This is a genomic window from Rhodococcus sp. NPDC058505, assembly GCF_042720095.1.
Classification (GTDB): domain Bacteria; phylum Actinomycetota; class Actinomycetes; order Mycobacteriales; family Mycobacteriaceae; genus Rhodococcus_G.
In genome coordinates this window covers 122,178-235,010 of the sequence record NZ_JBHXNB010000006.1, presented here as the reverse complement: position 1 = coordinate 235,010, position 112,833 = coordinate 122,178, and the positions used below count along the sequence as shown (strand labels likewise).

General features: G+C 70.4%; 111 protein-coding genes and 4 tRNA genes (1 of these 115 cut by a window edge). 31 read left to right on the top strand and 84 right to left on the bottom strand.

Going from position 1 to position 112,833, the window contains the following annotated elements:
- The 26 genes from ACFWPA_RS07565 to ACFWPA_RS07440 all read right to left on the bottom strand — a co-directional run.
- Positions 1-2,527, bottom strand: partial view of a DNA-directed RNA polymerase subunit beta' gene (locus tag ACFWPA_RS07565; protein ID WP_378508170.1) — the 5' portion only. Its footprint begins 1,433 nt before the window's first position; only the first 2,527 of its 3,960 coding nucleotides appear in the window; the start codon lies at positions 2,525-2,527; its stop codon lies beyond the left edge, outside the window.
- Positions 2,528-2,652: 125 nt separating this feature from the next.
- Positions 2,653-6,153, bottom strand: a complete 3,501-nt coding sequence (locus tag ACFWPA_RS07560) for a DNA-directed RNA polymerase subunit beta (RefSeq protein WP_378508171.1) — start codon at positions 6,151-6,153, stop codon at positions 2,653-2,655.
- Between the two features lie 487 nt (positions 6,154-6,640).
- The gene (locus tag ACFWPA_RS07555) at positions 6,641-7,498 is read right to left on the bottom strand and encodes a hypothetical protein (protein WP_378508172.1); all 858 of its coding nucleotides are present in this window, start codon (positions 7,496-7,498) and stop codon (positions 6,641-6,643) included.
- A 124-nt stretch (positions 7,499-7,622) separates the two neighbouring features.
- Positions 7,623-8,237, bottom strand: coding sequence for a hypothetical protein (locus ACFWPA_RS07550; RefSeq protein WP_378508173.1), 615 nt, complete (start codon positions 8,235-8,237; stop codon positions 7,623-7,625).
- Positions 8,238-8,306: 69 nt separating this feature from the next.
- On the bottom strand, positions 8,307-9,554 hold the full coding sequence (locus ACFWPA_RS07545; RefSeq protein WP_378508174.1) for an MCE family protein: 1,248 nt from the start codon (positions 9,552-9,554) through the stop codon (positions 8,307-8,309).
- The gene (locus ACFWPA_RS07540; RefSeq protein WP_378508175.1) at positions 9,551-10,825 is read right to left on the bottom strand and encodes an MCE family protein; all 1,275 of its coding nucleotides are present in this window, start codon (positions 10,823-10,825) and stop codon (positions 9,551-9,553) included. Before ACFWPA_RS07540 ends, ACFWPA_RS07545 begins: the two co-directional genes overlap by 4 nt.
- A gap of 140 nt (positions 10,826-10,965) precedes the next feature.
- Positions 10,966-12,243: an MCE family protein gene (locus ACFWPA_RS07535; RefSeq protein ID WP_378508271.1), complete on the bottom strand. Its 1,278-nt coding sequence runs from the start codon at positions 12,241-12,243 to the stop codon at positions 10,966-10,968.
- A gap of 8 nt (positions 12,244-12,251) precedes the next feature.
- Positions 12,252-13,250, bottom strand: a complete 999-nt coding sequence (locus ACFWPA_RS07530; protein ID WP_378508176.1) for an MCE family protein — start codon at positions 13,248-13,250, stop codon at positions 12,252-12,254.
- On the bottom strand, positions 13,247-14,314 hold the full coding sequence (locus ACFWPA_RS07525) for an MCE family protein (protein WP_378508272.1): 1,068 nt from the start codon (positions 14,312-14,314) through the stop codon (positions 13,247-13,249). The genes ACFWPA_RS07530 and ACFWPA_RS07525 overlap by 4 nt, the downstream gene beginning before the upstream one ends.
- Before the next feature lie 8 nt (positions 14,315-14,322).
- Entirely contained in the window at positions 14,323-15,678 is a 1,356-nt protein-coding gene (locus ACFWPA_RS07520; RefSeq protein WP_378508177.1) for an MCE family protein, read from the bottom strand.
- The gene (locus tag ACFWPA_RS07515) at positions 15,675-16,535 is read right to left on the bottom strand and encodes an MlaE family ABC transporter permease (RefSeq protein ID WP_378508178.1); all 861 of its coding nucleotides are present in this window, start codon (positions 16,533-16,535) and stop codon (positions 15,675-15,677) included. The genes ACFWPA_RS07520 and ACFWPA_RS07515 overlap by 4 nt, the downstream gene beginning before the upstream one ends.
- Before the next feature lie 3 nt (positions 16,536-16,538).
- Complete coding sequence (locus ACFWPA_RS07510) at positions 16,539-17,333, bottom strand: MlaE family ABC transporter permease (protein WP_378508179.1); 795 nt, start codon at positions 17,331-17,333, stop codon at positions 16,539-16,541.
- A gap of 7 nt (positions 17,334-17,340) precedes the next feature.
- Positions 17,341-18,411: an ABC transporter ATP-binding protein gene (locus ACFWPA_RS07505; protein WP_378508180.1), complete on the bottom strand. Its 1,071-nt coding sequence runs from the start codon at positions 18,409-18,411 to the stop codon at positions 17,341-17,343.
- Positions 18,412-18,693: 282 nt separating this feature from the next.
- Positions 18,694-19,080 (bottom strand): 50S ribosomal protein L7/L12, encoded by a 387-nt coding sequence (gene rplL / locus ACFWPA_RS07500; RefSeq protein ID WP_378508181.1) that lies wholly within the window; start codon positions 19,078-19,080, stop codon positions 18,694-18,696.
- 108 nt (positions 19,081-19,188) lie between these two features.
- Complete coding sequence (gene rplJ, locus ACFWPA_RS07495; RefSeq protein WP_378508182.1) at positions 19,189-19,725, bottom strand: 50S ribosomal protein L10; 537 nt, start codon at positions 19,723-19,725, stop codon at positions 19,189-19,191.
- A 402-nt stretch (positions 19,726-20,127) separates the two neighbouring features.
- Complete coding sequence (gene rplA / locus ACFWPA_RS07490) at positions 20,128-20,841, bottom strand: 50S ribosomal protein L1 (protein WP_378508183.1); 714 nt, start codon at positions 20,839-20,841, stop codon at positions 20,128-20,130.
- A gap of 127 nt (positions 20,842-20,968) precedes the next feature.
- Positions 20,969-21,403 (bottom strand): 50S ribosomal protein L11, encoded by a 435-nt coding sequence (gene rplK, locus ACFWPA_RS07485; protein ID WP_031937663.1) that lies wholly within the window; start codon positions 21,401-21,403, stop codon positions 20,969-20,971.
- A 96-nt stretch (positions 21,404-21,499) separates the two neighbouring features.
- Entirely contained in the window at positions 21,500-22,300 is an 801-nt protein-coding gene (gene nusG / locus ACFWPA_RS07480) for a transcription termination/antitermination protein NusG (protein WP_378508184.1), read from the bottom strand.
- 41 nt (positions 22,301-22,341) lie between these two features.
- Positions 22,342-22,746: a preprotein translocase subunit SecE gene (gene secE, locus ACFWPA_RS07475; RefSeq protein ID WP_378508185.1), complete on the bottom strand. Its 405-nt coding sequence runs from the start codon at positions 22,744-22,746 to the stop codon at positions 22,342-22,344.
- Positions 22,747-22,777: 31 nt separating this feature from the next.
- Positions 22,778-22,850 (bottom strand) — tRNA-Trp (locus tag ACFWPA_RS07470).
- 184 nt (positions 22,851-23,034) lie between these two features.
- Positions 23,035-23,463, bottom strand: a complete 429-nt coding sequence (gene hadB, locus ACFWPA_RS07465; RefSeq protein ID WP_378508186.1) for a (3R)-hydroxyacyl-ACP dehydratase subunit HadB — start codon at positions 23,461-23,463, stop codon at positions 23,035-23,037.
- The gene (gene hadA / locus ACFWPA_RS07460) at positions 23,463-23,918 is read right to left on the bottom strand and encodes a (3R)-hydroxyacyl-ACP dehydratase subunit HadA (protein ID WP_378508187.1); all 456 of its coding nucleotides are present in this window, start codon (positions 23,916-23,918) and stop codon (positions 23,463-23,465) included. The genes hadB and hadA overlap by 1 nt, the downstream gene beginning before the upstream one ends.
- 135 nt (positions 23,919-24,053) lie before the next feature.
- On the bottom strand, positions 24,054-24,221 hold the full coding sequence (rpmG, locus tag ACFWPA_RS07455; protein WP_031937658.1) for a 50S ribosomal protein L33: 168 nt from the start codon (positions 24,219-24,221) through the stop codon (positions 24,054-24,056).
- A 69-nt stretch (positions 24,222-24,290) separates the two neighbouring features.
- Positions 24,291-24,363, bottom strand: a tRNA-Met gene (locus ACFWPA_RS07450).
- Positions 24,364-24,432: 69 nt separating this feature from the next.
- Positions 24,433-24,505: transfer RNA gene (locus ACFWPA_RS07445), tRNA-Thr, on the bottom strand.
- 143 nt (positions 24,506-24,648) lie between these two features.
- A tRNA-Tyr gene (locus ACFWPA_RS07440) sits at positions 24,649-24,731 on the bottom strand.
- A 166-nt stretch (positions 24,732-24,897) separates the two neighbouring features.
- Between ACFWPA_RS07440 and ACFWPA_RS07435 the strand changes: the two genes are divergently transcribed.
- A complete protein-coding gene (locus ACFWPA_RS07435) occupies positions 24,898-25,389 on the top strand; it encodes a YajQ family cyclic di-GMP-binding protein (protein ID WP_378508188.1) in 492 nt (163 codons plus the stop codon).
- A gap of 111 nt (positions 25,390-25,500) precedes the next feature.
- On the opposite strand, the gene ACFWPA_RS07430 is transcribed toward ACFWPA_RS07435, so the two are convergent.
- From ACFWPA_RS07430 to ACFWPA_RS07420, 3 genes are all read right to left on the bottom strand, one after another.
- Positions 25,501-27,300, bottom strand: a complete 1,800-nt coding sequence (locus ACFWPA_RS07430; RefSeq protein ID WP_378508189.1) for a CocE/NonD family hydrolase — start codon at positions 27,298-27,300, stop codon at positions 25,501-25,503.
- A 51-nt stretch (positions 27,301-27,351) separates the two neighbouring features.
- Entirely contained in the window at positions 27,352-28,224 is an 873-nt protein-coding gene (gene htpX / locus ACFWPA_RS07425; RefSeq protein WP_378508273.1) for a zinc metalloprotease HtpX, read from the bottom strand.
- A gap of 91 nt (positions 28,225-28,315) precedes the next feature.
- On the bottom strand, positions 28,316-29,347 hold the full coding sequence (locus ACFWPA_RS07420) for a polyprenyl synthetase family protein (protein WP_378508190.1): 1,032 nt from the start codon (positions 29,345-29,347) through the stop codon (positions 28,316-28,318).
- Between the two features lie 246 nt (positions 29,348-29,593).
- Here ACFWPA_RS07420 and ACFWPA_RS07415 point away from each other — a divergent pair, with 246 nt between their 5' ends.
- Complete coding sequence (locus ACFWPA_RS07415) at positions 29,594-30,802, top strand: geranylgeranyl reductase family protein (RefSeq protein ID WP_378508274.1); 1,209 nt, start codon at positions 29,594-29,596, stop codon at positions 30,800-30,802.
- A 51-nt stretch (positions 30,803-30,853) separates the two neighbouring features.
- Here the strand turns inward: ACFWPA_RS07415 and ACFWPA_RS07410 are convergent, their stop codons facing one another.
- The 6 genes from ACFWPA_RS07410 to menD all read right to left on the bottom strand — a co-directional run bounded on the left by ACFWPA_RS07410 (position 30,854) and on the right by menD (position 37,435).
- Positions 30,854-31,234 carry a Zn-ribbon domain-containing OB-fold protein gene (locus ACFWPA_RS07410; protein ID WP_378508191.1) on the bottom strand — a complete coding sequence of 127 codons (381 nt, stop codon included), beginning with the start codon at positions 31,232-31,234 and terminating at the stop codon, positions 30,854-30,856.
- Complete coding sequence (locus tag ACFWPA_RS07405) at positions 31,231-32,100, bottom strand: alpha/beta fold hydrolase (protein ID WP_378508192.1); 870 nt, start codon at positions 32,098-32,100, stop codon at positions 31,231-31,233. The genes ACFWPA_RS07410 and ACFWPA_RS07405 overlap by 4 nt, the downstream gene beginning before the upstream one ends.
- 164 nt (positions 32,101-32,264) lie before the next feature.
- On the bottom strand, positions 32,265-34,616 hold the full coding sequence (locus tag ACFWPA_RS07400) for an ATP-binding protein (protein ID WP_378508193.1): 2,352 nt from the start codon (positions 34,614-34,616) through the stop codon (positions 32,265-32,267).
- Between the two features lie 52 nt (positions 34,617-34,668).
- Entirely contained in the window at positions 34,669-35,367 is a 699-nt protein-coding gene (locus ACFWPA_RS07395) for a demethylmenaquinone methyltransferase (RefSeq protein ID WP_378508194.1), read from the bottom strand.
- Positions 35,368-35,393: 26 nt separating this feature from the next.
- On the bottom strand, positions 35,394-35,804 hold the full coding sequence (locus ACFWPA_RS07390) for a DUF3592 domain-containing protein (RefSeq protein ID WP_378508195.1): 411 nt from the start codon (positions 35,802-35,804) through the stop codon (positions 35,394-35,396).
- Positions 35,801-37,435, bottom strand: coding sequence for a 2-succinyl-5-enolpyruvyl-6-hydroxy-3-cyclohexene-1-carboxylic-acid synthase (gene menD / locus ACFWPA_RS07385; RefSeq protein ID WP_378508196.1), 1,635 nt, complete (start codon positions 37,433-37,435; stop codon positions 35,801-35,803). Before menD ends, ACFWPA_RS07390 begins: the two co-directional genes overlap by 4 nt.
- Positions 37,436-37,540: 105 nt before the next feature.
- Between menD and ACFWPA_RS07380 the strand changes: the two genes are divergently transcribed.
- Positions 37,541-38,374, top strand: coding sequence for a siderophore-interacting protein (locus ACFWPA_RS07380; RefSeq protein WP_378508197.1), 834 nt, complete (start codon positions 37,541-37,543; stop codon positions 38,372-38,374).
- A gap of 177 nt (positions 38,375-38,551) precedes the next feature.
- On the opposite strand, the gene ACFWPA_RS07375 is transcribed toward ACFWPA_RS07380, so the two are convergent.
- The 4 genes from ACFWPA_RS07375 to ACFWPA_RS07360 all read right to left on the bottom strand — a co-directional run bounded on the left by ACFWPA_RS07375 (position 38,552) and on the right by ACFWPA_RS07360 (position 41,599).
- Positions 38,552-38,995, bottom strand: a complete 444-nt coding sequence (locus tag ACFWPA_RS07375; RefSeq protein WP_378508198.1) for a DUF6918 family protein — start codon at positions 38,993-38,995, stop codon at positions 38,552-38,554.
- Between the two features lie 143 nt (positions 38,996-39,138).
- Complete coding sequence (locus tag ACFWPA_RS07370; protein ID WP_378508199.1) at positions 39,139-40,128, bottom strand: o-succinylbenzoate synthase; 990 nt, start codon at positions 40,126-40,128, stop codon at positions 39,139-39,141.
- Complete coding sequence (locus ACFWPA_RS07365) at positions 40,125-40,958, bottom strand: 2-phosphosulfolactate phosphatase (protein WP_378569923.1); 834 nt, start codon at positions 40,956-40,958, stop codon at positions 40,125-40,127. Before ACFWPA_RS07365 ends, ACFWPA_RS07370 begins: the two co-directional genes overlap by 4 nt.
- A 2-nt stretch (positions 40,959-40,960) precedes the next feature.
- Positions 40,961-41,599: a PaaI family thioesterase gene (locus ACFWPA_RS07360; protein WP_378508201.1), complete on the bottom strand. Its 639-nt coding sequence runs from the start codon at positions 41,597-41,599 to the stop codon at positions 40,961-40,963.
- Between the two features lie 75 nt (positions 41,600-41,674).
- Here ACFWPA_RS07360 and ACFWPA_RS07355 point away from each other — a divergent pair, with 75 nt between their 5' ends.
- On the top strand, positions 41,675-42,568 hold the full coding sequence (locus ACFWPA_RS07355; protein WP_378508202.1) for a 1,4-dihydroxy-2-naphthoyl-CoA synthase: 894 nt from the start codon (positions 41,675-41,677) through the stop codon (positions 42,566-42,568).
- Between the two features lie 52 nt (positions 42,569-42,620).
- Here the strand turns inward: ACFWPA_RS07355 and ACFWPA_RS07350 are convergent, their stop codons facing one another.
- A complete protein-coding gene (locus tag ACFWPA_RS07350) occupies positions 42,621-43,493 on the bottom strand; it encodes a TIGR03619 family F420-dependent LLM class oxidoreductase (protein WP_378508203.1) in 873 nt (290 codons plus the stop codon).
- Between the two features lie 331 nt (positions 43,494-43,824).
- On the opposite strand from ACFWPA_RS07350, the gene ACFWPA_RS07345 reads away from it, so the two are divergent.
- The 3 genes from ACFWPA_RS07345 to ACFWPA_RS07335 all read left to right on the top strand — a co-directional run bounded on the left by ACFWPA_RS07345 (position 43,825) and on the right by ACFWPA_RS07335 (position 45,767).
- Positions 43,825-44,625, top strand: a complete 801-nt coding sequence (locus tag ACFWPA_RS07345) for a hypothetical protein (protein WP_378508204.1) — start codon at positions 43,825-43,827, stop codon at positions 44,623-44,625.
- Between the two features lie 291 nt (positions 44,626-44,916).
- Positions 44,917-45,384, top strand: coding sequence for a hypothetical protein (locus ACFWPA_RS07340; protein WP_378508205.1), 468 nt, complete (start codon positions 44,917-44,919; stop codon positions 45,382-45,384).
- Between the two features lie 2 nt (positions 45,385-45,386).
- Positions 45,387-45,767 (top strand): VOC family protein, encoded by a 381-nt coding sequence (locus ACFWPA_RS07335; RefSeq protein ID WP_378508275.1) that lies wholly within the window; start codon positions 45,387-45,389, stop codon positions 45,765-45,767.
- Between the two features lie 65 nt (positions 45,768-45,832).
- On the opposite strand, the gene ACFWPA_RS07330 is transcribed toward ACFWPA_RS07335, so the two are convergent.
- A complete protein-coding gene (locus ACFWPA_RS07330) occupies positions 45,833-47,233 on the bottom strand; it encodes a hypothetical protein (RefSeq protein WP_378569922.1) in 1,401 nt (466 codons plus the stop codon).
- Between the two features lie 188 nt (positions 47,234-47,421).
- On the opposite strand from ACFWPA_RS07330, the gene ACFWPA_RS07325 reads away from it, so the two are divergent.
- Entirely contained in the window at positions 47,422-49,008 is a 1,587-nt protein-coding gene (locus ACFWPA_RS07325; RefSeq protein ID WP_378508207.1) for an MFS transporter, read from the top strand.
- 65 nt (positions 49,009-49,073) lie between these two features.
- Here ACFWPA_RS07325 and ACFWPA_RS07320 read toward each other — a convergent pair whose 3' ends face one another.
- The 5 genes from ACFWPA_RS07320 to ACFWPA_RS07300 form a co-directional block, all read right to left on the bottom strand.
- Positions 49,074-49,430: a hypothetical protein gene (locus ACFWPA_RS07320; protein ID WP_378508208.1), complete on the bottom strand. Its 357-nt coding sequence runs from the start codon at positions 49,428-49,430 to the stop codon at positions 49,074-49,076.
- A gap of 2 nt (positions 49,431-49,432) precedes the next feature.
- On the bottom strand, positions 49,433-50,176 hold the full coding sequence (locus ACFWPA_RS07315; RefSeq protein ID WP_378508209.1) for an ABC transporter ATP-binding protein: 744 nt from the start codon (positions 50,174-50,176) through the stop codon (positions 49,433-49,435).
- The gene (locus ACFWPA_RS07310; protein WP_378508210.1) at positions 50,173-50,946 is read right to left on the bottom strand and encodes an ABC transporter ATP-binding protein; all 774 of its coding nucleotides are present in this window, start codon (positions 50,944-50,946) and stop codon (positions 50,173-50,175) included. The genes ACFWPA_RS07315 and ACFWPA_RS07310 overlap by 4 nt, the downstream gene beginning before the upstream one ends.
- Positions 50,933-53,272: an ABC transporter permease gene (locus ACFWPA_RS07305; protein ID WP_378569921.1), complete on the bottom strand. Its 2,340-nt coding sequence runs from the start codon at positions 53,270-53,272 to the stop codon at positions 50,933-50,935. The genes ACFWPA_RS07310 and ACFWPA_RS07305 overlap by 14 nt, the downstream gene beginning before the upstream one ends.
- A gap of 86 nt (positions 53,273-53,358) precedes the next feature.
- The gene (locus ACFWPA_RS07300; protein ID WP_378508212.1) at positions 53,359-54,777 is read right to left on the bottom strand and encodes an ABC transporter substrate-binding protein; all 1,419 of its coding nucleotides are present in this window, start codon (positions 54,775-54,777) and stop codon (positions 53,359-53,361) included.
- 317 nt (positions 54,778-55,094) lie between these two features.
- Here ACFWPA_RS07300 and ACFWPA_RS07295 point away from each other — a divergent pair, with 317 nt between their 5' ends.
- From ACFWPA_RS07295 to ACFWPA_RS07265, 7 genes are all read left to right on the top strand, one after another.
- On the top strand, positions 55,095-56,381 hold the full coding sequence (locus tag ACFWPA_RS07295) for an anion permease (RefSeq protein ID WP_378508213.1): 1,287 nt from the start codon (positions 55,095-55,097) through the stop codon (positions 56,379-56,381).
- 16 nt (positions 56,382-56,397) lie between these two features.
- Positions 56,398-56,679 (top strand): hypothetical protein, encoded by a 282-nt coding sequence (locus ACFWPA_RS07290; protein WP_378508214.1) that lies wholly within the window; start codon positions 56,398-56,400, stop codon positions 56,677-56,679.
- A gap of 55 nt (positions 56,680-56,734) precedes the next feature.
- Positions 56,735-57,061, top strand: a complete 327-nt coding sequence (locus ACFWPA_RS07285; protein ID WP_378508215.1) for a DUF3349 domain-containing protein — start codon at positions 56,735-56,737, stop codon at positions 57,059-57,061.
- Between the two features lie 16 nt (positions 57,062-57,077).
- Positions 57,078-57,383 carry a DUF3349 domain-containing protein gene (locus ACFWPA_RS07280; RefSeq protein WP_378508216.1) on the top strand — a complete coding sequence of 102 codons (306 nt, stop codon included), beginning with the start codon at positions 57,078-57,080 and terminating at the stop codon, positions 57,381-57,383.
- Between the two features lie 15 nt (positions 57,384-57,398).
- Positions 57,399-58,556, top strand: coding sequence for an o-succinylbenzoate--CoA ligase (gene menE / locus ACFWPA_RS07275; RefSeq protein WP_378508217.1), 1,158 nt, complete (start codon positions 57,399-57,401; stop codon positions 58,554-58,556).
- A 147-nt stretch (positions 58,557-58,703) separates the two neighbouring features.
- Positions 58,704-59,684 (top strand): ATP-binding cassette domain-containing protein, encoded by a 981-nt coding sequence (locus ACFWPA_RS07270; RefSeq protein WP_378508218.1) that lies wholly within the window; start codon positions 58,704-58,706, stop codon positions 59,682-59,684.
- Complete coding sequence (locus tag ACFWPA_RS07265; protein WP_378569920.1) at positions 59,681-60,505, top strand: ABC transporter permease; 825 nt, start codon at positions 59,681-59,683, stop codon at positions 60,503-60,505. The genes ACFWPA_RS07270 and ACFWPA_RS07265 overlap by 4 nt, the downstream gene beginning before the upstream one ends.
- A 32-nt stretch (positions 60,506-60,537) precedes the next feature.
- On the opposite strand, the gene ACFWPA_RS07260 is transcribed toward ACFWPA_RS07265, so the two are convergent.
- Positions 60,538-63,864, bottom strand: a complete 3,327-nt coding sequence (locus tag ACFWPA_RS07260) for a BTAD domain-containing putative transcriptional regulator (protein WP_378508220.1) — start codon at positions 63,862-63,864, stop codon at positions 60,538-60,540.
- Between the two features lie 59 nt (positions 63,865-63,923).
- On the opposite strand from ACFWPA_RS07260, the gene ACFWPA_RS07255 reads away from it, so the two are divergent.
- Complete coding sequence (locus ACFWPA_RS07255; RefSeq protein WP_378508221.1) at positions 63,924-64,793, top strand: 1,4-dihydroxy-2-naphthoate polyprenyltransferase; 870 nt, start codon at positions 63,924-63,926, stop codon at positions 64,791-64,793.
- 28 nt (positions 64,794-64,821) lie between these two features.
- Here the strand turns inward: ACFWPA_RS07255 and ACFWPA_RS07250 are convergent, their stop codons facing one another.
- Positions 64,822-65,199, bottom strand: coding sequence for a phage holin family protein (locus ACFWPA_RS07250; protein ID WP_378508222.1), 378 nt, complete (start codon positions 65,197-65,199; stop codon positions 64,822-64,824).
- A 39-nt stretch (positions 65,200-65,238) separates the two neighbouring features.
- Here ACFWPA_RS07250 and ACFWPA_RS07245 point away from each other — a divergent pair, with 39 nt between their 5' ends.
- Positions 65,239-65,856: a GNAT family N-acetyltransferase gene (locus tag ACFWPA_RS07245; protein ID WP_378508223.1), complete on the top strand. Its 618-nt coding sequence runs from the start codon at positions 65,239-65,241 to the stop codon at positions 65,854-65,856.
- A 77-nt stretch (positions 65,857-65,933) separates the two neighbouring features.
- On the opposite strand, the gene ACFWPA_RS07240 is transcribed toward ACFWPA_RS07245, so the two are convergent.
- Together ACFWPA_RS07240 and ACFWPA_RS07235 are read right to left on the bottom strand one after the other, a co-directional pair.
- Positions 65,934-66,509: a Clp protease N-terminal domain-containing protein gene (locus tag ACFWPA_RS07240; protein ID WP_378569919.1), complete on the bottom strand. Its 576-nt coding sequence runs from the start codon at positions 66,507-66,509 to the stop codon at positions 65,934-65,936.
- A gap of 1 nt (position 66,510) precedes the next feature.
- Positions 66,511-66,723: a helix-turn-helix domain-containing protein gene (locus tag ACFWPA_RS07235; RefSeq protein ID WP_378569918.1), complete on the bottom strand. Its 213-nt coding sequence runs from the start codon at positions 66,721-66,723 to the stop codon at positions 66,511-66,513.
- A 104-nt stretch (positions 66,724-66,827) separates the two neighbouring features.
- On the opposite strand from ACFWPA_RS07235, the gene ACFWPA_RS07230 reads away from it, so the two are divergent.
- A complete protein-coding gene (locus ACFWPA_RS07230; protein ID WP_378569917.1) occupies positions 66,828-67,127 on the top strand; it encodes a hypothetical protein in 300 nt (99 codons plus the stop codon).
- Positions 67,128-67,149: 22 nt separating this feature from the next.
- Here the strand turns inward: ACFWPA_RS07230 and ACFWPA_RS07225 are convergent, their stop codons facing one another.
- A complete protein-coding gene (locus ACFWPA_RS07225) occupies positions 67,150-67,629 on the bottom strand; it encodes a hypothetical protein (RefSeq protein WP_378508224.1) in 480 nt (159 codons plus the stop codon).
- 184 nt (positions 67,630-67,813) lie between these two features.
- On the opposite strand from ACFWPA_RS07225, the gene ACFWPA_RS07220 reads away from it, so the two are divergent.
- Positions 67,814-68,281 carry a cupin domain-containing protein gene (locus ACFWPA_RS07220; RefSeq protein ID WP_378569916.1) on the top strand — a complete coding sequence of 156 codons (468 nt, stop codon included), beginning with the start codon at positions 67,814-67,816 and terminating at the stop codon, positions 68,279-68,281.
- Between the two features lie 130 nt (positions 68,282-68,411).
- The gene (locus ACFWPA_RS07215) at positions 68,412-70,295 is read left to right on the top strand and encodes an ABC transporter ATP-binding protein (RefSeq protein WP_378508226.1); all 1,884 of its coding nucleotides are present in this window, start codon (positions 68,412-68,414) and stop codon (positions 70,293-70,295) included.
- Positions 70,296-70,299: 4 nt separating this feature from the next.
- Here ACFWPA_RS07215 and ACFWPA_RS07210 read toward each other — a convergent pair whose 3' ends face one another.
- Both ACFWPA_RS07210 and ACFWPA_RS07205 read right to left on the bottom strand, forming a co-directional pair.
- Positions 70,300-71,388: a PLP-dependent cysteine synthase family protein gene (locus tag ACFWPA_RS07210; RefSeq protein WP_378569915.1), complete on the bottom strand. Its 1,089-nt coding sequence runs from the start codon at positions 71,386-71,388 to the stop codon at positions 70,300-70,302.
- Positions 71,388-71,642 (bottom strand): DUF4229 domain-containing protein, encoded by a 255-nt coding sequence (locus tag ACFWPA_RS07205; protein WP_378508276.1) that lies wholly within the window; start codon positions 71,640-71,642, stop codon positions 71,388-71,390. Before ACFWPA_RS07205 ends, ACFWPA_RS07210 begins: the two co-directional genes overlap by 1 nt.
- A 277-nt stretch (positions 71,643-71,919) precedes the next feature.
- Between ACFWPA_RS07205 and ACFWPA_RS07200 the strand changes: the two genes are divergently transcribed.
- Positions 71,920-72,132 carry a BldC family transcriptional regulator gene (locus ACFWPA_RS07200; protein WP_378508228.1) on the top strand — a complete coding sequence of 71 codons (213 nt, stop codon included), beginning with the start codon at positions 71,920-71,922 and terminating at the stop codon, positions 72,130-72,132.
- 12 nt (positions 72,133-72,144) lie between these two features.
- On the opposite strand, the gene ligD is transcribed toward ACFWPA_RS07200, so the two are convergent.
- Complete coding sequence (ligD, locus tag ACFWPA_RS07195; RefSeq protein ID WP_378508229.1) at positions 72,145-73,104, bottom strand: non-homologous end-joining DNA ligase; 960 nt, start codon at positions 73,102-73,104, stop codon at positions 72,145-72,147.
- Positions 73,105-73,249: 145 nt separating this feature from the next.
- Between ligD and ACFWPA_RS07190 the strand changes: the two genes are divergently transcribed.
- The 3 genes from ACFWPA_RS07190 (at position 73,250) to ACFWPA_RS07180 (ending at position 75,204) form a co-directional block, all read left to right on the top strand.
- Positions 73,250-73,699 (top strand): Zn-ribbon domain-containing OB-fold protein, encoded by a 450-nt coding sequence (locus tag ACFWPA_RS07190; protein WP_378508230.1) that lies wholly within the window; start codon positions 73,250-73,252, stop codon positions 73,697-73,699.
- On the top strand, positions 73,696-74,889 hold the full coding sequence (locus ACFWPA_RS07185) for a lipid-transfer protein (protein WP_378508231.1): 1,194 nt from the start codon (positions 73,696-73,698) through the stop codon (positions 74,887-74,889). The genes ACFWPA_RS07190 and ACFWPA_RS07185 overlap by 4 nt, the downstream gene beginning before the upstream one ends.
- A gap of 123 nt (positions 74,890-75,012) precedes the next feature.
- Positions 75,013-75,204 carry a hypothetical protein gene (locus tag ACFWPA_RS07180; RefSeq protein ID WP_378508232.1) on the top strand — a complete coding sequence of 64 codons (192 nt, stop codon included), beginning with the start codon at positions 75,013-75,015 and terminating at the stop codon, positions 75,202-75,204.
- A 28-nt stretch (positions 75,205-75,232) separates the two neighbouring features.
- Here ACFWPA_RS07180 and ACFWPA_RS07175 read toward each other — a convergent pair whose 3' ends face one another.
- The 9 genes from ACFWPA_RS07175 to hppD all read right to left on the bottom strand — a co-directional run bounded on the left by ACFWPA_RS07175 (position 75,233) and on the right by hppD (position 84,977).
- Positions 75,233-76,879 carry an NTF2-like N-terminal transpeptidase domain-containing protein gene (locus ACFWPA_RS07175; protein WP_378508233.1) on the bottom strand — a complete coding sequence of 549 codons (1,647 nt, stop codon included), beginning with the start codon at positions 76,877-76,879 and terminating at the stop codon, positions 75,233-75,235.
- A 140-nt stretch (positions 76,880-77,019) separates the two neighbouring features.
- On the bottom strand, positions 77,020-77,991 hold the full coding sequence (gene ccsB / locus ACFWPA_RS07170) for a c-type cytochrome biogenesis protein CcsB (RefSeq protein ID WP_378508234.1): 972 nt from the start codon (positions 77,989-77,991) through the stop codon (positions 77,020-77,022).
- 18 nt (positions 77,992-78,009) lie between these two features.
- Complete coding sequence (locus ACFWPA_RS07165) at positions 78,010-79,737, bottom strand: cytochrome c biogenesis protein ResB (RefSeq protein WP_378508235.1); 1,728 nt, start codon at positions 79,735-79,737, stop codon at positions 78,010-78,012.
- Positions 79,737-80,579 carry a cytochrome c biogenesis CcdA family protein gene (locus tag ACFWPA_RS07160; protein WP_378508236.1) on the bottom strand — a complete coding sequence of 281 codons (843 nt, stop codon included), beginning with the start codon at positions 80,577-80,579 and terminating at the stop codon, positions 79,737-79,739. Before ACFWPA_RS07160 ends, ACFWPA_RS07165 begins: the two co-directional genes overlap by 1 nt.
- Complete coding sequence (locus ACFWPA_RS07155) at positions 80,576-81,211, bottom strand: TlpA disulfide reductase family protein (protein WP_378508237.1); 636 nt, start codon at positions 81,209-81,211, stop codon at positions 80,576-80,578. The genes ACFWPA_RS07160 and ACFWPA_RS07155 overlap by 4 nt, the downstream gene beginning before the upstream one ends.
- On the bottom strand, positions 81,208-81,876 hold the full coding sequence (locus ACFWPA_RS07150) for a histidine phosphatase family protein (RefSeq protein WP_378508238.1): 669 nt from the start codon (positions 81,874-81,876) through the stop codon (positions 81,208-81,210). Before ACFWPA_RS07150 ends, ACFWPA_RS07155 begins: the two co-directional genes overlap by 4 nt.
- 57 nt (positions 81,877-81,933) lie before the next feature.
- Positions 81,934-83,262, bottom strand: a complete 1,329-nt coding sequence (hemL, locus tag ACFWPA_RS07145; RefSeq protein WP_378508239.1) for a glutamate-1-semialdehyde 2,1-aminomutase — start codon at positions 83,260-83,262, stop codon at positions 81,934-81,936.
- A gap of 81 nt (positions 83,263-83,343) precedes the next feature.
- A complete protein-coding gene (locus ACFWPA_RS07140; protein WP_378508240.1) occupies positions 83,344-83,712 on the bottom strand; it encodes a hypothetical protein in 369 nt (122 codons plus the stop codon).
- A 62-nt stretch (positions 83,713-83,774) separates the two neighbouring features.
- Complete coding sequence (gene hppD, locus ACFWPA_RS07135) at positions 83,775-84,977, bottom strand: 4-hydroxyphenylpyruvate dioxygenase (protein WP_378508241.1); 1,203 nt, start codon at positions 84,975-84,977, stop codon at positions 83,775-83,777.
- A gap of 117 nt (positions 84,978-85,094) precedes the next feature.
- On the opposite strand from hppD, the gene ACFWPA_RS07130 reads away from it, so the two are divergent.
- The 6 genes from ACFWPA_RS07130 (at position 85,095) to ACFWPA_RS07105 (ending at position 93,046) form a co-directional block, all read left to right on the top strand.
- Positions 85,095-85,562 carry an Lrp/AsnC family transcriptional regulator gene (locus ACFWPA_RS07130; RefSeq protein WP_378508242.1) on the top strand — a complete coding sequence of 156 codons (468 nt, stop codon included), beginning with the start codon at positions 85,095-85,097 and terminating at the stop codon, positions 85,560-85,562.
- Between the two features lie 150 nt (positions 85,563-85,712).
- Positions 85,713-89,882, top strand: a complete 4,170-nt coding sequence (locus tag ACFWPA_RS07125; protein WP_378569914.1) for a molybdopterin-dependent oxidoreductase — start codon at positions 85,713-85,715, stop codon at positions 89,880-89,882.
- A gap of 68 nt (positions 89,883-89,950) precedes the next feature.
- Complete coding sequence (locus ACFWPA_RS07120; RefSeq protein WP_378569913.1) at positions 89,951-90,355, top strand: molybdopterin-binding protein; 405 nt, start codon at positions 89,951-89,953, stop codon at positions 90,353-90,355.
- Complete coding sequence (modA, locus tag ACFWPA_RS07115; protein WP_378569912.1) at positions 90,352-91,140, top strand: molybdate ABC transporter substrate-binding protein; 789 nt, start codon at positions 90,352-90,354, stop codon at positions 91,138-91,140. The genes ACFWPA_RS07120 and modA overlap by 4 nt, the downstream gene beginning before the upstream one ends.
- A complete protein-coding gene (locus tag ACFWPA_RS07110; protein WP_378569911.1) occupies positions 91,137-91,955 on the top strand; it encodes an ABC transporter permease in 819 nt (272 codons plus the stop codon). Before modA ends, ACFWPA_RS07110 begins: the two co-directional genes overlap by 4 nt.
- Positions 91,952-93,046: a sulfate/molybdate ABC transporter ATP-binding protein gene (locus tag ACFWPA_RS07105; RefSeq protein ID WP_378569910.1), complete on the top strand. Its 1,095-nt coding sequence runs from the start codon at positions 91,952-91,954 to the stop codon at positions 93,044-93,046. Before ACFWPA_RS07110 ends, ACFWPA_RS07105 begins: the two co-directional genes overlap by 4 nt.
- A gap of 62 nt (positions 93,047-93,108) precedes the next feature.
- Here the strand turns inward: ACFWPA_RS07105 and ACFWPA_RS07100 are convergent, their stop codons facing one another.
- The 15 genes from ACFWPA_RS07100 to ACFWPA_RS07030 form a co-directional block, all read right to left on the bottom strand.
- Positions 93,109-94,260, bottom strand: a complete 1,152-nt coding sequence (locus ACFWPA_RS07100) for a PQQ-dependent sugar dehydrogenase (RefSeq protein ID WP_378569909.1) — start codon at positions 94,258-94,260, stop codon at positions 93,109-93,111.
- A gap of 111 nt (positions 94,261-94,371) precedes the next feature.
- Positions 94,372-95,820: a flavin-containing monooxygenase gene (locus tag ACFWPA_RS07095; RefSeq protein WP_378569908.1), complete on the bottom strand. Its 1,449-nt coding sequence runs from the start codon at positions 95,818-95,820 to the stop codon at positions 94,372-94,374.
- Between the two features lie 90 nt (positions 95,821-95,910).
- Positions 95,911-98,103, bottom strand: a complete 2,193-nt coding sequence (locus ACFWPA_RS07090) for a heavy metal translocating P-type ATPase (RefSeq protein ID WP_378508250.1) — start codon at positions 98,101-98,103, stop codon at positions 95,911-95,913.
- A complete protein-coding gene (locus ACFWPA_RS07085; RefSeq protein WP_378508251.1) occupies positions 98,100-98,303 on the bottom strand; it encodes a heavy-metal-associated domain-containing protein in 204 nt (67 codons plus the stop codon). Before ACFWPA_RS07085 ends, ACFWPA_RS07090 begins: the two co-directional genes overlap by 4 nt.
- A gap of 13 nt (positions 98,304-98,316) precedes the next feature.
- Entirely contained in the window at positions 98,317-98,598 is a 282-nt protein-coding gene (locus ACFWPA_RS07080) for a metal-sensitive transcriptional regulator (RefSeq protein WP_378508252.1), read from the bottom strand.
- 41 nt (positions 98,599-98,639) lie between these two features.
- Positions 98,640-98,870 carry a hypothetical protein gene (locus ACFWPA_RS07075; protein ID WP_378508253.1) on the bottom strand — a complete coding sequence of 77 codons (231 nt, stop codon included), beginning with the start codon at positions 98,868-98,870 and terminating at the stop codon, positions 98,640-98,642.
- Positions 98,867-99,337 (bottom strand): hypothetical protein, encoded by a 471-nt coding sequence (locus tag ACFWPA_RS07070; RefSeq protein WP_378508254.1) that lies wholly within the window; start codon positions 99,335-99,337, stop codon positions 98,867-98,869. The genes ACFWPA_RS07075 and ACFWPA_RS07070 overlap by 4 nt, the downstream gene beginning before the upstream one ends.
- Complete coding sequence (locus ACFWPA_RS07065; RefSeq protein ID WP_378508255.1) at positions 99,330-99,761, bottom strand: hypothetical protein; 432 nt, start codon at positions 99,759-99,761, stop codon at positions 99,330-99,332. Before ACFWPA_RS07065 ends, ACFWPA_RS07070 begins: the two co-directional genes overlap by 8 nt.
- On the bottom strand, positions 99,758-100,237 hold the full coding sequence (locus tag ACFWPA_RS07060) for a hypothetical protein (protein ID WP_378508256.1): 480 nt from the start codon (positions 100,235-100,237) through the stop codon (positions 99,758-99,760). Before ACFWPA_RS07060 ends, ACFWPA_RS07065 begins: the two co-directional genes overlap by 4 nt.
- 131 nt (positions 100,238-100,368) lie before the next feature.
- Positions 100,369-101,352: a porphobilinogen synthase gene (gene hemB, locus ACFWPA_RS07055; RefSeq protein WP_378508257.1), complete on the bottom strand. Its 984-nt coding sequence runs from the start codon at positions 101,350-101,352 to the stop codon at positions 100,369-100,371.
- 78 nt (positions 101,353-101,430) lie between these two features.
- Positions 101,431-103,002 (bottom strand): uroporphyrinogen-III synthase, encoded by a 1,572-nt coding sequence (locus tag ACFWPA_RS07050; RefSeq protein WP_378508258.1) that lies wholly within the window; start codon positions 103,000-103,002, stop codon positions 101,431-101,433.
- A gap of 117 nt (positions 103,003-103,119) precedes the next feature.
- Complete coding sequence (hemC, locus tag ACFWPA_RS07045; protein WP_378508259.1) at positions 103,120-104,115, bottom strand: hydroxymethylbilane synthase; 996 nt, start codon at positions 104,113-104,115, stop codon at positions 103,120-103,122.
- Positions 104,112-105,530 carry a glutamyl-tRNA reductase gene (locus ACFWPA_RS07040; protein ID WP_378508260.1) on the bottom strand — a complete coding sequence of 473 codons (1,419 nt, stop codon included), beginning with the start codon at positions 105,528-105,530 and terminating at the stop codon, positions 104,112-104,114. The genes hemC and ACFWPA_RS07040 overlap by 4 nt, the downstream gene beginning before the upstream one ends.
- The gene (locus tag ACFWPA_RS07035; RefSeq protein ID WP_378508261.1) at positions 105,527-106,384 is read right to left on the bottom strand and encodes a redox-sensing transcriptional repressor Rex; all 858 of its coding nucleotides are present in this window, start codon (positions 106,382-106,384) and stop codon (positions 105,527-105,529) included. Before ACFWPA_RS07035 ends, ACFWPA_RS07040 begins: the two co-directional genes overlap by 4 nt.
- A 151-nt stretch (positions 106,385-106,535) precedes the next feature.
- The gene (locus ACFWPA_RS07030) at positions 106,536-106,802 is read right to left on the bottom strand and encodes a glutaredoxin family protein (protein ID WP_378508262.1); all 267 of its coding nucleotides are present in this window, start codon (positions 106,800-106,802) and stop codon (positions 106,536-106,538) included.
- A 139-nt stretch (positions 106,803-106,941) separates the two neighbouring features.
- Here ACFWPA_RS07030 and ACFWPA_RS07025 point away from each other — a divergent pair, with 139 nt between their 5' ends.
- Entirely contained in the window at positions 106,942-107,922 is a 981-nt protein-coding gene (locus ACFWPA_RS07025) for an HAD family hydrolase (protein ID WP_378508263.1), read from the top strand.
- A 1-nt stretch (position 107,923) separates the two neighbouring features.
- On the opposite strand, the gene ACFWPA_RS07020 is transcribed toward ACFWPA_RS07025, so the two are convergent.
- The 6 genes from ACFWPA_RS07020 to ACFWPA_RS06995 all read right to left on the bottom strand — a co-directional run bounded on the left by ACFWPA_RS07020 (position 107,924) and on the right by ACFWPA_RS06995 (position 112,632).
- Positions 107,924-108,946, bottom strand: coding sequence for a lysophospholipid acyltransferase family protein (locus tag ACFWPA_RS07020; protein ID WP_378569907.1), 1,023 nt, complete (start codon positions 108,944-108,946; stop codon positions 107,924-107,926).
- Positions 108,943-110,016 carry an NAD-dependent epimerase/dehydratase family protein gene (locus tag ACFWPA_RS07015; protein WP_378569906.1) on the bottom strand — a complete coding sequence of 358 codons (1,074 nt, stop codon included), beginning with the start codon at positions 110,014-110,016 and terminating at the stop codon, positions 108,943-108,945. The genes ACFWPA_RS07020 and ACFWPA_RS07015 overlap by 4 nt, the downstream gene beginning before the upstream one ends.
- A 246-nt stretch (positions 110,017-110,262) precedes the next feature.
- Positions 110,263-110,364 carry a 30S ribosomal protein bS22 gene (locus ACFWPA_RS07010; protein WP_003402602.1) on the bottom strand — a complete coding sequence of 34 codons (102 nt, stop codon included), beginning with the start codon at positions 110,362-110,364 and terminating at the stop codon, positions 110,263-110,265.
- A 192-nt stretch (positions 110,365-110,556) separates the two neighbouring features.
- Complete coding sequence (locus ACFWPA_RS07005; RefSeq protein ID WP_378508266.1) at positions 110,557-110,790, bottom strand: helix-turn-helix domain-containing protein; 234 nt, start codon at positions 110,788-110,790, stop codon at positions 110,557-110,559.
- A 126-nt stretch (positions 110,791-110,916) separates the two neighbouring features.
- Positions 110,917-111,732 carry a pyrroline-5-carboxylate reductase gene (proC, locus tag ACFWPA_RS07000; RefSeq protein ID WP_378508267.1) on the bottom strand — a complete coding sequence of 272 codons (816 nt, stop codon included), beginning with the start codon at positions 111,730-111,732 and terminating at the stop codon, positions 110,917-110,919.
- Between the two features lie 42 nt (positions 111,733-111,774).
- Entirely contained in the window at positions 111,775-112,632 is an 858-nt protein-coding gene (locus ACFWPA_RS06995) for a thioesterase family protein (RefSeq protein ID WP_378569905.1), read from the bottom strand.
- Between the last annotated feature and the right edge of the window lie 201 nt (positions 112,633-112,833).

Here is a 112,833-nt window from a genome sequence, read left to right as displayed (position 1 = left end):
GGCCCTCCTTGAAGGAGGACTTGATCGGACGCGGGATGAACTCACCCTTCGGGTTCGTCACCAGACCCTTCATGCCCGCCAGCGAGCGGACCTGCGTCATGTTGCCCGCCGCGCCGGACTTCACGATCATCGGGATCGGGTTGTTGTCCGGGAAGTGGGCCTCCATCGCCTTGCCGACCTCGTCGGTGGCCTCGGACCAGATCTTGACGAGAGCACTGTTGCGCTCGGCGTGGTTGAGCGCGCCGCGCTGGTACTTCTTCTCGATCTGATCGGCCTGCGCCTCGAAGGACTCCATGATCTGAGCCTTCTCCGGCGGCACCAGCACGTCCGAGATGGACACGGTGACACCCGAGCGGGTCGCCCAGTAGAAGCCGGTGTCCTTCATCTTGTCGACGGTCTGCGCGACGACAATCATCGGGTACCGCTCGGCGAGATCGTTGATGATCGTCGCCTGACGCTTCTTCGGCATCTGCTCGTTGACGAACGGGTAGTCCGCGGGCAGCAGCTCGTTGAACAGGACGCGGCCGAGGGTGGTCTCCGCGACCCAGCCCTGACCGTAGTCCCAGCCGTCCGGGAACAGCTCGTCCTCGATGTCGGCGGACGGACGCTGCGTCGTCAGCCGCACCTTGATCCGCGACTGCACCGACAGCGCGCCACGGTCGACGGCCATCTGGGCCTCGGCGGGCGACGAGTAGACACCCTGCTCCGGCGCGTCGGCGGTGGCCGCGGCCAGCTCGCCGATCGCACCGTCGTCCATCCGGGTCAGGTGGAACAGGCCGGTGACCATGTCCAGACGCGGCATGGCGAGCGGCCGACCCGACGCGGGCGAGAGGATGTTGTTCGAGGACAGCATCAGGATGCGGGCCTCGGCCTGCGCCTCGGCGGACAGCGGCAGATGGACGGCCATCTGGTCACCGTCGAAGTCGGCGTTGAACGCCTCACACACCAGCGGGTGCAGCTGGATGGCCTTGCCCTCGACGAGCTGCGGCTCGAACGCCTGGATACCAAGGCGGTGCAGCGTGGGTGCACGGTTCAGCAGCACCGGGTGCTCGGCGATGACCTCTTCGAGGACATCCCACACCTGGGCGCGCTGCCGCTCCACCATGCGCTTCGCCGACTTGATGTTCTGCGCGTGGTTCAGGTCGACCAGACGCTTCATCACGAACGGCTTGAACAGCTCGAGCGCCATCAGCTTCGGCAGGCCGCACTGGTGCAGCTTGAGCTGCGGGCCGACGACGATGACCGAACGGCCCGAGTAGTCGACGCGCTTACCGAGCAGGTTCTGCCGGAAACGACCCTGCTTGCCCTTGAGCAGATCGGACAGCGACTTGAGCGGACGGTTGCCCGGGCCCGTGACGGGCCTGCCGCGACGACCGTTGTCGAACAGGGCGTCCACCGACTCCTGCAGCATCCGCTTCTCGTTGTTCACGATGATCTCGGGGGCGCCGAGATCGATCAGACGCTTGAGGCGGTTGTTGCGGTTGATCACGCGGCGGTACAGGTCGTTCAGGTCGGAGGTCGCGAAGCGGCCACCGTCGAGCTGCACCATCGGGCGCAGCTCCGGCGGGATCACCGGAACGGCGTCGAGGACCATGCCCATCGGCGAGTTGCCGGACTGCTGGAACGCCGCGACGACCTTGAGCCGCTTGAGCGCACGGAGCTTCTTCTGGCCCTTGCCGCTGCGGATGGTCTCGCGGAGGTTCTCGGCCTCGGCATCGATGTCGAAGTTCTTCATCAGGATCTGGATGGACTCCGCGCCCATCGCGCCGGTGAAGTACTCGCCGTAGCGGTCGACGAGCTCGCGGTAGATGCTCTCGTCGATGATCAGCTGCTTGACGGCCAGCTTCGTGAAGGTGGTCCAGATCTCCTCGAGCCGGTCCAGCTCGCGCTGGGCACGGTCGCGGAGCTGACGCATCTCCCGCTCGCCGCCGTCCTTGACCTTGCGGCGGACGTCGGACTTGGCGCCCTCGGCCTCGAGCTCGGCGATGTCCGCCTCGAGCTTCTGCGCGCGGGCCTCCAGGTCGGCATCGCGTTGGTCGGCGATGGTCTTCTTCTCGACCTCCATCTCCGCCTCGAGCGTGGACAGCTCGTTGTGACGCAGCTCGTCGTCGACGCCGACGATCACGTACGCGGCGAAGTAGATGATCTTCTCGAGATCCTTCGGCGCCAGGTCCAGCAGGTAGCCGAGCCGGCTCGGCACGCCCTTGAAGTACCAGATGTGGGTGACCGGGGCGGCGAGCTCGATGTGGCCCATCCGCTCACGACGCACCTTCGCCCGGGTCACCTCGACGCCGCAGCGCTCACAGATGATGCCCTTGAAGCGGACCCGCTTGTACTTGCCGCAGTAGCACTCCCAGTCCCGGGTGGGGCCGAAGATCTTCTCGCAGAAGAGGCCGTCCTTCTCGGGCTTGAGCGTGCGGTAGTTGATGGTCTCCGGCTTCTTGACCTCGCCGTAGGACCACTGCCGGATGTCCTCCGCGGTGGCGAGACCGATGCGGAGCTCATCGAAGAAGTTGACGTCGAGCACGTAACTTCCTTTCCCCTGTTCGGGTTGAAATTGCTGCTAGTTCGCTATTGCTGCCGGGCCCCGGTGCGGGCGCAGCACGCTGACTGTGTGTGTCCTGCGTCGCTGCGCTCGCACCGGGTCGGCTCCTAGTTGGCGAGGTCGTCGACCGTCGCAGCCTCGTTCCGGGACAGGTTGATGCCCAGGTTCGCTGCCGCCCGCTCGAGGTCCTCGTCGTCGCCGTCCCGCATCTCGATCGCGGCGCCGTCGCTGGAGAGCACCTCCACGTTCAGGCAGAGCGACTGGAGCTCCTTGAGGAGGACCTTGAACGACTCGGGGATGCCCGGCTCGGGGATGTTCTCGCCCTTGACGATGGCCTCGTACACCTTCACGCGGCCGACCACGTCGTCCGACTTGATGGTCAGCAGCTCCTGCAGCGTGTACGCCGCACCGTAGGCCTGCATCGCCCAGCACTCCATCTCACCGAAGCGCTGGCCACCGAACTGGGCCTTACCGCCGAGCGGCTGCTGGGTGATCATCGAGTACGGACCGGTCGACCGCGCGTGGATCTTGTCGTCGACCAGGTGGTGCAGCTTGATGATGTACATGTAACCGACCGACACCGGGTACGGGAACGGCTCGCCGGAGCGGCCGTCGAACAGGGTGGCCTTGCCGTCGGGCCCGACCATCTGCTCGCCGTCACGGTTCGGCAGCGTCGCGCCGAGCAGGCCGGTGAGCTCGTCTTCCTTGGCACCGTCGAACACCGGGGTGGCGATGTTCGAGTCGGCGGGAGCCGAGAGCATCTCCTCGGGCAGGCTCTGCGCCCAGTCCGGGCGGGTGCCGTCGCCGGCGACCTGCACGTTCCAGCCGGTCTTGCCGATCCAGCCGAGGTGGGTTTCGAGGACCTGACCGATGTTCATACGACGCGGGACGCCGTGGGTGTTCAGGATGATGTCGACCGGGGTGCCGTCGGGCAGGAACGGCATGTCCTCCTGCGGGAGGATCTTGCCGATGACGCCCTTGTTGCCGTGCCGGCCGGCGAGCTTGTCGCCGTCCTGGATCTTGCGCTTCTGCGCCACGTACACCCGGACCAGCTCGTTGACACCGGGGGGCAGGTCGTCGTCGTCCTCGCGCGAGAACACGCGGACGCCGATCACCTTGCCGGTCTCACCGTGCGGCACCTTCAGGGAGGTGTCGCGCACCTCGCGGGCCTTCTCCCCGAAGATCGCGCGCAGCAGGCGCTCCTCCGGCGTCAGCTCGGTCTCGCCCTTCGGGGTGACCTTGCCGACCAGGATGTCGCCGTCCCGGACCTCGGCGCCGATCCGCACGATGCCGCGCTCGTCGAGGTCCGCGAGGACCTCGTCGGAGACGTTCGGGATGTCCCGGGTGATCTCCTCGGCACCGAGCTTGGTGTCGCGGGCATCGATCTCGTGCTCCTCGATGTGGATCGAGGTGAGCACGTCCTCCTCAACGAGGCGCTGCGACAGGATGATCGCGTCCTCGTAGTTGTGGCCCTCCCACGGCATGATCGCCACGAGCAGGTTCTTGCCGAGCGCCATCTCACCGTTCTCGGTGCAGGGACCGTCGGCGAGGACCTGGCCGGACTCGACCCGCTGCCCCTCGTCCACGATCGGACGCTGGTTGGAGCAGGTGCCCTGGTTGGAGCGGGCGAACTTGTTGAGGCGGTAGGTCTTGCGGCTGCCGTCGTCGGCCATCACCGTGACGTAGTCCGCGGACACCTCCTCGATGACACCGCTCTTCTCGGTGACGATGACGTCACCGGCGTCGACCGCGGCGCGCAGCTCCATGCCGGTGCCGACCAGCGGCGACTCGGAACGGACCAGCGGCACGGCCTGACGCTGCATGTTCGCACCCATCAGGGCGCGGTTGGCGTCGTCGTGCTCGAGGAACGGGATCATCGCGGTGGCGACGGAGACCATCTGCCGCGGCGAGACGTCCATGTAGTCGACGTCGGTCGACGCGACGAACTCGACCTCGCCGCCCTTCTTGCGGACGAGCACGCGGTCCTCGACGAACCGGCCGGACGTGTCGACGGGCGAGTTGGCCTGCGCGACGACGTGGCGGTCCTCCTCGTCGGCGGTCAGGTAGTCGACCTGGTCGGTGATGACACCGTCCTCGACCTTGCGGTACGGGGTCTCGATGAAGCCGAACGGGTTCACCCGCGCGTACACCGACAGCGAGCCGATCAGGCCGATGTTCGGACCCTCGGGGGTCTCGATCGGGCACATGCGGCCGTAGTGCGAGTGGTGGACGTCGCGGACCTCGAGGCCAGCGCGCTCACGGGACAGACCGCCGGGGCCGAGCGCCGAAAGGCGACGCTTGTGGGTCAGACCCGAGAGCGGGTTGTTCTGGTCCATGAACTGCGACAGCTGGGAGGTTCCGAAGAACTCCTTGATCGCGGCGACAACGGGCCGGATGTTGATCAGGGTCTGCGGCGTGATCGCCTCGACGTCCTGGGTCGTCATCCGCTCACGGACGACGCGCTCCATGCGGGACAGGCCGACCCGGATCTGGTTCTGGATCAGCTCGCCGACCGTGCGCAGGCGACGGTTGCCGAAGTGGTCGATGTCGTCGACCTCGACGGGCACCTCCACACCCCCCGGCACGGTCATCGACTGGTCACCGGCGTGCAGGCGCACCAGGTACTCGATCGTCGCGACGATGTCTTCCTCGGTGAGGGTCGACGCGGTGATCGGCTGGCCGGTGTTCACGCCCAGCTTCTTGTTGATCTTGTAGCGACCCACGCGCGCCAGGTCGTAGCGCTTCTCCTTGAAGAACAGGTTCTCCAGCAGGGTCTGCGCGGACTCCTTGGTCGGCGGCTCACCCGGACGCAGCTTGCGGTAGATGTCGAGGAGCGCCTCGTCGGTGCCCGCGGTGTTGTCCTTCTCCAGCGTGGACATCATGATCTCGGAGAAACCGAACCGCTCGGTGATCTGCTCAGTGGTCCAGCCGAGGGCCTTGAGCAGAACGGTGACCGGCTGACGACGCTTGCGGTCGATGCGGACGCCGACGGTGTCGCGCTTGTCCACGTCGAACTCGAGCCAGGCACCGCGACCCGGGATCACCTTGACGCTGTGCAGCGTCTTCTCGGTGGCCTTGTCGATCGACTCGTCGAAGTACACGCCGGGCGAGCGGACGAGCTGCGAGACGACGACACGCTCGGTGCCGTTGATGATGAAGGTGCCCTTGTCGGTCATCATCGGGAAGTCACCCATGAAGACCGTCTGGCTCTTGATCTCGCCGGTGTTGTTGTTGATGAACTCGGCAGTGACGAACAGCGGTGCCGCGTACGTCATGTCCTTGTCCTTGCACTCCTCGACGGAGGCCTTGACCTCGTCGAAGCGCGGATCGGAGAAGGACAGGGACATCGAGCCCGAGAAGTCCTCAATCGGGGACAGTTCGGCGAGGATGTCCTCCAGGCCGCCGGTGGCACCCTCGTCGCCGCGGGCCTTGGCCCGCTCGCGGGATGCCGGCGAGCCGATCAACCACTCGAAGGAATCGGTCTGAAGATCAAGTAGACCCGGAACTTCGAGGGGTTCGCGAATCTTCGCGAACGACACCCTCTTCGGGGCTCCGGGGATTCCGGCCTTGGTCTGGCTAGAGACTGCCAAGATGCGTCCTTCCAGCACCTCACGCGGGCCGCTCGCTGGAGTGCGACCGCCGCTGTATCTGCTTCTTCTGTGGGGCGAATTCGCTGGTCACGACCCGAACGAAACTCGTCAACACAACGCAGGAAGCGGAAACTTCGATGCGGCACGGTCGAGAGGTAGGACAGGAGGCAGCCAGCGCAACGTCCAAAGGTACCGGAATTCGGCAGATAACACAACCTGGGCAGCGTCGAGCGCCCGACTCTGTCAAATCGGCACCCGGTCGCAACCGGGCCCCAAGCGTGCGGGGAGGTGCGGTCGTGCGAGGCGTGGTCGAAATGCGTGTCCCGCGGCGATCGCGTTCGATACCGGCGGCCGGACACCTGCCTGCTCGATACCTGTGCGTGCTCGCGCCCGATGCCTCCATTTGCGCCGGCGCGTGATCACCCGGACTCGCGATTCCTCGCAGTCTCGACCAATAGAGTGACGCCTCCCGGGCCTTCCGTCAAGAGCGACTCCGACTTTCGGCTCAGCGGTCGCGAATGTCGGACAGCAGCCAGGTGCCGTCGACCCTCGCCATCGTCACCGACAGCGGCCCCTCCGCGCTGCCCTGCTCAACGCCGTCGTTGCTCGCGCTTACGTTCATGCTCGCCACCAACTCCGCGCGATCGTCGTCGAGCAGCTTCACCCCGATGTCGGTGACCTGCGCATTCGTTGCCGTCTTCGTCTGGATCACCGCGTCTCGGGTGACCTGAGCGGTCTCGTCGAACTGGGTGCGCATGTCGTCGGTGAGGACGGCTCGCGCGTTGTCGAAGTCCTGATCGACGGTGTCGAACTTGTAGGTGTACAGGGTCTGGATGGCGTCCCGTGCCGCCGCGGACACCCGGGTGGTTTCCGCCGTGTCCACCCACGCCCGGTTCGCCAGGGTGGCCCCGGGCCGGAACGCGGCGACGGCGGCGAACGCCGCGAGGGCCACCGCGACGATCCCGATCACCGCGACCGATCGCCACCCCGCCCGTTCCGCCGCCGAGACCGGTGCGGTGACCGCGACCCCGGTCGCGTCGTCGCGGCTACGCGGGCGCAGGGCACTGGTCCGGTTGACCGGTCGACCGGGGGTCGGCTCGGTCGCGTCGCCGTCCGCGGTCTCGCGGGCAGGCGCGGTCGATGCGGCGTCGGCCTCCGCGTCCGCGGGTGCGCCGGACACGGCCCCGGTGGGTCCGAGTTCGACGGGCGCGGGCTCGACGGGCGCGGGCTCAACGGCGTCGTGCTCGACGGGCGCGGGCGGCTCCCCTACCGCACGGTCGACGGCCTTCCGGTCGTCGACCGGTACATCCGAGGTCGGATCCTTGGCGCGTCCGGGCGCCTGCCTGCCTGCGATCTTGGGCACGCGACCCTTCAGCTGTGGGGCGCTGGGGGTGCGGCGGGTGGGAGGCACTGGTCGATTCTCCTTGGAACGCTGGCGGACTCGGGGCGACCCGACACCGGTGGCGGGCGGGCGCGATGGTGCGGACCTACTGTCCGCCGGTGCTCTGGTCGGGCGCCGGGGCGGGCACCTCCGGCGCAGGCACGTCCGGCACCGGGGCTGGCGGCGCCGCGCCTGCGTCCATCGCGAGCGGAGCTCCGACGTTCTCGACACGGGACGCCTTCCACTCCCCGTCCGTCTCGGTCAGCCCGATGCGCATCGTCACCTTGACCTTCCTCGGCGGCTGGTCCGGCCACGTGGTGGTCGTGGACAGGATCACCAGCGACGTCGCGGTGCCCTCGTCCCGCGCGAAGTCGGTGAGGGCGGCGTCAATGATCTGCGCCTCGCTCTTCGCACCGGTCTGCCGGACCTGCTCGGTCATCTGGTCCCGCGTCTCGTTCAGCGAGTTGACCATCTCGTCGCCGGTGATCGACGACTCCATGTTCGCGAACGTTTGGTCCAGGTTCGCCGAATCCACGGTGTTGAGGTTGATCGCCGCCTGGCGGGCGCCGGTCAGCGCGTCGTCACGCGCGGCCGCCACCTGCTTGTCGACGACCAGGGCGCGGACCCAGCCGTAGCCGAACCAGGCGGCGGCCGCCAACGCCGCGACGGCGAGGACGCTCACCACGACGAGGGCGGGCTTGAGCAGTGTCGTGCTACGCATCACATCTTCACCCTACTTGAAAGTAACTTCCGCTCGTCGCCGCCGACGTCCGCGCCTGCCACGCCCCGCCTACCGCGGCGTGATTCCCATCAGCGTCGCGAGCTGCGTCGCGATCGGATTGAGGTTCAGTGCGTCCGGAGCCACCTTCGGCTTGTTGTCCCACGGCTGCGGGGTGTCCGGATCCGCGTACACGACCCGGTTCGCCGACCGCACCCCCGTCACACTCCCCAACGGGGTGGTGCAGTTCGCCTGCATGTTGAGCGGGAACTCGTCCCGGGTCGGATCGAAGTCCGGGTTCTCCCGCTTCATCCGGTCGAGAATCTCGTACGTCCCCTCGTAGCCCTGGGTGCAGGGCGGCGGATTGTTCGTCTCCAGCAGCAGACCCTGGTGCAGGGTTCCGTCGCCGGGGGCCGCCGTGCTCGCCCCCGCCGCCAGCGCGGGCAGGAACGTCAACAGGATGTTCAACGCGATCGACCGCGGGCCGAGCGACTCCGACACCAGCGCCAGGTTGTGCAGGTCGCTCGAGAGGGCCGGGCCCGCGGTGTCGATCAGCGATCCCACCTCGGTGCTCGCGTCCGTGCCGGTGCCAATCAGCCTGCGCAGATCCGGATCGCTGTCCCGCAGCTGCGCGGAGATCCGATTCAGGTCCGCGCTGAACTGGCGGATCGAGGACGCCTGCGCCGACTGGGTGTCGAGCACCGTCCGACTGTCGCGGATCAGTGTCAACGTCTGCGGCAGATTCTCGATGCCCGCCTCGGTCAGCGAGTTCAACGAGTCCACCAGGACCTGCATGTCGTCGCCCCGACCGTCGAAGGCCCGACCCAGCTCGGTGACCGTCGTGTTCAGCGAATCCAGCGGAACCGACCGCACCAACGAGTTCACACTCGACAGCACCTGCTCGACGGGGACCGGGATCGACGTGTCCTGCCGGGTGATCGTCGACCCGTCCTGCAGGTACGGCCCGCCCTCGCTGCTCGGCTGCAGATCCACATACTGTTCGCCGATCGCCGACCGGTTCGCCACCACGGCCCGCGCCGTCGCGGGCACCTGCGGGGCGCCGTTGTCGAGCTTCAGGTCCACCTCGACGCCGTCCGCGGTGAGGTGCAGGTCCCCGACCCGCCCAACGGGGACACCCCGATAGGTCACCTCGGCGTTGGTGAAGATGCCCCCCGAATCCGCGAAATCGGCCTTCACCGTGTACTGCCCGAAGCCGAGCAGATTGTCCAGCCGGACGTACTTGGCGCCGACGTACAGCAGACCAACCGCGGCGACCAGGATGAACGCGACCAACTGGACGCGCACCAGCTTCGACCTCATCGGCCACCCACCCCCAGCTTCTCGAGAATTCCGCTGAGCGGGTTCGGCGGGGCCGCCGCATCACCGGACACCGGTTCGGTGCCGGGCGCGGGCGGCTGCCCCGGCGCAGGCTGCGGCGCAGGCACGATCGGCGGCAGCGGCAGTAGCGACACCGTCGGCCACCCCGGACGCGGCCCGTTGCCGTTGTAGTACGGATTGGACGGGTCGACGTTCGGCACGTGCCCGTTGATGCCCGGCGGCGGCGGCACGTACACCGGGTCCGGCATCCCGACCCCGAGCGCCTCCAACTGCTGGCCGAGCCGCATGTCGAGGGTCAGGAAGAGGTTCATCGAGTTGCCGTGGATGACCTTCTCCGCGCCATCCGGGAACGGGAACGTCGGAATCAACGGCAACACCGTGACCAGGTCGTCGCCCGAATCCGCGAGGGCCTGCAGGGTCGGGCGCAGCGCCCGCAGATCCGCGATCAGATTGTCCCGCGAGCGAACCAGCACGTCGCTGCCGACCTGCCCGAGCCGATCCAGCTGCCCGAGCATCTGCACGAACTGCGGCCGCTGCTCGTTCAGCACCTGCACCGCGGGCGGGATCTCCGCGAGGATCCTGTCGATCTGGTCGGTCTGCTGCACGACCCGGCCGCTGAGCGTGTCCAGGCCGTCCAGGGCCCGGGTGATGTCGTCCCGCTGACGGTTGAGGCCCTCGATCAGCGTGTTCGCCTGATCCAGCAGGGACCGCACCCGATCCTCACGGCCACCGAGCGCCGCCGACAGTTCGTGGATGATCGGCTGCAGCTGCGCCACCCCGCCGCCGTTGAGCAGCAGCGACAACGCGCCGAGCACCTGCTCGATGTCGGTGGCGTGGCGCGTCCGATCCACCGGGATCGTCGCGCCATCGGACAGCGGTGCCGAGGACGGATCCAGCTCCGGCGCGGTCAGCTCGATGAACTTCTCGCCGAGCAGGCTGGTCTGCTGCACGCTCGCCACCGCGTTCGCGGGAAGGCTCACCGCCGAGTCCATCACCACGCCGACCTCGGCGGTCCAGCCGTCGTCCGGGACGTCGATCGTCTCGACCCGCCCGACCGGGACGCCGTCCACCTTCACCGTCGACTGCGGGACCAGGTCGAGGACGTCGTCGAACTGCACGGTCACGTGCATCGGGTTGTCACCGATGTCCGCGCCACCGGGCAACGGGATGCTGTAGATGCCATCCGATCCACACCCCGACACCACCAGCGCAACCGCGCAGGTGCCCGCACCGATCGCGACCGCGCGCCTCAACGAACGCTCCTGTCCCACCCGCGTCACCGCGCCTCCCCGCCCCACCGCCCACGCGGTGGCCGTTCCCACCCGTTTCACTGCCCACGCGGTGGCCGTTCCCACCCGTTTCACTGCCCACGCGGTGGCCGTTCCCACCCGTTTCACTGCCCACCCCGGGGAATGTTCTGGTCACTCAGACCCGGTGCCTGCGAGTTGCCCAGCCGCGGCGAGATCTGTCCCGGCACCGTCCCCGGCTGGGACGGGCGCTGCAGATTGTCACCGCTGAGAATCCCGAACGGAAGGTTCAGCGTCGGGGTCTTCACACCCGCGGTGACCTGGCCCATGATCGCAGCGCAATTGTCGATCACCGGTCGCATCTGCCTGCTCAGCGCATCGAACTTCGGATCCCCCGGCATCAATTTGCCGAGGTCCATCAGCTTGCAGAGCGTCCCGAACGGGTCCTGGGTCTCCGGCAGATTGACCCGGGAGGCCAGGGTGCCCGATTCCGCGTCGTACGAGTTGACGACGTTGCTGATCGCCAGCGGCAGCGTGGTCAGCGCGTCCACCAGATCCTGCCGATTGTCGGCAAGGGTCTGCGTCACCTGCACCAGCCCCTCGGCGTTGCTGGTGACCAGGTCCTCGTTGTCCCGGATGAACACCGCCACATCACCGAGCGTCACCGACAACTGGTTCAGCGCCGCCCCCAGGTTCTCGCGCTCCCCGTCGAGGAAGCCGGTCAGGTCGGCCAGCTGACCGTTGAACTGCCGGACCTGCTCGTCGTTCGCGGCCAGCGCGCTGACGAACGTCTGCAGGTTCCGGACCGTGTCGAACAGGTCCCCCCGCGAGTAGTTCAGCGTCGCCGCCGCCTTCGACAGCTCGGTGATCGTGGTGCCGAGCGCGGCACCGTTGCCGTCGAGGTTCTCGGCCGCCGTGTCCACCAGCGTCGACAGGGCGCCGTCCTTGTTCGCCCCGTTCGGCCCCAGCGCATCGGACAGCTCCTCGATGCTCGAGTAGAGCTGATCCACCTCGACCGGGGTCGCCGTCCGCTCCCGCGGGATGGTCGCACCGGAGGCCATCACGTCCCCACCCGAGTAGGCGGGCGCGAGCTGGATGTACCGGTCCGCGACCACCGACGGCGTCACCTGCGCGGCCTTCGCGTCCGCCGGGATGTCGACACCCCGATCGACCCGCATCACGACCCGCACCTGGTCGCCGAGCGGGGTGACCTCGTCCACCGACCCGACCTTGACCCCGAGGACCCGCACGTCGGAACCGGTGTAGATGCCGACGGACTTGTCGAAGTAGGCGGTGATCTTCGTCGTCCCGGCCCTGGTGAACAGCCACCAGCCGCCGACGCCGAGCACCAGCGCGACCACCAGCACGCCGACGGTGGTCAGGACCTGCGCGCGGCTGAACTTCGGCATCCGGCCGGACGTCATCCCCGTCATCAGTTACCCCCCAGGGTGCGCACCGGATCCCGGTATCCGGGGATCAGCGGGAGCTGCGGCGGCGTCAGGTTCACCACGACCTGGTCGAACCAGCGACCGTTGCCGACGATGTTCGCGTACAGCCGGGTGAACGGTGCGTACAGCTTGATCGCCCGGTCCAGGTTGTCGTTGTTGTCCTGCAGGATCTGCACGACGCCCCGCAACTGCTCAAGCGCGGGACCGATCTGCGCCTCGTTGTCCCGCACCAGCCCGGTCAGCTGCTGCGACAGTCGCTGCGTCCCCGTCAGCAGTTGCGCGATGGACTGCTGGCGCGCGTTGAGCTCCCCGAGCAGCAGACCGCCGCTGGCGATCAGCTCGGTGAACTCGGCGTTCCGGTCCGCCAACACCGTCGACGTCTTCGCCGTCGCCGCGAACAGCTTCGTCAGCTCGGCGTCGCGGCTCTCGATCGTCCTCGACAGCCGGGCAACCCCGTCGAGCGAGGCCCGGATGTCGGCGGGTGTGCCCTCGAACGCCTCCGACAACGTCCGCATGCTCTCCGCCAGCTGCGGGGTGTCGACCTCGCCGAGGGTCGTCGCGGCGCTGGAGAAGGCGTCGATCACGTCATAGGGCGACGTGGTGCGTTCCAGCGGGATCGGATCGGCCGGCTTCAACGTCGACGACCCGCGCGGGTCGAGCGCCAGATACTTCTGCCCCAGGATCGTCTTGATCTGGATCGACGCGGTGGTCTGGTCGCCGACCCAGGCGTCCTTCACCTTGAAGGCGACGTCGACCTTGTCCCCGGCGAGGGTGACCTCGGTGACCTTGCCGACCTTCACGCCCGCGATCCGCACCTCGTTGTCCGGCTTGAGGCCCGCGGCCTCACTGAACTCCGCGCGATACGTCGCACCGGCGCCGATGATCGGCAGGTCGTCGAGGAAGAACGCCGACATCGTCGCGAGGAGGACGAGCGCGATGCCGAGGGCGCCGGTGGTCGCGGGGCTGCGCCGCTTCGTGCTCACTGGCCCGCCCCGTTCGCCGAGCACCGCGGTGCCGAGTTGGTGTAAATCGGCTGGTTGACGGTGGGCAGGCCGGTGGGCAGGTTCAGGTACTTCGATTCACCGGGGCCCGCGACCACGTCGATGCCGCACAGGTAGAACTGGAACCACGACCCGTAGCTGGCGATCCGGCTCAGCTTCTCCAGCTTCACCGGCAGGTTCGCGAGGATCTTGTTCACCGCCGCATCCTGCTCGTTCAGCGTGCCAGCGAGGGTGTTCAGCGCCGACACCGATCCCTGGATCGACGGCCGGGTCGGCTCGAGCACGTCGGCCGCGGTGTCGGTGAGGGTGGCCAGCGAGGTCACCGCCTCCCCGACGACACCGCGGTCGTTGGCGAGCCCGGTCACCAGCTGCTGGGTGTTCACGATCAGTGAGCTGAGCTCGTCGTCGTGCCTGTTCACCGTCTCCAGCACGCCGTTGAGGTTGTTGATGACGTCCCCGATCACCCGATCCTTGTCGGCGATCGTGTTGGTCAGCGATGCGGTGTTGCGGACCAGTTCCGAGATGGTGCCGCCCTCCCCCTGGAACACCTGGATGATCTGGTACGACAGCTTGTTCACGTCGTCGGCACTGAGCGTCTGGAACAGCGGTCGGAAGCCGTTGAACAGGGTCGTCAGGTTGACCGCAGGCTTGGTGTGGTCGAGGGCGATCGTCTGACCCTCGGTCAGCTTCATGCCCTGCGGGCCCTCGCCCTGCTCGAGCGCGATGTAGCGCTGCCCCACCAGGTTCCGGTATCGGATCACGGCCCGGGACCCGGCGGGCAGCCAGTCCCGGTCGGACAGCGAGAACTCGACCTTCGCCTCACGGTCGTTCACGATCGAGATGTCGTCGACCTGCCCGACCCGGACACCCGCGATCCGCACCTCGTCCCCCTTGTTCAGCGAGGTGACATCGGAGAACACCGCATTGAACCTGGTGCCGCCGCCGCCTCCGCTATTCGCGATCGTGAGCGCCAGCGTCGTGGTCGCGACGATGGTGACGACGGCGAAGATGACGAGCTTGGTCAGCGGGCCCCCGAGCCCCCGCAACTGGGCCTTCATCGGACGCTCACCTCCGTCCCCCTCAGTGCAGGCGCCCCCAGCAACGTGGTCCAGCCCGGCACGTTCTCGGGCAGTGCGCCCGTCCCCTCCCCGTAGATGACGGCGAGGGTGTCCTGCTCGAACGTCGACCCGGTGTAGCGGGCGGGGGTGGTCTGCGCCGCAGGAACCGGCGCGAACTGCGGGCGTTCCGGCGACGGCACGTACGCCGGTCCGGGGTTCCGCGATGGCACCTGGTAGGCGCCGTCGTTGTACGAGCCGCCCGGGTACTGCGGGAACTTGTCGCCCGGCGCGGCCGGGGTGTAGCACTTGGCCCCGCGGTTGTCGAAGAGTCGCGGCTCATCCTGGTTCGGCAGGTAGCGACCCTTCGGGTTGACGAAGACCGTCGCGGCGCGGGCGCCGGGATGATCCTGCAGGCTGCCATCGGGGTTGAGGCCGAGGATCGCGCTTGCGCTGTGCACGATCGGCACGAACTGCGCGAACGTGCACCCGAATGTGGGTGACGCGGCCGCGAGCACCTCGAGGCTGGCGCGCGAGTCCTCGGCGATCGAGATCAGCGTGTCCCGGTTCGCGGTGAGGAAGTCGGCGGTGCTGCCCGCCGCCCCGGTCGCCGCCGACATCAGCGTCCGGATCTGGTTCTGCTGCTGCACCACGGTCGCGCCGGTCGTGCGCAGGTTGTCGAGGGCAACCACCAGGTCCGGCGCCGCGTCCGCGTAGGTCTGAGAGAAGTCGGCGAGGCCCTTGAGACCCTGCTCCAGGTTCGGCAGCTCGGTGTTGACACCGGCGAAGATGGTCTCCAGCCGTTCCAGGCTGAGCCCGATCTCGTTGCCGCGACCGGACAGTGCCTGGTTCAGCGCGCCGAGCGTGTTCGCTAGGTCCTGCGGCGGTACCGCCTGCAGCAGCGGGAGCAACCCGTCGAGCAGTTCGCCGACCTCAATGGCGTTGCCGCTCTTGTCCTGGTGCAGGGTGTCCCCCTCGGTGATCGGGGCCGCGGTGTCGCCGGCAGGCACGATCAGCGAGACGTACCGCTCGCCGAACAGCGTCTTCGGCAGCAGCCGGGCGGTCGTGTTCGACGGGATCAGCGCGGCCTTGTCCGGGTCGATCGCAAGGACGGACGTCACCTCCCCCTCCTCCGTCGACGAGGACCGCACCTCACCGACGATCAGTCCCCGAACCTTCACATCCGCGTGCGAGGGCAGCGAGTTGCCGACCGTGTCGGTCACCAGGTTGACGGTGACGACCTTCGTGAATGTCTTGTTGTACATCCCGATCGTGAACGTCAGGAACAGCGCCAACATCAGGAAGAAGACCAGCCCGAGCAGTCGCCTACGCACCACCGACCCGCCGGCGCTCATCCCGCCACCCGCACCGTCGTGGTGGTGCCCCAGATCGCGAGGCTGAGGAAGAAGTCCAGCACCGCGATCGTGACGATCGCGGTCCGCACGGCGCGCCCCACCGCGACGCCGACGCCCGCCGGACCGCCGGACGCGGTATAGCCGTAGTAGCAGTGGATCATGATCAGCACGAACGCGAAGACCAGCACCTTGCCGAACGACCATAGGACGTCCGCCGGTGGTAGGAACAGGTTGAAGTAGTGGTCGTAGGATCCGCTCGACTGCCCGTTGAACAGGGTGCTGATCAGGCGGGACGCGAAGTACGACGCGAGCAGGCCGACGATGTACAGCGGGATCACCGCGACGAACCCGGCGACCATCCGGGTGGTCACCAGGAACGGCACCGACGGCACCGCCATCACCTCGAGCGCGTCGATCTCCTCGGAGATCCGCATCGCACCCAGCTGCGCGGTGAAGCCGCACCCGACGGTCGCGGAGAGCGCGAGCGCGGCCACGATCGGCGCGATCTCGCGGGTGTTGACGTACGCGGACAGGAAGCCGGTGAGCACGGAGCTGCCGAGCTGATCGAGCGCCGCATACCCCTGCAGTCCGACGACGACGCCGGTGAAGCCGGACATCATCACGATGACGCCGATGGTGCCGCCGATCACGGCGAGCGCCCCGCTGCCGAAGGTGACCTCGGCGAGCAGGCGCAGGACCTCCCTGCCGTAATGCGTGATCGTGCGCGGAATCCACCCGATCGCGCGGGCGTAGAACGACATCTGGTCGCCCGCCCGGTCGAGCATGTTCAGCGGGGCGCGACCGACCCGGCGCGCGGTCAGCAGGACACGGTCACCGCGACCTCGTGCGATGGTCATCGGTCAGGCCCCCTTCGCCGGGACGATCTGCAGGTACACCATGGTCAGGATCAGGTTGGCGAAGAAGAGCAGCAGGAACGTGATGACGACCGTCTGGTTCACCGCCTCGCCGACCCCCTTCGGACCCGGGTTCGGGTGCAGCCCCTTGTACGCCGCGATCACGCCAGCGATGACACCGAAGATCGCGGCCTTCGCCTCGGCGATGTAGAGGTCCGGTAGCTGCGCCAGCGCCGAGAACGACGCCAGGTAGGCGCCCGGCGTGCCACCTTGCAGGATCACGTTGAAGAAGTAGCCGCCCGCGATGCCGACGACCGAGACGAGTCCGTTGAGCAGCACCGCAACGAGGACCATCGCGAGGACCCGAGGCACGACGAGACGCTGGATCGGATTGATCCCGAGCACCTCCATCGCGTCGATCTCCTCGCGGATGGTGCGGGAACCCAGGTCCGCGGTGACCGCCGATCCGGCGGCGCCCGCGATCAGCAGTGCCGTCACGATCGGGCTGCCCTGCTGGATCACGGCCAGCACGCTCGCGGCACCGGTGAACGACTCGGCGCCGAGCTGCTTGATCAGTGACCCCGTCTGCAACGACACCACCGCACCGAACGGAATCGCGACGAGCGCGGTCGGCAGGATGGTGACGCTCGCGATGAACCACGCCTGTTCGATGAACTCACGGAACTGGAACGGTCGGCGGAACAGGTTGCGTACGACGTCGACGAACAGTTGGACGATCAGCCCGGCCTGGGTCAACGCTGCTGAGATCGGGCCAAGCAGCGTGCTCTTCGAACCCCCCACCCGCGGTCTACCCGTGACTCCAGGACGACCCCGCGTTGTCCCCCGTTGCTCCGCCCGGCGCGGATTCGCTGTACACCGGGATCACCTGGGTGGCGGCATCGTCGTCGCCCAGGCTCTCGCGGATGCTGCGCTGCGCCTCCGGCGGCAGGGTGTGCAGGATCGACCGCACCCTGGCCTGCCGACGGCCAACGGCCTGCCGGGTCGGCATGCCGGGGGTCGCCTGCATCTGCGGGACCACCCCGGACACCTCCTGGGAGCCGTCATGGTGCCCGGCCTCCTTCAGCGCCAGCTCGGCCGCCATCTGCGAGTCGTCCTTCTCCTCGGACATGCCGATCGGGCCGATCTTGCTGCCGTTGAGGAACTGCTTGACGACGGGCTCCTCGCTGGTGAGCAGCACCTCGCGGGGACCGAACATGACCAGCTGCTTACGGAACAGCATGCCGAGATTGTCGGGCACGGTCCTGGCCAGGTTGATGTTGTGCGTCACGATCAGGATCGTCGCGTCGATCTGCGCGTTGATGTCGATCAGCAGCTGGCTCAGGTACGTGGTGCGTACCGGGTCGAGGCCGGAGTCCGGCTCGTCGACGAGAATGATCTGCGGATCGAGCACCAGGGCGCGGGCCAGCCCGGCGCGCTTGCGCATACCGCCGGAGATTTCGCCGGGCAGCTTGTTCTCGGCGCCGAGCAGGCCGTTCAGCTCGAGCTTCTCCATCACGATCTTGCGGATGTCGGACTCGGACTTCTTGGTGTGCTCACGCAGCGGGAAGGCGACATTGTCGTAGAGGTTCATCGAGCCGAACAGCGCGCCGTCCTGGAACAGCACCCCGAACATCTGCCGAACTTCGTAGAGTTCCTTCGACGAGCACTGGAGAATGTCGGTGCCGTCGATCACGATCGATCCCTGCTCGGGTCGCAGCAGGCCGATCAGCGACTTGAGGAACACCGACTTGCCGGTGCCGGACGGCCCGAGCAGGGCACTGACCTCACCAGCGGGCAGTGTCAGGCTGACGTCCTGCCAGATCTTCTGCGAGCCGAAGGACTTGGTGAGTCCCTCGACCTTTACCTCTACTCCCACCACTTACCTCCACGCTGTTCGACACGTCACCCCCACTGTGGGTTGGGTCACTCTATCGTATCGATGTGGTACCCGTGACCACGGATCCTACTCACGAGTAAGTACGGAACGCAATAGTGCGGTTTCCCGCCCTCGGCACCCCGCTCCACCTGCGGCGATGGCCTGGCCGGCAGCTGGACCGCCGTCCAGGAACCCCACCCGTTCCCGGAACCGAAAGAGGGCCGCTCCCCAACGGGGAGCGGCCCTCTTTCTAACGTGACGCCGAAGCGTTACGCGACAACCGTCTTACTTGACGGTGATGGTCGCGCCTGCAGCCTCGAGCTTCTCCTTGGCGGCGTCGGCCGCGTCCTTGGCAACCTTCTCCAGGATGGCCTTCGGCGCGCCCTCGACGAGGTCCTTGGCCTCCTTCAGGCCGAGGCCGGAGACGACCTCGCGGACGACCTTGATGACCTGGATCTTCTTGTCGCCGGCACCCTCGAGGATGACGTCGAACTCGTCCTGCTCCTCGGCAGCGTCGGCGGCGGCGGCCGGGGCACCGGCAGCGGCGACGGCGACCGGAGCAGCAGCGGTGACCTCAAAGGTCTCCTCGAAGGCCTTCACGAACTCGGAGAGCTCGAGGAGGGTGAGCTCCTTGAACTGGTCCAGCAACTCTTCGGTGGTGAGCTTCGCCATGATGGCGTCCTTCCTGTAAGTCCCATGTCGCTGATCCGCGACGAGCTGGGATGAGTGGTTACGTGATACGCAAGACCGGGTCCGTGTGGACCCGACATCTCGTGCGGATCAGCTTTCGGCTGCGGAGCCTTCCGCGGCCTTCTTCTCCTGCAGCGCGGCGGCCAGTCGGGCCACCTGCGACGCGGGGGCATTGAACAGGCCAGCGGCCTTTGCCAAGTTGCCCTTCATCGCGCCGGCCATCTTGGCCAGCAAGATCTCGCGGGACTCGAGGTCCGCGATCTTGTTGACCTCGTCCACGGACAGCGCAGCGCCGTCCATGTAGCCGCCCTTGATGATGAGTGCCTTGTTGTCCTTCGCGAAGGCCTTCAGTGCCTTCGCGGCGTCGACCGGCTCGCCCTTGATGAATGCAATGGCGGTCGGTCCGACGAACAGGTCGTCAAGGCCCTCGACGCCCGCCTCAGCGGCGGCGCGCTTGACCAGGGTGTTCTTGGCGACGGAGTAGGTAGCGCCTTCTCCGAGCGCGCGACGCAGCTGCGTCAGACTTCCCACCGACAGGCCACGGAACTCCGTGACAACGGCGGCAGTCGAACCCTTGAACTGCTCAGTGATCTCCGCAACCGCGGTGACCTTCTCGGGCTTTGCCATACTTCGCCTCCTCTCGTGACATCGTGTTGGCGTGTGGCGCCGGACGCAGTCGCCCGGGCCGGAAGGGCCGACACACGAAAAACGCCCCGGGCGCAGGGCCACGGGGCGTACACGAGGAAACGGTCCAGCTCACGCCGAACACCTTCCCCAGCCTCGTCCTCCTGCGCGGGCCGCCGGACATGTCCGGACCTTCAATCGGTGCACCGGAACCGGCACAGCGATGACCAACGGTCTTGGGTGGATCTTGTTGGGATGAACTCGAACTAGTCGAACTCTCCGGTAGAGGCTACCGGAGACCAGGCCCGACACCAAATCGACCGGTGCGGGGACGAGAGACGGTGAGGGCCGGTCGGGAGCACTGCCCCCGACCGGCCCTCACCGATCACGCTGTGAACGAACGGGCTACGCCTCGTCCTCAAGGAGGTTGCGGGTGCGGTTCGGATCCACCGGGATGCCCGGTCCGGTGGTGGTCGAAACCGTGACCTTCTTGACGTAGCGCCCCTTGGCCGACGACGGCTTCGCACGCAGGATCTCGTCCAGCGCTGCGCCGTAGTTCTCCACGAGCTTGGCGTCGTCGAACGACGCCTTGCCGATCACGAAGTGCAGGTTGGCCTGCTTGTCGACGCGGAAGTTGATCTTGCCGCCCTTGATGTCCGCGACGGCCTTCGCCACATCGGTGGTGACGGTGCCCGTCTTCGGGTTCGGCATCAGGCCGCGCGGCCCGAGGACGCGGGCGATCCGGCCGACCTTGGCCATCTGGTCCGGGGTGGCGATCGCGGCGTCGAAGTCCAGCCAGCCGCCCTGAATGCGCTCGATCAGGTCCTCGGCGCCAACGGCGTCCGCGCCAGCGGCCTCGGCCTCGGCGGCCTTCTCGCCAGCGGCGAACACGATCACACGGGCGGTCTTACCGGTGCCGTGCGGGAGGTTGACGGTGCCACGGACCATCTGATCCGCCTTGCGGGGGTCGACGCCGAGGCGGACGGCGACCTCGACGGTCGCGTCCATCTTCGAGGAGGAGGTCTCCTTCGCCAGCTTCGCAGCCTGCAGCGGGCTGTAGAGCGTGCTCAGATCGACCTTCTCGGCGGCGGCGAGGTACGCCTTGCTGCGCTTTGCCATGTGTTCTGTCCTTACGTCTCACCCGGCGTCGTCGCACCGGGCGAATGATTCGGTTGTGGTTGCGGGCCTGGCCGGCCCTCCCACGCATTCTTCGGGTTCCGCGACCTCACGGCGCGGAGGGAGCCTGTCAGCCCTCGACGGTGATGCCCATGGAGCGGGCGGTGCCTGCGATGATCTTCGCGGCGGCGTCGATGTCGTTGGCGTTGAGGTCTTCCTGCTTGGTCTTCGCGATCTCGCGCACCTGATCCATGGTCACGGTCGCGACCTTGGTCTTGTGCGGCTCGCCGGAGCCCTTCTGCACGCCTGCCGCCTTGAGCAGCAGCTTGGCGGCGGGCGGGGTCTTCAGCTTGAAGTCGAAGGTCCGGTCCTCGTAGACCGAGATCTCCACGGGGATCACGTTGCCGCGCTGCGACTCGGTGGCCGCGTTGTAGGCCTTGCAGAACTCCATGATGTTCACGCCGTGCTGACCGAGCGCGGGACCCACCGGCGGGGCAGGGTTCGCCTGACCGGCCTGGATCTGAAGCTTGATCAGCCCTGCGAGCTTCTTCTTCTTGGGGGGCATCTTCGTTCCTAATTCTTGCGGGTGTGTTTCTTGCTGCAGTGCAAGTGTGGGGTCACGCGGGCCGGCGAACGGTGCGCGACGTGATCTTCAAGGCTGCTAGATCTTCGAGACCTGGTTGAACGACAGCTCGACCGGAGTCTCGCGGCCGAAGATCGAGACCAGGACCTTGAGCTTCTGCTGTTCGGCGTTGACCTCGCTGATGCTGGCGGGCAACGTCGCGAACGGACCGTCCATGACGGTGACCGACTCGCCGACCTCGAAGTCGACCTCGATCAGCGGCTTGGCGACGGTCTCCGTTGCTGCCTCGCCTGCCGTGGCCGCGGCCGCGGCGGCGGGCTTCTTGGCGCCCTGCTGCGGCATCAGGAACTTGACGACCTCGTTGATCGACAGCGGCGACGGGCGGGAGGTCGCGCCGACGAAGCCGGTGACGCCCGGCGTGTTGCGCACCGCGCCCCACGACTCGTCGTTGAGCTCCATCCGCACCAGAATGTAGCCGGGCAGCACCTTCCGGTTGACCTGCTTGCGCTGGCCGTTCTTGATCTCGGTGACCTCTTCGGTCGGGACCTCGACCTGGAAGATGTAGTCGCCGACGTCAAGGTTCTGCACGCGCGTCTCGAGGTTGGCCTTCACCTTGTTCTCGTACCCGGCGTACGAGTGGATGACGTACCAGTCACCGGGGGCACGGCGCAGCGCTGCCTTCATCTCGGCGACCGGATCGACCGCCTCCTCCGCCTCGGCGGGGGCGTCCGGTGCCGCGGCGTCGGAGTCGGCGGTGGCGGCCTCGATGTCGCCGGAGTCGTCGACGATCACACCGTCAGCGGACTCCGCAGCGAGCGCGTCATCGGCAACAGGCTCTCCGGCCAGGGCCTCATTTGCGTCGTTATCGGGGGTGCTCACTGGCGCGCTCGCTTCCTCTCATTGCATTTCGGTGTCCGGGGTCAGCCGAACAACCAGGTGACGCCCTTGATGAACGCCACGTCCAATCCACTGATGTACGCCACCATGAAGGTCACGAAGGCGACCACGACGGTGGTGTAGGTGACCATCTGCTTGCGATTCGGCCAGATGACCTTGCGGAGTTCGGCGATCACCTCGCGCAGGAACCGACGCAGGCGCTTGAAGAAGTTCTCCTTGCGCGGCTTCTCCGCCTTCGCCTTGGCAGGCTTGGCCGGAGTGCCGGCGGTGGCGGCGACCGTGGTCGCCGCGGATGCGTCCGCCGCCGCGTGGGAACGGCGACCCGGACGCTTGCCAGTCGGTCGAGAGGACGGTGCGGCGCCGTTGGCGGCATCGTCGGCGCCCGAGGACCCTGCCGAGTCCTCGGCCTTTCCGCGATCCTCGCTCACCGTAGTTCCTCTCAGTCGCTGACATCCGGAGCAGGGGCGACAGGACTTGAACCTGCAACCTGCGGTTTTGGAGACCGCTGCTCTGCCAGTTGAGCTACGCCCCTTTGGTGGACCGAACCGCTCTCACGAGCCGGTCAACCAGCTCTGTGACCACACAACACGCGCGCCACCCCGCTCGACGCCGTTGACATCGAAGGGCAGCGCGCAGCGCTGAACAATCCCAGAAATCTCAGTGTACTGCACGGTGGTCTGACAAACCCAATCGACCGAACCCTACCGGTGTCGTGTTCAGCCGAGCCGGACGGTCGCGGTGGCCCGACCGAAGATCTTCTTGCCGTCCACCTTGGCCACGATGGCGATCACCGCGGTGCGGGCCTCATCGTCGACCGAGCGTACCTTACCGGTCAGCTCGATCTCGGCACCCCCGCCGCCGTTGGGCACGTAGACGGGGCTCGTGAAACGGACGTTGTACTCGAGCACCGCGCCCGGGTCTCCGAGCCAGGACGTGATGTACCCGGCCCCGATACCCATCGTCAGCATGCCGTGTGCGACCGCCATTGGCAAACCCACTGATCGGGCGACCTCGTCGTCCCAGTGAATCGGGTTCGGATCGCCAGCGACCCCCGCATACTGGACCAGGTCGGCCCGGGTCAACGGAACGGTCTTGGCGGGCAGTTCCTCCCCGACCGCGACACCCTGGAAGCTCCGCAGCGCCATCACTCACCCTCCTCGACGTGCCGGCCCATCAACGTGGTGTAGGTGGTGAGCACCAGCTCGCCGTCCTGATCGGTGATCTCATTCCGGGTGACGATGATGTCGCTGCCACCCATCACGCGCAGCGAGTCGACGTAGACGTCGCAGTACAGCCGATCGCCGACCTTCATCGGCCGGTTGAACACCAGCCGCTGATCGGTGTGCAGGATGTTGCTCAGGTCCAGTTCGAGGCCGAGCGTGTCGAAGAACTCCTCCTGCGCCATGAACCCGAAGACGGAGATGAACGTCAGCGGCGCCACCAGTCCGTCGTAGCCGAGCTCACGCGCGGCGTCCTCGCTGCGGAACGCCGGGTCGTCGTTCTTGACCGCGCGTGCGTACTCGCGCACCTTCTCGCGGCCGACCTCGTAGTAGTCGCTGAACCTGTGATGCAGGCCAACGAGATCAGCATTCAGTTTCACCGAAGCAGGACCCTTATCTGCACTGGACGCGGCTGAAACACAGCGACGGGCCGGCCACGGGATTCCTCCCGTCCCGGCCCCCGCGTCATAACGAAAAAATCGCGTGCCCCGCATTGGCGGGGCACGCGATTGATGCTACTTGGATTCCCGATGCGCCTGGTGTGTTCCGCAGTTCGGGCAGAACTTCTTCAGCTCGAGCCGGTCGGGATCGTTGCGCCGGTTCTTCTTGGTGATGTAGTTCCGGTGCTTGCATACCTCGCAGGCCAAGGTGATCTTGGGACGAACGTCGGTGGAGGAGGCCACGAGTATGCCTTCTTTCGGAGAAACTGTGGGTCACTCTGATCAGGGTCAATCAGAGCCTTGTCAGGTTTGTAGCGATGGCCGGACTTGAACCGGCGACACAACGATTATGAGTCGTTTGCTCTACCGACTGAGCTACACCGCCTCGATGCATCGGCGCCAGTGCACGTGACCCACATGGTACGTGAGCCAGGTACGCGACACCCATCCAGCGAGCCCCCTAACGGAATCGAACCGTTGACCTTTTCCTTACCATGGAAACGCTCTGCCGACTGAGCTAAGGGGGCATGCTCCGCTGCGCTCTCGCGCTTTGAAGCCTTCCGAAGGTTACACAGTCTCTGTCCGGAGTTCCAAACCGCCTGGTCAGGAGCCGTTTTCAACTTTGCAACCGCCAGGTCCCAGCGAGCTGACGCTCGCCGGGACCCCGGTGTGGCAGGTGTAGGATTCGAACCTACGTAGGCGTAAGCCGACGGATTTACAGTCCGCTCCCATTGGCCGCTCGGGCAACCTGCCTGGTGTCATCCAGGGTTCCTCGGCCGGCCCTCTCGGGCAACCCGGTTCTCCCTGACGCGTTGAGAAGAATACAACTACCGGGGCGGGTGAACGCAAACCGGGTGGTTATCGTGGGTTCTCGAACCCCCGGGACCTGGCCGGGACCGACGAAGTAGGGAGACAAGACGTGGCGGATTCGTCCTTCGACGTGGTGAGCAAGGTGGACCGGCAGGAAGTGGACAACGCGCTGCACCAGGCCGAGAAAGAGCTGAACACGCGCTTCGACTTCCGCGGCACCGGGGCGAGCATCGAGTGGTCGGGAGAGGAGTCGATCACCCTCGCCGCCGAGACCGAGGAGCGCCTCAAGGCCGCACTGGAGGTGTTCAAGGAGAAGCTGATCCGTCGGGACATCTCGCTGAAGGCCTTCGACGCGGGCGAACCCGCCCAGTCCGGAAAGATCTACAAGCTCACCGGCTCCCTCGTTCAGGGCATCTCGACCGAGAACGCGAAGAAGATCTCGAAGAAGATCCGCGACGAGGGCCCGAAGGGCGTCAAGGCGCAGATCCAGGGCGAGGAGCTGCGGGTGAGCAGCAAGAAGCGCGACGACCTGCAGGCCGTGATCGCGCTGCTCAAGGGCGAGGACTTCGGTATCGCGCTGCAGTTCGTCAACTACCGGTAGCACCGGCACACCGGTAGGCACCCGCGTCCCCCCCACCGAGTGAACGGAAGCGTTCAGTCGATCTGATCGACTGAACGATCCGTTCACTCCGTTGCGGGCACGGCCCTCCGCTCAGCCCTCGACGACCGGGAGCGTCAACTGCTGACCGGGATCGCCTGCGGCGACGGTGACCCGACGCGGCACCAGCCCGCCGCGGAAGTTCGAATCGCTACCCGACAACGCCACCCGGATGCGGTGGCCGGTGTCGAATCGGTGCACGATCGCGGGGAGCGTCACCTCGGTGCTGGCACCAAGGTCGACGATGCGCACGGGCGCGACCTGCCCGTTGATCAGCGTCGCCGAACCGTCCGGCGCCACGTCGTAGAGCTTCGCGAACATCACGACCGCGTCCCGCTCGTCGCCGACGGGGGTGGGGGTCGTCACGGTCACCGCCAGCTCCGGTGCCCCGACGACGTCGAGCGGGCCGTCGAGCGGCGCTCCGGTCCAGGCAACGACGCTGCCCGGCGGCTGATCCTCCGGCCGCGGGCCGGGATCGACGCGGATGTTCGACGCCGTTGAGCCCTGAACCACCCCGCCCGCCGGGGTGTCGAATGCCGCCGCGCCCGCCCGGATATCGCCGCGGTCGGTCACCAACTGCCCGCCGTCGGACAGGAACAGCGACCGCGGCTCCCCCACGGTCGGGCCCGCGGCGGTCGCGTAGCTTTCGGCGGTGTCGCCGGCGGCGACCCAGTCACGGTGGTAGGCGAACGTCGGTCCGGTGTCGACGGCGAGCCCCTTGAGGTGATGCTCGAACCAATCCAGGTAGCGCGCCGCCGGATACTGCGTGTCCGGGTCGGGCCTGCCGAGCCCGCCGAGCAGCAGGTTCGTCTCCCCGCCGGACGAGTGCCCGGACCGCTGCCAGATCATCTTCACCTCGGTTCCCCGCCGCTGCAGCGCCTCGAACGTGGCCTGTGCCTCGTTGAGGGTGAACAGGGTGTCCTCCGCGCCCTGGATCAGCAGGGTGGGGGTATGGATCCGGTCCGCGTACGAGGTGGCCGAGGCGGCCCGCAGGAACCGCACCGCCTGCGGATCCGGGAAGCCCTGCGTCAGCGAGGTGACGAGCGCCCCGCAGGTCGGATCGGCGAAGTTCGGGCAGCCGACAAGCTTGGACGGGTCGGTGCGGTAGCCGTCGACACCGGGCGCCGTCAGGCCCGCCCCGGTGAACAGGGCCGTCCACGACGTCTTGGTTGCGCCGGGGACCGCGCCGGACACCCCCACGTCGGCTCCCGTGCTGTTCGGCGCCAACGAATAGCTCAGGTCGTTCCAGGTGATCATCGGCACGATCGCATCGATCCGCGGGTCGACGGCGGCCGCGGCGAGCTGGATCGCGCCGCCGTAGGAGCCGCCGACCATACCGACGCGCGGGTCGTTCGGCAGCACCCGGCCGTCCTGCGCGACGACGTCACGCACCACGTGCTCCGCACCCGGCACCGGCTGGGTGTGCGCGGCGTCGGCGTAGGCGATGCCGTCCGCGCCGCCGAGGAAGCTGACGAGGTCCTGCGCGGCCCGGCCGTCGAATTCCGGGTCGTCGAGGGTCACCTTGCACCCGGAGCCGCCGAAGCCGAGACCCGAGTACGCAAGGACCACGTATCCCCGGCCTGCGAGGAACTCGGCGGTCGGCGTCTGGGCGTCCTTGTCCTGGCCGAAGCCGTGGGTGGTGAGCACGGCCGGTGCCGGGTTCGTCACCGACACCCCTACCGGGGTGTAGAGGTCCGCCTCGACGGCGCAGTGCTGGTCGTTCCCGGCCCCGACGGTGGTGTCGAAGTACAGGCTCTTCTTGCTGAACCCGACCGGATCGGCGTGTGCCACGCTCACCGGGAGTGCCGCGCCAACCACCACGGCGACGGCAGCGAACAGGGTTGTCGTCCTCATCTACCGCCCGATCTGCATCGAAGTCCGTATCGGACGGTAAACCTACCCCCGCTACTCGGGGAGCCGGCGACCCGCGAGGTTTTCCAGCCGCTCGATCCGGTCGGCCATCGGGGGGTGTGTGGCGAACATCCGACTCATCTTGTCGCCCGCCCGGAACGGGTTCGCGATCATCATGTGGGACTGCGCAGCGATCTTCGGTTCCGGCGGCAACGGCGCGGCCTGGGTGCCCCGTTCGAGCTTGCGCAGCGCCGACGCCAGGGCCAGCGGGTCACCGGTGAGCTCCGCACCCGACTGATCCGCCTGGTACTCCCGCGACCGCGAGACCGCCAGCTTCACCACGGTCGCGGCGATCGGGCCGAGCAGCGACACCAGCAGCAGCGCGAGCGGGTTCGGGCGGTTCTCCCCGCGTCCACCGAACATGCCAGCGAACATCGCCATGTTCGCCAGCCCGGAGATCACCGCCGCCATCGCACCGGCAACCGAGGAGATCAGGATGTCGCGGTTGTAGACGTGCGAGAGCTCGTGCCCGAGCACCGCACGCAGCTCCCGTTCGTCGAGGATCTGCAGAATTCCGCTGGTGCAGCAGACCGCGGCGTTGCGCGGGTTGCGTCCGGTCGCGAAGGCGTTCGGGGCGGCGGTGGGGCTGATGTACAGCCGCGGCATCGGCTGATGCGCGGCGGTCGCGAGTTCGCGCACGATCTTGTAGATGACCGGCGCCTCCACCTCGGTGATCGGCTGGGCGTGCATCGCGCGCAGGGCGAGCTTGTCGCTGTTGAAGTAGGCGTACGCGTTGGTGCCGACGGCCAGCAGGATCGAGAGGATCAGAATCGTCCGGCTGTTGAACAGGGATCCGACGAAGACGATCAGCGCCGACATGACCACCAGCAGGCCGAAGGTCTTGACCCCGTTCGAGTACCTGTGCACAGCCACCTCATTCCCCTGGCCGGCCGGGACCGGCCCACCACCCGTTGAACGAGGGATCACCTGGAGGGGTTCCCTCGGTGGGAACGTTACTTCAGCCGACGCGGGCGATCGTGTATTCGACCAGGCGTTTCAGTGCCTCGTTCGCCGGTCCCTGCGGCAGCTCCGCGAGCTGGGTGCGGGCGAGGTCGACGTACTCGCCGAGCTTCGCTTTCGCGGCGGCCATCCCCGGCGACCGTTCCAGCAGGCTCAGGGCCTCCGCGACCGCGGCGTCCTCGGTGACCGGCCCGGCAAGCAGTTCCCGGAGGCGGTCGCCGTCGGGGCCCTCCTCGCGGAGCGCGTACAGCACCGGGAGGGTGTGCACCCCCTCCCGCAGATCCGTTCCCGGTGTCTTCCCGGACTGCGCGGACACCGAGGAGATGTCGATGATGTCGTCGACGATCTGGAATGCGGTGCCGATCGCGTCGCCGAGCCGCTCAAGCCGGACCACGTCCTCGGCCGTCGCGCCCGCGAACGTGCCACCGAAACGCCCGCACGCGGCGATCAACGATCCGGTCTTCTCCCACACCACCTTCAGGTAGTGCTCGACCGGGTCCTGGCTCTGCTTCGCCCCGATGGTCTCCCGCATCTGGCCGGTGACCAGCGCGGCGAACGTCTCCGCGATGATCCGGACCGCGTCCGGGCCGAGGGTCGACACCAGCCGTGAGGCGTGGGCGAACAGGTAGTCGCCGGCCAGGATCGCGATGCTGTTGTCCCAGCGGGAGTTCGCGCTCGGCGCGCCGCGCCGCATCGACGCCTCGTCCATCACGTCGTCGTGATACAGCGTGGCCAGGTGCACCAGCTCGACGACGGTCGCGGCGGTGATCACCGCCGGATCGGTGCCCCGCGGCCCCAGCTGGGCGGTCAGCAGGGTGAACAACGGCCGGAACCGTTTCCCGCCCGCCTTGGCCAGGTGTAGGGCGGCCTCGGTGAGAAAGTCCTCTCCGTCGGACAGCTCGCCGACCAGCAGGGCCTCCACGTCGGTCAGACCCGTCCGCACCACCTCGGCCAGTGCCTGGTCGCCCAGATCCACACCGGCGACGACGGTGCTCGTCGCTTCGCTCGTGCTCACGATCTCAGTACCCATCCTGTTCTCCGAGACACCGGCCAAACCGATCCCACTGTCACCGGCCCGACGACTGCTGTGGATGCCCACGGTAGTGGGCACGCGGCGGGTGCGGGGTACCCGGGCTGCCACCGGGCGTGGGGCCGGGCCTGACAAGATACTGCCGTGGTGCCTCCGCCTGCCGAATCCGATCAATTCGCACCGACCGCCGCAACACCGACGGGCGTCCCAGACGCCGCACCGACGGGCGTCCCCGAGCGGACCGAGGTGCTGGTTGTCGGCGCAGGTCCGGCCGGCTCCGCGGCCGCGGCCTGGGCGGCCCGATCCGGCCGCGAGGTGCTGCTGGCGGATGCCGCGGCGTTTCCCCGCGACAAGACCTGCGGCGACGGCCTGACGCCGCGCGCGGTCGGCGAACTGAACCATCTGGGGCTCAGCGAGTGGCTGAGCGGCCGCCCGGTGAACCGGGGGCTGCGGCTGACCGGGTTCGGCAGGGAACTGCAGCTGCAATGGCCGGACGGCGCGTTCCCCGCCACCGGCAGCGCGGTGCCACGGACGGAACTCGACGACCGGATCCGCCGGGTCGCGGTGGCGGCGGGCGCGACGATGCTCGCCGGCGCGAAGGCGGTCGACGTCGAGCGGGACGCCGACACCGTGCGCGCGGTCACGTTCGCGACGGCGGACGGCGCCCGCACCGTCCGGTGCCGGTATCTGGTGGTCGCCGACGGCGTCCGGTCTCCCCTCGGCAAGCTGCTGGGCAGGCGGTGGCACCGCGAGACCGCCTACGGCGTCGCGGCCCGCGCCTACGTCGACTCCGGTCGCGCCGACGACGAGTGGATCACCTCCCACCTGGAACTGCGGGACGGTGCGGGGGCGCTGCTGTCCGGCTACGGCTGGGTGTTCCCGCTCGGCGGGGGCCGGGTGAACCTCGGGGTCGGAACGCTGGCGACCGCGACCCACCCGGCGCCGGGGGCGCTGCGCCCGCTGATCGAGTTGTACGCGGCGCAACGCCGCGACGAATGGCACCTGGACGGGCCGATCCGATCGGTCGGGTCGGCGCTGCTGCCGATGGGCGGGGCGGTGTCCGGGGTGGCTGGCGCGAACTGGGCGCTGGTCGGGGACGCGGCGGCGTGCGTGAACCCGCTGAACGGGGAGGGCATCGACTACGGCCTGGAAACCGGCCGGATGATCGTCGACCTCCTCGATGCTGGCGAGCTCACCGAATTGTGGCCCACCGTGCTGCGGCAGCACTACGGCCGGGCGTTTTCGATCGCCCGCAGGCTCGCCGGGCTGCTGACGGTGCCGCGGGTGCTGCCAGCAGGTGGGCCGGTGGCGATGCGGTCGCGGGCGCTGATGACCGTCGCGGTCCGGGTGATGGGCAATCTGGTGACCGACGAGGACGCCGACCTGACCGCGCGGGCGTGGCGGGCTGCGGGGGCGGCGTCGCTGCGCGTCGACGGCCGCCCCCCGTTCAGCTGATCCTCGGCGTGACCGGACCGTTCAGGCCGTCGGGTGGCCTGAACGGTCCGGTCACTCGGACCCCGCCGGGTCGAGGACGAACACCGGGAACCGGCCGACGACCGGTTCCTGCGCGAACACCACCCGGGCCCGGCCAGGGGCGGCGTCCGGGTGGCCGCCCTCGATCGCCGCATAAATCCACGGTCCCTCGTCGAGTTCGACGATCGCGATGGTCAGCGGGTCCAGCCCGCGTCCACTCGCTCCCGCGTTCGCCGGGTCGAGCCGGGTCCAGGACACGACGGCCCCCTGCCCCGTCGACGGCACCCATTCGAGGTTGCCGTCGCAGCTCGTGCACACCCACGTCTCGGGCGCGTACAGGGCCGAGCAGGATCCGCAGCACCGCAGCATGAAGGCCTCCGTCTCGAACGGCCTGGTGACCGCGTCGACGCTCATGCCGACACCTGCTCCCTGCATCGCGACAGGACCCGGCCGACGGTCTCCCCGAACCGGTCGGGTTCACCGATCGGCCAGCAGTGGTTGCCGGGCACCATCACCACGTTCGGGTCGCCGAGCGCGGCCCGCATCGAGTCGAAACTCGCCTCCGGGATCACGCTGTCCGCGGTACCCCACAGCAGCGTCACGGGCAGCCTCCGCTCCGCGAGCCTGATCAGCTCCGGCCGCAGGTCGGCGGTGCGGGCCACGTGCCCGGCCCGCCACACCGCCATCGGGTCCCGGAGCACGTTCGGAAGCGCGTCCCCGGCCAGGGCCCCGACGATCTGGCTCAGCGACGGCGAGCCGAGCGCATCGGCCTGCAGGCGCAGCGCCCAGTCCCACAGCGGCCGCTCACCGATCGGCCGGGCCGCCCCCTCGGACGTCCACTGGGCCCCGCCGACGGAGTTGACGAGCACCAATTCCTCGACATGGTCGGGCAGGTCGTGCGCGGCCCGGGCGGCGACGCCACCGCCGAACGAGTGTCCGATCGCGGTGACCGGGCGGCGGATGCCGATGGCGTCGACGAAACGGCCAACCCAGCGTGCGTACCCGTCGAGGTCGCGTTCGCCCTGGGGCAGCTCCGGGGTGCCGCCGAATCCGGGCATCGCGGGGGCATAGACCCGCACCCCCCGATGCGCGAGCTCCCGGAGCGCGGCCCGGTACGGGGCAGGTCCGAGTCCCCAGCCGTGCAGGAAGACAACCGGCCTGCCGTGCCCACCGACCGCGTAGTCCACTGCACTGCGGTCGACGCGGACCTGTCGCCAGCGCAGGTCCTGGGCGGGCCGGTGACCGGCGGCCGACGAATTTCGGGGTGGAGACTCGTGCATCGGGTACCTCGACTTCACGGCGAGTGCCATCACTGGAGAACGACTCGGTTGCTGAGACGTTCATCACAGTGCCGGGTATCCGTGCGGGGCACGACGGCCGAATGACGGGGATGGGTACCTGTTTTTCGATTTCCGGGTACCCGGTGTCACCGAAAACCCGCCGGTCACCGCCCCCCGACGGGGTCGCCGGGCGCCCCGGACCGGCTCGTCTGCTGTTCGACGAACCAGGCCGCGATCTGGGTTCGTGAGCTGAAGCCGAGCTTGGCCAGCACGTGCTCCACGTGCCCCTGCGCCGTCCGCTGCGAGATCACCAACTTCCCGGCGATCGCGCGGTTGGTCAGGCCCTGCGCGACGAGTTCCGCGACCTGCTGTTCGCGCCGCGTCAGGGTGACGGCCTCGGGCTCCGGGGCAGGCGCGGGCACCTGCTGCTCGCCGAGTGCGTAGGCGAGGACGTCGTCGCAGGACATCGCGCCGCCCTGCCGCCAGGCCGCGTCGAAGACCCCCTCCGCGAGCGCGTCGCGGGTGCGCTTCTCCGCCTCCTCGTGGTAGACGAGCACGTTCGGCAGCAACACGATCGGGCTGCCGACCGCCCGGGACCGGGCCTGCGCCGCCCCCATCAGGACCGCGGCCCGCCGATAGCGCCCGTCCGCGGCGGCGATCCAGGAGAGCACCTCGACGCAGGAGCTGCACCCGAGCGGATCGTCGATGACCCGCCCGAGCCGCAATCCCTGCTCCAGCAGGTCGGAGGCGCTGTCCGGGTCGTCGGACCATCGGCTCAACGCCAACGCGAGCAGGGAGTACTCGCGGATCGCGGATTCGCCGTGCTCCTCGGTGATGTCGAGGACCTCCTCGTGATAGGAGATCGCCCGGCTCTCCTCCCCGAGGACACCGGCGGACACCGCCGCACCGACCAGCGCGTTGGCGAGCCGAAGCAGGTCACCGGAGGCCCGGAACCGGGCAATGACCGCCTCGAACGCCGGGATGGCCTCGGTGAGGCTGCCCGCGAACAGCGACTCCGAGGCGGCGGCGAGATTCGTCAACAGGTCGGCCTCGGGGTCGCGGAGTTCGGCCGCGACGCGCCGACAACGCGCCACCAGGTCCGCGGCGCGTCGCAGGTCGCCCTGGGTGCCCGCCAGCACGCTGTCCACGTACAGCGCCTTCACCCGATCGAGACTCGGCAGGTCGGGTCCCCGGTCGAGGGCGCGGTCGAGCCAGTGCCTGCCCTCGCTGGACATGCCGCGGCACAACCAGTACGGGTACATGGCGGTTCCGATCCGCAGCGCACCGTCGACACCACCTGGCTCGGTGACGCTGAACGCGATCGCCTCGCGCAGGTTCGACTGTTCGCGGTCCAGCCTGCGGATCCAGTCGACCTGACGGGGACCGATCCACTCGGATTCCGCGGTCGCCGCGATGCCCTCGTACCAGTCCCGGTGCCGACGCCGCATCGCGGTGAACTCCCCCGCGTCCCGCAGCCTCTCGCGGCCGTACTCGCGGATCGTCTCGAGCATCCGGTACCGGACCCCGGCATCGACCTCCTCCCGGATCAGGATCGACTTGTCGACCAGCGACGCGACCCCGTCGAGCAGCGCGCCCGCGTCGTCCGGCTCGCCGCACACCCCTTCCGCGGCGTCGAGTTCGAAACTGCCCGCGAACACGGACAGCCGCCGCCACAGCACCTGCTCGGTGTCGGTGCACAGTTCGTGGCTCCAGTCGATGCTCATGCGCAGCGACTGCTGCCGGGTGGGGGCACCGCGGCTGCCCTTCGTCAGCAGCCGGTACCGGTCGGTGAGCCGCTCGAGGATCTGGTCGACCGACATCGCCCTCAGCCGGACCGCGGCCAGTTCGATCGGCAGCGGCAGCCCGTCGAGCTGATAGCAGATCGACGAGATCGCGACCCGGTTCTCCTCCGTCAGCGCGAATCCCGGCACCGCGGCGGCCGCCCGCTCCACGAACAGGGTCACCGCCTCGTACTGCGGCAGACCCTGCAGGTGCGGCGGCCGATGCGGATCCGGCACCGTCATCGCGGGCACCCGGCTCACCGCCTCGCCGCCGATCGACAGGGGCTCCCTGCTGGTCGCGAGGATCCGCAGATCCGGGCAGCACCGGAGCAGCGCCTCCGCGAGCGCGGCGATGGCGTCGATCAGATGCTCACAGTTGTCGAGGACCAGCAGCAGGTTCCGTTCGACGAGGTGATCGGTGAGCTGGGTCAGCGGCGAATGCCCGGGCAGTTGCCGCAGTCCGAGCGCGGCAGCGACGGCGTCCGCGACCAGGTCCGGGTCGTGCAGTTCCCCGAGCTCAACAAGCCACACCCCGTCCGGGAACGCGCGCCGTGCGTCGTCGGCGACCCGCAACGCGAGCCGCGTCTTCCCGACCCCGCCGATCCCGGTGAGGGTGACCAGCCGTGACGCGGACAGCAGCCGCTTGGCCTCGGTCAGTTCCCTCCGCCGACCGACGAAGCTGGTCAGTTCCTGGGGCAGGTTTCCCTGCCCCCCGCGCGCACCGGACTGGTTCATACTCGCGTCACTCCCGTTCTGGCCTCGGTGCGCCCCGACAACGCACCGAGTGTTACCGGCGGGCGCGATGCAGTGCCACGACCCCACCGGTCAGGTTGCGCCACTGTACGTCTCGCCAGCCCGCCGCCTCAATTGTTCGGGCCAACTCGTCCTGCGACGGCCACGCCCGGATGGACTCGGCGAGGTAGACGTAGGCGTCGGGATTGGAGCTGACGGCGCGCGCCACCCGGGGCAGCGCCCTCATCAGGTACTCCATGTAGACGGTTCGGAATGGGCCGAAGGTCGGCGTCGAGAATTCGCTGACCACCAGCCGACCGCCCGGCTTGGTGACGCGGGCGATCTCCCGCAGCCCGGCCTCGAAATCGGAGACGTTGCGCAGGCCGAACGAGATGGTCGCGGCGTCGAAGACGGCGTCCGCGTAGGGCAGGGCCATCGCGTCGCCCGCGACCATCGGCACCCGCCGGGACGACCCAGCGTGCAGCATCCCCTTCGAGAAGTCGGTGGCGACCACCCAGGCCCCGGACCGACCGAGTTCGACGGTCGACACCCCGGTGCCAGCCGCCAGGTCGAGGACCCGCTCCCCCGGCTTGAGGTCGAGGGCCGCGCGGGTCGCGGTCCGCCAGTGCCGGTCCTGCCCGAAGGAGAGGACGGTGTTGGTCAGGTCGTATCGACGCGCGACCCCGTCGAACATCGACGCGACCTCGTGCGGTTCCTTGTCGAGCGATGCCCGCGAGCCCTTCGTTGCTGCCACGCCGCCCACCGTACCGTCGCGCCCGGTCAGCCCGTCCGTCGCCTGACCGCCCACAGGACTGGCGCCGCGACCAGCCACGTCACCACGATCACCGACGCTGCGGGGAGCACCGCGACCCGCACGTCCCTCCCGGACACCCGCACCAGGTCGGGGTCGGAGCGGGCGTACTCGACGTCGATGCGCTGGCCCGCGGTCAGCTTGGTCGGGTACAGCACACCGAGCCGCGGGGTGTGCGTCACCCCGTCGGGAGTGACGAAGCTGACCGCCGAGCGCAGCGCGCCCGCCGAGAGCACCTCGGCGGTCGCGACGCCGCGGTCGGAGTTGATGGTGTGGTCGTTGCGCCACGCCGCGAGCACCAGCAGCACCGCCAGCACCGAGATGCCGGTGGCGACGACCAGCACCCCGCGGGCGACGCGATGCGCGGTTCTCGGGGTCACAGTTGCGCCCGGATCGCGGCGTGCAGCTCCCGCAGTCCCGCCCGGTCGGTGCCGACCTCGAGCACCCGAATCCCGCGACCGTAGGGGGTGGCCAGCTCGGTCGCCAGCCGATCGCAGGTCACCCGGGCGTGCTCGATCCGATAGGCGGCGCACAGCGCGGCAAGGTCCATGCCGTGTGGGGTGCCGAAGATCCGCTCAAAGACGCCCGCGTACTGCGGGTCGCCCTGTTCCAGGAGTTCGAAGATGCCGCCCCCGTCGTCGTTCGCGACGACGACGGTCAGGTCCTTCGGTCGCGGTTCCCCGGTCCCGATCAGCAGCCCCGACGCGTCGTGCAGGAACGTCAGGTCCCCCATCAGCGCAATCGTCCGGCCCCCGCCTGCCGCGTCGGCGGACAGCGCCGCCCCGACCGCCGCCGACACGGTGCCGTCGATGCCCGCGACGCCGCGGTTGGACAGCACCCGCACCCCGGGACGCGGGTAGCCGACCAGCGCGGCGTCCCGTACCGGGTTGGACGCGCCGAGCAACAGTTGGTCCCCGTCGCCGAGCGCATCGGCGACGACGGCGGCGACGTGCAGGCCGGTCGCACACTGATGGACGGAAAGCTGCTGCCGGACCGCCTTGTCCGCGTGCTCGGTCAGATGCCTGCAGCGCTCGAGCCACGCCTGCTGCGGCGCGCCGCTGACGATCGCCCGGGTGCCAGTGGCCTGGACATTGCCGGAGACGTCGGGCCAGCGGGGCCCGGTGGTCAGGGCGAACACCGACACCCGCGGGTCGGCGAGCAGCTTGGACACCGGGCGGTGCAGGGTCGGGCGGCCGGTGATGATCGCCTGACGCGGCGCCAGCTGGGACAGCGCGAGGGGATGCAGCGGGACCCCGTGCATCGGTGCGGTCGGTTCGGCGACCGTGGGGAGCGCGGCGAGTTCGGGCCGGTAGGCGGCGCCGTGCCCGGAGATCACCACGGTGTCGGGGCTGAGGTCGATCTCAAGCGGCACGTCCAGGGTGGCGTGCGCGGTCGTCGTCCAGGCCGCGCCGCCGGGCCTGCCCTCGTGTGCCGGCCCCTGCGGATGGGCGTCGGGAACGAGCGGTTCCCGGAACGGGATGTCGAAGTGGACGGGTCCGGCATTGCCGGAGCGGGTGCCGCGGGCGGCCGCGAGCACCCGGCACACCGCCGACCGCCACTGGCTGTTCTGCAGCGCCGCGTCGCCGTCGGCCTCGGCGAGACCGAGGCTGATCGTGGCGCGCACCTGGGTGCCGAACAGCCCGAGTTGTTCGACGGTCTGGTTGGCGCCGGTGCCGAGCATCTCGTAGGGCCGGTTCGCGGAGAGCACCACCAGCGGCACCCGCGCGTAGTTGGCCTCGAGCACGGCGGGCCCGAGATTGGCGACCGCGGTGCCGGAGGTCATCACGATCGGCACCGGGTGGCCGGAGGAGATCGCGAGGCCAAGCGCAAGGAAGCCTGCGGTCCGCTCGTCGATCCGCAGGTGCAGGCGCATCCGCCCGGCGGCGTCGGCGGCCTGCAGCGCGAACGCGAGCGGCGCATTCCGCGAACCCGGGCACAGCACGACGTCGCGGACGCCTCCGCGGATCAGTTCGTCGACGACGGCGGTGGCCTGGGCTGTGGACGGATTCACGGTGTCCAGGGTGTCAGACCTCGCGGGCAGGCCGAAGCGCCCCCACCGACGACCCGCCGCTAGTTGGGATTGCCTGATCTAATTCGGCACGGGAGGACGAATTTCATGGCCAGGCGCCCCACCTACATCAGACCCGACCAGCGCGCGTTCCTGCGGGCGCAGGTCGTCGCGAGCAAGCAGATCAGCCCCCACTTTGTCCGCGTCACGGTCGGCGGACCCGAGCTGCGCTCGTTCACCCCGCTCGGCAGCGACCAGTGGTTCCGAATGTTCCTGCCCGCCCCCGGCACCGGCCTGCGGCTGCCGACGGCGACCGGCAAACTCTGGTACGCGCAGTACCTGGCGATGAGCAAGGCGACCCGGCCGGTGGTGCGGAACTACACGGTGCGGGCGTTCCGGAACGCGGAGCAGGCGCGGCACGGCGCGGACCCGGAGATCGACATCGACTTCGTCTGCCACGGCGACGACAACGCGAGCGGCCCCGCCTCGGCGTGGTCCCAGTCCGCCGCCCCCGGCGACGAGGTCGCCCTGCTCGACGAGGGACTGATCCACCATCCGCGGCCGGACGCCCGGCGGTGGCTGCTGGTCGGCGACGAGAGCGCGTTGCCCGCGATCGCGGGGATCCTGGAGTCGGCACCGGCGGACGTGCGCGGGGAGACCTACCTTGAGGTGCCGCACGCCGACGACGCGCAGGACCTGCCTGCGCCGGACGGCATGACGGTGCACTGGCTGGCGCGGAGCGATCCGCATGCCCGACCGGGGACGCTGGCCCTCGACGCGGTGCGCGCCGCCGCCCTCGCCGACGTCCCGGACTACGCGTTCGTGGCTGGCGAGCAGGCGCTCGCGACCGGGGTGCGCCGCACCCTGGTGAACGATCGCGGGGTCGCGAAGGCCGACATCGCGTTCACCGGCTTCTGGCGGCACGGCCGCGCCGCGGGGTAAATGCGCCTGCGGCGCCGGTACAGAGAGGCGACTCCGCTGCGCTTCGCGCCCGGTGCAGAGAGGCGGCTCCGCTGCGCTTCGCGCCCGGTGCAGAGAGGCGGCTCCGCTGCGCTTCGCGCCCGGTGCGTGATTTTCACCCCGATCGGGGTGAAAATCACGCACAGTTGGCGGAGCCGACTAGCTGGCGTGCTTCTGGACGAGCGCGCCGAGCCGCGGCAGGGCCTCGACGACGTTCTTCTTCGCCGACGGGCGGAGCGACGAGTAGACCTTCTTGACGGCGGCCTTGCTGGTGCCCTCAATCTTGTCGTCGGTCACGCCGAGCAGCGCGTCCGCGACCTCGTCGCCGCGGGCGGTGAGGAAGTCACCGAACGCGCCGCCGGTGGCGCCGAAGTCCTGCCAGAACGGCTCCAGCCGGGTAACGAAGCTCGGCAGCAGGCCCTCGACCGCGTCCGGAACGATCGACGGTCCGACCTTCTTCACGGCGCCGTAGCCGGTCTTGAGGGCCAGACCCGAGGCGCCGGACTTGTCCGAAACCTCGGCGTCGATGAGCTCCTGCACGTCCGCGACGACAGCGGGCAGCCGCGCCGGGTCGAGCAGGGTGTCGTTCAGTGCTGCAACCACTTTCAATGCCTCCGATAGTGCGTGAATGTCGAGCGCCGACCCTATACGACGCACCGACCACACCATCAACTCCAGTCACCTGGAGCCACACCAGCCACCCGAGTCAACGGCAAGCAGCCCAGGTCAGCAATCATGCAGCGCATTCATAGCAGGGCGTGACACCGAGCCAGCCGATCCAGCCACCAGCCGGTGCGCTGGGGTGCGGCCGCCAACGCCGCGAGCCGCTCCTCATCCGGCACCACGGCAGCGACCTCGAGCTCGCCACCCGACAGCGGGAGCGGCGCCGCGACATCGGCGGCGAACAGGCTGCCGGTCCCGAGCCCGCAGGCCAGGTCAAGGGCGGGCAGCGCGGCGGCCGCGGCCAGCCCGGTCGCGATCCCGACCGCCGAGTCCAGCGCGCTCGACACCACGATCCGCGCGCCGTGTCCGGCGAGTTCGTCGGCCAGCCGCAGCAGCGACCGCATCCCGCCGAGCGGCGCGACCTTCACGACCGCGACATCGGCGGCGCCGGCGCGCACGACCCGCAGCGGGTCGTCGGCACGGCGGATGCTCTCGTCGGCGGCGATCGGGACCGAGATGCCCCGGCCCGCCAGCCGCCGACGCAGTTCGACGAGTTCGGGGACCGTCGCGCACGGCTGTTCGGCGTACTGCACCGCGCCCCCGTCGGTCAGCGCGGACAGCGCCGCCACCGCCTCGTCGACGGACCACCCGCCGTTCGCGTCGACCCGGACGTGCTCGACACGGTTGCGGACCGCGGCAACGCGGGCCACGTCGTCGGCGAGGGACTGCCCCCTCTCGGCGACCTTCACCTTCGCGGTGCTGGCACCCGGAAAGCGGGTCAGGATCTGCGGCACCTGCGCGGCAGCGACCGCGGGCACCGTCGCGTTGACGGGGATCGTGGTGCGCACCGCGGGCGGCGGCCCCAGCCAGGCACTCTCGATCGCAGACCGCAGCCACGCGGACGATTCGACATCCCCATACTCAGGGAACGGCGCGAACTCGCCCCACCCGGCGGGCCCCCGAAGCAGCAGCACCTCGCGCACCGTGATGCCACGGAACCGCACCCGCATCGGCAGGGCGACGACGCGGGCGGCGGCGCGCAGCTCGTCGAGGGTCGGGGTCGGTCCGGTCACGCCGGATCTCCTTCGGTCGCGGCGTCGACGAATTCGATGCCCCGCAGCACCGGCACGACAGCGCTGACGTCGACCTCGGCGGCGACGGCCACGTCGCCGCCGAACCCCTTGGCCGCCAGCTCGCGCCCGCCCGCGCAGGAGTCGAGCAGCGCCCCGATCGTCGGCGCCGCGGCATCGAACGCGGCCGCCGCGGACAGCGATTCGGGGGAGCATCCGCCCGGGTCGGCGATCGCGAACGCCCGGAGCACCGCCCCGGCCCCCCACAGGTCCTCGACGGCCGGACGCAGCGAGCCGTCCGGCCACCGCTCCCCCGCCGCGATCACCGCCACCGTCGACGCGCCCGAGCTGGCGATCCAGCGAGCGACCGCGGACGCGTTGCGCAGGCACGCCCCAACCACAAGCGGCGACCCGCCGGTAGCGACATGCGGCGACCCGCCGGTAGCGACATGCGGCGACCCGCCGGTGGCAAGGCCGAACGACAGCGCGGACCCGTTCGGCGACGGCAGCACCAACCGCGTCGGCACCGCACCCGCCCGCAGCGACAGCGGGGACAGGCTCGGCTGCCCGGGGCGGGCCCGCGACCGCCCCACCGCCGGCGTCGCATCGTGGTCGGCGGCGTAGGCGGCGGCGCCCGCCGGGTCCCACGGGTACGGGAGGACGACGGCGCCCGCCTCGAGCGCGACGGTGAGGGTGGTGCTGAACGACAGCACATCGACGACGACGGCGACATCGCAGCCGACCGCGACCGCTGCCGCGCCCGCGGGACCCCAGTCGAAGCGGATCCGGTGCGCGCCCTGGCGATGGGCGGGCGGTGCGGGTGGGGTCGGCACGGTCAGGGCTGCCCGGGCAGCAGCACGATCATCAGCGCCTCGGCGTCCGCGAGCAGGGTGCCGTCCGGTTCGGTGAGCCGTGCCGTGACGAACGTCTTGCGCCCCTCCACCCGGTCGACCTGTCCCTCGACGACGAGCGGGGTCTCCAGCGGGGTGATCTTTCGGTAGTTGACGTGCAGGTATCCGGTGCGGCTGATCGGCCTGCCGGACGCGTGGGTGACCATCCCGAACAGGTCGTCGAACAGCAGCGGAAGGACGCCGCCGTGCGCGGCCCCGTTGCCGCCCATGTGGTAGCGCCGGAACACCCCGGTGGAGCGGACACCCGTCTCGTCAAACTTCTCGATCGTCCACGGCAGCATCAGCAGGCTGCCGCGGCCGGGCAGGCCGACGGACCGGCCGCCCGGCTGCCTGCCCTCCGGGACCCGGTGCGGGGCGAGCAGCGCGGCCAGCGCCTCGGCCTGCTCGGCGGCCCGTTCGATCACCTCCGGCGGCGGTGCGGTGGACACCGCAAGGTCCTGGACGGTGCGCAGCGCCTCAACGAGCCGACCGAAGTGCGGTCCGCCGTCGTCGGGGGCCGCCGCGTACACCGGGAACCCGCCGTGCCGCTCGTAATCGCCGTCCCGCTCGGTCTGCTCGCTCATGGTCTGCACGGTAGCGTTCCCGGACCCCCGGCGCGGCGCACCCGCCCGCGGGGCGCGGGCATAGGGTTGGTTCCCGTGACCTTCACTCCGCAGCTGTGGCGCCCAGTCCCCGGGTTCGAGAACCTCACCGACATCACCTACCACCGGCACGTCACGCAGGGCACCGTCCGCGTCGCGTTCGACCGGCCGGAGGTCCGCAACGCGTTCCGCCCGCACACCGTCGACGAGCTGTACCAGGCCCTCGACCACGCCCGGATGACCTCCGACGTCGGCGCGGTGCTGCTGACCGGCAACGGGCCGAGCAGCAAGGACGGCGGCTGGGCGTTCTGCTCGGGCGGCGATCAGCGGATCCGCGGCCGCAGCGGCTACCAGTATGCGGAGGGCGAGACCGCGGACACCGTCGACCAGGCGCGGGCGGGCCGGCTGCACATCCTCGAGGTGCAGCGCCTGATCCGGTTCATGCCGAAGGTGGTCATCGCGCTGGTGAACGGCTGGGCGGCGGGCGGCGGGCACAGCCTGCACGTGACCTGCGACCTGACCCTCGCGTCCCGCGAGCATGCCCGCTTCAAGCAGACCGACGCCGACGTCGGCAGCTTCGACGGCGGCTACGGCAGCGCGTACCTCGCGAAGATGGTCGGCCAGAAGTTCGCCCGCGAGATTTTCTTCCTCGGCGACACCTACACCGCCGAGCAGATGCACCACATGGGTGCGGTGAACCGGGTCGTCGACCACGCCGAGCTTGAGGACGTCGCCCTCGAGTGGGCGGCGAAGATCAACGGCAAGTCGCCGCAGGCGCAGCGAATGCTCAAGTACGCGTTCAACCTGCAGGACGACGGTCTGGTCGGGCAGCAGCTGTTCGCGGGCGAGGCCACCCGGATGGCGTACATGACCGACGAGGCCGTCGAGGGCCGGGACTCGTTCCTGGAGAAGCGGGACCCCGACTGGTCGCCCTACCCGTGGCACTTCTGACGCCCTGACCGGACGGCGGTGGCGGCAGCCACGCCACCGCCGTCCGCGGGGATCAGTCCGCGATCACCTCGTCGGCGAACCGGCGGATCGCCCGGGTCCGGGCCTGCGGGTCCGTGCCGTCCTCCCCGTAGAGGTGCCACGGGGAGACCCGGACCTCGGTGACGCCGAGCTCCTCGAGGGCGAGCAGCTCCTCGACGCCGCGGACCGCGCCGAGCGAGACGTTGATCGCGAACGGGTCATCGGCGCGGCCGTGCTCGGCACGCAGCTCCCGCAGCCGGGAGATCGCGGCGGTCAGCTGCTCGGCGTCAGTGTTGACGGAGATCCAGCCGTCCCCGAGGCGCGCCGCACGGCGTAGGCCCGCGTCGCTGTGCCCACCGACGTAGAGCGGCACCGGCCGATCGGGAGCGGGGCTGATCATCAGCCGATCGAAGTCGTAGTGCCTGCCGTGGAATTCGACCCATTCCGGGCCGCGGCCCGCGCACACCGCCCGGATGATCTCGAGCGCCTCGTCGGTCCGCGCGCCGCGGGTGCGCATGTCGGTGCGGGTGAAGGCGAACTCCTCGGGGATCCAGGCCAGGCCGACCCCGATCTCGACGCGGTTGTCGGACAGCACGGCGAGCGTCGCGATCTGCTTGGCCGTCAGCAGCGGGTCCCGCAGCGGCAGCTTGAGCACGTTGGTGTAGAAGCGGATCCGGCTGGTGACCGCGGCCATCGACGCCATCGTGATGAACGGGTCCGGCATCGGCGTCTCGCCGGACCACATTCGCTTCCCGTCCGGCGAGTACGGGTACGGCGCGGACACGGTCTCCGGGTAGAACACCGAGTCCGGCAACGCGATCGAGTCGAAGCCGGACTCTTCCGCGGCGAGCACCGTCTCCCGGAGTTCGTTGGTGTCGATCATCGCGACCGGCAGCGACCACTTCATCGTCGCACCACCGTCGCCACGACGGCCTGGCTCGTCCGGGCCGAGGGCCTGGCGACCACCCCGGCTTCGGCAGTGTGTGGGCGGGCGGGCGATCGGTGCGTGTCCAACGACCGCACGCGGAAAGTGTGCAACACAACGTCAACGTACTCGCGCGCCGCAACGCCGGTGCCGACGCCCCGCCAGCAGGCGTCACCCGCGGGCAGAGACGACAAATGCGTTTCCGGATACGGAACAATTCGCCAGGTCACGAATTCACGACACCCCGTCGGATTGCGCGCTATTCGCTCGCGGTGTTTACTTGGCGACCTCACTATCGAAAGGGTCTCGATACATGTCGAATTCCATTCTCCGCCGCACCGCCGTCGCGGCCGCCATCACGGCGACCGCCGCCTGCGCGCTGCCCGCGGTCGGCACCGCGCTTCCCGGCTCCAGCGACGCCAAGGCAGGCCCGTTCTGCGCCTCGCTGTCCACCGAGAACACCCCGAACGGGTGGGGGGTCCCGTTCGAGGACGAGCAGGGCCAGAAGGCCAGCTACACCGCCGACCGCATCCTCGACGAGGACGGCGGCCTGGTGTTCTCGGTCACCGACTCGTCCGAGCGTCGGGCGTGGTACTCCGCGGCAGGCACCGCACCGGAGACCGTCACGCTCGCGGACATCGTCGACAAGGAGATCGGCTTCGCGGAGCGGGCCGACACCTCGCGGGCCTCGTTCCAGATCCGCCTGCTCGGCACCACCGGCGGCAAGTTCGACAACGGATTCACCACCCTGGTGTGGGTTGCCGCAGGTAACGACGCGGCGGACACCGCCGACGGCGCCCGGCACACCAAGCTGCAGGACGGCCTGTGGTGGAGCACCCAGAACATCGACGGCGCCCCGGGCCGGAAGGCGGTCCCGCTCGCCGACATCGCGAAGGCCAACCCGAACGCGACCGTCGAGCACTACGGCGTGAGCATCGGCACCGGCTCGACGAACATCACGACGCTCGTCGACGAGATCGTGTTCAACGGCTGCACCACCAACTTCGCGAAGAACGATCCGGAGCCCGGCACCGGCTCCGACTCCGGCTCGGACTCCGGGTCCGGCGGCGGTTCCAGCTCCGGTTCGCTGGGCAACCTGTTCGGCAGCTCCTAGCCGGCCGCCCCAGCATCACCAGGTGCCCGTCCCGGCTCGCCGGGGCGGGCACCTCCCATGTCGGGCCGGAAATACCGGAAATGCGCCCCACATTCGCCGGACCCCAAAATAGTGTCGTCGTTCGAATAAATGACACATCATTGTTCGTCAATTGAAAGCCCGTCGGCCTCCCGAATGACATTCCCTCGATCGCGTTCCTGACTCCCATTTCTGGCCGCCTGCGACCGCCGACGGAAATGGGTGCGGTCACCCATCCCCCGCGGGGCGGCGACCTCGGGCACACTGACCGTCATGAGTGAGCGCACCGAACCGGACGACGGTCGTGAGCGCCCCGCGGCCGAGCACACCCGTCCTTCCGGTGTCAGCGACGCCGCGGTGGCCGCGGCCGGGAGGCTGTCCGAGGCGCTCGAGACGGTCGAACGTGCCCGCGGCCAGCTGTACACCTTCCACCAGCTGATCGGCCACGCCGACCGCCAGCTCGGCGAGGCCGTCGATGCCCTCCGCGCCGCAGGCCACGCCGAGCTCGCCGCGGCCATCGACGCCGACCTCGTCGGCCGCAACGTGATCCCGGGCAGGTGGACGTTCCAGCTGGTCGAGGCGTTCGACGACGGCTACTGGACGGCGTTCCGGCGCTGGGACGCCGCCGCCCGCGACGCACTGCTCGGCGGCCGCAGGCACGTGCACGAGGCCGAAATGAAGGAGGCTCGGCGCACCCACGGCCGCCCGGGCCACGAGGCACGCCCAGCGGAAGGGGAATGACCATGGAGATTCTGAGCAGCCGGATCATCCTGCGCCCGAAGGACTATCCGCGGACCCTCGCGTTCTACCGGGACGCCCTCGGCTTGGCGATCGCCCGCGAGTACCCGGGCGGCACGGTGTTCTACGCGGGCCAGAACCTGATCGAGGTGGCGGGCCACGGCGGCAGCGACGTCGAGTCCACGTTCGAGGGCGCGGTCTGGTTGCAGGTCCGCGACCTCGACGACGCCAACGCCGAGCTGGTGTCGGCCGGGGTCCCGATCGTCCGGGAGCCGCGGCACGAGCCGTGGGGCCTGCACGAGATGTGGATCGCCGACCCGGACGGGGTCCCGCTGGTGCTGGTGCAGGTCCCCGCGGATCATCCGCTGCGCCGCGACACCCGCTGACCCCCCCGACCGACGACCGAATGCGCCGTTCACTCGATCTGATCGGATCGACTGAACGCTTCCGTTCACTCGATCTGATCGAGCGGATGTGCCGTTCGGTCGGCGGGCGCGGCGGCCTGCGACCGGTCCGGGCGGTGTGCCAGCGCAGGCCGGGCGAGGAGTTCGACGGCGAGCAGGGCCACCACCGCAACGAGGATGGTCACCACGACCACCGTCCCGGACGGGTACCGCCAGAACACCAACGCCGCCACCGCGACCGCGACGATCGCGAACCGCAGCGGCAGCCGGAACCGCGCGACCTGGGTCTCGACGCCCCGCGGTTCCCTGGTGCCGTCGGGCGCCCGCAGCCGGTCCATCACCCTGCCGTACCCGCCGCGGATCGCGGCGGCGGACGCCGACGGACCGGACAGGTAGCCGACCACCCCGAGCAGGACCGCCACCACGAACACCGCACGCAGCGTGGTGCGTAGCGGCTGGACGAGGGTGTCGAACAGGACCCCTGCCGCGTCCGGCGGCAGCACGTCCGCGGGCACCTGCCCGAGGTAGACGCCGCGGCCGACGGCGATCGCCACGGCGAGGATCCCCATCCCGATCGCGAGTGCGACCCCGACCAGGGACACCGCCCGCCTGCGCCCGCCGCGCGGGGCCATCCAAATCGCGAGCAACGCGACCAGCAGCGTCACCCATGGCAGCACCACTGATGCCTTGTCGAGCCAGCTCACCAGGCGCTGCGCCTTCACCAGGTCCGCGCTCTGGAAGATCACGAAGCTGGCGTCGACGTCCGGGAGTCGCTCGACGAAGGTGAATCCGCGCCCGACGAGGTCGGCCTTCACCGTGTCGATGATCGTCGCGAGCTTGATGCTCACCTGCCCCCTCTCGTCGACGGCAACGGCGCCCGAGTTCTCGCCGGTCGCGACCGACACCAGTTCCTCGTGCGCCTGCCGGTTCGCCTCGACCCACGTCGACTCGAACTGGCTGGACCCGACGAGTTTCGTCGCGGCGTTGTGCACGAACGACTGTGCCTGGCCCGCGATCACGGGGGCGAGACCGACCACGGCCTGCGGGACGCGGGGGGCGACCTCGGTCAGGGCAGTGAGCGCGTCCGCGGTCATCTGCTCGACGTCGACCCGCGTCATGATCTGGTCGGTGATCTGGTCGGCGAGCGCCGCCTGTAGGGCGGGGTCGGCCGCGAGCGGGGCCACCGTCTGCACATACCGGTCGGTGTCGAGCACCTGACTGCGCGCATACCGGGCCGCGACGGACCCGATCCCGAGGACCGCGACCAGGACCAGCAGCAGTCCGGCCGCCGTCCACCGCAGCGCCGACTGCCGCGTCGTCGCCGCGGCGGGTGCGGGCGCCGGGGCGCCGGCGCGGCCCGCCCGCAGCTCCGCGACCTCGCTGCGCAGCCGCTCGAGTTCGGCCCGCTCGTCGGGCGCCAACGGTTCATCCTGTCCGGTCCCGGCCATCACCGTCTCCTTCCGCCGCGGCTGCGCACCACGTCGACGGCACGCCGCGCGTCGGCAACCGATGTGGATCAGACCAGGTTTCGGGTCGCTCGCGGATCACCCTCGCCGGATGAGATCCCGCGTTCCGCCCTGCGCGGTGCCGCCGTCCGGAGGACAATCGTCGGGTCGGGAGCGGCGAGGTGGGTCCAATGACTGCTGGCGGTGCGGGAGGCACGACCCGGGGGTCGGCGCTGGTGCTGGCCGTCCTTGGGGCAGGCCAGTTCCTGATGACGCTGGACAGTTCGGTGATGAACGTGTCGATGGCGACGGTGGCGGCGGACCTCGGCACCACGATCACCGGGATCCAGACGGCCATCACCCTGTACACGCTGGTGATGGCGACGCTGATGATCACCGGCGGCAAGGTCGGGACGATCCTGGGCAGGCGTCGGGCATTCGGGGTCGGGCTGATCGTGTACGCGGTGGGGTCGACCACGACGGCGCTGGCCCCGAATCTGACCGTGCTGCTGATCGGGTGGTCGTTCCTGGAGGGGGTCGGTGCGGCGCTGATCATGCCCGCGATCGTCGCGTTGGTTGCGGCGAACTTCCCGCCGGAGCGGCGGACGACGGCGTACGGCCTGATCGCCGCGGCAGGCGCGATGGCGGTCGCGGCGGGGCCGTTGGTCGGCGGGGCGGTGACGACGTTCGCGTCGTGGCGGTACGTGTTCGCGGGCGAGGCGGTGATCGTGGTGGCGATCCTGCTGGTGCTGCGCCGGATCGCCGACGTCCCGCCGCAGCGGGTGAAGCTGGATCTGGTCGGCTCGGCGCTGTCGATCGCCGGCCTGGGCATGCTGGTGTTCGGCGTGCTGCGGTCGAGCGAATGGGGGTGGGTGTTGGCGCGTCCCGGCGGCCCCGAGGTCGTCGGCCTGTCGCCGGTGTTCTGGCTGATCCTCGCCGGCCTGCTGGTGATCGGGCTGTTCCTGCAGTGGCAGTCGCGGCTGACGGCGACCGGCAGGCAACCGTTGTTGGACGTGACGTTGCTCCGCAACCGTCAGCTATCGGGCGGGCTGACGATGTTCCTGGCCCAGTTCATGATTCAGGCAGGCGTGTTCTTCGCGGTGCCCCTGTTCCTGTCGGTGGTCCTCGAACTGAACGCGCTGGCAACCGGGGTGCGGCTGCTGCCGTTGTCGGTGGCACTGCTGATCGCCGCGGCCGGGATCCCGAAGGTGTGGCCGCAGGCATCGCCGCGGCGGGTGGTCCGGCTCGGCCTCGTCTCGATGCTGGCGGGCATCGTGATCCTCGCCGCTGGCATGGATCCCGGCGCGAACGCGGCGGTGGTCGCGGTTCCGATGCTGCTGATGGGTCTCGGGTTGGGTGCGTTGTCGTCGCAGCTGGGGGCGGTGACGGTGTCCGCGGTCCCGGACGAGAAGTCGCCGGAGGTCGGTGGCCTGCAAAACACGGCAACGAATCTCGGGGCGTCGCTGGGCACCGCGCTGATCGGGTCGGTGCTGATCGCGACGCTGAGCTCGTCGGTGGTCGCGGGGATCGAGACGAACCCGGCGGTCCCGGTGTCGGTGCAGCAGCGGGCGAGCACCGACCTCGCGGCCGGGGTGCCGTTCCTGTCAGACACCCAACTCCGGTCGTCGCTCGCCGACGCGGGGGTGCCGGCGCAGACGACCGACGAGATCGTCGCCGTCAACGCCGACGCCCGATTGGAGGCGCTGCAGGTTGCGTTCGCTCTCGCCGCGCTGATCACCGCAGGCGCGCTGGTCGCTAGCCGCCGCATCCCCCGCTGACCTGCGGCTCCGCCGACTGTGCGTGATTTTCACCCCGATCGGGGTGAAAATCACGCACCGGCGCGTCAGCGCGTCAGGGCCTCGGCGATCCGGTCGGACTGCGCCTGGCTCTCCATCAGCTGCCGCAGTAGCCACAGCCGCAGCACCCGGGAGACGGCGCCCGCGAGGTACAGGGCCGCGCCGATCACGGTGACGGCGAGCAGCGCCGTCGCCAGGATCTGATACGACGCGATGTTGCGCAGGTCGTCGAGGGTGAGCGAGGCAATGTAGACGATGAACGCCGCCGCCGCGCCGACCACCATCAGCACCAGGCCCGCGATGCGGGCCTTGCCGTCCCCTGCACCGGAATTGCCGGTCTTCAACTTCAACTCGGATACATCCTTCTTGAACTGGTCGCGACGTTCATCGGCAAGTGCGGTCATCGTCACCCTCCTAGGTAGCTGGTCGAAAGTTCACGGTCGATGTCGGTGGGGTTCCCGGTCCGGACCACCCGGCCCTGCAGCATCAGCGCCGCCGAGGTGGCGATCGGCAGGACCGCGCGAGCGAACTGCTCGGCGACGAGGATCGACAGCCCCTCCGCCGCGAGCCCACCGACGATGTCGTACATCTCGCTGACGACGCGGGGCGCGAGTCCCATCGAGAGCTCGTCGAGCAGCAGCACGGTCGGGGCGGTGCCAAGGGCGCGGGAGAGCGCGAGCATCTGCTGTTCGCCGCCGGACATCGATCCGGCGAGCTGACCCCGGCGCTTCCCGAGAATCGGGAACCGTTCGTACGCGACCGCTTCGAGATCCTTCAGTGCGGCACCGGTCCCGGTGGCGACCCAGAGGTTCTCGCGGACGGTCAAGTTGGCGAAGATGCCCCTGCCCTCCGGGATCGTGCAGATCCCGAGCCGGGCCAGGGCGGCCGCGTCGACGCCGTTGACGCAGCGGCCAGCGAGCCGGAACTCCCCGTCCGTCACCGGGAGGATGCCGGAGCAGATCTTCAGGGTCGAGGTCTTGCCGCCGCCGTTCGGGCCGAGCAGCGCGACCACGGCACCGGGGTGCAGTTGCAGGTCGACCCCGTGCAGCACCTCGATCGCCCCGTACCCGGCGCGCACCCCGGACAATTCGAGCAGCGGCGCCGGCTGCCCGGGGGTGGACGGGTCGGCCCCGATGGCAGGCGCGCTCATGCCACCTCCTCCGTTCCGATGTAGGCCGCGATGACCGCGGGGTCGTTTTGGATCTCGGTGGGTGTCCCGGACGCGATCAGGGATCCGTAGTCGAGCACGTGGATCCGGGAGCACACCCGCATCACCAGCGGCAGGTCGTGCTCGACGAGGCAGATGCCGAGCCCCTCCCCCGCGAGCCGCAGCAGCAGCTCCGCGAAGTCCTCGGTCTCCTGCTCGGTCTGCCCGGACGCGGGCTCGTCGAGGAGCAGCACCCGCGGTTCGGTCATCAACGCCCGCGCCACCTCGACGACCCTGGCCCGTCCGGTGGGGATGTCCGAGACATCCTGGTCGGCGACGTCGGTCAGCCCGGTCAGTTCGAGCAGCCGGTCGGTCTCGGCGGCGAGGTCCCGCCGCCGCCTGCTGCCGGTGCCGTGGATGTCACCGGCCACCCGCAGGTTGTCCCGCACCGACAGCGACAGGAACAGCTCCAGCCGCTGGAAGGTGCGGGCCAGCCCGAGCCGCGCCCGCTTGTACGGGGGCTTACCGGTGACGTCCCGCCCGTCGATCAGCACCCGCCCCGAGGTCGGCTTCTGCAACCCGGTGACGGTGTTGAACAGGGTCGTCTTGCCCGCGCCGTTGGGGCCGATCAGGCCGGTGACGGCGCCGGCGTGCACGGCGAGGCTGACATCGTTGACGGCGACGTGGCCGCCGAATCGGACGGTGACGCCCCGTGTTTCGAGGAGCGGTGTCGACCCGGACGGGGTGCTGGGGGTCGCTTCAGGAGACGGCATTGGTCGTCAACTCCTTCTCGGGTTCGGAGCCTGCGGTTGCCGCCGGCTCCTCGTCGACGGGGGCGGGGACTGCGGTGGCGGCGGGCACGGTTCCGGCGGGCAGGGCCGGGGCGGGCAGCCCCAGCTCCCGGTCCACCAGGGCGGTGGCCTCGGGTCCGTACGGCTCGTCGATCCCGATCCGCTCCGGGTCGAGCGGACGCCTGCGGGCGGCCTCCTCCGCCCCGAGCACCTCGGTCGGCATGACCATCTCCCCGACCACCGGCAACGCGAACACGGTGACGATGGTGATCGTGGCGAACCACCAGTTGTCCAGGACCCCGGTCAACGCGAGCAGGTAGGCGACCGCGACGACCGCGGCACCCCCGACCAGGACCGGCTTGGCGTTCCGCAGCTTGCGGTAGCCCTCGACCACCTGATGCACGCTGCCGGACGGGTTGTGGCCGACACCGATACCGATCAGCGCCGGGCTGACCGCGGCGAGGTTGCCGAGCAGCAGGTAGAGGCCCTCAAGGTCGGGCTGGGCCTTCGCCAGGTTGTTGAACGAGACCATGATGACCGAGAAGCCGACCCCGGCCATCACCCCGCCGAAGAAGGCGCCGCTGACGTAGCCGATGCCCGCGACGACGGTGAGCATCAGCAAGGTCAGGCTGATGATGATCGTGAACGTCTCGCCGGAGACCGAGCCCATCGCCGACGACATCAGGATGCCGCCGAGGCCCGCGATGCCCGCCGAGATCACGAACACGCTGAGCTTGAGCCGGACCAGGCTCTGGCCGAGCATCGCCGACGCGGCCGGGCTGTCCTTCATCGCCGTCAGCCTGCGGCCGTAGCCGCTGTTGCGCAGCGCGACGACGCCGACACCGAGCACCGCGAAGACGACGGTGGCGGTCATCAGGAAGGCGGTCGGGTTCGCCAGGTCGAGGGGACCGATCTGCAGCGGAGGGATCACCAGGTTGCCGCCGGTGAAGATCGAGAACTTCACCCCGAACAGCTCGTGCTCGGTGGTGTCCCGCAGCACCATGTTCGATAGGAACACCCCGAACGCCATGGTCGCCAAGGCCAGATACAGCCCCCGCAGGCGCAGCGCGGGCAGCGCGACCAGGCCGCCGACGAGCGCCGCGACGATCACGCCGAGGATCACGCCGACGATCGTGAGGCGTTGCGCAAGGCCCGATCCGGTGATGCCGAAGTGGTAGACGACGATCGTGGCGATCGCACCGAACGAGAGCGGGGCCAGGTTCATCTCCCCCGCATACCCGGTGAGCACGGTCAGCGACAGCGCGATGATCGCGAAGCAGACCCCGATGGTCAGGGTGGTCACCGCGGACTCGACCATCAGCTGCCGGATCAGGAAGACGATGGCGATCAGGGCGATGGCCCAGCCGATCGCCTTGCGTACCGACGGGACGTGGTAGCGCTCGCGGGTCCGCACGGCGGCGCCCCGGAGCCGGTCCTGCGGCAGCACGATCAGCACCACGAACAGCGCGATCATCGGCAGCGAGACCCGCAGATTCGATGTCCACGTCCAGGTGGACGGCGCGTACCCGAGCAGGTAGGTGCCGGCAAGGCCGAGCACGACGGCGCCGACGAAGGTGCGCGGGATGCTGCGCAGCCTGCCGAACATCGCGGCGGCGAAGGCGTCGATCACCAGCAGCGTCAGCAGGTTCGCCTCGAGGGTGCCGCCGCTGATCGGCGTGATCAGGATGCCGGCGAGGACGGCGAGCATCGAGCTCAGTGCCCAGGAGAACCCGGCGATCCGTTCCGGGTTGTGACCGCTCAGTCGCAGCAGGTCGGGGTCGTCGACGACGCCCCGCATCGTCGCGCCCATCCGGGTGCGAGTGAACAGCAGGCGCAGCCCGACCGCGATCGCGACGGCGGCGATCAGGCAGAGCAGCTCGTGCACGTGCACGGTGGCGCCGAGGAACGCGAACTTACTGTCGTCGCCGAAGAACATCGGCAGGGTGCGCGGTTCCTCCGCATGCCAGAACCACTGGGACAGGAACAGCATCCCGAGCATGATCGAGACGGTGACCACGATCTTGGTCACCTCGGCGGTGTCCCGCAGGCCCCGCATGATCAGGAAGTACAGGCCGAGCCCCATCAGCGGGCCGAAGATGCCGAGGACGATCAGCAGCGCCAGCGGCGTCGGCAGTCCCCAGCCGACGCTGAACTGCCAGTAGAGGAAGGCGCCGAGCATCGCCTGCGCGCCGTGCGCGAAGTTGAAGATGCCGGAGGTGTTGTAGGTGAGCACCAGCCCGGAGGCGGCGATCGCGTACACGGAGCCGAGCACGAGGCCCAGGATCGTGAACGTCACGAAAGTGTCCATGTGAGAACCCTTGGTCGAGTCCGGGGGCGGTGCGCCCTAGTGCCGCACCGCCCCCGTTGCGAATCCGTGTGTGCTGACCGGTCCGGTCAGACCTGCGGCGTGATCACGTTCGGTCCGAGGTACTTGGTGGAGATCCGGTCCGGGCCGAGTTCGGTGCCCCAGGTGGAGGGATCCGTCTTGACCAGGTAGGCGGAGTCGCACGCGAACTCGCCCTTCTCCGCCGGGAACGCCTGCGTGTAGGTGTCGCCGTTCAGCTCGACCAGCAGCCCGCACTCGGAGGGCATGTTCTTGCCCGGGTCGGTTGCGGCGTGCAGTCCGCCTGCATCCCAGTCATGCACCTGGGAGAGCTCGGTGATCATGCACTGCCGGGTCAGGTCGGATCCGCACTCGTCGGCGGCGGTCGCCCACAGCAGGAACGAGGACGCGGCCTGCATGCCGAGCAGCGCGGTCTTGCCGCCCTCCGCCTCAACCAGCTCGACGTACTTGCGCACGGCGGGCGACTCGTCGGCGTTTTCCAGCATCTGGAAGGTCATGCCCGCCTTCAGCCCGTCGAGGATGCCGCTGTCCGCGTTGAACTGCTTGGCCGCGGTGCCATACCAGGTGGCCTCGCCGACGATCTGCGCGTCCAGGCCCACCTGGTCGAGCGCCTTGAAGAAGTTGAACTCGTTCGGGACCGGCGAGCGGGAGGTCCACAGCGCCTCGACGCCGCACTGCTTGTACTTCTCGGCGAACGGAACGTAGCTCGGCTCCCCCTGGTAGTTCAGGGTGACGCCGCAGTCCTTCGGCGTGTAGCCGGCGGCCTCGGCGATCGAGCGGACCTTGCCCAGCGAGGAGATGATCGTCGGCATGGTGGAGCCGACCAGGTCGAGCCCGTCCTTGAGCTCGGGGTTCAGCTCGGCGACCTGGAACAGCCCCGACCCGTTGGCGTAGTCGACCGGGAACGGCACGCCCTGGTAGGTCATCGGGCCGTTCGCGGCGTCCGGGGAGACGGTGAAGCCGGGGACCGCCGCCATGTTGCAGGCGACCCGGGTCTGCTCGGCCGTCTGGTCCATCGCGAAGCCGTGGCCGACCATCATGAACTCGGACCGGCAGGCCTCCTGCATGACCGTATTCGCGTTCGTCATCGCGGCGTCGTAGTCGGTGCCGACGATGGTGCGGCCGTTGATGCCGCCCTGCTCGTTGCACCAGTCGATCATCGCGGAGACGGCGTCGGACATTTCCTTGTTCAGGCCGGGGCTCTGCGCGTAGCCGCGGTCGTCGCCGTACCCGATCTTGATCTCGGTGTCAGTGACACCCTGATCGGTGGCGCCCGAGGCGTCGCCGTCCCCGCACGGGGAGTCGAGGGTCCCGAACTGGGTGTCGGAGTTGGACGCGGCCTGCGCGTCGCCACTTCCGCCCGAGGTCGGGATGCCGACGTCGCCGCCGCGTTCGGTGGCGCAGGCCGACACCAATGCGGCCGACAGGGCGAGAGCCGCGACGAGTTTCGCGGACGTGCGGGGTTTCACGATCGGTGTCTCCGTTCTTGGAACGCGGTCGAGATGCACAAGGCGCAGAAAACGTGTTCTGCGTCACTCGATGCGGGGACGGTAGCCAGGCGCCACCTCCCGCAACCGCCCATTCCCGGTGAGTGGGACCGGACCGTGAGTTCCGCCACATCGCCGCGCTTCGTGTGACCGGGGCCATCGCGCTGCGGTTCCGGATCGGACCCGTCCGCGCCGGTAAACGGGCAGGCAGCGGGGCGCAGCGACTGTGCCGAACGGCACCCGCGAGCAGCCCCTCGTGAACTCGACTTTTACGCCCTCGTAACGGAGGATGAAGGCTTGTGAACGCGGAACTCATCGTTCTTCTCGTCGTGGTCGTCACCGCCCTCGGGTTCGACTTCACCAACGGCTTCCACGACACCGGGAACGCGATGGCCACCTCCATCGCGACCGGGGCACTCCGACCAAAAGTCGCGGTGGCGCTGTCCGCAACCCTGAACCTGGTCGGCGCGTTCCTCTCGGTCGAGGTCGCCGCCACCGTCGCCAAGGGCGTGGTCAATCTCAGCTCGACCGGCGGTGAGGATCTGCTGATCATCGTGTTCGCCGGGCTGGTCGGCGGCATCCTCTGGAACCTGCTGACCTGGCTGTTCGGCATCCCGTCGAGTTCCTCGCACGCACTGTTCGGCGGCCTCATCGGCGCCGCCATCGCCGGCATCGGGGTGAACGGTGTCGAGTGGGCCGGGGTGCTGAGCAAGGTGATCGTGCCCGCCCTGCTTGCCCCGGTCGTCGCCGGCCTGGTCGCGGTGTGCGGCACCTGGCTGATCTACCGGATCACCCACGGGGTGGACGAGGGCACGAAGGAGCGGGGGTTCCGGCTCGGGCAGGTCGGCTCGGCCTCCCTGGTCTCCCTCGCACACGGCACCAACGACGCCCAGAAGACGATGGGCGTGATCTTCCTTGCGCTGGTCGCACACGGCACCATCACCGCCGACACCCCGATGCCGTTCTGGGTCAAGTTCAGCTGCGCGGTCGCGATCGCGCTCGGCACCTACCTCGGCGGCTGGCGGGTGATCCGCACCCTCGGCAAGGGCCTGGTCGAGATCGCCGCCCCGCAGGGCATGGCCGCCGAGGCGTCGTCAGCGGCGATCATCCTGACCTCGAGCCACCTCGGCCTTCCGCTGTCGACGACGCACGTCGCGACCGGATCGATCATGGGCTCGGGCGTCGGCCGCCGGGGTGCAGAGGTCCGCTGGGGGGTCGCGGCCCGGATGGGCGTCGCCTGGCTGATCACCCTGCCGTCCGCCGCCCTCGCCGGCGCCCTCTGCTGGGGCATCGCGCACCTGATCGGCGGGCTGCCCGGCGTGCTCGTCGTGTTCGCGCTGCTGCTCGCGCTGTCCGCGCTGATGTACCTGCGGTCGCGGCGCCAGCCCGTCGACCACAGCAACGTCAACGCCGAGTGGACCGGCAAGCTCGAGCCGGAGGCCGCGCCGGCCCTGCCCGCCACCGCGGACGCCCTCCTCGCCGACCTCGACGCCGCCGTCGTCAAGGACATCCCCGCCCCGCCGACCGCGAAGCCGGCCACTCCGCAGGCCACCCGCGCCGAGCCCGCCGACAACGTGTCGGCCTGACGGACGGAGAACACCGATGGACCTGTTGACGAAGACCGCCGAATCGCTGTGGCAGGTGATCCTGGTCGGCCTGCTGCTCGGCGCAGGGCTGCCCGCGCTGTTCGCGTTCGGACTGCGGCTGCTCGGATCCGGCAACGCCGCGCCGGTCGCCGACGGCGGCGACGCAGCGACGCGCAGACCGCTGATGGTCGCCGCCGCTGCCGTGTGCTTCGCGGTCGTGGTGATCGCGATCGTCACCGGCATCCTGTTCATCATGGCCGACTTCCTCGATCACACCTTCGGCGTCGAACTGTTCTAGCGTCGCTCCTGGCGCCGACCACCCGGTCGGGCCGTCACGTCGAGAGGCAGGGTGTGTGACCACCACGAAAGCAACGTTCCCGCTGTCGGTCGTGAAGTGGCTGCGCGCCGGGTACCCGGAGGGCGTTCCGCCGAAGGACCGGATCCCGCTCGTCGCGCTGCTGTACCGACAGATGTCCAGCGAACAGATCAAGGACGTCGCCGTCGCGCTCGCCGAGGAGGCCGGGCGGGCGCAGGATCCGACGATCACCCGCGCCGAGATCGGTGACCTGATCGAACAGGTCACCGCGACCGAGCCCTCCGCCGAGGACATCACCCGGGTCGCGGCCGTGCTGGTCGCGGCCGGCTGGCCGCTGGCGGATGCCACGTCCGAGGACACCTGACGAAAGGGGGTATCCCGTGAGCCGTCCACCGTTCCTGGCCTCGATCATCGGCTGGCTGCGGGCCGGGTACCCGAACGGTGTGCCCGAGCAGGACTACGTACCGCTGATCGCGCTGCTGCGGCGGCGCCTGTCCGATGACGAGGTACGCACCGTCACCGATGCCCTGCTGCTGCAGGGCCAGGACACCATCGACCGCGTCGACATCGGGGTCCTGATCACGAAGGTCACCGACGAGATGCCGCTCGAGCCCGACATCGCCCGCGTCACCGCGCACCTGACGGCGGGCGGCTGGCCCCTCGAGGGCCCGTCCGAGCGGGCCTAGGGCAGCATGGGGCGGGTGAGTCCCGTCCTGCAGTCCCTGCCCGTCCCGGCCGGATCGGCGGTGCTCGACCTGCTTCCGGTGCTCGATCGGGCGCTCGCAGGCGACGGCCCGGCGCTGCTGCCCGTCCCCGCCGGTGACGACCGCGAAATCGCCCGACTGTCCGACGCGTTGGCTCCGGGGGAGCCGATCGACGACGGCGTCGCGCTGGTGGTGGCGACGTCCGGGAGCACCGGCGTCCCGAAGGGCGCGCAACTGTCGCCAGCGGCGCTGCACGCCAGCGGCGCCGCCACCCATGACCGGCTCGGCGGGCCGGGTGCGTGGCTGTTGACGCTGCCCGCCCATCACATCGCGGGCCTGCAGGTGCTGCTGCGCGGGCTGCTGGCGGGCACCGAGCCGGTGGTCGTCGACGTCTCTCACGGTTTCGACCCCGCGACGCTGCCCGCGGCGGTTGCCGCGCTGCACGGGCCGCGGCGGTACACCTCGCTGGTCCCGACCCAGCTGGTCAAGGCGCTCGGCGACCCCGAGGCGACGGCGGCCCTCGCCGACCTGGACGCCGTCCTGCTCGGCGGCGCCGCGACCCCGGCACCGCTGCTGGCCCGGGCGGAGGCGGCGGGGATCACCGTGGTCCGCACCTACGGGATGAGCGAGACCTGCGGCGGCTGCGTATACGACGGCGCCCCCCTTGACGGGGTGCTGGTGCGGATCGACACCGATGCGCGGGTGCTGCTCGGCGGCCCGATGCTCGCGTCCGGGTATCGGCGCCTGCCGACCCACCCGGCGTTCGCCGAGCCCGGCTGGTTCCGCACCGACGACGCGGGTGTTGTCGTGGACGGGACACTGCGGATCCTCGGCAGGCTCGACGAGGCGATCTCCACCGGCGGGCTCACGATCGTCCCGCAGGTGGTCGAGGCGGCGCTGGCGACCCACCCGGAGGTCGCCGAGGTCGCGGTGTTCGCCCTCCCCGACACCCGCCTGGGGCAGCGGGTCGCGGCGGCGGTCGTCCCGGTCGCGGGCACCGCCCCGACGCCAGAGTCCCTGCGGGAGCATCTGGTTCGCACCCTGGACGGCACCGCGGCGCCCCGCGAGGTGCACCTGCTGGCGGCGCTGCCGCTGCGCGGCCCCGGCAAGGTCGACCGCCGCGCGCTCACCGCCCGGTTCACCCCCAAGGGTTGAACGGGGGTTCATGCGTCGTTTCCGCCCGCGGGCCAGCGCATGAACCCCCGTTCATCGCTTGCGGAGGGCATGCAAGGGCGGTGCAAGGGTCGTGCAAGCGGGGACGCGGACAGTGGCGTCAGCACTCGATCCGAAAGGACACCCCGCATGACACACTCGACTCCCCCCGCCATTGAGGCGGACGGACTCGTCAAGCGCTTCGGCACCCACACGGCCGTGGACGGCGTCAGCCTGACCGTCCCCACCGGCACCGTCTACGGTGTGCTCGGCCCCAACGGCGCGGGCAAGACCACCACCATCCGGATGCTCGCGACGCTGCTGCGACCCGACGCGGGCCGCGCGGCCGTCTTCGGGCACGACGTCACCGCGGCACCGACCGCGGTGCGGTCGCTGATCGGCGTCACCGGGCAGTACGCGTCGGTCGACGAGGACCTGACCGCGACCGAGAACCTGATGATCTTCTCCCGACTCCTCGGGCTGAGCCGCGCGGACGCCAAACGCAAGACCGCCGAACTGCTCGAGGAGTTCGCGCTCACCGACGCCGCGAGCAAGGCGCTCAAGTACTTCTCCGGCGGCATGCGGCGACGCCTCGACCTCGCCGCCAGCCTCATCTCACGCCCGCCGCTGCTGTTCCTCGACGAACCGACCACCGGCCTCGACCCGCGCACCCGCGCCCAGATGTGGGACACCATCCGGCGGCTCGTCGCCGAGGGGTCGACGGTGCTACTGACCACGCAGTACCTCGACGAGGCCGACCAGCTGGCGGATCGGATCGCGGTGATCGACCACGGCCGGGTGATCGCCGACGGGACCGCGGACGAGCTGAAGGCGTCGGTCGGGACGTCGTCGCTGCAGCTGAGCCTGGTCGACCGCGCCGACATCGAGGCCACCCGCGCCCTGCTTGCAGGCGCGTTGGGCGTGGAGGTCGTCGTCAGCCCGGAGGCCGCGCGGCTGACCGCACCGCTCGCCGACACCTCGATCACACCGGAACTGCTGATCCGATTGCGCGACAACGGGATCGGCGTCGACGAGATCACGGTGAGCAAGCCCAGCCTCGACGAGGTCTTCCTCGCCATCACCGGACACGACGCCGACGCCGACGCCGACGCCGACAGGAGCGCAGCATGACGACCACCCTCGCCACTCCGGCCACCACCGCCCCGCCGCTACCCGCCGCCCGCACCGTCGGGCTCCGCGACACCGTCGCCCAGTCCCTGACCATGGCCCACCGCGGCCTGATCAAGGTCAAGCACAACCCCGAGCAGCTGTTCGACGTGGTGGTCCAGCCGATCATCTTCACGGTGATGTTCACCTACATCTTCGGCGGCGCCATCTCCGGCGACATCGCCTCCTACCTGCCGATCATCATCCCCGGCATCCTGGTACAGACGGTGATCACCGCGTCGATCGTCACCGGAACCCAGCTGCGCGAGGACATGGATAAGGGGGTCTTCGACCGCTTCACTTCGCTGCCGATCGCCCGGATCGCACCGCTCGCTGGCGCGCTGCTGTCCGACATGGTGCGGTACGCGATCGCGTCGACCATCACCTTCGCGATGGGCTACGCGATGGGCTTCCGCCCCGGCGGCGGGATCGTCGGTGTCGTTGCCGCGGTGCTGCTGGTGATGGTGTGCGCCTTCGCAATCAGCTGGATCTTCGCGCTGATGGGGGTGCTGATGAGCAAGGCATCGAGCGTGCAGGGCATCTCGATGCTGGTGCTGTTCCCGCTGACGTTCATGTCGAACGCGTTCGTTCCCGCCGACACCATGCCCGGCTGGATGCAGACGTTCGTGTCACTGAACCCGGTCTCGCACATCGTCACCGCGGTCCGCGAGCTGCTGTCCGGCGGCCCGGTCGGGATCGACCTGGTGTGGGCGCTGGTCGGCGCCGCGGTCATCGTCGCGGTCTTCGCTCCGATCACGATGCGCGCCTACATGCGGAACGCCTAGCCGCACTCCGGATCCCGGCTTCGGCGGGACGCTCACCCGCGGGTGCGGAATGCGTCCAGGATCTGTCGCCGGGCCCGGCTCCTCGGCAGGCCCGCCACCGCGGCAAGGGCGGCGTCGACTCGGTCGGCGCCGACCTCCGCGCGGGCCCGCTCCAGGTGCCGGGACACCTGCATCACCGGGAAGTCCTGCCGCGGTGAGACTCTCGTCGACAGTGCCAGCAGCCGCAGCCCGGCGTCCGGGTCGCCGGTCGCGATGTCGAACCCGCCGACCGCACAGGCCACCGCCCCGGTCTGCGGGAGATCCGGGTAGCCCGCCGGACCGAGCTGGGTCAGCACCCGCTCGGTGAAGGCGGCGACGATGTCGGCCACGGCCCCGGCCCGGCCGGCCAGTACATGGGCGTCGACAGCCGCGGACATCACCATCAACCCGAACGGGTCCGGGGTGTCCCCGGCGCCGGGCTCCGGTCCGCCCTCCAACCCCAGCGCCCGCCGGTACCCGCGCAGCCCGGCCTCCACCTCTCCGGCCGCGAGGTCGATCTCGGCGCGGGCCGTCGCGAGCACCGCGGCCCCGCGCCGGTCCTCGAAGCGTCCGGGGGCACCGCTCGCGATCTCGGCCAGGTTCCCGGCCCGCTCCAGTTCGCGGCGGGCCTCGTCGACGCGGCCGAGACCGACCAGGACGGCGGTGAGATAGGTGCGCGAGGCCAGCGCCTCGTCGTACGCGCGCAGCTGCCCCAGCAACTCCACGCCCTCCCGGTAGTACCCGAGGGCCTCCTCGTAGTTCGCGGCCTGCGCCGCGAGACTGCCGAGATGTTGACACACCATCGACAGCGTCCAGACCTGACCGGACTCCCTGGCGAGCGCCAACGCGGCCAGCGCGTCGACCCGCGACCCGTGCAGGTCCCCGTTGTTCTCTCGCAGGTTCGCGCGGGACATCAGGGCAGCACTGCGGGCGGCAGGATCGGGATGCCGGACACCCTCCGCGAGGATCCGCGCCGCCCCCGCACCTCCCGCGGGCAGGGTGAGCAGTGCCGCACTCAACACCAGGACTGGGTCGAGATCGGTTCGGGTCCGGACGATCTCACGCAGCCGTACCCGGGTCGTTGCCAGCATCCGTACCGACCCGGAGAAGGCCGCGGTCCCGGCAACGAGGACGTGGCACAGCGCCAGACTGTTCCCCGGGACCCCCGCCAGCCGGCCGTCGCGGGGGTCGACGGCGAGGATCCGGGGAGCCCAGGCCAGCACCTCGGACTGCGAACCGCGCAGCGACCACAGCATCCCGAGGACGGATAACACCCCGACGACGACATCGTTCGCGTCGACCTCCGCGGCCCGCCGGAGGACGGCGAGCAGGTTGTCGTGTTCCGCCTCGACCATGGCGGTCACCGCGATCTCGTCGCCATCGAGGAAACCACGCATTGCGGCGGAACAGAATTCGCGCGCCCACCCGAAGGTGCGCGCCTCCACCTCGTCGACCTCCCCTGCCTCCGCGAGCCGTTCCTCGCCGAACTCCCGCACGGTCTCGAGCATGTGGTAGCGCAGGCCTGCCCGGTCGGTTCCCTCGACCACCGTCAGCATCGACTGACCGACCAGGCCCTCCACCGCGTCCGCCGCGTCGGTCACCGCACCCCACTGCGCGACCAGCATTGCGGCCTCGCCCGTGACGCCGCCGGGGAACCGGCACAGGCGGCGCAGCGCCGCCTGCTGCCCGGACCCGAGCAGATTCCAGCTCCAGTCGATCACGGCGCGCAGCGTGCGGTGCCGTTCCGGCGACGTCCGATCCCCGGACCGCAGCAGCGTGAACCTGTCGGTGAGCCGGGTGTTGATCTCCGCCACGCTCATCGTCCGGACCCGGGCGGCCGCCAATTCGATGGCCAGTGGGAGTCCGTCGAGGGTGCGGCACAATCGCGCCACCTCCCGCGGGTCCAGCCGTACCGACGGTCGCACGGCCCGCGCCCGGGTCCGGAACAGTTCCGTTGCCGGGGAACCGCTCTCGTCAACCTCAAGCGGCGCAAGCGGATACACCACCTCGGCGTTGATCGCCAGCGGCGCACGGCTGGTGGCCAACACCGTCACCCGGTCACTTACCGCGACGAGGTCCGCCACCACCGCTGCGACGTCGTCGATCAGGTGCTCGCAATTGTCCAGAATTAGCAGCGACGGCCGCGCGGACAGCGCGTCCCGCAGCCGATTCCGCGCGTCGTGGATCCGGGCGCGGGTCAGGCCGGCACCCGGCGTCAGCTCGATCTCGCTGAGCCCCAGGGTCGCGCTGATCGCGCCGATCACGTCGGCGCCGCTGCGCAGCGGCGCCAGTTCGACGAGTGCGACCGGGAGGTCGGCGGCGGCGCGCAGTCCGATCGCGTGCGCGAGCCGGGTCTTCCCGGTGCCGCCGGGACCGAGCAGGGTGACCACCCGGGCCGCGGCAAGCAGGTCGTCGACCGCATCCAGGTCCGCATCGCGGCCGAGCAGCGCGTTCGGCGCCGCCCGCAGCCCGACGGCGGAGGGAACCGGCTCGGCCGCCCCCGGCAGCGGTTCGGCTACCGCGGGCACCGCCGATCCGGCGGCCCTGGCCTGCCCGCCGAACGTCGGCGCGGCCCCGGTCAGCACCGCGGCGTTGAGCTCCACCAGCCGGGGCGACGGGTCGGTACCGAGCCGGTCGGCGAGCCGTTCCCGCAACCCGGCGAAGACGTCCAGCGCCTCGTTCGCCAGACCCAGTCCGGCGAGCACCAGCATCAACTGCCCGTGCGCCTGCTCGTCCAGGGGCGACCGGTCCGCTGCTGCTCGCGCCAGCGGCAGCGCCTGCCGCAGGTCACCGGCGGTGACCAGCGCGGCGAGCAGGGCCGCGTCCAACGCCGCCCTGCGCTGCGCCGCCTCCTCGACGAGCTCGCGGGCGGGCGCACCGGCCGGCAGGTCCGCACCGGGCTCGCCGCGCCACAACGCCTGCGCGGCCCGGACGGACTCCGCAGCAGCGCGCGGGTCGCCGTCGGCGAGGTGCTGCTGTGCCGCCTGCTCGAGGACACGCGCGAGGGTCAGGTCCACCTGCGTCCGGGTCAGCACCAGCCGGTAGCCGTGGGCGGTGCTCTCCACCGCACCGTCGGGCAGCGCGGACCGCAACCGCGAGATCTGGGTGTGCAGCGCATTCGTCGGGGACCGCGGCGGGTCATCCCCCCACACGTCCTCGATCAGGGCGGATGCGCCCCGCACCCGCCCCGGTGTGCGCGCCAACGCGACCAACAGGGTGCGGGCCCGGGGGCCCGGCAGCGGGACCAGGGATCCGTCGCGTCGCGTCGACACCGCACCGAGCAGGGCCACCACCAGATCGGTGGACACGTCCGGGCCGGGGTCGTTCACAGGGGGGTGCACCGGCGCCCATGCTAGCCACCCCGACGGGTCCGGGACCGGATGGTGACAGGATCGCAGGCATGGCTTCTGTTTCCGAATGGATCTCCGGCGCCCGACCGCGCACCCTGCCGAACGCGATCGCCCCAGTGCTCGCGGGCACCGGCGCGGCGGCGTCGATCGGCGGCGCCGTGTGGTGGAAGGCGTTGCTGGCGCTGCTGGTGTCGATGGCCCTGATCGTCGGCGTCAACTTCGCCAACGACTACTCCGACGGGATCCGGGGAACCGACGACGAGCGGGTCGGCCCGCTCCGTTTGGTCGGGTCGAGGCTCGCGTCGCCCGCCGCGGTCAAGGGTGCGGCGTTCGCCTGCTTTGGGGTCGCCGCCGTCGCGGGCGTCGTGCTGGCGCTGGTGTCGGCGTGGTGGCTGATCCTGGTCGGCGCGGCCTGCATCGTCGGCGCCTGGTATTACACCGGCGGGTCGAAGCCGTACGGGTACAGCGGGTTCGGCGAGATCGCGGTGTTCGTGTTCTTCGGGCTGGTCGCCGTCCTCGGCACTCAGTTCGTGCAGGCAGGCCGCGTCGACTGGGCCGGGACGGTGACCGCGGTCGCGGTCGGCTCGTTCTCGTCCGCGGTGTTGGTCGCGAACAACCTGCGCGACATCCCCACCGACACCGAGTCCGGCAAGCACACCCTCGCGGTGCGGCTCGGCGACGCCCGGACCCGCACCCTGCACCTGGCGCTGCTCGCGGTGCCGTTCGTGGTGACGCTAGCTCTCGTCGCGCGCACCCCGCTGGCCCTGCTCGGCCTGCTGGCGCTGCCGTTGGCGGTGAAGGCGAACGCCCCGGTCCGGTCCGGCGGCCAGGGCCTCGCCCTGATCCCGGCGCTCGCCGGAACCGGGGCCGCGATGCTCGTCTGGGGTGCGGCGACCGGCCTCGCGTTGTGGCTCGGCTGACGCTCGCGCGCGCCGACGGCGGGTCGGCTCAGCGCTTGCCGCCGGGAACCACGGCGGTGAGCACGAAGTTGACCACCGAGATGATCAGCGCACCCCACACCGCGGTCCAGAACCCGTCGACGGAGATGCCCAGCGAGGTCGATTCGGTGATCCAGGCCGTCAGCAGCAGCATCAGCGCGTTGATCACCAGCGTGAACAGCCCGAGCGTGAGGATCAGCAGCGGCAGGGACAGCAGCTGCACGATCGGCTTGACGAACGCGTTCACTACGGTGAACACCAGCGCGATGAACGCGATCACGACGACCTGACTGACGTCGTCCTTGGTGGCGATGTCGATGCCGGACACCCATTCCGACGCCAGCCAGATCGCAATCGCGTTGATCACCAGACGCACCAAGAAACTCATGCGCCCATGCTGACACACGAGAGGCTCCGGACGGGACCGATGATCCGACTCGCCATCGCCGCCGACCTGTCCGCGCTGCCGGCCATCGAGGTCGCCGCCGGGCACCCGTTTCGCGCGCTCGGGATGACGGCCGTCGCCGACGACGCGCCGCCGACGATCGCTGGACTCGAGCGGTATCGGCGCGCGGGCCGGCTGTGGGTCGCCACCGCCGCCTCCCCAGCATCGAGTGAACGGAAGCGTTCAGTCGATGAGATCGACCGAATGGTCCATTCGCTCGCCCGGTCGCAGGTCGGCCGGTCCGACGGCACCGCCGTGGGCTACGCGTGCGCCGAGGTCGTCGACGGCGGCGCGCATCTCGAGCAGGTGTCGGTGGATCCGCGCTGGTCGGGCCGTCGCCTCGGCGCGGCACTGATCGAGGCGGTCGCCGCGTGGGCGGTCGACCGGGGCGACCGGCGGCTGACGCTGACCACGTTCGTCGACGTTCCGTGGAACGCGCCGTACTACCGGCGTCTCGGTTTCGAGCCGATCCCGGACTCCGACCTTGGCCCGCAGTTGCGGGCGGTCCGGGCCGCCGAGGCCGCGCACGGCCTCGACGCCTGGCCCCGGATCGCGATGCAGCGTCCCCTGAACCCCAGCCACCTGACCCGCACCCCCTGAACCATTGAATGGGGGTTCATGTGTCATCCGCCACCCGGAAGTGACGCATGAACACCCATTCAACGAATGGGTGCGGGTCAGGCCGCGCGGTCGAGAAGGTCGATCACCCGACGACGCAGCTCGGCTGGCTCGACATGAGGGGCGATCTCGTCGATGACGGCGGGATCGGCGCAGCGCAGCAACCCCAGCAGGAGGTGTTCGGCGCCGATCGCGGGATCTTTGCGGGCCAGTGCCTCGCGCAGCGACAGCTCGATCGACTTCTTCGCGCCTGCGGTGAACGGGACGTGCCCGGTGCGGCGGGCGAACCAGCCGCGCCGCTCGTCGACACCGTCGACACCGTCGAGTGCATCGGCGCCGAAGCTCGATTCGATGCTGACCCGGACCGCGTCGAGGTCGATGCCGATCGAGCGCAGCGCCTCAGCATCGACGTCGCCGAGTGGACGGTCCGCGGTCCCGTCCACGAGGTGCACCCGGACCGCCGCATGGGTCAGGCCGGTGTCGGCGCAGAGCTGTCCGAGTGGTGAGTTCGCCTCAACGACGAGCACGCCGAGCAGGACGTGTTCGGCGCCGATCCGCGGGGACGCGAGGCCCTTGGCCTCCCCTTGGGCCCGAACGACCGCGGATCGGGCCGCGCCGGTGAACCGTTCGAACATCTCATCTCCTCCTGTTGTGCTTCTGGTGCACGGCCTGCCTACTGACCTCGAGGGAGTCGGCAATCGCCTGCCAGGACCAGCCCTGATCGCGGGCGTTCTGCACCTGCACCGCCTCGAGCCGTTCGAGCAGCCTGCGCAGCGCCAGCACGGCCCGCAGGCCGATCTTCGGGTCGGGGCTGCCCGCTGCCGCCGCGAGATGCGTTGCCTCGGTCATAACGTCAATCTACGTTGACATCCCCCGACATGTCAATGAAAGTTGACATGGCGGGGCGGCGCTACCGTGGACGGGACTTGGACGCCCATTCAGAAGGAGATCCCATGGCACTGAGCAAGACCGCCGCATCCGCCATCGCCGCCAGCGGACTCGTCGGCGGCTACGCCGTCGCCCGGCAGACCGGCAACCGGCCGCTCGGCGGCGCGGTCCTCGCCGCGGCCGGGGCCGTCTGCGCCACCCACTGGGCGCGCACCTCGGGCCCGGGCCGGACCGCGGTCCTGCTCGGCACCTACGTCGGCGCGTTCGGCGCCTCGCATCCACTGGCCAAGAAGATCGGCGCCTGGCCGTCGGTCGGGGTCGTCGCGGCAGGCACCGCGGCCGCCGCGCAGCTGATCAGCAGGTGACGGCGCCGAGGTCCCGGACGGTTCAGGCGCCGAACTTCGGCGTGATGTGCGCGACGACCGCATGGATGGTGCCGTCCGGAATCTCGAACGTCTCGACGATCTCGACGGTCATCAACGTTGCGCCCGCGATCCCGGCGTCGAGCAGGTAGCGGGTCGACACCACGTCCCCCTGCTCACTGAGTTCCAGGTCGCGGATGCCCTGGATCACGCGGTACTGCGGGCCGTGGGTGAGGTCCCACGCCATCTGCGCACCGGTGAAGCCGGTCTTCAGGCCCGCCTCGACCCGGGTGGCGCCCGGCGCGAACGCCACGTCCGATGCGTCGTGGGAGAGCAACGCATCGATGTAGGCGCGGGCGACGGCCTCCCGCTCGCTGTCGACGCGACCCGGATCAGCCGAGACGGCGGGACCGGCGGCAGCGGTGCCCGCGGTCGCGATCACGGCGGAGACGGCGACAGCGGCCCCGATGGCGGACAGGGCGAGGACTCGACGGGAGGTGCGCATACCCGGCAGCGTAGCGAGAACACGTTCCAGTGGTGATCACTATGTGGCCACCATCGGCCGATTTCGCGGCCGCCCCCCACCGGGGTGCGTGACGATGGACGGGCAGGACACGTTCCGGGGCCGACCCGGCCTCGAGGGATTCGACCCAGACGCACGAGCACCTCGACTCGAACGGATCACCGCCATGCGCACCCTTCCCCGCCTCGCCGCGACCGCCGCCCTGACCTCGATCGCGGCGTTCGGCCTCACCGCGCCTGCTGGCGCGACGCCGCCGCAGGGCGTCACCGCGGACACCCTCGCCGAACTCGAGCTCGCGCCGTCCCTGCTGCCGCCGCCACCGCCCGGACACACCGCCGTGCCGGACGAGACCGAGGGGACGCTGCGCCGGCTCGTCATCGCGCCGGGCGGCAGCACCGGCTGGCACCGCCACGGGGGCCATGTCCAGGGCCTCGTCGTGTCGGGCACCCTGACGCGGGTGCTGCCCGACTGCTCGCGGGTCACCTCGCCCGCGGGAGCGTGGGTCACCGAGGACCCGGGCGGCGACCATGTCGGGCTCAATCTCGGCCCCGACCCCGTCGTTCTCCTCGTCACCTACCTGCTGCCGGACGACGTCCCGTTCGCCGAGGATGCCCCGGCACGCTGCCCGGCTTGACCTCAAGTTCACTTTAGGTTCTACGGTCGGCTGCACGCCGGGCATGTCAGAGCCTGCCCGTAGCGTTGCACCGACCAGACGAATCGAGGGGGACGGCAGTGAACAGCACGGTCAGGAATGGAGCCCGGTCATGAGCATGGAATCGGTCGCCTGGAACTCGATGTACCGGATGATGCACGCCCAGGACGACCGGCGTCCGTTCTCGATGGCCACGGTGCGGCGGATCCTCGGCTTCGCGACACCGCACCGCCGCAAGATCACGCTGTTTCTGCTGGTCAGCGTCGCGACCGCGGCGCTCGCGGTCGCGACGCCGGTACTCGCGGGCCGGGTCGTCGACGCCATCGTCAAGGGCACCGACGCCAGCGTCGTGGTGTGGCTGGCGATCGCGATCGCGGTCATCGCCCTGCTCGAGGCCGCGCTCGGGCTGTACAACCGCTACCTGTCGTCGAGCATCGGCGAGGGCCTGATCCTGGACCTGCGCACCGCGGTGTTCGACCACGTGCAGAAGATGCCGATCGCGTTCTTCACCCGCACCCGGACCGGCGCCCTGGTCAGCAGGCTCAACAACGACGTGATCGGGGCCCAGCGCGCGTTCAGCGACACCCTGTCCGGGGTTGTTGCGAACCTGGTGACGCTCATCCTGACATTGGTGGTCATGCTGGGTATCTCCTGGCAGATCACCGTGCTGGCGCTGCTGCTGCTGCCGGTGTTCGTGCTGCCTGCTCGCCGGATCGGCGCGAAGATGGCTGTCCTGCAGCGCGAGGCGGCGGACCACAACGCGACCATGAGCACGCAGATGACCGAACGGTTCTCGGCACCCGGCGCGACCCTGGTCAAACTGTTCGGCAGGCCCCAGGAGGAGTCCGCGGAGTTCGAGGTCCGGGCGCACCGGGTCCGCGACATCGGGGTGCGCACCGCGATGACGCAGGCCGCGTTCGTCACCTCCCTGACGCTGGTGTCGGCGCTGGCGCTGGCCCTGGTGTACGGACTGGGCGGCTGGTACGCGCTGACCGGACGCCTCGAGGCGGGCTCCGTTGTCGCCCTTGCGCTGCTACTGACCCGGCTGTACGCGCCGCTGACCGCGCTCGCGTCCGCGAGGGTCGAGGTGATGAGCGCGCTCGTCAGCTTCGAGCGGGTCTTCGAGGTCCTGGACCTGCCGCCGCTGATCGCCGAACCCGCGCGCCCGACACCGATGCCGGACGGGCCGGTGTCGGTCGAGTTCGAACAGGTCCGGTTCGCGTACCCGGCAGCGGACAAGGTGTCCCTCGCCTCGCTTGAGGAGGTCGCGACCCTCGATACCCGGGGCGGCGTCGAGGTCCTGCACGAGATCTCGTTCCGCGCCGAGCCGGGCCAGATGGTCGCGCTGGTCGGTTCCTCCGGGGCGGGCAAGTCGACGATCGCGCAGCTGGTGCCGCGGCTCTACGACACCGATGCAGGCGCGGTCCGGGTCGGCGGCGTCGACGTGCGGGAGCTGTCCGCCGAGGCGATCCGCGGGACCGTCGGCATGGTCACCCAGGACGGGCATCTATTCCACGATTCGATTCGCGCGAACCTGATGCTGGCCAGGCCTGGTGCGACCGAGGACGAGATGTGGGCGGTCCTTGACCGGGCCCGGCTCACCGACCTGATCCGGTCGCTGCCCGACGGCCTCGACACCGTGGTCGGCGAGCGCGGCTATCGGCTCTCCGGCGGCGAGCGGCAGCGGTTGACCATCGCCCGCCTGCTGCTGGCGCATCCGCGGGTGGTGATCCTGGACGAGGCGACCGCGCACCTGGACTCGACGTCCGAGGCCGCGGTGCAGGCCGCGCTCGGCGAGGCGTTGATCGGCCGGACGTCGGTGGTGATCGCGCACCGGCTGTCGACGATCCGGGCGGCGGACCAGATCCTGGTGATCGAGGACGGGCGGGTCGTGGAGAGCGGAACCCACGTCGAACTCCTCGCCGCGGGCGGCCGGTACGAGGACCTCTACCGCACCCAGTTCGCCGACACCGATGAGCACGCGCCAGCGCGCTGACGGATCACGCGGTCCAGCGGCCGGTGCGCGCGAACGCGTCGAGCACCGCCGCAGGGCCGGTGAGGTCGAGGCCCTGACCCCGAACCCAGTCGTCGTCGAAGTAGGTGCCCGCGTACCGCTCGCCGCCATCGCAGATCAGGGTGACGACGCTGCCCGCACGCCCGGCGGCGAGCATCTCGGCGAGCACCGAGAAGGCGCCCCACAGATTGGTGCCGGTGGATCCGCCGACGCGGCGGCCGAGGACGGCGCTGGCATGCCGGGTGGCGGCGATCGACGCGGCATCGGGGACGGTCGCCATCCGATCCACGACCTGCCCAATGAACGACGGCTCGATGCGCGGCCTGCCGATGCCCTCGATCCGGGACGGCATCCCGGTCCGGTGCTCGGCCGAGCCGGTCTCGTAACCGCCGATGAACGCCGAGTTCTCGGGGTCGACGACCAGCAGTCGTGTCGCGTGCCTGCGGTATCGGAGGTACCGGCCGATCGTCGCTGACGTGCCACCGGTCCCGGCCCCGACGACCACCCAGTCGGGAACCGGGTGCCGCTCGAGCCGCATCTGCTCGAAGATGCTCTCGGCGATGTTGTTATTGCCGCGCCAGTCGGTCGCCCGCTCGGCGTGCGTGAATTGGTCCATGTAGTGGCCGCCGACCTCGTCGGCGAGTCGCTGCGCCTCGGTGTAGATCTCGCCGGGCCGGTCCACGAAGTGGCAGCGTCCGCCCTGCGCCTCGATCAGCGCGATCTTGGCCGGGCTGGTGCTGCGCGGCATCACCGCGACGAAGTCCAGGCCGAGGAGCTTCGCGAAGTACGCCTCGCTGACCGCCGTCGACCCGGACGACGCCTCGATGACGGTGGTGTTTTCGGTGACCCACCCGTTGCAGATCGCGTAGAGGAACAGCGACCGCGCGAGCCGGTGCTTGAGGCTGCCGGTGACGTGGGTGGACTCGTCCTTGAGGTAGAGGGCGACACTCCAGTCCGCAGGCAGCGGGTACCTCAGCAGGTGCGTGTCCGCGCTGCGCTGGGTGTCGGCGTCGATCAGCCGCACCGCCTCGTCGACCCAGTCACGCGGCGCGCTCCGGTCGACGGTGGCCGTCATTACTTGTCGCCGCGGAGCTTCGACCGCAGGTCGTCGCGGTCCTTGCGCCGCTGCGCGTCGACCTGGGAGATCTGCTCGTTGACGCGGATCCGCAGCGTCTTGAACAGCACCAGCGACAGCGGAAGCGCAATGACAACCGCGAAGATCAGCGCAACCAGCAGCGGCACCTCGACACTGACCAGCTTGCTCACGCCCAGGATGATCGCCGCGATGACCACCACCAGGCCGAGACGGGCGGCAGTGTAGATCGCCATCGCCTTGGCGAGTGAACCCTTCGGGTTCGCGGGGGCGGAGTCGGGGGTCGAGTCAGTCACTACCCCAGGGTACCGACCGGGCACCGGACCATCACACCTGCCGGACTTATCCGATTTGCGAATTACCTCCCCTTTACCGAACTTAGACGGTTCGAGTACCTGGGGGGTCGGGTGCCACGATGTGCGCACTGTCCGCGACGTGCACCGCGGCCGAGCCGTCCGGCCATGCCACGGCCCGGGCCGCGGCTCGGCACTTGACCCTTGAGGGAGGGCCTCGATGAGCGTCCCCGCGTTCCACGCCACCCAGGAAGCACTGCTCACCCCTGGCCAGGTGGCCGCCCTGTTCCATGTCGACCCCAAGACGGTCACGCGATGGGCGCACGCCGGACGCCTCGGCTCCCTCCGCACCCCGGGCGGGCACCGCCGTTTCCGCGAGTCCGAGGTCATGGCGCTGCTGCAGTCCCTCACCACCGAGGCCACCGCCCGCTGAGCCTCGGCGAACTCAGTCGGGATTGCCGGGGTCGGCGGCGCCGTCGCGCTCGTCCCGGTCCGCCCAATCGAGCAGCGGCGCCGGATCGAACACCGCGTCGTCGATGCCCGCGTGCAGGTCGCCGAGACGGGCGAAACGGCCCGGCATCGTCGCGAGCGTGAAGTCGTCCGGGTCCGCGTCCCCGAGTTCGTCCCAGCCAACGGGAGCGGACACCCGCCCGTTCGGCACGCCGCGCACCGAGTAGGCCGCCGCCATCGTGTGATCGCGGGCATTCTGGTTGTAGTCCACAAACAGGGCCGCCGGGTCCCGGTCCTTCCGCCACCAGGTGGTGGTCGCGTCGGCCGGTGCGCGTCGCTCCACCTCCCGCGCGAAGGCGAGGGCGGCCCGGCGCACATCCGCGAAGCCGTGCGTTGGCGGGATCCGCACGTAGACGTGCACCCCTCGGCCTCCCGACGTCTTCGGCCAGCCCACCGCGCCGAGCTCGTCGAGCACCTCGTGCACGACCCCGGCAACGCGCAGCACCCGGTCCCACCCGCAGTCGGGCATCGGATCGAGGTCGATCCGCCACTCGTCGGGTTTCTCCACGTCACCGCGCCGCGAGTTCCAGGGATGGAACTCGACCGTCGACATCTGCACCGCCCAGATCACCTGGGCGAGTTCGGTGACGCACAGCTCGTCCGCGTCCCGGTCGTAACGCGGAAAGTGGACGCGCACCGTGTCCATCCAGTCCGGTGCGCCCCGCGGCAGCCGCTTCTGGTGCACCTTCTCCCCCGCAACTCCGCCCGGGAACCGGTGCAGCATGCATGGCCGCTCCCGCAGCGCACGGACGATGCCGTCCCCGACGGCGAGGTAGTACCGGGCGAGGTCTAGCTTCGTCGCGCCGGTGGCCGGGAAGTACACCCGGTCCGGGTGCGAGATGCGCACCACGCGGCCCCCGACCTCGATCGGGGCGGCGCTCCCTGCGGCGGCCATGCCCCCGAACCTACCGCGAGCCGCCCGGACCCGCTGGGTGGGATCTCGAGCCCGCAACCGGCCGATTTCGTGTAATACTGCAACGCGTTCTACCCGTCTCGTGATGTTCGCCCGAGCCGGGTTCTCCCCTGCAGATGAGGACGTGATGAGCGACGCGACCCCCGCCGTGGAGGGCTGGTTCACCACCGGCCCCGAGCCGGCCCTGATCGGAACCTCGTGCCGGTCCTGCGGCACGATCTCCTTCCCCCGGGAAACCACCTTCTGCAAGAACCCGGCGTGCGCCGGCGAGGAGTTCGACGACGTCGAGCTGTCCCGCCGCGGCACCGTCTGGTCCTACACCGACGCCCAGTACAAGCCGCCCGCGCCGTACATCGCCACCACCGATCCGTACGTACCGTTCGCGCTCGCCGCCGTGGAGCTACCGGAGGGCCTCGTCGTGCTCGGCCAGGTCGCCGACGGGTTCGGCGTCGCCGACCTCAAGGTGGGCAACGCCGTCGAGCTGGTCGTCGAGACCCTCTACACCGACGAGACCGGCGATCGCACGATCTGGCGTTGGAAGCCGGTCGCGGCAGCAGAGAACGGGGCAGTGGCATGAGCAACAACGATGTGGCGGTTCTCGGCGTCGGCATGCACGCCTGGGGCAAGTGGGGGCACTCGTTCGTCAAGTACGGCGTCGCCGCGGCCCGCGCGGCCCTCGCCGACTCGGGCGTGGACTGGCAGGACGTCGACCTGATTGTCGGCGGCGAGACGGTCCGCAACGGCTACGGCGGCTACGTCGCGGGCGCCACGTTCGCGCAGGCCCTCGGTTGGAACGGCGCCCGGGTCGCCACCTCTTATGCGGCGTGCGCGACCGGCGCGCAGGCCCTCGACACCGCCCGCGCCCGGATCCTGGCTGGCCTGTCCGACGTCGCGCTCGTCGTCGGCGCCGACACCACCCCGAAGGGCTTCCTCGCCCCGGTCGCCGGCGAGCGCTGGGACGACCCGGACTGGCTGCGGTTCCGCCTGATGGGCATGACGAACCCCGCATACTTCGCACTCAACGCGCGCCGTCGCATCGACCTGTACGGCGCGACCGTCGAGGACTTCGCCGCGGTCAAGGTGAAGAACGCGAAGCACGGCCTGAACAACCCGTACGCGCGCTACCGCAAGGAGGTCGCGGCCGCGGACGTGCTCGCGTCGCCGATGGTCGCCGACCCGCTGCACCTGCTCGACATCTGCGCCACCTCCGACGGCGGCGCGGCGATCATCCTGACGTCGCTGGAGTACGCCCGCAAGAAGGGCATCGTCGACCCGGTGAAGATCAAGGCGATCTCGACGGTCACCCCGACGTTCCCGCAGACCATCATGGACATGCCGAACTTCTCCACCGAGTCGGCGTCCGCGGTCCCCGCGCCGGAGCGCACGTTCAAGGAGTCGATCGGCGACGCCGCCTACGAAGAGGCGGGCATCTCGCCGGAGGACGTCGACGTCGCCGAGGTCTACGACCTCGCCACCTCGGTGGAGCTCGACTGGATCGAGGACCTGTCGCTGTGCAAGCGCGGCGAGGCCGAGCACCTGCTCCGCGCGGGGGACACCACGATCGGCGGCCGCATCCCGGTCAACCCGTCCGGCGGACTTGCCTGCTTCGGTGAGGCCGTCCCCGCGCAGGCGCTGGCGCAGGTGTGCGAGCTCACCTGGCAGCTGCGCGGGCAGGCCGAGGGCCGTCAGGTCGAGGGCGCCCGGGTCGGCATCACCGCCAACCAGGGCCTGTTCGGTCACGGCTCGTCGGTCATCGTCTCCGTCTGACGTCCCGCGGCTCCGACATCTCGGGTGAGGGGCACCTTCGACCGGTTGAACCGGTCGAAGGTGCCCCTCACCCCGTTACGGGGCCCGGCCGGGGCGACTAGCCTGAAGGGAAGGAGGTGCGTCGTGATCTACCTGTTGGCGCTCATCGGACTGGTGACGCTCGCCGTGCTGTTGTGGAAGGGGTTCGGACCGGACCTGCAGAGGCCCGCGGGCCGGGTCGTCGGCCCGGACGACGACCCCGAGTTCCTGTGGCAGGTCGATCGGGAGAATCATCGCCGGACCCGCGACACCCCGGACGGCGACCCGCAGGACTGATCCGGCCGGGCGTCGACCGGGCGGTGCGCTACTCGGCGGGCCGGGCCAGCGCCGTGAACATCCGGTCGGTCACCTTGACCGCCAGATCGCCACCGTCCGCGTCCTGCACGAAGACCGCGAACGCGAGGTCGCCGCGCGACCCGTAGAACCAGCGGTCGTCCCCCTCGGCGCCGGTCGCGCCGATCAGGTCGCCGTAGCCGGCCAGCAGGTTCGCCGGTCCCCGGTGCACGGTGTCCCGCATGATGGCGCGCAGCTGGTCGGTGACCGGGGCGGGCAACTGCTCGACCGGCTCGTCGGTGCTGGCCGGTTGGCCCGCCGCGATCAGCGGGACGGTCGGCGCGCCGCGGGCGATCGACGCCGCGACCAGCGCCATCCCGAACGGGCTGACCGCCACCTGATTGTCCGGCGTGCGGTCGGACTCCGAGCGCATCAGGTTCGGCCCGCTGCCGACGAAGGAAGCCGTCTTCTGCTCCAGCCCGGGGATCTTGTAGTCCACGCCGAGCCCCAGCTGCTTCGCCGCGTGCTCGATGTCGGTGTTCTGCGCGGTGGCCGCGACCCGGACCAGGTCCAGCGTGGACCCGGACGGGTAGAGGCCGGTGAACGCGATCGACCCGAGGTCGCTGGCCTGGTTGTTCTGGGCGACCGCCAGGATCGCGCCGGTGGACGGCTGCAGCGCCACGATCGCGGCCGGGGTGCCGACGCTGACCGCGGCGTGTTCGGCGGCCATCTGCAGCCGCGGCTCGATCGTCGAGCGGATGTCGGGCCCGGGCGGGCCCTGATGGCCCGCCAGCCGGGTGACGTTCCCGTTCGGCTCGACCGAGTTCACGGCCCAGCCCGCCGACTCGTCCCGGTTCGCCTGCCACACCCCGCGCATCGCGTCGACCACCGGCCCCGACACCCGCCGATCCAGGGTGATCAGCCGCGGCTCCCCGTCCACCACGACGCCGGGCACCGCGCGCAGCCGGTCCTCAAGGACCGCGAAGTCGCCGTCCCTGAGGTTGACCGCGATGATCGGCTGCCCGTTCGCCGCGGCGAGTTCCTGCTGCAGCGATTCGGCGGTGATCAGCGGCGCAACCGGCTCGATCGCCTTCGCCAGGGCGACGGTGCTGCCGATCGGGTCCGGGGTGCGGGACGGGTCCAGGCGGATCGAGTTGATGGTCTGCTCGGTCATCATCGGTGTTCCGGTGATGTCGAAGACGGTCGGCGGGGCGGCGTCGGTGCGGTCGAGCCGGACGGTGCGGCCGTTGCCGAGCCCCGGCATGAAGGTGTCCGGGTTCCAGGACACCCGCCAGCCCACCGACAGATTCCGGATCCAGCCGTCGACGTCGTAGGTCCACACCCGGTCGTCGCCGAGGTCCCACCTCGCGACCGCGTTGAACATGCCGGAGTCGGCGTCGAGGTCGATGATCTGGTTGACCTCGAAGGTGACGGATTCGGGTGCGAGCGCGTCGAACGCCTGCGCCATCACCTCGTTCGCCGCGTTCGGGTAGGACGTCAGGTCGGCGGCGGCGTCGAGGTCGCCGTCGTTGAGCGCAGCGACGTACCTGGCGAGGACGGTCGGCGCGTCGCTTTCCGGCCGGGACAGGACAGCCGTCACCACACCGATCGTCAGGAGCACGATCACGGCGACCGCAATCGTGCTCCAGACCCGAACCCTCCCCCTCGCCCTGCGCATGTGTCGATCATCCGTTACATCAGCGGTCCCCGGCATCCGCACCCGGGACCTAGTTGGTCACAACTCCGCCACGGTTCCGTGACCGTAGTGTTTTTCGCTGTCGATTCGTGACCCCGTTCCGGGGACACCCGGAACGACGGTCAGGTCAGGCCCGCGTAGGAGTGCAGTCCGGAGACGACCATGTTGATGATGAACAGGTTGAACAGCATCGCAACGAAGCCGGCGATGTTGATCCAGGCGGCGCGGGTATCGCGCCAGCCGGAGGTCGCGCGGGCGTGCAGGTACGCCGCGTAGATCACCCAGGCGATGAAGGAGACGGTCTCCTTGGGGTCCCAGCCCCAGAACCGGCCCCAGGCCGCCTCGGCCCAGATGGCGCCGAGGATGATGCCAGCGCCGAACAGCGGGAACGCGACGATCGTGGTCTTGTACGCGAGCCGGTCCAGCGTCTGGGCGTCGGGCAGGCGCGCGGCGAGCTTGCCGAGCACCCCGGCCGATTCCTCGCCCCGCGGCTGCCGGATGCGGAGCAGGAACAGCAGGCTGGCGACGCCGGAGACGAGGAAGATGCCGCTGCCGATGCTGACGATCGTGACGTGGATCGGCAGCCAGAACGAGCGCAGCGCGGGGACCACCGGGGCGGCGTCCGAGTACAGCACCGTCGCGGCAAGGAACATCAGGATCAGCACCGGGATCAGCAGGAACGCCCACAGCGACCGGTACTGCTGCTTGCGGAGCGCGATCACGCCGACCGCGGTGGCGGTGGCGACGGCCATGCTGACGAACTCGTACATGTTGCCGAGCGGGAAGCGGTCCGTCGCCAGCCCCCGCAGCAGGATCGACGCCCACTGCAGCACGACACCGACGACGAGCACCGCCATCGCCATGTTGCCGAGCCGCTCGGACAGGGGCGTGCCCTGCGGCGCTGTCACCCGGCCCGGGGTCGCGGGCGCGTCGGTGGGCAGCCCGCCCGCGGCGACCAGCTCACGCTCCTGGACGGCGCGCGCCCGGGTCGTCGCGTACTGCGCGATGAGCAGCACGAAGGCCAGCACGAAGATCGCGAACGCGGACTCGAAGGCCAGGTCGCTGAGGTGCGACAGGTTCTCGTTGATCGGCATGGTTCTCTCTCCCGCGCGTCAGGCGCGACTCCGCGTCGACCTGTCGGTCGACGCCGCTGTGTCCGGCGTGCGAAGGTCCTCCAGCAGCCGGTCGGCGAGCCGGTCGAACTCGTCGCCCCAGCCGGCCTGATCGGTGCGGGCGAGCCCACCCATTTCTACTACGGTACGTCGTCGACCCTCGCCCAATGTATCCGACGCGGTGTCGGCATCCTTGTCGACGGGCGCCGGGTACACCCGCACCCAGATCCGACGCCGCTTGATCAGCAGCGACACCAGCAGGCCGCCCATCATCGAGATCGCGAACACCAGCACCCAGTTCTGCGCCGGATCGTGCGAGACCTGCAGGTTCACGAAGTCCGTCGCCCCGTCGAACCGCACCACGGTGCCGTCCGCGAGGGTCGTCGACTCCCCGGGCCGCAGGTTGACGCGGGCCTCCTTCGTCATCCGGCCCTGGTTCACCAGTTCCTTGCTCAGCGAGAAGATCGACTGCGGGTTGCCGGTATCCAGGCCGGTGTCGCCCTTGTAGACGTCGATCGCGACAGCCGGGTCGGTCAGCGCGGGGAAGCTCGAGGACAGCAGCTCGCCGTGGAACGAGGCGGTCGGCGCGAACAGTCCCTCGATGCCGATCTGGTTCTTGCGCCGCTCGGTCTCGTCCGGGTACATGCCGCCGGGCGGGTCGAACCGCATCGCGCCGCTGGAGAGGAAGGTGGTCGCGTCGTCGGGCCGCCACTGCAGCGTCTCGGAGCGGGTCTCCCCGTTCGGGAAGGTCACCGTGAACGTCGGCGCGTAGCCGTGGCCCTGCAGATAGACGCGGTCACCGGCGACGCGCAGCGGATGGTTGACCCGCAGCTGCGCGTCCCGCCAGGTGTTCGACTCGAGGTCGGCGCCCGCCTGGTAGCGGATGTTCGAGGTGAACATCTCGGCCTGACCATTGTCGAGGTAGTCGGCGGTGAAGTCCTTGACCTGCACGCACAGCGGGGTCATCCCGGTGCCGTCCTCGATGTTGCCCGCCCGGAACGAGTCGAACATCGCGGGCGAGGTGGTGCAGATGCCGGGTCCGCCGTTCGCGACGATGATGACGTTGCCCTCGTAGCTGAACAGCTTGCCGACCGCGATCGCGGCGAGCAGGCCGACCAGCGACAGATGGAACACCAGGTTGCCCGCCTCCCGCAGGTACCCCTTCTCCGCGGACACGGTGATCTCCCCGGGCCGACCGGACCGCAGCGCGGCACCGCTGCGGGTGACCGACTTCCAGCCGCGCAGCCGGGCGACGGCGCCCGCCGCGACCTCCTCCGGGGTGGCGTCGACGACCGTCTCGGTGTGGTGCGGCAGCCGGGACAGCCTGCGCGGGGCGGCGACCGGCTTGGTGCGCAGCGCCTTGTAGTGATCCCAGCAGCGCGGAATGATGCACCCGATCAGCGAGACGAACAGCAGCACGTAGATCGCGGTGAACCAGAAGCTGCCGAAGACGTCGAACAGTTCCAGCTTGTCCATCCACGGCCCGAGGGTCGGACGGTTCGCGATGTACTCGTCGACCTTGCCCGCGTTGAGGCTGCGCTGCGGCAGCAGCGCGCCGGGGATGGCCGCGACCGCGAGCAGAAACAGCAGCACCAGCGCGGTGCGCATCGACGTGAGGCCGCGCCACGTGTTGCGAACCGGGGCGACCAGCCGTCCCACGGCGGATTGCCGGGGAACCGCGCTCCCGTTCGGGTCCGTCACTGCGTACTCCTTCTCCTCCGCCGCCATCAGATCGGCAACGTCACTTCCGACACGAACGCGTCCCGGACCCACCCAACGAACAGGTCCCACGCGCCGGTCACCAGCGCGACACCGACCGCAACCAACATCACGCCCCCGAAGATCTGGATGGTCCGCGCATTGCGGCGCAACCAGCCGACCCCGCGCAGCGCGCGCGCCGACCCGAACGCCAGCAGCACGAACGGCAGCCCGAGGCCGATGCAGTACGCGACCATCAACGCCAGCCCGCGCGCGGCGGTGGCGCCCTCGGTGCCAGCGGCGACGGTGAGCACCCCGGTCAGGGTCGGTCCGAGGCACGGCGTCCAGCCGAGCGCGAACACCCCGCCGAGCAGCGGCGCCCCGAGCAGGCCGGAGATCCGGCGCGGCTCGAACCGGACGTCGCGCTGCAGCGCGGGGACCAGGCCGATGAACACCAGGCCCATCGCGATCGTGACCACGCCGCCGATCCGCTGGAACAGTTCCCGGTTGACGGACAGCGCGGACATCGCGCCGAACACCGTCATCGTCGCCAGCACGAACACCACGGTGAACCCGGCGACGAACAGGGCGGCGGCCCCCGCGACCCGCAGCCGCGCCGACTTCGTCTCGGTGCGGACGCTGGCCTGCTGCACCGTCACCGGGGGCGCGTCCGAGCCGACGACCCCGGCCAGGTAGGACAGGTAGCCGGGAACCAGCGGGACGACGCACGGCGACGCGAAGGACACCAGTCCGGCGAGCACGCACACGAGCAGCGCCAGCAGCAGCGGACCGGTGGCCGCGGTGTCCTGGAAGGTGGCGCCGATGCCCTGGGCGCTGACGCTGATGCCCTGCGCGAGGGTTGCGGTGGTCACTGTTCCGCCGCGATCCGCTCGACCACCGGCTGCAGGTCGTCGACGAGCAGCGCGGTCAGGAACACCGCGGCGACCCGGTGCTGGCGGTCAAGGACGAGGGTGGACGGGATGACGCTGGTCGGGAAGTTGCCGCCGAGCGCGGTGAGGCTGCGCATCGACGGGTCGTAGATCGACGGGAAGCCCACCTTGTTGTTGGTGACGAAGTCCTGCGCCTTGTCCCGCTGATAGTCCTTGACGTTGATGCCGAGGAACGCGACCCCCTGGTCGCGGGTGTTCTCGTACACCGTCTCGAGGTCGTCCACCTCACCGCGGCACGGGCCGCACCACTGGCCCCACAGGTTCACAACGACGACCTGGCCGTCGAAGTCGGACAGCGAGAGGGTCTGCCCCTCCTCCATCAGGTTCTCGCCGGTGAGATTGCCGATGGTGCCGCGGTCGGCGGGCGGGTCGTAGAAGATCGACGTCTGCCCGCCCGGCGAGACGAAGTCGAAGGTGCCGCCGGTCGCGACCGCGTCGTCGCCGGTGGCGCAGGCGCTCGCGGTCGACCCGACGACCAGCGCAAGCAGCAGCGCGACGAGGACCCGGAGGCGAGCGGCACGCCGACCACGCACGAGCGGCGACACCACCCTCATGCCCCGGTCACCGTCGGATCGGAGGCGCCCGCCGGCTCGGAGTAGACGATGTCGACGAGGGTGTCGCCCTCGTACACCAGCGACGTCAGCGAGGCCAGCGCGCACTGCCGGTGCCGGGGGTCGTGCCAGAGCCGCTCACCCTGCAGGAAGCGGCGCAGCGTCCACACCGGAAGCTGATGGCTCACGCACACCGCCTCGTGCCCGACCGCGGCGACCCGGGCCGCGTTGACCGCCGCCAGCATCCGGTGCGCGATCTGCAGGTACGGCTCACCCCACGACGGGGTGAACGGGTCGCGCAGCTTCCACCAGTGCCGGGGCCGCCGCAGCGCGCCGTCGCCGACCGAGACCTTCAGGCCCTCGAAGTCGTTCGCCGCCTCGATCAGGTTGTCGTCGGTGGCCAGCGTCAGGCCGTGCGCGTCGGCGATCGGCGTCGCCGTCTCCTGTGCGCGCTGCAGCGGGGACGCGACGACGTGCGTGATGTCGTGCCCGGACAGCACCGAGGCGACCGTCCGCGCCTGGGCCTGCCCCGCCACCGAGAGCCGGTAGCCGGGCAGCCGCCCGTAGAGGATGCCCTTCGGGTTGTGCACCTCGCCGTGCCGCAGCACGTGCACGATCGTGCGGGACTCGGCGGGTGCTGCGGACGGCGTCTGCTGCGGACTGGTCACGGTGGGCTGCTCCGGGAGCTCGGATCGGGCGGGTGGTCTGGGTCGGGCGGGGCAGGCTCAGGCGCCGGGTGTGGCGGCGGCGGCCGCCGCTGCCGCGGCGGGTAGTGCCGCCGCGATCCGGTCAAAGGCATCGTCGTCGAGCGCGGCGGAGACGAACCACGTCTCGTACGCGCTCGGGGGTGCGCACACGCCGCCGTCGAGCAGTGCGTGGAAGAACGCGGGGTACCGCCACGTCTCGCTGGCCTTCGCCGCCGCGTAGTCGGTCACGGGTCGGTCGGCGAAGAACACGCTCACCATGGTGCCTGCAAATTGCACCTGGTGCCGCACCCCTTCCGCGTGGAGTGCGTCACCGATCAGGGCGCCGAGGGTCGCCGCATTGCGGTCCAGCGCGTCGTACACGGCCTGATCTGCGGCTTTCAGGCTCGCGATGCCGGCGGCGACGGCGACCGGGTTCCCGGACAGGGTGCCCGCCTGGTAGACCGGGCCTGCCGGCGCGAGATGGCCCATCACGTCGGCGCGCCCACCGAACGCGGCCGCGGGCAGGCCGCCGCTCATCACCTTGCCGAAGGTGGTCAGGTCGCCAGCGACGCCGTCGATGCCGTGCCAGCCGGTGCGGCTGGCCCGGAATCCGGTCATCACCTCGTCCATGATCAGCAGCGCGCCGTGCTCGGTGCACAGCCTGCGCAGGCCCTCGTTGAAGCCGGGCACCGGCGGAACGGTGCCCATGTTGCCCGCCGCCGCCTCGGTGATGACGCACGCGATCTCGCCGGGGTGCGCGGCGAAGGCGCGGGTCACCGCGTCGAGGTCGTTGTACGGCAGCACCAGGGTGTCCGACGACTGGGCGCCGGTGACGCCGGGCGAGGTCGGCAGCCCGAAGGTGGCGAGCCCGGAACCCGCCTCGGCGAGCAGCGCGTCGACGTGCCCGTGGTAGCAGCCCGCGAACTTGACGACCTTGCCGCGCCCGGTGAATCCGCGGGCGAGCCGGACCGCGCTCATCGTGGCCTCGGTGCCGGAGTTGACCAGCCGGACCTGCTCGAGGGGGGCGATCCGGTCGACGATCAGCTCGGCGAGTTCGACCTCCGCCTCGGTCGGTGCGCCGAACGAGAGTCCGGTCGTTGCCGCCCGTTGCACCGCATCGACGACGGCGGGGTGCGCGTGCCCGAGGATCATCGGACCCCACGAGCAGACCAGGTCGACGTAGTCGTTGCCGTCGACGTCGGTGAGGGTGCAGCCCGACGCGGACGCGATGAAGCGGGGGGTGCCGCCGACCGATCCGAAGGCCCGGACCGGTGAGTTCACCCCGCCGGGGATGACCGCGGAGGCCCGGTCGAAGAGCTGGGCGGACCGGGCGTAGTCGGGCGCTGCTGCGCCGGGGGTGGCAGTCACGGCCTCCAGTGTCCCAGCTGCCGAGATTTTGACAACGACAGGGTGTAGGAGACCGGGCTCACTCCCGACCGGGCGGAGCGGTCAGGGCAGCTTGGGGGCGTCGACGATGATGCCGTGGCAGGCACCGGTGGGCAGGCAGAACTCGCTGATCCGGGCCATCCCGATCCGGACACCGTCGACCACCCGGTAGAAGGAGTAGCTGCGGCCGTCGATGCTGTGGGCGCGCACCCCCGGCATCGTGGTGATGTCCTTGTCCGTGTACAGCAGGTCGTCCTGGGTGACGACCGGGTTGACGAGGAATTCGGTGTGCGAACCGTCGGCGAGCGGGGTGAACCGTTCCGAGCCCGGCGCCGCTGGCGCAGCGGTCGCGATCACGACCGACGAGGCCGCTGCGGCGACGACTCCGGCGGCGATGGTGGCGATGCGGGCGGCGTGGGTGACGTGGCTCATAGTTCACCGATGAAACACCACTCGCGCGCCGTTCGCCAGCGCAACGAGATCGGACGGTGACCTCACAGGTTCCCGCGCGCCGCCTGCTCGCGTTCGATCGATTCGAACAGGGCCTTGAAGTTGCCCTTGCCGAAGCCGAGGGAGCCGTGCCGCTCGATCAGTTCGAAGAACACCGTCGGCCGGTCACCGAGGGGCCGGGTGAAGATCTGCAGCAGGTAGCCGTCCTCGTCGCGGTCGACGAGGATCCCGCGGGCCTTCAGCTGCTCGACGGGGACCCGGACGCGGCCGATCCGGGCCCGCAGCAGCGGATCGTCGTAGTAGGCGTCGGGGGTGGCGAGGAATTCGACCCCCTCGGCCAGCAATGCGTCCACGCTGGCGAGGATGTCGTCGGTGGCCAGCGCTAGGTGCTGGCAGCCGGGTTCGCCGTAGAAGTCGAGGTACTCGTCGATCTGCGACCGCCTGCGCCCGACCGCGGGCTCATTGAGCGGGAACTTGACGCGGTGGTTACCGTTCGCGACCACCTTGCTCATCAACGCCGAGTACTCGGTGGCGATGTCGTCGCCGACGAACTCGGCCATGTTCGTGAACCCCATGACCTCGTTGTAGAAGCGCACCCAGTGATCCATCCGGCCCATCTCGACGTTGCCGACGGCGTGGTCGAGCGCGACGAAGACATGGTCGGGGGCTCCCGGCCTGCGCACGACGGTCGAGGTGCGGGACTCGAATCCGGGGAGATACGGCCCGCGGTATCCGGACCGGTCGACGAGGGTGTGCCGGGTGCTTCCGTACGTCGCGAGCGCGGCGACCCGGACCGTGCCGTCGCCGTCGGTGACATCGTGCGGCTCGTCGAGGACGACCGCACCCCTGCCGCGGGCGTGCGCGATGCAGCGGTCCACGTCGACGACCTCGAGGGCGAGGTCGACGACCCCGTCGCCGTGCCTGCGGTGGTGGTCGGCGAGCGGGCTGCGCGGGTCCACGGCGCCGCTGAGCACGAACCGGGCCGACCCGGACTCGAGGACGTACGACTTGTGGTCGCGCCGCCCGGTCTCCGGGCCCGCGTAGGCGACGAGGTCCATGCCCCACGCCGAGCCGAAGTAGTGCGCCGCCTGGGTCGCGTTGCCGCACCCGAACTCGACCGCGTCCATCCCGACGACGGGGAACGGGTCGGCGTCGTCGTCGTGGTCGACCAGCCCGACCAGGCGTCGCAGTTGCCCGGCCCGCAGGTGCGCTGCCCGTTCGTGGCTGGTGAGTCGTGCGGAGGTCATCCCCCACGGTCACCCCGGCGCCAGCCCTGCGCAACGGCCGCCGTTGACGCTGCACAGCCTGTACAGAATGCTGAGTGGTGTCGCCGTTTTACCGGGCAAGATGACCAGGAGGCCGCGATGTCGATCGACCGTCTCGACGCCGCCCTGCTGCGGCTGCTGCACGACGAGCCGCGGGTCGGGGTGCTGGAGGCGTCGCGGCGGCTCGGCGTCGCCCGCGGCACCGTGCAGGCCCGGCTCGACCGGCTCGAACGGGACGGCGTGATCGTCGGCCGCTCCCCCACCCTGGACGCCGCCGCGCTCGGCTTCCCGGTGACGGCGTTCGCCACCCTGGAAATCGCGCAGGGCCGGGGGCACGCGCCGGTGATCGAGCACCTGGCCGCGATCCCGGAGGTGCTCGAGGCGCACACCACCACCGGCGCGGGCGACCTGCTGGTCCGGGTGGTGGCGCGCACGCACGCGGACCTGCAGCGGGTGATCGACGAGATCGTCGACGGACGGCACGTGCTGCGGTCGGCGACGGCGATCGCCCTCGAGACGCCGATCCCGCTGCGGCGCATCCAGCTGGTGCCGCCGACACGGGACTGACCTCCACCGCGACCCGGCGGCGCGCGCACCGCACCGGCGCGGCGGCGGTGATGAACGATTCACCTGCCCGAAATATCTGCGGCCGGGCGTCGAAACATCCGCCGTCGAGACTTCACGTCGTCCGGACCGGCAACGACGGGAGGTCACCAGGTGGGCACATCCGGCGACATCGACAGGGTCGAGACCCTCTGCGCGTACTGCGGGGTCGGCTGCGGGCTGATTCTGGACGTCACCACCGACCCGGAGACCGGGAGGCGCCGCGCCGCGAGGTCGTCCGGCGACGCTGCGCATCCGACGAACGCGGGCAGGCTGTGCACGAAGGGTGCGACGACCAGCGACCTGCTCGCCGGGCCCGGCCGGATGGAGTCGGCCTACCTCCGGCCCGACCGCGGATCCTCGATCACGCCAGCCGGCGTGGACGCCGTCATCACCGAGACGGCGACGCGGCTGCGGGCGATTGTCGACGAGCACGGCCCGGACGCCGTCGCCCTGTACGTCTCGGGGCAGCAGTCGCTCGAGGCCCAGTACCTGGCGAACAAGCTGGCCAAGGGATTCATCGGCACCACCCGCATCGAGTCCAACTCGAGGCTGTGCATGGCGAGCGCGGGCACCGGGTACAAGCAGTCACTCGGCGCCGACGGCCCACCGGGCTCGTATCAGGACTTCGACCACGCGGACGTGTTCTTCGTGATCGGCTCCAACATGGCCGACTGCCACCCGATCCTGTTCCTGCGGATGATGGAGCGTGTCAAGGCGGGCGCAAAGCTGATCGTCGTCGACCCGCGCCGCACCGCGACCGCCGACAAGGCGGACCTGTTTCTGCAGATCGCGCCGGGCACCGACCTCACCCTCCTCAACGGTCTGCTGCACCTGATCACCAGCAGCGGGCACACCGACCCCGGGTTCATCGCCGAGTTCACCGAGGGATGGGACGCGATGCCCGACTTCCTCGCCGACTACACCCCGGACCGGGTCGGCGAGGTCACCGGCATCCCCGAGGACGACATCCGCACCGCGGCACGGTGGATCGGCGAGGCCGCCGACTGGATGAGCTGCTGGACAATGGGTCTCAACCAGAGCACCCACGGCACGTGGAACACCAACGCGATCTGCAATCTGCACCTGGCGACCGGCGCGATCTGCCGCACCGGCAGCGGTCCGTTCTCGCTGACCGGTCAACCGAATGCGATGGGCGGCCGCGAGATGGGGTACATGGGCCCGGGTCTGCCCGGCCAGCGGTCGGTGACGTCCGCGGACGATCGGGCCTTCGTCGAGGACGCGTGGGGCATTCCCCGCGGGTCACTGCGCGCCGACGTTGGCGGCGGCACCATCGACATGTTCACCCGGATGGCGGACGGCGACATCAAGGCCTGCTGGATCATGTGCACGAACCCCGTTGCCACCGTTGCCAACCGGAAGACGGTGCTGGCAGGACTGGAACGGGCGGAGCTGGTGATCACCCAGGACGCGTACCTCGACACCGAGACCAACGACTACGCCGACGTCCTGCTGCCCGCCGCGCTGTGGACCGAGTCCGACGGGGTGATGGTCAACTCCGAACGCACCCTCACGCTGTTCCGGCAGGCACTCGATCCGGTCGGGCAGGCCCTCCCGGACTGGCAGATCATCGCCCGGATCGCCTGCGAAATGGGGTATTCGGAGGCATTCACCTACTCGTCGGCGGAGGAGGTGTTCGAGGAGATCACGCGCTTCGCGAATCCCCGGACCGGCTACGACCTGCGGGGCATCAGCTACCAGCGGCTGCGGCGCACGCCGGTGCAGTGGCCGTGCCCGCCCGGCGTCGACACCGACCGGCACCCCATCCGCTACCGCAACGACGGTGTGAGCCAAGACCTTCTGGTCCGCCCGGACGGCACCGTGCCGCGACTGGCCTTTCCGACCCCGTCCGGGCGGGCCGCCTTCTTCCCCCGGCCACACCTGCCGCCAGCCGAGCTGCCCGACGACGACTACCCGATCCTGCTCAACACCGGCCGGGTGGCGCACCAGTGGCACACGATGACCAAGACCGGACGGGTCGCAAAGCTGAATAGGCTGGCACCCGGACCGTTCGTTGAGGTCCATCCCGACGATGCGCGGGGGCTCGGAGTGACGGACGGCGACCGGGTCGAGGTGGCGTCCCGCCGCGGTCGCGCGGTGCTCCCCGCCGTGGTCAGCGACCGGGTGCGGCCGGGGAACTGCTTCGCGCCGTTCCACTGGAACGACCTGTTCGGGGAGTACCTGGCGATCAACGCCGTCACGAACGACGCGATCGACCCGGTCTCGCAGCAGCCCGAGTTCAAGGCGTGCGCGGTCACCCTGACCAGGGTGGCCGCGGCAGCCGACCATGCGGCGACCACGGACGGCGCCGATCGGACCCCGGCCTCGGCACCAGCACATCCGACGACCGGAGGGGCAGGCGTGACCCGACTCGACACCCTCGCCGACCTGCTCGGTGTCGCGGCCGAACCCGCGGCCGACCTCGGTCCGGTGCAGCGCCGCTATCTCGCGGGGATGGTCGCCGCGCTGCGCACCGACCCGGGCGGCACCGATCGGGACGTTCCTGCGCTGCCGGACGGCGCGCCGTTCGATCCGCCCACCCGCGCCTGGGTGGACGGCATCCTTGCCGGGTTGTTTTCCCGCACAACGCTTCCCGGTGGATCCACGGCCACTCACCCCGCCGACATCACGGCACGACGGTCGCCGGTTGTGGTGCTGTGGGCGTCGCAGACCGGGAATGCGGAGGAGTTCGCCGCCGCGTGCGCGTCGTCGCTCGCGGCGGCCGGGGTGCCCGCGGCGGTGCACGGCATGGACGACTTCGCGGCCGCCAAACTCGCGGACACCAGGGACGTGCTGCTGATCACCAGCACGTACGGCGACGGCGACGCACCGGACAACGGGTCCCGCCTGTGGGACGCGCTGTCCGCGGACGACGCGCCGCGGCTCGCGGACACCCGGTTCGCGGTGCTCGCGTTCGGGGATTCGAACTACGACGACTTCTGCGGCCACGGTCGCAAACTCGATGCCCGGCTCGGCGAGCTCGGCGGCACCCGCATCGTCGACCGGGTCGACTGCGAACCCGACTACGAGGGTTCCGCCGCGGCCTGGCTTGCCGCCGTCACCGAGTCGTTGCGCACCGCGCCGGACGACGCCAGCGGGGTGACCCCGCCGGCGCCACCCGCCCCGCCGGTCGCCGCGGCGCCCGAGTACGGCCGGAAGACTCCGTTGCTGACCACCCTCACCCGCAACGTGACGCTGTCCCTGCCCGGATCGGCAAAGGATGTGCGGCAGTTCGGGTTCCATCTCCCCGACGGCACCCTCGAGTACGAGGCGGGCGACGCGCTCGGGGTGTGGCCCCGCAACAGCGTCCGCGTCGTCGAGGAGTGGCTCGACGCCACCGGGCTGGACGGTGCCGCGACGGTCGAGATCGGCGAGCACGGCACAATGCCGCTGCGGACCGCGCTCACCGAACGCCTCGACATCACCCGCATCACCGGCGACCTGCTGCGGTTCGTGCACGGCCGCACCGGGGACGACGAGCTCGCCGCGCTGCTGCTGCCGGAGAACCGGGCCGAACTCGACGACTGGTCGTGGGGTCGGCAGTCGCTCGACCTGCTCGCGCGGGTTCCGGTCCGCGCCACCGCCGAGGAGTGGCTCACGATCCTCAAACCGCTTCAGCCACGACTCTATTCGATCTCGTCGAGCCCCAGGGAGAATGCCGGCGAGGTGCAGTTGACCGTCTCCGCGGTGCGGTACGACGTGCACGGCACCCCGCGCCGCGGGGTGTGCTCGACCTACCTCGCCGACCACGCCGAGGGGGAGAAGGTCGGCATTTTCGTGCAGAAGTCACGTCACTTCCGGCCGCCCGCCGAACCGGACGCGCCGATGATCATGATCGGCCCCGGCACCGGCATCGCCCCGTTCCGCGCCTTCCTGCGGGAGCGGCGGGCGCTCGGGCACACCGGCCCGAACTGGCTGTTCTTCGGCGAACAGCACGCCGCGACCGACTTCTACTACCGCGACGAGGTCGAGGAGCTCCGCGCGGAGGGGGTGCTCACCGAGTTCGATGCGGCGTTCTCCCGGGACCAGGAGGAGAAGGTCTACGTCCAGGACCGGATGCGTGCGCGCGGCGCCGAGATCTGGACGTGGCTCGGCCGCGGCGCACACCTCTACGTGTGCGGCGATGCGCAGCGGATGGCGAAGGACGTCGACGAGGCGCTGTGCGGGATCGTCGCGCAGCACGGCAGGCTGGCGCCGCGCAGCGCGGATGCGTACGTCAGGGCGCTCGCGGCCGAGAAGCGATACCTCCGGGACGTCTACTGAGCCCTTCCGCATTCACCGGTCTATCATCGACTCCGACCCGCATCTGCGGATCAGAATCGGGAGGGGCCATGACGACGATCCGCATCCGGGAGGCCGCGGGCCTGCTCGGCGTCAGCGACGACACCGTCCGGCGGTGGATCGACAGCGGCGCGCTGCCCGCATCGAAGGACGACTCGGGACGCAAGGTCGTCGACGGGAAGGTGCTCGCCGAGTTCGCGGTCGACCACGCCACTTCCCCGCCCGACCCCCTCGGATCCGGCAGCTCGGCCCGCAACCGATTCGTCGGCCTGGTCACCAAGGTCACCACCGACACGGTGATGGCCGAGGTGCAGATGCAGTGCGGCCCATTCACGGTCGTCTCGCTGATGAGCAGCGCGTCGGTCCGCAGCCTCGGGCTCGAACCCGGCTCGATCGCGGTCGCGATGGTCAAGGCCACCACCGTCATCGTCGAAACCCCGGAGGGCACCTCGTGAGCCACCACCGCCGCGCCCCGACGGCCCTGGCGGCGGCCGCGGCCACCGTCGCCCTTGCCGCCGGGTGCTCGACGTCGACGGCGGACGAGGTGGCACCGGCCACCGACGGGGCGGTGCGCGGCGACCTCACCGTCTTCGCGGCGGCGTCCCTGACGTCGACATTCACCGAACTCGGTGCGATGTTCGAGTCGGCGCATCCGGGGACGTCGGTGCGGTTCAACTTCGCCGGGTCGTCGGACCTGGTCGCCCAGATCCGGCAGGGTGCGCCCGCCGACGTGTTCGCCTCCGCCGACACCACCAACATGACCCGGGCCGGGAACCTGGTCGCCGGCACGCCCACCGACTTCGCCAGCAACACCCTGACCATCGTCACCCCACCCGGAAACCCCGCGCGGATCACCTCGTTCGCGGATCTCGCCGATCCCGACCTGCAGGTCGTGGTGTGCGCGCCTCAGGTGCCGTGCGGCGCCGCGACCGACAAGGTCGAGCAGGCAGGCGGAATCACCCTGACCCCGGTCAGCGAGGAGTCGTCGGTGACCGACGTGCTCGGCAAGGTGCTCTCGGGTCAGGCCGACGCCGGCCTGGTGTACCGCACGGACGCCGCCGGTGCCGGGGACCGGGTGACCGAGGTGCCGTTCCCGGAATCGGCTGGCGCGGTGAACACCTACCCGATCGCGGCGGTGTCGACGTCCGACAACCCCGCGGCGGCCGCCGCGTTCGTTTCCCTGGTGACCGGACCCGAGGGCCGGGAAGTGCTGTCCGGGGCGGGATTCGACGCACCGTGAGGCTCGGGGCAGCGCACGACCCGGACGGGCGGGTACGCATCGGCCTGCCCGGCTGGGCGTACCTGCCCGCCGCCGTCGCCACCGTGTTCCTGACCCTGCCGTTGGTCGCGGTGCTCCTCGAGATCGACTGGGGTAGCTTCCTGTCCCTCGTCACCTCCGAATCGGCCAGGGTCGCGTTGCTGCTCAGCCTGAAGACCGCGAGCGTGAGTACCGTCGTGTGCGTGCTACTCGGCGTCCCGCTGGCACTGGTGCTGGCGCGGGGCCGGTTCCGCGGCCGGGCCGCGCTGCGGTCACTGGTACTGCTGCCGCTGGTGCTGCCCCCGGTCGTCGGCGGCATCGCCCTGCTATACACGTTCGGTCGCGCCGGGCTGCTTGGCGGGCACCTCGAGGCGCTCGGCATCCGAATCGCGTTCTCCACCACCGCCGTCGTGCTCGCGCAAACGTTCGTCTCCCTCCCGTTCCTGGTGGTCAGCCTCGAGGGCGCGCTGCGGGTCGCGGGACGCCGGTACGAGGAGGTGGCCGCGACGCTCGGCGCCCGTCCGACGACGGTGCTGCGCCGGGTGACGCTGCCGCTGGTGTTGCCGGGGCTCGCGTCGGGCGCCGTCCTCGCGTTCGCGCGGGCGCTGGGCGAGTTCGGTGCGACGATCACCTTCGCCGGGTCGCTGCAGGGCGTCACCCGGACCCTGCCGTTGGAGATCTACCTGCAGCGCGAGACCGACCCGCAGGCCGCGGTCGCGCTGTCGCTGCTCCTGATCGTCGCCGCCGCCGTAATCGTGTTGCTGACGCATCGCAACCGGTCGTCGGGGTTCGGGTGAGCGCGCTCCGGGTCCGGGCCCGGCTGACGCGGCGCGACACCGAGTTCGACGTCGCGCTCGCCGACGGCGAGGTGCTGGCGGTCCTCGGCCCGAACGGCGCGGGCAAGTCCACCCTGCTCGGCCTCGTCGCGGGTCTGCTGCACCCGGACACCGGCACCGTCACGCTCGGCGACCGGACCCTCACCGACACCGCGGCCGGGGTGTTCGTGCCCCCGCACGACCGGGGTGTCGCGTTGCTGTCCCAGCAGGCCCTGCTGTTCCCGCACCTGACGGCCGCGGCGAACGTCGCGTTCGCGCCGCGCAGCCGCGGAATGTCCCGGCGCGCGGCGCGGGAGATCGCCACCCACTGGCTGCGGGAGGTGGACGCCCTCGACCTCGCGGACCGCCGCCCGTCGCAGCTGTCGGGCGGGCAGGCGCAGCGGATCGCGCTGGCGCGGGCGCTGGCCGCCGATCCGACACTGCTGCTGCTCGACGAGCCGATGGCCGCCCTGGACGTGGCCGTCGCGCCCGTCCTGCGCCGGCTGCTGCGCCGGATTCTGCGGGAGCAGCACCGGACCGCGGTGGTCGTCACCCACGACCTGCTCGATGCGCTCGCCCTCGCCGACCGGGTACTCGTCGTCGAATCCGGTCGGGTGGTCGAAACCGGAACGGTCCGTGCGGTTCTCACCGCGCCGCGCAGCCCGTTCGCGGCCCGGATCGCCGGGGTCAACCTGGTCGGGGGCACGATGCGCGACGCGGACCATCTGGTGACGTCGTGGGGTGTCACGGTGTCCGGGGCAGCCGAGAATGCGCAGCCGCCCGGCGCCGGTGCGGCCGCGGTCGCGCTGTTCCCGCCGTCCGCGGTCGCCGTGCACACCGAACCCCCACATGCCAGCCCCCGCAACGTCTTCGCGGTCACGATCGCGGAACTGGACGTGCACGGGTCCACGGTCCGGGTCCGCGCCGCCGACCACCCCGACGGCAGCATCGGGCTCGCCGCGGACGTCACCCCCGCCGCGGTCGCCGACCTCGACCTCGCGCCCGGGCGCGCGGTGTGGTTCGCGGTCAAGGCGCAGGAGGTGTCGCTGCTGCCCGCCCTCCCCCGGCATTGAATGGGGGTTCATGCGTCACCCCCCGCACGGAAGTGACACATGAACCCCCATTCAACGGGCGATCAGGTGGCGGGCGTGATGCGCAGAATCCGGTCGTCTGAGCCGTTGTCGGTGGTGACCAGCAGCGCGCCGTCCGGCGCGAGGAGCGCCGTCCGCAGCCTGCCGAACTGCCCGTCCAGCAGGGCGGTTTCGTCGGTGACGGTGCGGCCATCCTCGGACAGCCGCAGCAGCACCAGCTTCTCGCCCTGCTGACTGGTGACCACGAGCGCCCCGGACCAGTCGCCCCAGGCCGGACCGTCCAGAAACGTCCCACCCGGGGTCGCGATGGTCGGGTAGCCCGAACTCCACACCGCGGCAAGCGCTCCCGGCACCCGCTCCGGGTCGGTCATCGGCACGTCCTCGTCGTAGCCGGACCCGGACCGGTCCGGCCGCCACCCGTAGTTCCCGCCCGGGTGCAGCAGGTTCACCTCGTCGTCCAGGTGGGTGCCCTGCTCGATCGAATACACCCGACCCGTCCCGGGCTGCAGCGCCAGGCCCTGCACGTTGCGGTGCCCCAACGTGTACACCGGACTGACCGGATCGGGGTTCCCCGCCGCTGGCGAACCGTCGAGGTTGATGCGTAACACCTTCCCGCCCAACGATGTCGGATCCTGCGGCACCGTTGCGGACTTGCTGTCGCCGGTGCCGATGTACAGGGCCCCGTCCGGGTGCAGCAGCAGCCGGCAGCCGCTGTGCCTGCCGTCGTCGGACACCGGGAGACCGGTGAGCACGTCGGCGCCGCGGGTCAGCGTGGTCCAGCCCGGGTCGACGGTCCAGGACACCACCCGCACGTCTCGCCGGTCCGCACCGCGATGCCCCTGGCAGGTGTAGACGGTGCGGTCGTCGGGGAAGTCGCGGGACAACGTCAGGCCCATCAGCCCGGTCTCCCGCAGCACGTGCAGGTCGGCCAGGTCCGCCGCCAGCTCACCGGTGCTGCCGTCGGGCCGCCGCACCACGAACCGTCCGGACCGCTCGCCGGTCAGGACGGCGCCGTCCGGGGCCACCGCCAGGTCCCACGGATGGTCGAGGTCGCCCAGCAGCGTCGACACCTCGACGGCGGGCGGCGGGACCGAGGTCGGCGACCGCGGCGGAATCGGATTCGGCGCCTCGGGCGCGGAGCAGGCGACCAGCGCCGCGCACACCGCGGCGACCACGCCGACCCTCAACCTCTGCACGCCCGGACCTCCCAGCGATGACAGACCGCTCTCACCGTACCGCCCCCCACCACCCGTTGAATGGGGGTTCATGCGTCATCCGCCGCCCGGAACCGACACATGAACCCCCATTCAACGCGGCAGGAGGTGGGTCAGGTGGTAGTCGGCGAGGGACACCCGGCGGGTGCGCCATCGGTACCGCCAGGAGGAGCCCGGCCACAGCGCATGGTTGACGCCGCGTCCATCGAGGTACCAGCTGGCGCAGCCACCGGTGCTCCACACCGCCCCCGACAGCCTGCGCTGCACGTCGTCGTGCGAGGCGTCCTGCACCCGTTCCCGGACCTCGAGTGCGGCGGCGCCTGCCCGTTCGACCGCGACCATCGCGTCCTGCACGTACCGGATCTGGGACTCGATCATGAACAGCACCGAATTGTGCCCGAGTCCGGTGTTCGGCCCGGACAGCAGGAACAGGTTGGGGAGGCCAGCGACGGCGATCCCGAGGTGCGCGCGAACACCGCGCTCCTGCCATCGCTGCTGCAGGGTGACGCCGTCCCTGCCGACGAGCGGTAGCCGCCCCAGCGCGCCAGCGACCCGGAATCCGGTGGCGTACACCAGGACCTCCGCGGCCCGTCGGGTGCCGTCCGCGGTCACGACGCCGTCCGGGACGATGCGGTCGATCGGCGTCGTGACGACCTCGACGCCGCGCCCGGTCAGCGCGGGGAAGTAGCTGTCGGAGTGCAAGATCCGTTTGCATCCGATGCGATGCTGTGGAGTGAGCATCCTTCGCAGCGCGGGGTCGGGCACTTGGCGGCGCAGGTGTCGCAGCGCCCGCCGGTGCAGCGCCGACGCCACCGGGCCCGGCCCGGCGAATGCGGGAACGCGGGCCTCGGCCCGCCAGTACTCGGCGGTCCGCGCAAGCCTGCGCAGGCGGGGCGGTCGCGCTCCTCGCGCCGGAAGGATCCAGGCCGGGGTGCGCTGATAGAGGTGCAGTTCGGCGGCCCGTGCCGCGATCTCGGGGACCACCTGGACGGCGGAGGCGCCGGTGCCGATCACCGCGACCCGCTTGCCGTCGAGGGCGACCCCATGATCCCAGGCCGCGGTGTGGAATGCCGACCCGGCGAACGTCTCCGCGCCCGGGATGCGGGGCAGCCGAGGGACATTGAGCGCACCGGTCGCGACGACGAGATACCGGGCGGCGTAGCGGCGTCCACCGTCGGTGGTGACGCGCCAGCATGCCCCCGCCTCGTCCCAGTGCCCCTCCGCGACCCGCGCGCCGAACGAGATGCGGTCGCGGAATCCGGCGGCGACGCCGCGGAGGTAGCCGAGGATCTCCGGTTGCGCTGCCCGCGCCGTGGTCCAACCGTCCCCGGGCGCGAAGGAATAGGAGTACTGCACGGACGGGATGTCGCAGGCGCATCCCGGGTAGGTGTTGTCCCGCCAGGTGCCCCCGACGCCAGCACCCTGTTCCAGGACCAGGAAGTCCCGGTCGCCAGCGCGGTCCAACGCGGCGGCCATCCCGAGCCCGGCGAACCCGGCCCCGACGATCAGCACCCGCACCGTCCGCACATCATCGCTTGTCACGCCCACACTTGAACAGTGTTCAAGCAATCCTTCGCAAAGGCAAATTCACTCCGTGACTGTGCGTGATTTTTACCCCGATCGGGGTAAAAATCACGCACGGGCGGCGAAGCCGCGCAGGCGGAGGCTGTTGGTCACCACGAACACCGACGAGGCCGCCATCGCTGCACCCGCGATCATCGGGTTGAGCAGGCCGAACGCGGCGAGCGGCAGGGCGGCGACGTTGTAGGCGAACGCCCAGAACAGGTTGCCCCGGATGGTGTTCAGCGTCGCGCGGGACAGCCGGATGGCCTGCGGAACCGCAAGCAGGTCGCCGCGCACCAGGGTGAGGTCCGCGGCCTCGATGGCGGCATCGGTGCCGGTGCCCATCGCCAGCCCGACGTCGGCGGTCGCCAACGCGGCGGCGTCGTTGACACCGTCCCCGACCATCGCGACGGCCCGCCCCTCGGCCTGCAGCCGCGCAACGACGGCGGCCTTCTCGTCCGGCAGCACCCCGGCGACGACCTCGTCGATGCCCACCTCGGCCGCGACCCGTCGCGCCACCGCCGCATCGTCGCCGGTGAGCAGGACCGGCGTCATCCCGAGCGCCCGCATCCGCGCGACCGCCTCCGCACTGGTCGGCTTCACCGCGTCGACAACGGTGATCGCGCCGCGGACCGCGCCGCCCCATATCACCGCGACCGTGGTGTCCCCCGACCCAAACGCCCCGGCCAGCTCCGGCGGCACCGGGTGCTCCGGCGTGCCGACCGCGACCCGGACTCCGTCGACGGTGCCGACGACACCGCGTCCGGGCCGGTTCGCGAAGTCCGTCACCGGGCCCGCGTGCGGTCCGGCGATCGCCCGCGCCACCGGATGCTCGGACGCGGATTCGACGGCCGCCGCACGCGCCGACACCAGGCCGGGGTCGACCCCGTCCGCGGCAAGCACCCGCCCGACCGCCATGACGCCGGTGGTGACGGTGCCGGTCTTGTCGAGCACGATGGTATCGATGCGGCGGGTCTGCTCAAGCACCTCGGGGCCGCGGATGAGGATGCCGAGCTGCGCGCCACGGCCGGTTCCGACGAGAAGTGCGGTGGGCGTTGCCAGCCCGAGCGCGCACGGGCACGCAACGATGAGCACGGCGACGGCGGCGGTGAACGCCTCCGTCGCGCCGTGTCCGGTCACCAGCCAGCCGGCCAGGGTCACGGCCGCGAGCACCAGCACGGCCGGAACGAATACCGACGAGACGCGGTCGGCCAGCCGCGCGACGGCGGCCTTGCCGTTCTGCGCCTCGGTGACGAGCGTCGCGATGTGCGCGAGTTGCGTGTCCGCGCCGACCTTCTCGGCCCGCACCACCAGCAGACCGTCGGTGTCGACGGTGCCGCCGATCACCGCGTCGCCCCGGCCGACATCGACCGGCACCGACTCGCCCGTGATCGTCGACGCGTCCACGGCGGCGCTGCCGCGGACCACGACCCCGTCGGTGGCGATCCGCTCGCCGGGCCGCACCACGAACAGGTCGCCGACCCGCAGCTGCTGCACCGGGATTCGCGTTTCGGCGGCGCCGTGGGTGTCCACCCCGCCCGCGAGGACCGCGACGTCCTTGGCGCCGACATCGAGCAGCGACCGCAGCGCGGCGCCCGCCCGCCGTTTGGCCTTCGCCTCGGCGTACCGTCCGGCGAGCAGGAACACCGTCACCGCGGCCGCGGTCTCGAGGTAAATCTGGCCGGCGGGGTCGTGCGCGCCGAGCCGGAAGGTGAACTCGTGGGTCATCCCGACGTGGCCCGCGGTGCCGAACACCAGGGCCCACACCGACCAAGCGTAGGCGGCGAGGGTGCCGAGCGAGACGAGGGAGTCCATTGTGGCTGCGCGGTGCCGAGCGTTGGTCAGCGCCGCACGGTGGAACGGGTAGCCGCCCCAGAAGACGATGAGCGTGGTGAGCGCGAGACACACCCACTGCCAGTAGTCGAACTGCAGCGCGGGGACCATCGACAGCGCAACGACCGGCACCGCGGCGGTCGCTGACCCGGCGAGACGGACACCGAGGGAGTCGGAGGGCGCGGGGGTCGGTTCCGGCCGGTCGGGGACCGCCGCGGCGGTGTAGCCCGCGGCCTCCACCGCGGCGACCAGGTCGGCGACCGACACGGCGGCGGTGTGGGTGACGTGCGCGCGCTCGGTCGCGAAGTTCACCGTCGCGGTGACGCCGTCGAGCTTGCCGAGCTTGCGCTCGATGCGATTGGCACAGGACGCGCAGGTCATCCCGCCGATGTCGAGGTCGACACCGTCCTCCCGGAGGTCGGCGCTCACGGCGCCAGCTCGTATCCCGCCTCTTCGACGGCCGCGGCGACGGCTGCCCGGTCGAGCGGGGTCTCGCTGGTGACGTCGACGCGACCGCTGTCCAGATCGACGGCGACGGCGGTCACGCCCGCGATCTCCGAGACCTCCTCGGTGACCGACGCGACGCAGTGCTGGCAGGTCATGCCGGTGACGGTGTAGGCGCTCTGCACGACGGTTCCCTTCCTATGACTTGACGAGGCGGGCGATGGCGTCGGACGCCTCCTTGACCTTGGCGTCGGCCTCCGGTCCGCCCCGCTTCGCGGCCTCGACAACGCAGTGCGAGAGGTGCTCGTCGAGCAGCTTGAGCGAGACCGACTGCAGCGCACTGGTCACTGCGGACACCTGGGTGAGGATGTCGATGCAGTAGCGGTCGTCGTCGACCATCCGCGAGATGCCCGCGACCTGACCCTCGATGCGGCGCAGCCGCTTGAGCAGGGCTTCCTTCTCGGGCGTGTATCCGTTCATGCCCATAGCATACCCCCCTTGGGTATTTTCCGCCAGGGTGGCTAGCCGCGCTGCCGCCACAGGTCGAGCAGCGCCAACCCGGCGACGATCACCGCAACGGTCGCGCCGCCGATCCACGGCCCGGAGTAGTGCGTCGACGTGAACTCCGGCGCGCCGTCGACGACCGGGCCGAACGTCGACGACGTCACCCCGCGCAGCCAGCACAGCACCGCGACGACCGCCGCGACCACCGCGGCCGACCCCGCCGCGACGGCCCGGACCCGACCGGTCATCCTTCGCTCCCCTCGTGCGGCACCGCCGCCTCCAGTACCGACCGCAGCCCCTCGCCGTCCCGCGCCCAGGCCCGCACCAGCCGGTCGTCCGTGAGCCGCAACCCGATCCCGGTCCGGCGTCGCGGTACCCCCGACAGCTCGCCGAGCGGCGGCGCCGTCTCCCACGGCTGCAGGTCGTCGGCGTACGGGTCCGCATCGGGTAGCACCTCGGCGATGTCGGCGAGGGCGAGGGTCTCGGTGCCACACCGCAGCGTGGTGGGGGTGACCTCGACGCTCGCGTGGGTGCGGGCCGCCTTGACCTGCACCCACACCAGGGCGGCGAGCAGGACCGCGAACAGGCTGAGCCCCGCGACGTGCACCCCTGCCCCGATGAACAGGTCGCCGATCAGCACGATCAGGCACAGCAGCGGGCCAAGCGCCACCGTGCGCCACCGCCCCCCTGGCTCGACGAAGGGGGCCTCAGCCACGAACGAACCAGTCACGCGCGGACGGCAGGTACACCAGGATCGACGCGATGACGAGGCCGATCGCGGTCATCAGCGTCGGTGCCTGGCCGACACCGACCGCGGTCGACAGCACCTGGATCAGCGTGTACACCGCGCTCAGGGCGACGGCCGCCCGCCGGAACCGCGGATCCCCCGCGCGAACGGGTCCGGCGAGGAATCCGATCGCGACGCCGACCGCGCCCGCCAGTGCGCCGGATCCGCGCAGCAACCCGACCAGCGCATCAACGTCGCCGGGGTCCGCGCCGTTCGCCAGCAGTTGGTCCCGCACCGCGTCCCCGGACGCCGTCAACGCAAGCAGACCGAACAGCACCAGCAGCGCCGCGCACGCCAGCCACAGCCAGTACGCGATGGCGACCTGCTGTGGCCGAGTCTCCCGCCCGCTCATCGCGGCGCGATACCGGGCAGGAAGTACCGGTTCGAGTCCGCGCGGTGCATCAGCACGATCGCCCCGACCACGAGCACCGCCTGCAGGATTCCCGCGCCGCCCGCGATCATCACGGCCGCACCGCCCCCGCCGAGCCCGAACAGGACGGGGATCGCCATGAACACCATCAGCACGCCCGCCATCGTCACCAGCATGCGGGCCCAGTTGCGCCCGGCCCGCATCTTGAACACGAACAGCAGATACAGCGCGGTGATCCCGAGTCCGATCAGCCCGGTCAGTCCGAGCCCGACGATCATCAGCGAGTCCGCGGTGTCCCGGCCGATCTGCACCGACGCATCCTGCGCCGCGACGTCGCGCAGCAACTGGTCGACGTAGGTCTCGCGGTCGGCGTAGACGGCGCACAGCGAGGCGATCATGTTCAGCACGCCGAGGGCCGCGACCGCGCAGAGCAACTGGAACGCGGTCACCACGTCCACCGGCGGCTCCGGCCGCTGGGGTGGGCCGACCGGTGGGGGGCCGTACTGGGCGGGCGGCCACGGTGCACCGGGCGGCGGGCCCGGCGGCGGCGGGCCCTGCGGCGGCGGGCCCTGCGGCGATCCCGGGGCCGTCACAACCGGCCCGCCACGTCGCTGGCCCAATAGGTAAGCACGATGTCGGCACCGGCCCGCCGGATGCTCAGCAGCGATTCCATGATCGCGGCGTCCCGGTCGATCCAACCCCGCTCCGCGGCCGCGGTGATCATCGAATACTCGCCCGAGATCTGGTAGGCGGCAACGGGAACCGTCGACATGTCGGCGACCTCGCGGAGCACGTCGAGATAGCTCATCGCTGGCTTGACCATCACGATGTCGGCGCCCTCCTCTAGGTCGAGGTCCACCTCACGCAGGGACTCGCGGCGGTTCGCCGGATCCTGCTGATAGGTGCGGCGGTCACCGTCGAGGGTGGAGCCGACGGCCTCCCGGAACGGACCGTAGAACGCGGACGCATACTTCGTCGCGTACGCCAGGATGCCGGTGTCGAGGTGCCCGGCGGCGTCGAGCCCCTCACGGATCGCGGCGACCTGGCCGTCCATCATCCCGCTCGGGCCGAGCAGGTGTGCACCCGACTCCGCCTGCGCAACTGCCATGTCCACGTACCGGGCCAGGGTCGCATCGTTGTCGACGGTGCCAGCTCCGCCGTCGGCGGTCAGCACACCGCAGTGTCCGTGCGAGGTGAACTCGTCGAGGCAGGTGTCCGCCATCAGGACGGTGGCGTCACCGAGCTCGTCCCGCAGCGCCCGCAGTCCGCGGTTGAGGATGCCGTCGGGATCAATCGCGCCCGACCCCTCCGCGTCCTTGTCCTCGGGTCGCGGCACCCCGAATAGCATCAGCCCACCGACCCCGGCGGCAACCGCCTCGGTCGCCGCGGCGCGCAGCGAGTCCAGGGTGTGCTGGTACACCCCGGGCATCGACGAGATCTCCCGCGGCGTGTCGATACCGTCGGCCACGAACATCGGCAGCACCAGATGCCGTGGCTCCAGGGAGGTTTCGGCGACCAGTCGACGCAGCGCGGCGGTGCCACGCAGGCGTCGGGGTCGTTCGGCCGGGAACAAGGGAGGTGCCTCCTTCGTCGGGCCCGTGAGCCCTTTTGGCCCGCGACGGGGCCATAAGGACTCACGGGCGCGTAGCGCCTATCGCCTGCGGGACTTCTTGCGGGGCGGCGGCAGCGCACCCTCGGCGCGGAGTCGGGCCGCATGCTCGGCGAGCGCCTCGACCAGCGGACCGATCTGTGCCGTCTCCGGCTGCACATCCACCCGAAGGCCGAACTCGATCGCGGTCTCCGCGGTCTTCGGTCCGATACACGCGACGATGGTGCGCGCGTGCGGCTTCCCGGCGATGCCGACCAGGTTCCGGACCGTCGACGAGGAGGTGAAGCACACCGCGTCGAAGCCGCCGGTCTTGATCATCTCGCGGGTCTCGGCCGGCGGCGGCGCCGCCCGCACGGTCCGGTACGCGGTGACGTCGTCGATCTCCCAGCCGCGCTGCCGCAGCCCCTCGGCGAGGGTTTCCGTCGCGATGTCCGCGCGCGGCAGCAGCACCCGGTTGACCGGGTCGAAGACGTCGTCGTACGGGGCGAACTCGGCCAACAGCCCCTCGGAGGACTGCTCCCCCGCGGGCACCAGTTCCGGGTTGATCCCGAAGCTGCGCACCTTGTCCGCGGTGGCCTGACCGACGCACGCGATCTTCACCCCGGAGAACGCGCGGGCGTCGAGCCCGAACTCCTCGAACTTCTCCCACACCGCGCGAACCGCGTTGGTGGAGGTGAACACCACCCACTGGTAGCGGCCGTCGACCAGGCCCTTGACCGCGCGTTCCATCTGCGCGGGACTGCGCGGCGGCTCGACCGCGATCGTCGGGACCTCGATCGGGATGGCGCCGTGGGTGACCAGCCGGTCGCTCATGTCGCCCGCCTGATCCTTGGTCCGCGGCACCAGCACGGTCCAGCCGTACAGGGCCCGCGACTCCCACCACGACATCTTGTTGCGGTGCGTGACGACCTTGCCGACCGTGACGATCAGCGACCCGACCAGTTCCGAGCCCGCCTCGTTCAGCGTCGCGAGGGTCGCCTCCACGGTGCGCTGCTGACGGGTGGTGCCGCGCACGGTGATCGCGGCGGGGGTCTGCGGGGCGAGGCCATGTTCGACGAGCGCGCTCGCCGTCTCCGCCAGGTGCGTTGCACCCGCGTGCAGGACCAGCGGCCCCGGCGCCGCGGCCAGCGCCGCCCAGTCGACCTCGCCGCGCACGTCGGCCTCCGTGTGCCCGGACCCGAGTGCCATGCCCGCGTAGCTCGGCACCGCCGAGCCGGACGGCAGGCCCGGCAGGATCTCGAACACGACCTGGGTACGGGCGACGGCGTTGACCTCGGCGATCACCGAGTCGGTGGTCAGCGGGTCCCCGGAGACGAGGCGCACCACGTCGTGCCCGGCCTTCGCCTCGTGCACCAGGGTCTTCGCGACCTCGGCGGGCTCGCCGAGTGCCGGTCGCACCTCCGAGAGCGGGTGCTCCGGATCCTCCTCCACGCCCTTGACGTGCAGCGCGGTGCCGACCAGCGCGGTCACCCCCTTGTCGACGTCGGGGTCGGTGAACGCGAGCGTCGCATGGGCGAGGACATCGCGGGCGCGGACCGTGAGCAGGGCGGGGTCTCCAGGGCCCGATCCCACGAACAGGATCCGTCCGGGGGTGTTCTTTCGGACTCGGCTCATCGGTTGTTCTCCAGTGCGTTCAAAATGCCGGTGTTCGGGCGTGGTGCGGTCGGGGCGGTGGCGGGCGGGTCGATGCGCGGTGGTCGCGCGCACCGTTTCGACCGCCACGGGGTCGGGTCAGTCATCGGCGGCACCGTCCCTCTCGGCGGCCACCATCAACTCGCGCGCACCGAGGTCGAGAAGTTCCCTGGCGACCGCGCGCCCCAACTCCTCGGCGCGGTCGGGCGATCCGACGGCGGACGCGCGGATCGAATCCGACCCGTCCACCGCGGCCGCGCAGCCGCGCACCGACAGCTCGTCGATGACCCGGCCGTCGTCGTCGAGGGACTCGACGACCTCGGCGATCGCGCCGACCGGGGCGGTGCACCCGGCCTCGAGTTCCGCCAGCAGCGCCCGTTCGGCGACGACGGCGGCGCGGGTGGCCGCGTCGTCGAGTTCGGCAAGCACCGCGACCAGGTCGGGGTTGTCCGCGCGGCATTCGACGGCCAGCGCCCCCTGCGACGGCGCGGGCAGCATCTGCACCGGCTCCAGCGACTCGGTGATCACGTCCAGCCGCCCGATCCGCGAGAGCCCGGCGCGCGCGATCACGATCGCGTCCAGCTCACCGGACTCGACCTTGCCGATCCGGGTGTCGATGTTGCCGCGCAGCGGCTGGATGTCCAGTCCGAGGCCCAGCGCCCGCAGTTGAGCGCGGCGGCGCGGCGCGGACGTCCCCACCTTCGACCCCGGCGGCAGCTCGCCGAGCACCAGCCCGTCGCGGGCGACGAGCGCGTCCCGCGGGTCCTCCCGCGGCGGCACCGCGGCGACCACCAGGTCGGCGGGCTGCGCCGTCGGCAGATCCTTGTACGAGTGCACCGCGACGTCGACGTCGCCAGCGAGCAGCGCCTCGCGCAGTTCCGCGACGAAGACCCCGACCCCGATGCGCTGCACCGGTCCGGCGGTGACGTCGCCCTTCGTCGTGATGACCACCAGCTCCGCCGGATGCCCCGCCGCGATCAACGCGTCCCGAACGGTCCCGGCCTGGGTGGTGGCGAGCAGGCTGCCGCGGGTACCGATGCGCAGGGTCCTGCGGGACGCCTCGGTACCGGGCGCCACGGGTGCTGCCGCGTTCATTCCTGCATTCCCTTCCACCACGTCACCGCGTCCTCGTCACGCCGTTCGGCGGTGACGTTGTCGGCGAGTTCGACTGCCCGGATCTCCATCGGCGAGGCGACTGCCTGGGCGCTGCCCGGAGCCAGCTCGAACAGTTCGCGCAGCGCGGCCGCGTAGGCGTCGCCGCCCGGCGTCGTCGCGAGCTGCTTGACCCGCACGGTCGGGGCATGCAGCAGCTTGTCCACCACCCGGCGCACCGTGCGCGCCACCTCGTCGCGCTGCGGATCGTCGAGGCCGGGCAGGCGCGACTCGAGTCGGAGCAGTTCGCCCTCGACCACCTCGGCGGCGCGCTGCCGCAGCGCCGTCACCGTCGGGGTGACCTCCGCGAGCCGCTGCCCGGCCAGATAGGTGGCCAGTTCGCCTGCGACGATCTCGCGGGCGGCGTCGGCGTCCGCGGCCGCGGCACCGGCGCCGGGGTCCGCCTTCATCGTCGCGATGTCGAGAAGCGCCACCCCCGGCAGTCCGGCGACCGCGGGTTCGACGTCCCGCGGCAGCCCGAGGTCGCAGATCACCAGCGGGCGCTGCGCGGCGTTGCGGGCGGCGAGCGCAAGGTGGGCGTCGGCGAGGGTGACGACGGCGCCGACCGCGCCGGTGCAGGCGACCAGCACGTCCGCCTCCGCCAGCGCGGGCGCCAGGTCGGACAGCGCAACCACGTCGGCGGCGACGCCAGCCGCGCGCACGGTGTCGGCGAGTCGCTCGGCGCGTTCGCGGGTGCGGTTGGCGACGACGATCCGGCCGATGCCTGCCCTGGTCAGGTGCGCGACGGACAGCCCGCCCATCGACCCGGCGCCGACGACCATCGCGGTCCGGCCCGCCAACCCGGTGCCCGTCGCATCCGCCGCGGCCAGGATCGAGCCCGCGCGGTCCAGCGCCACCGACACGACGGAGGCACCGGCGCGGTCGATCCCGGTCTCCGAGTGCACCCGCTTGCCGACCCGCAGTGCCTGCTGCGCCAGCTCGTGCAGCACCCGGCCGGCCGCGTTCTGCGCGTCGGACACCGCGTACGCGGTCCGGATCTGGCCGAGGATCTGCTGCTCGCCGATCACCATCGAGTCCAGGCCGCTGGCGACCGCGAACAGGTGCTCGGCCGCGGCCTCGCTGTACCGCACGTAGGCGTGCTTGGTGAAGTCGTTCAGGTCGAGCCCGGAATGCGCGGCGACCACGTCCCCGACGTCCGCGAGGGCGCCGTGGAAGGCGTCGACGACCGCGTAGATCTCCACCCGGTTGCACGTCGAGACGATCATCGTCTCCGAGACGTGCGGGGAGGCAAGCAACTTGTCGATCAGCTTCGGCCGATCGGTGTCCGCGACGGCAACCCGCTCGAGGACGGAGACGGGAGCGCTGCGATGCGAAATCCCGACCAGGAGAACACTCACGGTGCGATCACCGATCCATTCCTTGTCGATCCCAGGTCTTTCGAAGTCGAGCGGGCCGCGCGACGCGGCGCCCCGCCCCCGAGCGCGACGGCCGCATGCTCACCGTCGGTCCTGCGGGCGCTGCGGAAGGAGAGCACCTGCATCTCCACCGCGAGATCCACCCTGCGGATCTCCACGTGCGGGGGCAACTCCAGCGGCGCCGACGCGAAGCTGAGGATGCACCGGACGCCCGCGTCGACGAGGCCGTCGCAGACCCGCTGCGCGGCGTCGTCCGGGGTGGCAACGACCCCGATCGTCGCCTCGAGTTCCCGGCACGCCGCCTCGAGTTCGGCGACGTCCCGCACGATCAGGCCGTCGATCTCGGTGCCGATCCGGTCCGGGCTGCTGTCGAACAGGCCAACCATCGTGAAGCCGCGGCGGCCGAAGCCGCCGTACCGGGCCAGCGCCTGCCCCAGGTTCCCGACCCCGACCAGCACCACCCGGTGCCCCTGGTCGAGTCCGAGCGCGGCCTCGATGCGGGCCCGCAGCCGGGTCACGTCGTAGCCGACGCCGCGGACCCCGTTCGGGCCGAGGAACGACAGGTCCTTGCGGAGCATGGACGAGCCGACGCCGGCGGCGGTGGCGAGTTCCTCGCTGGACACGATGTGGGTGCCCGCGTCGGTCATCACGCCGAGCACCCGCAGGTAGGTCGCGAGCCGGGTGACGGTCGCCTGCGGCAGATCCTTCACCTCGGCCCGCGGCGCGGCGGTCTCAGCTGCTGCCGCACCGGCGGCGGTGGTCGAAGCGGCGGTGGTCGAATCAGCCCCGGAGGCGCCACGGGCGGAGAACCCATGCGACTGGTGCTGTTCGCTCACTTCGGTGGCTCCTCGTCCGGCCATGCACACGACCGGAGTTCACATTGATCCGGGGGGACGTTCTCACCCACGGTAACTGCTTGTGAAGCCCTGCACAAAGTTGCTCAACCGGCCGCGACCTGCACAGCGACCGGATGTCCGGGCGAGCCCTTCACCCTCGGATTGTCAAATCCGAACGCAGTCGAACCTCGTCGACCTCCCAGTAGCTGTGTTCGCGGCCGTCCAACAGCACGACCGGAAGACGATCGCCATACTCGGCGCGGAGTTCCGGATCTCGGCCCGCCGCCTCGTCGACGTCGACGGTTTCGAGGAGAATGCCGAATTCCTCACACAACGGCACCAACCGGTCGTGAGCAACGACACACGAGCCGCAGCCGGCTCGGGTCAGCAGGGTGATGGTGTGGGTCGAGGCCGTCATGACGTCCACCTTGCCACCGCGACGGCCCGGATGACCGGAGACGGACATCACACGGGGTGCGCCTGCGGCTCCGTCTTCGCGGTGCCCGCTCAGGGCTGGGGATAGGGTTACCCCGGATTGCCAACCACGGGAGGTGCGTGTGCCTGGGCTGACAGGGCCGACCGGTGCAAGACCGGGTGCCGGGTGGTCCCGCGTGCGCCGCCGGTGGCGCAACCCGCTGGGTCCCACCGATTCGCAGCTGCGGGCCAATCTCGCGGGTGAGGCCAGCGCCGACGCCGCCCTCGCCCTGCACGAGGCCGAATCGGCCGCCGACCTTGGGGCGGCCGACGCGGCGGGCGAACCGGCGATCTCCAGGGATCTCACCGCCGCGGCCTTCTTCGACGTCGACAACACGATGGTGCAGGGCGCCTCGATCATCCACTTCGCCCGCGGGCTCGCCGCCCGCAAGTACATCTCCCTCGGGGACATGGCCGGATTCGGCTGGCAGCAGCTCAAGTTCCGGGTGACCGGCAAGGAGAACAGCGACGACGTCGCGTCCGGCAAGGAGAAGGCGCTCGCGTTCATCGCGGGCCGCGAGACCGCGGAGTTCAGCCGCCTCGGCGAGGAGATCTACGACCAGCTGATCGCCGACAAGATTTGGCCGGGCACCCGGGCGCTCGCGCAGATGCACCTCGACGCGGGCCAGCAGGTGTGGCTGGTCACCGCGACCCCGGTCGAGCTGGCTCAGGTCATCGCGAAGCGTCTCGGCCTCACCGGCGCGCTCGGCACCGTCGTCGAGTCCGAGGAGGGCCGGTTCACCGGCAGGCTCGTCGGCGACATCCTGCACGGCGCGGGCAAGGCGCACGCGGTGCGCACCCTCGCGGTCCGGGAGGGCCTGAACCTCAAACGCTGCACCGCGTATTCGGACAGCCACAACGACGTCCCGATGCTGTCACTGGTCGGCACCGCCGTCGCGATCAACCCGGACGCCGACCTCAAGGAGGTGGCGCGGAACCGGGGCTGGGAGATCCGCGACTACCGGACCGGCCGCAAGGCCGCGAAGGTCGGTGTTCCCACCGCGCTCGCCCTCGGCGCGATCGGCGGCGCCCTCGCCGCCGCCGCGAGCCGAAAGAAGCACTGACCTAGCCGAAGAACACGTTGCGGCGCTGGGCGAGCAGCCGGTACAGCGTCTGCTGGATCGTCTCCCGCACGTGATCGGTCACCTCGAACATCACCATCGGATCCTCCGCGTCGGCGATGTCGTAGGTGTCGGTGCGGATCGGTTCCCCGAACTCGATGTACCACTTCGACGGCAACGGGATCAGCCCGAGCGGACCGAGATGCGGGAACAGGGGCGTGACCGGGAAGTACGGCATGCCGAGCAGTCGCGCGAGCGACTTGAGCTCCCCGATCTTGGGGTAGATCTCCTCGGAACCGACGATCGAGCACGGCACGATCGGGACACCGGTCCGCAGCGCGGCCGACACGAAGCCGCCGCGGCCGAACCGCTGCAGCTTGTAGCGCTCGCTGAACGGTTTGCCTATGCCCTTGAACCCCTCGGGGAAGACCGCGGCGACCTCCCCGCCGCGCAGCAACCGTTCCGCGTCGGCGGTGCAGGCGAGGGTGTGGCCCGCCTTGCGGGCGACGTTCCCGACGACCGGCAGCTCGAACGCCAGGTCGGCGGCGAGCATCCGCAGCGGCCGCCGCGCGGGATGATGGTCGAACAGCGCGACCGAGGTCATCAGCCCGTCGATCGGGACCACCCCGGCGTGGTTCGCGACGACGAGCGCGCCGCCCTCGTCGGGGATGTTCTCGACGCCGCGCACCTCGACCCGGAACCAGGAGTCGAACATCGGACGCAGCAGCGGCAGCCACACGTTCTCGGCGAAGTGCGGGTCGAAACCGAAGTCGTCGACCTGGTAGTCGCCGGTCAGCCTGCGGCGCAGGAACTCGGCGACCGCCACCACCTGATCCGCAACCAGGTCCCGCGCCGCGTCGCGCATCGACGCGGCCAGCGACCCGGGCGCCGCGGCGGGGTGCATGGCGGGAGCCGCCGGATACAGCCGCGTCGGCGGTGACGGTTCGAGCCGGGCCCGCCGGATCTGCCCGCGGGCGGTCCGCGCCGCGTCCCCCCGCAGCGGAATGACCTTGGCGACCTCGTTCATCGTGCCCCCTCGCCGACGCCGACCAACTGCTGAACCGTGGATTCCACCGACCGCACCCAGTCCCTGCTCACGATCGGTCTCGACGCGGAACCGGCGAGCATGTCGTCAAGGGCCTGCAGCGTCGACCGTCGCGGGTCGAAGCCGAGCTCGGTGCGCATCCGGGTGGTGTCGACGCCGCACCCGAAGTGGAAGTAGTCGAGTTGCTCCCGCGTGACGCCGCGGGTGCCCGCCCCCGGCAGCACCCGACCGAGCGTGCCGAGCAGCGGGAACGGCACCGGCACCTCGACCCCGCCCGCCCGACGGATCGCCTGGCTCAGGGTCACCACCCCGTCACCGGCGACGTTGAAGGTGCCCGCAGGCCCGGCGAGCGTCGCGCGTTCGAGCGCGGCGAGCGCGTCCTCCTCGTGCAGCAACTGCATCCGGGCGTCCCGCCCGAGGATGGTGGGCACCACCGGCGACCGCAGGTATCGCGACATCGAACCGTGCAGGTTGGGCCCGATCGGCGGCGCCATCCGCAGCAGCGTGACCGCGAGATCCGGGCGCCGCCGTCCCTGGCCTCGGGCGTACCCCTCGATCTCGATGCTGTCCCGCGCGTAGCTGCCGGAGGGCGGACGCCGAGCGCTCATCTCCTCGCTGAACTTCGCCGGGTCCTTCGCGCTGGAACCGTAGACGGCGGTCGTGGAGCGCACCACCACCTTCCGCACGTCCGGCGACTTCTGACAGGCGGCGAACAGTTGCATGGCGCCGAGGATGTTCATGTCCTTCATCGCGGTGCGACTGCCCGACTTCGGCGGCTTCACCAGGGTCGACGCGTGCACCACCGTGTCCACCCCGGCGCCGCGCAGCACCTTGCCGATCAGCGGATTGCGGATGTCGGCGCGGACGAACTCCGCCCGGCCCATCCGGCGCAGCATGTCCTTGGTCGGCGACCGCGAGTCGACGGCGATGACCCGGTCGATGCCGGGATCCTGGGCCAGGCGCGACACCAGGTACCCGCCAAGGAACCGACTCGCCCCCGTCACCAGCACCACCGACGGATACTGCACGCCACGATCACCTGCCACGACCACCCCTGCCCGTGTCTCGAATCCGTCACCGATCGATCACGTCGAGCGTAGCCGGTCCGGGAGCAGTCGCTCAAAAACTTAACGAGCCCGAAACACCCCGTCCACCTGGCGTTTTGTCGGATTCCCCGGCGCGTGTCATCTGGTTGGACGACCAACTCGGAGCCGGTCCGGGACCCGGAAATGCACGATGCCCGCCACCGGAACGGTGACGGGCATCGCGGGCGTTGGCCCGCTCGGAGACCGAGCGGACTACTTACCGAGTTTCCGGCGCTGCACGCGAGTCCGGCGAAGCAGCTTGCGGTGCTTCTTCTTCGACATGCGCTTGCGTCGCTTCTTGATCACTGAACCCATGGCGGGAGTTCCTCACGTTCTTCTCTAGCGTTCCTGCGCACGCCGGTGACGTACGTGCGTTCTGGTCGGCGCGAACCGACCTGGCGCTGTGCCTCTCGTATCCGCGAGCCCAGCGCCTGACGACACCCGGCTGGCCGGCACGACGATAAGTCATCGTACCGGGACGCCGCGGGCCGTCCGAAACCGGACTCGTCAGCCGGCGTCGAAGTAGGACGTTTCCAGGTAGTCGTGCACCGCCTTCGCGTGCACCCGGAACGACCGTCCGACCCGCACCGCGGGCAGTTCCCCGCTGTGCACCAGTCGGTACACCGTCATTTTCGACACTCGCATCAACGCCGCCACCTCGGCGACGGTGAGGAATTGTGTGCCGCCGAGGGCGGGCTCTTTGTCCGTGCCCGCACCCTTTGGCTTGTCTGTCGACACCATCAGATTGCATACCTCCGGCACGTGTCGCGCCGCCGGCTTCCCCTCCGGCGGAACAGACACGCACGTGCTGCATCCGAGCTTAACGGGACACGTGGGGTTACTGCGACGTGTGTGAGGTATCGAATCTCATTCCGGGCCCGCACCGAGCGCAGCCGAACGCTGCTTCGCGGCCGCGAGCGCGTCGTTGAACGCGGTCCGCACTCCCCCACGCTCGAGTTCCCGGATCGCGGCCGCCGTCGTGCCACCGGGCGAGGTGACGTCCGCCCTCAGCTCGTTCGCGGTGCTGCCCGCCCCGTCCAGCATCGCGGCCGACCCGACCATGGTCTGGACGACGAGCTCGGTCGCGACGGCCCTGGTCAGCCCCAGCCCGACGCCGCCCTCGATCATCGCCTCCGCCACAAGGAAGAAGTACGCGGGCCCGGACCCGGAGACCGCGGTGACCGCGTCGAGCTGCGGCTCGGACACGGTGACCACCTTGCCGACCGCACCGAGGATCTCGCGGACGGTGTCCAGATGCTCGGCGGTTGCGTACCGGCCTGCCGCGATCGCGCTGACCCCCTCACCGACAAGCATCGGGGTGTTCGGCATCACCCGCACCACCGGGAACCCGGCGGGCAGCCTGCTCTCGTACCGGGCCGTCGGGATCCCGGCGGCGAGGCTGACGATCAGCTGGTCGACGTCGCCGTCGAGGTCGATGCTGTTCAGCGCGACCATCACCGCATCGACATCGGCGGGCTTGACCGCGACAACCACGACGTGCGCACCCTCCGCGGCATCGGCGACCGTGGTGGCCCGGATGCCGTACTGGCCCGCCAGTTCCTGGGCGCGCGGCGGGTGCTGCTCGGCGACCACGAGGTCCTTCGGCGCGTGGCCTGCCTTCACCAGTCCCGCGATCAGGGCCTCACCGATCCGGCCGCCACCGATCACTGCGATTCTCGTCATGACCGCAAGCCTGCCACGGGCGAAACGTGGGCCGGCGACCGGTCAGGCCCTCGGCACCATCGCCAGCTGCCTGCTCTGCACGACCACCTGCCCCGCGGAATCGAGGACCAGGTGGTCCTCCTCGAACCAGGCCTCGCCGATGACCTGTGCGCTGGCCATCACCCGCAGCCAGCCCGGCGCAGGGCGACGCCGGAGGTAGGTGGTCAGCTGCACGGTCGGTGCCCACCCGAACATGCCCCGGTTCATCGTCACCGGCGCGCTGATGTCACCGAGCATGATCGCGAACAGGGCGGCGGTGTCCGCGTCGGCCTCGTCCGCGGAGAGCGGCCGCGCCCACATCCGGTTCACCGGGTCGCCGAGTTCCCCGGCAAGGAACCGGGCGGCCGACGGGTCCACCAGCAGTTCGCAGCCCTTGGCGACGTGCACGATCGCGGCCATCGGGTGGTCGGCGGTGATCCGGGCCGCCGCCGCGGTCGGCTCGGCGGGCAGCGCGTCGATCGCGAGCGGCTCCCGGTGCCGGGACGCCGCCTCGTCGGGCACACCGAGCGTGACCGACGCCGACACCACGATCCGGTCGCCCTGCAGCAGATCCACGTCCACCAGGCAGACCTGGCGGCCGCGCTTGCGCACGGTGGTGACGAGGCGGACGTCGCCGGGGTCGGGGGCGGTGAGATAGTTCGCGCTGACCGCCACCGGCTGCATGGCGGCGGCGCCGCCCTCGGCCCGGACGGCGTCCCGCGCGGCCGCCGCACACACCGCCATCATGCAGCCGCCGTGCACCTTGGGTCCGATCGTCCAGATCGGGTCGATGTGTGCGCCGAACGCGCCGTCGCCGAGCGGGGTGAGGGTGGTGAGGTCGGTGAACGGCCGGGTGGAGGTGAGGGTCTTGACCTCGGTCATCTGCGGTCCTTACTTGAATCGGTCGGGGAAGCGCCTTCGGCGCCCGTGGGGGTTTTTAACCCCCCCGGGGGGGCAAAAACAAAAAAATTGGTTAAAAGGGTGTGTCGGGTTGGGGGGGGCGCGGGCGGGGGGGGGGCGGCCCCGGCGCCCCCCGCCCCCCCCCCCGCCGCCCGGGGGCGCCCCAGCCCCCCGGCCGTGAAC

What these genes read in the sequence shown, in the direction of transcription:
- ACFWPA_RS07550 (WP_378508173.1), bottom strand. Translation starts at nt 8,237, where the DNA reads ATGCGTAGCACGACACTGCTCAAGCCCGCCCTCGTCGTGGTGAGCGTC.
- ACFWPA_RS07545 (WP_378508174.1), bottom strand. Translation starts at nt 9,554, where the DNA reads ATGAGGTCGAAGCTGGTGCGCGTCCAGTTGGTCGCGTTCATCCTGGTC.
- ACFWPA_RS07535 (WP_378508271.1), bottom strand. Translation starts at nt 12,243, where the DNA reads ATGACGTCCGGCCGGATGCCGAAGTTCAGCCGCGCGCAGGTCCTGACC.
- ACFWPA_RS07520 (WP_378508177.1), bottom strand. Translation starts at nt 15,678, where the DNA reads ATGAGCGCCGGCGGGTCGGTGGTGCGTAGGCGACTGCTCGGGCTGGTC.
- ACFWPA_RS07515 (WP_378508178.1), bottom strand. Translation starts at nt 16,535, where the DNA reads ATGACCATCGCACGAGGTCGCGGTGACCGTGTCCTGCTGACCGCGCGC.
- rplL (WP_378508181.1), bottom strand. Translation starts at nt 19,080, where the DNA reads ATGGCGAAGCTCACCACCGAAGAGTTGCTGGACCAGTTCAAGGAGCTC.
- rplJ (WP_378508182.1), bottom strand. Translation starts at nt 19,725, where the DNA reads ATGGCAAAGCCCGAGAAGGTCACCGCGGTTGCGGAGATCACTGAGCAG.
- rplA (WP_378508183.1), bottom strand. Translation starts at nt 20,841, where the DNA reads ATGGCAAAGCGCAGCAAGGCGTACCTCGCCGCCGCCGAGAAGGTCGAT.
- rplK (WP_031937663.1), bottom strand. Translation starts at nt 21,403, where the DNA reads ATGCCCCCCAAGAAGAAGAAGCTCGCAGGGCTGATCAAGCTTCAGATC.
- hadB (WP_378508186.1), bottom strand. Translation starts at nt 23,463, where the DNA reads ATGGCGCTGCGGAGCTTCCAGGGTGTCGCGGTCGGGGAGGAACTGCCC.
- ACFWPA_RS07430 (WP_378508189.1), bottom strand. Translation starts at nt 27,300, where the DNA reads ATGAGGACGACAACCCTGTTCGCTGCCGTCGCCGTGGTGGTTGGCGCG.
- ACFWPA_RS07420 (WP_378508190.1), bottom strand. Translation starts at nt 29,347, where the DNA reads ATGGGTACTGAGATCGTGAGCACGAGCGAAGCGACGAGCACCGTCGTC.
- ACFWPA_RS07410 (WP_378508191.1), bottom strand. Translation starts at nt 31,234, where the DNA reads ATGAGCGTCGACGCGGTCACCAGGCCGTTCGAGACGGAGGCCTTCATG.
- ACFWPA_RS07405 (WP_378508192.1), bottom strand. Translation starts at nt 32,100, where the DNA reads ATGCACGAGTCTCCACCCCGAAATTCGTCGGCCGCCGGTCACCGGCCC.
- ACFWPA_RS07400 (WP_378508193.1), bottom strand. Translation starts at nt 34,616, where the DNA reads ATGAACCAGTCCGGTGCGCGCGGGGGGCAGGGAAACCTGCCCCAGGAA.
- ACFWPA_RS07380 (WP_378508197.1), top strand. Translation starts at nt 37,541, where the DNA reads ATGGCCAGGCGCCCCACCTACATCAGACCCGACCAGCGCGCGTTCCTG.
- ACFWPA_RS07360 (WP_378508201.1), bottom strand. Translation starts at nt 41,599, where the DNA reads ATGAGCGAGCAGACCGAGCGGGACGGCGATTACGAGCGGCACGGCGGG.
- ACFWPA_RS07350 (WP_378508203.1), bottom strand. Translation starts at nt 43,493, where the DNA reads ATGAAGTGGTCGCTGCCGGTCGCGATGATCGACACCAACGAACTCCGG.
- ACFWPA_RS07345 (WP_378508204.1), top strand. Translation starts at nt 43,825, where the DNA reads ATGTCGAATTCCATTCTCCGCCGCACCGCCGTCGCGGCCGCCATCACG.
- ACFWPA_RS07340 (WP_378508205.1), top strand. Translation starts at nt 44,917, where the DNA reads ATGAGTGAGCGCACCGAACCGGACGACGGTCGTGAGCGCCCCGCGGCC.
- ACFWPA_RS07335 (WP_378508275.1), top strand. Translation starts at nt 45,387, where the DNA reads ATGGAGATTCTGAGCAGCCGGATCATCCTGCGCCCGAAGGACTATCCG.
- ACFWPA_RS07330 (WP_378569922.1), bottom strand. Translation starts at nt 47,233, where the DNA reads ATGGCCGGGACCGGACAGGATGAACCGTTGGCGCCCGACGAGCGGGCC.
- ACFWPA_RS07325 (WP_378508207.1), top strand. Translation starts at nt 47,422, where the DNA reads ATGACTGCTGGCGGTGCGGGAGGCACGACCCGGGGGTCGGCGCTGGTG.
- ACFWPA_RS07320 (WP_378508208.1), bottom strand. Translation starts at nt 49,430, where the DNA reads ATGACCGCACTTGCCGATGAACGTCGCGACCAGTTCAAGAAGGATGTA.
- ACFWPA_RS07315 (WP_378508209.1), bottom strand. Translation starts at nt 50,176, where the DNA reads ATGAGCGCGCCTGCCATCGGGGCCGACCCGTCCACCCCCGGGCAGCCG.
- ACFWPA_RS07310 (WP_378508210.1), bottom strand. Translation starts at nt 50,946, where the DNA reads ATGCCGTCTCCTGAAGCGACCCCCAGCACCCCGTCCGGGTCGACACCG.
- ACFWPA_RS07305 (WP_378569921.1), bottom strand. Translation starts at nt 53,272, where the DNA reads ATGGACACTTTCGTGACGTTCACGATCCTGGGCCTCGTGCTCGGCTCC.
- ACFWPA_RS07290 (WP_378508214.1), top strand. Translation starts at nt 56,398, where the DNA reads ATGGACCTGTTGACGAAGACCGCCGAATCGCTGTGGCAGGTGATCCTG.
- ACFWPA_RS07270 (WP_378508218.1), top strand. Translation starts at nt 58,704, where the DNA reads ATGACACACTCGACTCCCCCCGCCATTGAGGCGGACGGACTCGTCAAG.
- ACFWPA_RS07265 (WP_378569920.1), top strand. Translation starts at nt 59,681, where the DNA reads ATGACGACCACCCTCGCCACTCCGGCCACCACCGCCCCGCCGCTACCC.
- ACFWPA_RS07255 (WP_378508221.1), top strand. Translation starts at nt 63,924, where the DNA reads ATGGCTTCTGTTTCCGAATGGATCTCCGGCGCCCGACCGCGCACCCTG.
- ACFWPA_RS07250 (WP_378508222.1), bottom strand. Translation starts at nt 65,199, where the DNA reads ATGAGTTTCTTGGTGCGTCTGGTGATCAACGCGATTGCGATCTGGCTG.
- ACFWPA_RS07245 (WP_378508223.1), top strand. Translation starts at nt 65,239, where the DNA reads ATGATCCGACTCGCCATCGCCGCCGACCTGTCCGCGCTGCCGGCCATC.
- ACFWPA_RS07240 (WP_378569919.1), bottom strand. Translation starts at nt 66,509, where the DNA reads ATGTTCGAACGGTTCACCGGCGCGGCCCGATCCGCGGTCGTTCGGGCC.
- ACFWPA_RS07235 (WP_378569918.1), bottom strand. Translation starts at nt 66,723, where the DNA reads ATGACCGAGGCAACGCATCTCGCGGCGGCAGCGGGCAGCCCCGACCCG.
- ACFWPA_RS07230 (WP_378569917.1), top strand. Translation starts at nt 66,828, where the DNA reads ATGGCACTGAGCAAGACCGCCGCATCCGCCATCGCCGCCAGCGGACTC.
- ACFWPA_RS07225 (WP_378508224.1), bottom strand. Translation starts at nt 67,629, where the DNA reads ATGCGCACCTCCCGTCGAGTCCTCGCCCTGTCCGCCATCGGGGCCGCT.
- ACFWPA_RS07220 (WP_378569916.1), top strand. Translation starts at nt 67,814, where the DNA reads ATGCGCACCCTTCCCCGCCTCGCCGCGACCGCCGCCCTGACCTCGATC.
- ACFWPA_RS07215 (WP_378508226.1), top strand. Translation starts at nt 68,412, where the DNA reads ATGAGCATGGAATCGGTCGCCTGGAACTCGATGTACCGGATGATGCAC.
- ACFWPA_RS07210 (WP_378569915.1), bottom strand. Translation starts at nt 71,388, where the DNA reads ATGACGGCCACCGTCGACCGGAGCGCGCCGCGTGACTGGGTCGACGAG.
- ACFWPA_RS07205 (WP_378508276.1), bottom strand. Translation starts at nt 71,642, where the DNA reads ATGGCGATCTACACTGCCGCCCGTCTCGGCCTGGTGGTGGTCATCGCG.
- ACFWPA_RS07200 (WP_378508228.1), top strand. Translation starts at nt 71,920, where the DNA reads ATGAGCGTCCCCGCGTTCCACGCCACCCAGGAAGCACTGCTCACCCCT.
- ligD (WP_378508229.1), bottom strand. Translation starts at nt 73,104, where the DNA reads ATGGCCGCCGCAGGGAGCGCCGCCCCGATCGAGGTCGGGGGCCGCGTG.
- ACFWPA_RS07190 (WP_378508230.1), top strand. Translation starts at nt 73,250, where the DNA reads ATGAGCGACGCGACCCCCGCCGTGGAGGGCTGGTTCACCACCGGCCCC.
- ACFWPA_RS07185 (WP_378508231.1), top strand. Translation starts at nt 73,696, where the DNA reads ATGAGCAACAACGATGTGGCGGTTCTCGGCGTCGGCATGCACGCCTGG.
- ACFWPA_RS07175 (WP_378508233.1), bottom strand. Translation starts at nt 76,879, where the DNA reads ATGCGCAGGGCGAGGGGGAGGGTTCGGGTCTGGAGCACGATTGCGGTC.
- ccsB (WP_378508234.1), bottom strand. Translation starts at nt 77,991, where the DNA reads ATGCCGATCAACGAGAACCTGTCGCACCTCAGCGACCTGGCCTTCGAG.
- ACFWPA_RS07165 (WP_378508235.1), bottom strand. Translation starts at nt 79,737, where the DNA reads ATGGCGGCGGAGGAGAAGGAGTACGCAGTGACGGACCCGAACGGGAGC.
- ACFWPA_RS07155 (WP_378508237.1), bottom strand. Translation starts at nt 81,211, where the DNA reads ATGAGGGTGGTGTCGCCGCTCGTGCGTGGTCGGCGTGCCGCTCGCCTC.
- ACFWPA_RS07140 (WP_378508240.1), bottom strand. Translation starts at nt 83,712, where the DNA reads ATGAGCCACGTCACCCACGCCGCCCGCATCGCCACCATCGCCGCCGGA.
- hppD (WP_378508241.1), bottom strand. Translation starts at nt 84,977, where the DNA reads ATGACCTCCGCACGACTCACCAGCCACGAACGGGCAGCGCACCTGCGG.
- ACFWPA_RS07130 (WP_378508242.1), top strand. Translation starts at nt 85,095, where the DNA reads ATGTCGATCGACCGTCTCGACGCCGCCCTGCTGCGGCTGCTGCACGAC.
- ACFWPA_RS07120 (WP_378569913.1), top strand. Translation starts at nt 89,951, where the DNA reads ATGACGACGATCCGCATCCGGGAGGCCGCGGGCCTGCTCGGCGTCAGC.
- ACFWPA_RS07080 (WP_378508252.1), bottom strand. Translation starts at nt 98,598, where the DNA reads ATGAACGGATACACGCCCGAGAAGGAAGCCCTGCTCAAGCGGCTGCGC.
- ACFWPA_RS07075 (WP_378508253.1), bottom strand. Translation starts at nt 98,870, where the DNA reads ATGACCGGTCGGGTCCGGGCCGTCGCGGCGGGGTCGGCCGCGGTGGTC.
- ACFWPA_RS07065 (WP_378508255.1), bottom strand. Translation starts at nt 99,761, where the DNA reads ATGAGCGGGCGGGAGACTCGGCCACAGCAGGTCGCCATCGCGTACTGG.
- ACFWPA_RS07050 (WP_378508258.1), bottom strand. Translation starts at nt 103,002, where the DNA reads ATGAGCCGAGTCCGAAAGAACACCCCCGGACGGATCCTGTTCGTGGGA.
- hemC (WP_378508259.1), bottom strand. Translation starts at nt 104,115, where the DNA reads ATGAACGCGGCAGCACCCGTGGCGCCCGGTACCGAGGCGTCCCGCAGG.
- ACFWPA_RS07030 (WP_378508262.1), bottom strand. Translation starts at nt 106,802, where the DNA reads ATGACGGCCTCGACCCACACCATCACCCTGCTGACCCGAGCCGGCTGC.
- ACFWPA_RS07020 (WP_378569907.1), bottom strand. Translation starts at nt 108,946, where the DNA reads ATGAACGAGGTCGCCAAGGTCATTCCGCTGCGGGGGGACGCGGCGCGG.
- ACFWPA_RS07010 (WP_003402602.1), bottom strand. Translation starts at nt 110,364, where the DNA reads ATGGGTTCAGTGATCAAGAAGCGACGCAAGCGCATGTCGAAGAAGAAG.
- ACFWPA_RS07005 (WP_378508266.1), bottom strand. Translation starts at nt 110,790, where the DNA reads ATGGTGTCGACAGACAAGCCAAAGGGTGCGGGCACGGACAAAGAGCCC.
- proC (WP_378508267.1), bottom strand. Translation starts at nt 111,732, where the DNA reads ATGACGAGAATCGCAGTGATCGGTGGCGGCCGGATCGGTGAGGCCCTG.
- ACFWPA_RS06995 (WP_378569905.1), bottom strand. Translation starts at nt 112,632, where the DNA reads ATGACCGAGGTCAAGACCCTCACCTCCACCCGGCCGTTCACCGACCTC.